We start from the raw sequence: 84,447 nt of genomic DNA on the forward strand, positions 1-84,447 counted from the left end.
TAGCCATTCCGACGGTTGGAGGTTTCCTTCTTGCTATGATCATTGGAGCTATACCCGAGATGGTTATCTATCTCGCCCTGCAGCATAGCTTCGAAGATAGGACCGAACACGTCCTTCAGCGCTATCTGCATGTCTTCCTGCGTCTTCGGCTGGTATTGTTCCATGATGAGCTTGGCGATTGCCTGGCCTTTCTCACTCGGGTTTCTACGTTTCTTCATCAGTGCTGTACTCAATTCCTTTCAACCTGCTTTCTGATAGTGTACCGCACCTCGACAAAAAAATGAAGTGCGTAAGTTAGTAAATTGGTTACCGGTAACTTACACACTTCATTTTACACTCCCAAACAAATAAAGATATGCCTTGTACTGGCATATCTTTATTTGTTTTAAACTATTTTTTTTGTTTATGCAGCAGTTCGTACAGTTTCTTTTCAAACTCTACATCAGAAATAACACTCAGCTTATGCATATCTCTGATTTCTTTGAGCTGATCCAATAATTCTTCGCTGACAGCTGGTTTATCTTCCTGCATTTCCGGAGATTTTACCATATTAGGATGAAGCAGATAAAAAGTTCGTTTTTCATATTCATCATCAGAAATAATATTTAACTTATGCATATCTCTCAATTCTTTTAATTGAGAAGCAATTAATTCCATTTGTTCTTTTTTTTCATCACTCGACAAATTATTCATATTAGATGCCTCCTATCAATATACCATACTCACGTCTGTAAATTTAATTCTCTCAAACTTTCGATGTACTAATAAATTAAAGACAAACATCCTACTCAATTCAATATATCGTTATATAATTTTATTATATCAACTGGACTCTAATTGTCAAACAGTACGAACTGAAAACTTTTACCAATAAATAATCTTTGTAAAAAAGTAAAACATATACGGACTGCAAATACGCTTAGTTTCAAACAAAAGACGGAATAGCCATTTCTCGGATAAAATGAATCAATATTTTCGAAAAAGACCAACGACTTTACCCAAAATAGAACAATTTCTGGTAATAATCGGTTCATAATTATCATTTTCCGGCTGCAACCGGATATGATCATCTTCTTTATAGTATCGCTTCACCGTAGCCTCATCATCGATTAAAGCCACTACGATTTCACCATTATTTGCCGTGTCCTGACGGCGTATTACCAGATAATCTCCTTCATATATACCTGCTTGTATCATACTGTCACCTTTTACAGTTAACATAAAGCAATCATCTTCACCAATAAATTCAGCAGAAAAGGGATATACATCTTCTACATATTCCTCCGCCAAGGCTGGCGAACCAGCATGGACTTGTCCCACTAAGGGGAGGGGAACAATTTTTTTTGAACGCCACGATCCTTCATCCAGTAATTCAATCGTACGGTTTTTGGTCGGATCGCGTCGGATAAAACCTAACGTTTCCAACCGATGTAAGTAACCATGAACTGTAGAAGTAGAACTCAAGCCCACTTCTTTGCAAATTTCACGAACTGATGGGGGATATCCATATTTATGAACAGACTCACGTATATATTCTAAGATCTGGCGTTGACGGGTGGTTAAGTTTTTTTCACTAGTCATCATCATTACGCATCACTCCTTATTCTTTTATCTCATTATATATGATATAAAGGAATAAATCAAACATTTGTTCATATTATGCTTGACAAGAACATTTGTTTGGCGATATAATAAGTACATAGTCAAACATTTGTTCTAAACAGGAGTGATCCACATGAAGAAAACAAATAAACAACCTTTGGCAAATTTAAAATATTTTTTTATTCTGGCTGCCTTGGTCGTATCCATTACTCAATTAGGCTGGATATTTCATGATAATTCACAATATGTTCCTGTCCGAGTACATACAGGAGATACTGTATGGAATATGGCATCAGCTGCTGCTGACAGCAGAACCGATATACGTGACGTCGTAGACGGCATTTTAAAAGTAAATCATTTATCTAATAATGATGATATTTATCCCGGGCAGATATTACAAATACCGGTGCATGACAGCAGCATTGAAAAAGTAAAATCTCATTTTGATGTACAACTTTGATAGGGAATATATACCACCATATTTATAAGACAACTTCATATAATACACACATACAGCATACAAAAGAAATGCACCTTAAAATTTAATTTTGAGGTGCATTTCTTTTGTATGCTATGTTTATTTTTTATCACCCGTAATTTTAAATATAGGATTATCGATAAGTTTATCTGCTTCATCTATATACCGTCTAACGATCGTTTGTGATTTATGACGTGTCTGTCTCATGATTTGTCGTTCTTCTACATGATGTTGTGCCGCTGATGTTGCAAAGCCGTGTCGTAAACTGTGCGCTCCATAATCCTTCGGATCCATGCCAACAAGTCCCACATATCGTTTTACAAGGAGCGCAATCGATTTGTCCGATATGCGATTTTTGCGAATTCCATGACCTCTTGTAAATCCGCGGAAGACAGGTCCTGTTGTAATACCACTGCGTGCTATCCAATCTTTTAATGCCTGTACAGCACAGATTTCTTTATCCTCAACATAGGGAATTGCAATCATTTGTCCTTGATCCATTTGATCCGTTTTAGACTTACGAAGCGTAATAAGCAACCCTAATCGAGTAAATCGTAAGTCTTCCATGTCAAGTCCTGCTATTTCCGAACGCCGCATAGCTCCGTAAAAACCAATAAGCAGGATTGATTTATCTCTGGCTTGCTGCAATTCATCGCCTTCAATGCAATGCAGCATTTCTCGTATATCATCGAATAATATAGGCAGTTTTCCACGCTGCATCGTCCCTTTCATTCGTTTTATTCCTTTTAAGGCATTTTTTACGATAGGGAGGCGGCAGGGATTATCTTTTATTCCGGCAGCGTCAAAATTTTCTGTTAACGCACTGATTCTGCGAGCTACCGTATTCGCTTTAGCATTATCAGCCAAATCGTTAATATAATTTATAATAGTTTCCGGTTCGGCAGGAAATGCTTGTACATGATGGTGGGCACACCAATCATAAAAATCATTCCAATCTGACTCATACGCATTAATTGTATTTTCGGCCCGGGAAATATATATACTTTGCCGGCTCTTGTCTGTTAATTTTGTATTGGCCGCTATGATGTCGGAATTATGTAAATAAAAATATTTGGGTGGATGATCCAAAACAATCACTCCTTTTTCAGTGCACACGCCATTATCCGAGACGGCAGCATTTTAAAGACTTTCCTTACATTTTTTTGCATTGATGTTATCCTGATCAGCTGAATTATTTATTGAAATTTGACAATGGGTATATGTATGATTTGTTAATTCAGGAAAAATATTATACGCAAGATGTTCAAGAACTGTCCATTCCTTTTCATCTAACCGAGAAAGAGCCAGTGCAAGTTTCCTTGGAAAGGTATCACGAGTATCATACGCAAGCTTTGCAGCCCAAGAAAGTATTTCTGCTTCGCAATGTTGTGTTCTATACATGTAACCGATCCCATCACATAACCACGATGTATTGATATTAAATTTTTGACATATATCTTCAATCAATCTATTACTAGGCATATTGCGTCCTTTAATAAGTTGAGTTACGTATGATTGATCAATATTGAGAATACGGGCAAATTCAACTTTTTTTAAACCACGCATCTTAATAATATGAAAAATTCTATCACCCATTGTTTCTTTCAACGAAATCACCTTCTTTACACACAGAGTATCAAATAAAATGGGGTAAGTCAATATAATAATATAAAAATAAGGATTTAATCATATAAGCAGGGAACTTGAATAGGCTCGAATTTAAAAAAATGACATAATACGTTATACTTTTATAAACCTTTTTATTTCATATCTTTTATCTTGGAAAAACATTAATTAATTATAGTAATGAAATACAATCAAATACTGCATTTTATAATTGACAAATCACAGGTCAATCCTTATAATACAATTGAATATGTTCAATTGTATTATAAGGAGGTACTTTTTAGTATGAAAAATATATCTATTGAACATACGCAGGAAGTACGCAGACGGATACTAGATACTGCAAAAAATTTATTATTGCAGTATGGTTATAATAAAACAACCATTCGCATGATTGTTGAACATTCGGGCATACTGACGGGAAGTATCTACTATTTGTTTAAGAATAAAGAAGATATCTTTCAATCATTATATTTATCGATTATTAAGAACTGTGTTTCTCATATTAATTATTATTGTAAAAATGAATCACCCGCTTTTAAATATGCCGCATTTTTCTTTATTTCTCTGAAAAAAATGGAGGATGACGAAATTATTCGAGATGCATATTTTGCAGGATATAACTCAAAATTGATTTTTGAAAATATGGTAGAACAGCTCACATTGCTGGCGCACCACTTATTTGACGGTACCATGTATGAAATGAAAGATACTGAGTATTATCAAAAATCTTTATTTATTAAAGGTGCTATGCGGGCTTGTGTTGCTGAATTGTACTTTAAAAGAAATATATCACCAGCAGCCAGTCGTTTGGCATTGATATCAATGGCTTTATCATTAATTGGAGTCGATGCAATACAAATTGAAAATATAAATAAAAGAATTATAGCTCAAGAATCCTTATGGGAAAAAATCGCCCAGCAACTGGTAGAAGAGCCCATTCAAAAAATTTGATTTCCCTTAACGATATACATGTAAAAAAAATCAACTGTCATGATAAGTGGATTTATTTTTTAGCATATAGTTGAACATGTTCAATAAAAGAGTGCGAAATGAAATTTTATACTTTTTAAATGAGAAAAAAGTCTGAAATATGGAATAGTTCAGTAAACTATCACTGAATTTAAGTTAATTAAAGGTTATATGAACTAGATTAGAGGAAAAAAATGACATATAAAAAATCAAAAGTTAGTAAAAATTTTAATCCATTAGAACATCTTGAGAAATTAATAAACCCAATAGGACTTTCTATAAACGATACTGGTGGAAAAATAAATATTATAGGTGAATATCCATTGTTTCCCAGTACGGTTCGACTTGCTGCTGCTTTTTCTCTTTCGGCAATGGCAGCCGCCGTCGGAGTAGCCGCTATTTGGCGAGAGCGTACTGGTACAGGACAAGATTTATCTATTGATATTCGCCAAGCGGCACATGGTATAAATCCTGATTTAACATTTCATCCTACAATTAACGATAACCCCTATCCAAACTGGATGGGACAAACTCATCCATTTGGTGTATTTCCATATAAAACAAAAGATGGACGGTGGATATATACCTCAGCAGTTTATCCACACCAACAGTCAAAATGGTTAAATTTCTTTAATTGTGGACCCGACCATAAAAAAATAGCAGCCAGTATCGCAAAATGGAATGCTCAAGAACTCGAAGATACGGCTAACAATCAAGGTCTTACCGCTTGTATAGCACGTACACCAGAAGAATGGCTTAATCATCCGCAAGGACAATATTTATCTAATGAGCCAGTAATTGCTATCCAAAAAATTGGTGATAGTATACCTGAAGATTTTAAAACTTCGGAAAGACCGCTTGGCAATATACATGTACTGCAAGCGACTCATGCAGTAGCGGGACCAGTTGTAGGCCGAACTTTAGCAGAACAGGGAGCGCAGGTACTTCAATTTAACCATTTTAACGATTTTGAACATAATTGGGTTTATGATGATGCAAATGTAGGGCATCGTACTACACACTTAAACCTAAAAAATTCAGAAGACAATGCTAAGGCTAAAACATTGATTCAAAATGCAGATATATTTGTAGATAGTTATCGAAGCCGCAAGATTGCTGAATTTGGGTTTTCTCCTAAAGAGCTTGCAAAAATCAGACCCGGTATTATTGTGGTAAGCGTTCGTTGCTACGGCTATGGTGGCCCGTGGGCAGAAAGAGGCGGTTTTGATATGCTTGGAACTGCTGCATCAGGGTTGGCAATGTTAGAGGGAGAAAATGGGATGCCTGCAATGCCTCCAACAGGTTTGATAAATGATTATGTTACAGGGTATATGGGAGCAGCAGGTGCGACTGCCGCACTTCTCAAACGCGCAAAAGAAGGTGGAAGTTATCATGTAACGGTTAGCCTAGCTAGAAATGCTATGTGGTACCAAAGTTTGGGATTAATTCCAAAAAAAGATATTGAATTTGCTATCAATCCCTTTCAGAAAATTTATGAATTATCTCCACTTGAATTAATCAAAATTGCTTCAAGTTTAGGAAAACGGCTATCTATACCTGATGCCATAATCCGGGATACGCCTTTGGGAGAAGTAAGAAGACTTGCACCAGCAGTAACCTATTCAGCAACACCTGCTTATTGGAATGATCCAATTCTTAGTCCAATGGGTTCAGCTAAACCGGAATGGATATTGTAAAGCACTTAAAGTATTATCGACACCCGCACCAGTAATGTTTTTTAAGTGGTATAAAAAAAAACTGCAATAAAAATTAGGAGAAATGTTTATTTCAAACTTTTTTGATTAGCTTTTTCATTATAAATTCACGATGTGATAGTAATGAAAATATTAGTTTATGATATTATACAAAGGAGATATATGAAAAGCAGTTCAAAAATATCGGCAATAGCCGCATATTTACCAAAAAAAATATGTACAAACAATGATTTTAAAAAAATTGATATTGATGATGAATGGGTTATACGTCGTACGGGGATACGAGAACGCCGTATTGCAGGAGAAAATGAATTTTCCAGTACGATGGCAATTAATGCTGTTAAAAATTTAAAAAAAACGTATCATACAAACATTGACGATGTAGATATGATTATAGTTACAACGTTTACTCCAGATTATTTAACGCCGTCAGTAGCAGCTTTGGTTCAAGGATATTTTGATATTTCTCATGCAGGAACGATGGATTTGAATGCTGCTTGCACTGGTTTTACGTACGGGCTTTGTGTAGCGGATGCGTTGATTACCACAGGTCAAAATAAAAAAATATTATTAATTGCAACAGAAAGCTTGTCTAAGATATTAGATTATGCAGATCGAAATACTTGTATATTATTGGGAGATGCTGCTGTTGCAATGCTGTTGGAAGAATCTCAAGGGGAAGGATTATGTATAGCTTCTGATTTTTTTAGTGATGGAAAAAAAGCGGGACTGGCTACTTGCAGTAATTTATCACAACAATATAATGAAATGGTTCTGAAAAACAAACAGTTTGAACAAGACGGCCGAAAACTTTATGAATATGTTTTAAAAAACGTACCAATAGGAATTCAAGCATTATTAAAGCGTGCAAACTTGAAAAAAGATGATATTGACTGGTTCGTTCCCCATAGTGCAAATTACAGAATGATTGAAGCTTTATGTAAACGATTACATATTATGTTGCAGAAAACCTTAATTAGCAATGAATTCTATGGTAATACCTCATCGGTTTCCATTCCATTGGCATTATGGATGGCAAGTGAAAAAAAACAATTAAAAAAAGGGGATTTTTTATTGCTTTATGGATTTGGGGGCGGGTTAACACATGGCGGAGTCATTATAAAATGGTAAGCTTATGAGGCAGTTATTTTGAGATGTATCGATATCGGAATAAGTAATAACATGGTGTTATCTTTATTTCTATTTCAATGTTTATAAAAAATATGCTATACGTAAAACTTCCCGCTAAGAAGCGGGAAGTTTTAGTGTGATGTAAATATTTTATTATAAACATTGACAGTTTTATTTTTTGAGCAATAGATTATGGCCTTTACAATTACTTCCGATAATTTAACGTTATCGGAAGTAATTGTATCTTGCTTTGTCTTTGAATTCAACTAATAAAAATATCTTATCATAATGAACTAAACAGCTTATCTTTAGTACGTTCTGCTTCAAAACGAATCTTATCAATATCTAACGAAGTAAATTCTTTATTGCGCAGTAAAACTTTTCCATCTACAAGAACGGTATCTACATCCAAACTATTGGCTGAATATGCCAGCAGTGACATCGTGTCATTTTTAGGATACCAATGCAAACCTTCACGATCAATTAGTGTAATATCTGCTTTATAGCCTTCTTGCAGTTTTCCAACATCGGTATAGCCAAGAGCCTTAGCACCGCCTTCTGTTAATAAATTAACAGCTGTTTCTGCAGGAATAACCAAAGGATCCAGTGTATTCGCTTTATGGATCAATGCAGCCAATCGCATTTCTTCTACTATATCCAGATTATTATTACTGGAAGCGCCATCCGTACCTAATCCTACGGTAATGCCTTTTTGCAGCATAGCATGAATCGGTGCGATTCCACTCGCTAATTTTAAATTACTTCCCGGGTTATGAGCGACACGGACATGTTTTCTGGCCATTATCTCTAAATCTGCATCGTCCACCCATACACAATGTGCTGCCAAACATCCGCAATCAAAAATACCCAAATCATCCATCAATAAAATCGGTGATTTTCCGTACTGTTTCTTTATATTTTCAACTTCACCTTTGGTTTCGCACAAATGAATATGTATTTCTGCATGTAATTCATGTGCTAACGCTACTACTTTACGCAGATAATCAGGAGCACAGGTATAAGGCGCATGTGGTCCCAGCATAACAGTAATACGTCCGTCCGCTTTACCATTCCAATTTTGGTAAAACGTTTTACTTTCTTCTAGAGCCTGCATCCCACTGGGAGTACATCCCGTCATTCCGCGACATAAAGCAGCTCGAATACCTGTTTCAGACACTGCTTTAGCTACATCATTCATAAAAAAATACATATCAGCAAAGCTTGTTGTTCCACAGCGAATCATTTCAGCAATGCCTAACATAGTCTGTGCATACACGATATCGCTGTCCAGTTTATCTTCTGCCGGCCAAATTTTTTTTTCCAGCCAGTCCATTAACTGCATATCATCGGCATAACTGCGAAATACAGTCATGGCAATATGATTGTGTGTATTAACAAACCCCGGAGTTGCCAGCATCCCCTTCCCTTCTATTATTGTATCATATTCCTCAGTATGTATAACGTCAGGAAATCCGCTGATTCGGGTATCTTCAATAGCGATATTTTGATGTTCTGATATGACATGATCCTTATAGATACCTACATTCTTTAGCAATGTTTTCATAGATATGTAACCGTCTCCTTAATCCAGATTAAGATATGCACGTTGTTTATCAGTAAGGCTATCTATCTGATAACCCATGGATGCTAATTTTATATTGGCAATCTCCGTATCAATGGTATGCGGCAGCACATATACATGGTTTTCTAATTTCTGATAGTGTTCCAGCAAATATTTTGCTGCCATAGCTTGTACAGCAAAAGATAAATCCATAATTTCAGCCGGATGACCATCCCCTGCTGCCAAATTAACCAACCTGCCTTCCGCAATCAAATTAATAATATGTCCGTTCGGCAGCGTATATCCTTCAATATTGTGTCGAGCTTCAAAATGACCGACAGTCATCTGTTCCAACTCTTTTTTATTGATTTCTACATCAAAATGACCGGCATTAGCCATAACCGCTCCATCTTTCATATTCTTCATATGTTCACCACGGATAACATTTTCACATCCAGTCAAGGTTACAAAAATGTCGCCTATTTTTGCAGCTTCTTCCATCGTCATCACTTCAAAGCCATCGAATACGGCTTCAATGGCTTTAATAGGATCCACCTCGGTTACAATAACATGTGCTCCCAAGCCTTTGGCCCGCATAGCACACCCGCGTCCACACCAACCATATCCTGCAACAACCACGCGTTTTCCGACAACCGTAAGATTGGTCGTCCGCATAATCCCGTCCCAAGTAGATTGCCCGGTACCATATCTGTTATCAAAAAGATATTTACAATAGGAATCGTTGGCTGCAATCATAGGAAATTGTAACGCGCCCCCTTTATCCAAGCCGCGCAGTCTATTTACTCCGGTTGTGGTTTCTTCGGTACCTCCTATTATATTTTCCCGTGCATCCGCCCGTGTCGTATGTAATAAATGGACAAGATCTCCCCCATCATCAATAATAATATCAGGATGATGATCCAATGCTTTATTTAGAAATGTGAAATATTCATCATTTGTTGCATTATACCATGAATATACAGTCAATCCATCATCTACCAATGCGGCTGCTACATCATCCTGCGTCGACAACGGATTGCTGCCGGTAACAACAACATGCGCACCAGCGCGATGCAATACTTTGGCCAGGTATGCTGTTTTAGCTTCTAAATGAACACTTATTGCAATGGTTTTTCCTTTAAAGGTTTGTTTTTCCTTTAACATGCTGCCGATTGCATTTAATGTGGGCATATAATGATCTACCCAGCTAATCTTTTCGTGCCCCTTAGAAGCAAGTGAAAAATCACGAATCATTGATTCCATCATTACAAGACCTCTTTCTGTTTAAAAAATTTGGATATAGTATATGAATCGGGGTTTTGAAGTACACCCAGCTCTGTAAATATAGCTTTAATATTTTCATGAGGTGTAACATCAAACGCAGGATTAAAAACCGATGCATTTTTCAAAGAAATTGCTACCTCTCCAATACATCGGACTTCATCAGGATTTCTTTCTTCAATAGGAATTTCGGTTCCTGTCTTCAAGGTTAAATCAAAAGTAGACACAGGAGCAGCTACATAAAAAGGAATATGATGCGCTCTTGCCAATAAAGAAACGCCATATGTTCCTATCTTGTTAGCTGTATCTCCATTTCCCGTAATGCGATCCGCTCCAACAATGACAGCATCAACACCTTTTGTTTTCATAACCCAGGCAGCCATGTTGTCTGTAATAAGGGTCACGGGAATACCATCACTCATTAATTCTGTTGCGGTAAGTCGAGCTCCCTGCAGTAATGGGCGGGTTTCATCTGCATATACCATGCGAATTCGATTTTTTTTATGTAATGCCCGAATCACGCCTAATGCAGTTCCTACGCCTGCTGTTGCTAATGCACCGGCATTACAATGAGTTAAAATAGTAAGTGGTTTATTCGTATATTTTAATAATTCGTCTGCCCCGTAGGTGGATAGTGCTGTATTAATAGATACATCTTCATGCTGCATGGCTATGGCTTGTTTTTCAAGAACCTTAGTTATTTCCCAAGCAGTTGCTGCGGTCATATGATTAACAGTTGTCATCACTTGTGACAGTGCCCAATGTAAATTAACAGCTGTCGGTCTTGCTGCATCCATTTTTTTGCTGATACGCTGCAAATCCGCAATATAATCAGACGTCGTGATGGTATGATTATTTTTCAATAATTCATATGCAGCCAACACCATGCCATAAGCAGCGGCTACGCCAATTGCCGGAGCTCCTCGTACAGCAAGAATACGGATGGCATCCCGTACTTCGTTCCACCGAGTACAGGTAATATACATCATTTTAACCGGCAGTTTTGTCTGATCCAGAAGGATCAAGCTGCCATCCTTCCAACGCATTGTATCCATAATTATATTGTAAATCCTCCATAGTCTTTTAATGTATGGCGGCATTCGCAAGTTTCATCATCTATATATATTTCAATTGATTTTAAAATCAATTGTTTCAATCGTTCCGAATTTTTTGCCATACATTCCACTACTTCGGAATGCGTCAACGGAGTCGGTGAAATCCCGGCGGCAAAATTGGTAATCATAGAAATGGTAGAATAACACATTTCAGCTTCTCGTGCTAAACATACTTCCGGAACATTTGTCATGCCGACAAGATCTCCACCTAATTTTTCAAACATTTTAATTTCAGCCGGCGTTTCAAAACGCGGGCCTTCTGTACATACATAGGTTCCTTGGGGGTGTACGGTATACCCAAGTTCCGTCCCGGCTTCAACGATAGTCTGCCGTAAATGCGGACAATACGGACTTGTCATATCTACGTGGACAACACCATTCTTACCGCCATCAAAAAAAGTAGCATGGCGCATTTTTGTAAAGTCAAGAAACTGATCCTGAAGTACAAAATCATCCGGTTTATATGCTGGATTCAGTGATCCTACTGCTGTCGTAGCGATAATCGTTGTTACTCCAAGTTGTTTTAATCCAAGAATATTGGCTCGGTAATTAATAAGATGCGGAGGAATTTGATGATTTTTCCCGTGCCGCGGTAAAAAAACAATATCTTTCCCTTTATAAGTACCCTTCATATATTTAATTGTGCCGTAGAAATTATCCATGGTACCTTCTTTAACCTGATTCAGCATAGCAGCATCACATACACCGGTACCGCCAATAATAGCAATACGTCCCATAACAGTCATCTCCCCTTTTAGCAATTATATAAATGTTGCAATTCTTTTTGACTGATCACATATTTTTTTCCACAATAATGGCATGTCATCTCAACTTGCGGATCCTTCAATAATTCTTGCTTATCGGCATCACTTAAAGATAAAAGAACGCTTTCAATCCGCTGCTGTGAACAAGTACATTGCCAATGCAGATTTTGTCTGTAAAGTTCCTTGTAATGCAACCCTTCCAAAATACACTCGATCAATCCTTCTCCATCTATATGGTTTGATAAATATGTGGTAATAGCGCCTATATTTGATATATTTGCTTCAACCTGTGCCAGTTTTTCATCATCAGCGCCTGGCAGTGCCTGAACTAGAAAACCTCCTGAGGCAGCAATAGAATAATCTCTGTCTACCAATACTCCCAAGCTGATTGTTGAAGGAATTTGTTCGGAAGTATATAAATAGTAAGCTAAATCCTCAGCGATTTCTCCTGTAACGAGATTTGATTGACTGGTATACGTCGTTTTTTCAGGTGTGAAACGAGTTACCGTAACTTGTCCTTGTCCCACAGCCTTCCCTACATCGAGCTTGCCATTTTCTTTTAAAGGAATATCAATAATTGGATTATCAACATAACCACGAACTTTATTAGTATCAAAGGCATCTGCATAAATAGCACCCAGAGGTCCATCCCCCTTAATACGGATAGAAACACCTTCATGATTCTTATAATCTCCCGCCAAGAGCAAGGCACCTGTCATCGTTCTTCCTAACGCCGCAGCAGCTACGGGAGATAGTTTATGACACTTGCGCACAGCTTCAGTAATATTTTTTGTTAACGCAACAGAAACACGAATACGTTCTTCTGATGTGTAATGTATAATTTTATCCGTATACAACATAATAAATCGTCCCTTCTTCAGTATTGACACTACATATTATACATCAAAACGGATGCAATTTACATATGCTGGCAGGAAAAGCGTACTAATTTGGTGAATATATATATGAATGATTAAAATAAACTATTTGGGATGTGATATGCATGGCAAAAAAGAAGAAGAAAACAAAAGATATCACGATAATACCTCCAGCCGATTCGGAAAATTATGAAGAAAATGACCCTGAAACGCCTTATTTAGCATCAGATATGTATAAGCGGATTGTCACCTTAATTAATCATTTTGAATCAGATCTTCCTGATACTATGCAGGCCGGAGGTCGGTTAGTATCTTCAGGAAATATCACGTTCAGCATACAAGATGTTGGCTACTGGGATCCTAATATGATTGTATTTTATGGAGAACTTTCAGATAATTCTAAAGTTGAACTGGTACAGCACCTATCACAACTGAATCTGCTGCTGGTTGCCGTGCCTCGAAATGATGATATTTCTGCTCCGCGGCGTATTATCGGTTTCAACACAAAAGATACTTCTGATATGGAATCATAGGAAGAAGAAGAAAAAGAATAGAGATAATAAAAGCAAAAAATGAACCCGATGTATCATCGAGTTCATTTTTTATACTATCTTTTTATAGACTAATTAAAGCAACGCTTGACCAAAGAAACACCATGCGCCTGCAATAACCAGATACAGAATAAAATATCCAAAAATTCCTTTCATAATAACACTTTCTTTACCTTGAACAACCGTACCAACGGCACCGATAGACAAGGCAATACTTTGAGGAGAAAGCATCTTGCCGATACCTGCACCGGCAGAGTTTGCAGCAGCAAGCCAAGCAGGGCTAGACCCTGGAATACCTGCAGCAGCCGCCGTTTGCAAAGGTCCAAAAAGAACATTCGTGTTTGTCGCAGAACCAGTGATAAAGGCACCAAGAGCACCTACAACAGGAGCAAATGCCGGATATCCTGTGCCTGTAGCATATACAAGAGCTTTGGCAATGTCAGCCGTCATACCGCTGTATGTCATAAGCTTTGCAGTTACAACAACAGCAATGATTGTAATATATGTAAAACGGAGACCTTTCAGCGTTGATCCGAATACGTTAAACAATTCACTCCAGGATGCACCTTGCACTTTGCCGCCAATAAATGCAGCCAAGAAAATCATGATACCAGGAGTTGCAATCCAAACAAACGTATACGGCTTGGCTCCTGCTCCGATATAAATAGGAACAGCTGTTTGAATAGCTGCCAGCGGAGTATTGATAAACGGAACCAACTTAGAGGTAATAAGTAAAAATACAAAAATCAAAATAAACGGCATAGCAGCCTTAACGCCTGTATTAAAATCAACGGGTTCGACTTTCGTATCCATTGCATATTCAGGATTGTCATTTTTAAATATTTTTGCACAAATAACAATGGCACCCATGATTATAATAGACGGAGCAATAACAGCTAATTCAGGACCAATGGCAATACAAATCAAATATTCCGGAATAAGAAGTGCCAGTCCAGAAATTAAAGTGACCCCAAAAACACCTTTCAAAGCTTTAGGACCGCCGGCAATAACCATAACTACCAGGAACGGACAAGTAATATCTAAAATAGCATTCATCATTGCCGTATAAATCCCTAACTGGGATAAATCCAATCCAGTAAGAGACGCCATCGTAGTCGTAGGAATCGCGATAGATCCGAATGGTGTAGGCACTGTATTGGCAATAAGGCAGGCTAATATGGATTTAATCGGATCAAATCCCAAAGCAAACATCATGCTGGCAGGAATAGCCACAGCGGTACCAAATCCAGCCATCCCTTCCATAAATGCACCGAAGCCCCAAGCAAGCAGCAAGGCAATAATACGGCGGTCATTACTTACACTAGTAAGCATTTGTTTGATAATATCCATAGCCTTCGTATATAATACCAAATTATACGTAAAAATAGCCGCTGTAATAACTAATAGGATAGGCCAAATTGCCAGTGCTACACCTTCCAATGCAGCAGATCCCATCACAATAGTACCTTGTCCATACGCTGCAATAGCAATAATAAACGAAATAATTACAGCAATCGTACAAGCCTTCCACGCAGGAACTTTCAAAATTGCCAGGCCTACAACCAGCCATAAAATCGGCAATAATGCTAAAATAACCATCATCCTTAAACACACCCTTTCATACGAACTTAAAACAAAAACTCCACCTTTTAGTTGTTTCATTTCGGTCATATAGGGTAAAGCGTGTATTTCTCTTATCATTTCCGAATACTTATTTTTGTTATAAAAACACTCTACACTATATGTTACCTCTAAATCTATCACCTGCCTTATAAAATAAATTATTATACTACATAATACACAACCGGCATAGCGTTACATTGCGCCGCCCGATGTAAAGGGATGTAAGCTATACCGTGTTTATTATCATACGTATTACAGAAACTAATAATTTAATTTCATTATAGGCAAAACGTCATTAGTAATCAAGAGCGTTTTTGTTTTTCTTAATAACTTTTACTTATTTTATTTATAAATAGACTATTACGAGAGAGTGACAAACAGATATCTCATTTTGCATATTAACCGTTGTTTAGTGTACAGTTACGCTCCTTTCCGGGATTATGAAATAATGAAACATTCTATACAATGATTCATTCTATACAATTATTGCAACAGTAATTAGAAATGATTCTAATTTCGCAACTTTAAATTTTATTTATTAATTTATGTATGATAAAAAAAAAGAAACTGAAAAATGTACTGACTGTACTGCCCATCCATAAGTTAGACCTGTCATCTAACTTATGGGAGTATCTTTACGGCAAAATATAGTACTGAATTTAAGCAAAAAGTAGTTCCAGCATATCTACAAGGGGAACATACATTATCATGGCCTTGCAAAAAAAATACAACATTGTCAGCCACACAACGAGCCTGCGTTGGACTGCTGCCTAAAAATTTATCAGCAACAATATTGCTCGTTCTCGTCAAAAGAAAACTTATTCTCTTCAATTTAAGTTCCATTCCGTAGACTTGTATCAAAGTTCCGAGATTTCCTATCAAGAATTCGCATTGGCTCTCGGCATAAATAATCCGTCTCTTTGGGCACAATGGGTTCTGAGGTATTGTTACTATCAACGTAGAGGGTCTCACAAATCGCAACGGAAAGACAGTCATCCTAAAGAGCGGAGGAGATTGTGTTTTGCGCAAGAAGCGAGAAACACAGGCAAGGATCGTCAACCATCTCTGAGGATCATTCAAACTAAAAGATAATCGAATATTTCAAAGTATGTCTCGAAAAGAAATTTGCTTAGACAATACTCCTCACAGAATCACGGCAAAACTGGGTTGTCTGAGTCCGATTACTTACCGGTTATATCATGCCGCAAAATAAAAAACGAAGCAGCAAGTAAACATGCTGCTTCGTTTCGGTCTAACTTTATGGGGCACTACGAAGTTCCCGGTCTCTTTTTATCTATTATACATTATTTTTCTAATTCTTTTATAAGATTGACCATTTCAATAGCGCTGACCGCAACATCAAAACCTTTATTTCCAGCTTTAGTACCCGCGCGTTCGACAGCTTGTTCAATATTTTCGGTCGTAATGACGCCAAACATAACCGGAACTCCTGTCTTTAATGAAACTTGAGCAATTCCCTTGGCTGCTTCTCCACAAACCAAATCATAATGAGTGGTAGCTCCACGAATAACAGCACCCAGACAAATAACTGCATCAAATTTTTCTGATTCCGCCATTTTCTGTGCAATCAGTGGAATTTCAAACGCGCCGGGCACCCATGCAGTTGTAATATTTTCTTTATCTACGCCATGTCGAGATAGTGCATCATATGCACCGCCTAAAAGCTTGCTTGTTATAAATTCGTTGAAACGAGCTGCAACAATACCGAATTTTAAGCCAGAACCTAATAAATTACCTTCTTTTAACATTTCCATCATAGCACTCTCCTCTAATAAATAAATCAAAAACCATTTTCCAATAAATGCTGCAGTGTTAATTTTTTTGTACTTGAAGATGTATAATCTGCAGTAAAGTTATAAACGTATTTGCCAATCATGTCAGTCTCGAGGTTAACAACAGTCCCCACGCGTTTCGTAAGCAATATTGTGTTTTCCATTGTATGAGGAATGACAGAAACGGTAAAGTAGTCTGAATAAACAGAAGCCACGGTTAAACTAATACCGTCTATTGCAATAGAACCCTTCTCAACAATAAAAGGTACCATATCTACTGGAATCGCAACAGCAATAATACGAGCAATCCCATCAGCTGTAATACGGTTAATATGTCCTATCCCATCAATATGGCCGCTCACAATATGCCCGCCTAACCGGCTGCCTACTTGGAGTGCACGCTCTAAATTTACTTTTGAACCGCTCTTGCTGTCCCGCAAAGACGAACGCATCATAGTTTCATGCATAACATCTGCCGTAAATCCGCTGTTAGTCAGCATAGTAACCGTTAAACAAACTCCATTGACTGCTATGCTGTCCCCTATTTGCGTCCCTTCAAGAACTTTTTTTGCCTGGATGGTCAAACGAATAGAATCAGCCCTGCGATCTAAAGAGCCAATCGTTCCAATTTCTTCAATGATGCCAGTGAACATAGGCGCCCTTCCTTTCTGCATTATAGGCCTCAATCAGTATATTATTTTCTCTTACCTGTACCGATTCAAAAACCAGAGACATGCATTGATCAAGAGAAGCAACCCCAACACCGGCTACCGCTGGCAGAGACTGCATCCCACCTAACACCTTATTTCCAATAAATGCATAAATTTTATCAATCAGACGAGCGTCAAAAAAACTTCCTTGTACAGCAGCGCCTCCTTCAATCAGAATACTATGTATTCCGTGTTCTCCCAAACTTTCCATCGCTGCCGATAAATCAACTTGTTTCTCTTTATTCATAGGAACTTCAAGTACAGTAACTCCCGCGTTCTCTAAAGAAATACGTTTTGCCGGCAAGCAAGCTGCTGTCGTTACAACAATAGTTGAGGTCGTCTGGTCAGTAACAACACGAGCCTGCAAGGGGATACGTCCCTGGGAATCAAGAATAATTCGTGCAGGTTGATGCGGCCGTTCCTGCGCCTCCCGATCAATACGGCATGTCAACATAGGATTATCGGCTAGAATCGTCCCAATACCTACTAAAATGCCGTCGTACACAGAACGGAGATAATGTCCGTAGCTGCGTGCCCAATGGTTTGTAATCCATTGAGAATTTCCCGTACGTGTAGCAATTTTTCCATCCAAGCTTTCGGCTAATTTAGCGGCAATAAATGGTTTTTCCACAAGCATCCATTTAATAAATGCTTCGTTAATCTTAGCTGCTTCTTTAGACAAAAGACCAACTTCCACTTGTATTCCCGCAGTACGCAAAATAGCGGCTCCCTTGCCGGCTACCAGTGGATTCGGATCCAACATGGCAATGACAACTTTGGCTACGCCTTTTTCTACTAATGTTTTAGCACACGGCGGAGTGCGTCCATAGTGCGCACATGGTTCAAGTGTAACATATACGGTACTTCCCTTGGCTTCTTCTCCTGCTTCTTTCAAAGCCCATACTTCGGCATGAGGAGTCCCTGCTTTATGATGATATCCCGTGCCGATTATATGCCCGTTTTTAACGATAACACAACCAACGGCCGGGTTGGGTGATGTATATCCGGCTGCCAATTTTGCCAGGGAAAGGGCTTTTTGCATATACTCTATGGGTTCCAATCGATTCATTCCTTTCCATTTATAAATAGTAAAAGACTATCGGTAAAAACACCAATAGCCTTTTCAGCGCAACAAAAAAAGATATCTGCTGTCTTTTCCCATCCAGACTATACTGTCGGTATCGAAATTGCATCGATTCAACCTCATGACGAGGTTAGCGGACTTTTACCGCCGGTCAGGAATTGAAAGTAACACTTTCGCACCTTGCCTCAAAGACTATATCTATATTCTCTTGTAATTCCTTTATTATGGTATCATAAAAAGAAACCAAATGCAATATTTATACATAAATCAGTCATATACTCTTCACCGCAGTGCAGCTATTGCTGTTTTTCTGTCGTCCGCGCCAAAAACTGCACTGCCGGCTACTAGAAACACGGCGCCCGCTCCAACTGCCAATTTTGCCGTTTCCGAATTTATTCCGCCATCCACTTCAACAACGGCATGTGTATTTTCTGCACTCGCCAGCATATGACAGGCCTCTTTTATCTTATCGGTTGTATAAGAAATAAATTTCTGTCCGCCAAAACCCGGATTTACACTCATGATTAATACCATATCGAGAAATGATGCTATGTTTTTCAAAGAAGATACGGGGGTAGCTGGATTCAGAGCCACTCCGCATTTCATTCCCGCTTCTTTAATTTGATGCAGTACGCGGTCTAAATGTATGCATGCTTCCTGATGTACAGTAACATAAGAAACACCTGCTTTTGCCAAACCTTCAATATAGTTTTCCGGATGTTCTACCATTAAATGGGCATCAAAAGGTAAATCTGAACACTTGCGCAATTTTTCAATAACAGGGATTCCAAACGTTAAATTAGGGACAAAATGCCCATCCATCAAATCTAAATGCAGAAAATCTGCCCCACTTTGTTCTATATCCTTTATTTCCTCAGATAGTTTTGAAAAATCTGCGGACAAAAGGGAAGGACCAATCTTAATCATACGTATTATCGCTTCCTTTCCAATATCGTTGTCAGAACTTTGCAATAGGTTTCATATCGTTCCTTTTTTATCTTTCCTTCAGCAACAGCACGTGTAACCGAACAATCCGGCTCGGTGCGGTGCAGACAAGAGGAGAATCGGCAATTACCGAAATAAGGAATCATATCCGGAAAGAGACAAAATAATTCCTTAGGGTCTAAATGCTCAAATTCCAATGAGCTAAAACCAGGTGTATCCACTACATAGGTTTTATAATCAAGCTTCATTATTTCTGAATGTCTTGTCGTATGTCTGCCGCGTTGTATTTTACTGCTCACACATCCGATAGTCAAGTCGTTTCGTCCCAAAATACGAGATAAAAGGCTGGATTTTCCCACTCCAGAGGGACCGGCAAATGCCGTCATCTTATGTGGTAAAAGTGATAATAGTTCATCCATTCCTTCACCCGTTTGAGCAGATACGATCAATGTTTTATACCCACAGGATTCGTAAAAATCTCGATATGCTACTGCTATGGTTCTATCTAAATCGCACTTATTCAAGCATAAATGCGGGTGAATTCCTGCATACTCACAGGTCATCAGCATTTTATCCACTAAAAAGCGGTTAGGTGCCGGTGATTGTGCTGCCATGATAACAACCATTTGATCAATGTTTGCAAGTCCCGGACGACGAATTTCGTTGCGTCGCGGCAGTAATTGCTCGATAACACCGGTATGATTATCCAGTACTGTTATTTCTACTTCATCACCAACAAGTATTTTTTGTTTCAATTTACCACGGCGCCGGCATTCTACTAAAGATTCCGGCAAGTCTAAATCGATATAATAATAGCCGTTGTAATTTTTGATTACCTTTCCTTTGATCATAATCCTCCTAAATATATTTGTCCTGAACCAAAGAATTGTTTATATAAACACGTACTCGTGTTTTACCGGTACCACTGATATTTTTAGTGATACTGTCGCCACCTGATTGATTACGATCATAAACAACATGTGATCCATTATCATCGCTTACGATAATTTGTACATGCTGGCTGGAGGCTCCAGCAGGCACACTGATATTAACGGTCCCTGTATGAGTCGTTCCGGGAGCCTCTTGATTATTATTCTTATCATCTGCCGTAGTTTTGTTATATTCTACGTTCAAATTGATTACATTGGGATTACTGCCATCTGCCGACTGCATCGTAACTTGTGCTTGATTGGTATCTTTGCTATTGTCGATATTAGCAATTGTACCAGCAGAATACCCGGCGCTTTCCAATGCTTTTACGGCAGCATCCAACGGCATGCCAATAACATTGGGTGCCGATGACTGCTGATCTTTTGTCTCAGAATTTTCACATACAACAACATCGATAGATGTATCCTTAGGTACTTTTTTAGGCGAAGAGGGACTCTGGCTCATAATTGTTCCTTCTTTATATTTGCTGCTGCTTGAGTGAACAACATGTCCAATGGATAATCCTATGTCTTTTAATTTCAACTTTGCCTCATCCAAAGTTAATCCCCGTAAATCAGGAATAAGCACCTCCGAACCATCATGTCCCTTACTGACTGTAAGATAAATAGTCCGTTTGGCTTTTACAACGCTCCCTCCAGTCGGGGTTTGTGTGATGACCTGTCCAATAGGAACATCAGAATTATCCATTTCTTTAATAGAGACATTTAAATTTTTCTTTGTCAATATTTGTTTAGCGATTTCCACCTGTTTTCCAGTTACATCAGGAACGGTTATTTCCTCCGTACTCCAAAAATTGCCAAAAGAAAAAAATGCCCATAGAAAAGCGACGACAAAAACCCCAAGCATGGCCATAATAATAGACTTTTTGGAATGATTGCTAATGTTATCCATGATGCGGGTAAAAACGTTAGCTTTATTTGGTTCTTTTATTTTTACAGGTTGAATTTTCTGTGTATTGAAATTGTTTTTAATAATCGGCAAAGCACCTTTATTAGGATTGACAAATCCCTGAGCCAATCGCATTTCCGCCATCATTTCACTTACAGATTGAAAACGGTCGTCTGGGTTTTTAGCCATTGCCTTTAAAATACACCGCTCCACCAATTGCGGAATACGGCGATTATATTTACTGGGAAGCGGTATTTCATCTTGTACATGTTGAAGGGCAACAGTAATGGCTGTATCCCCATGAAAAGGTACGACACCTGTCATCATTTCATACATGACGACGCCTAAGGAATAGATATCTGTACGCTCATCAATTTTTCCGCCGCTGGCCTGTTCCGGTGAAAAGTAATGAACTGAGCCAAGAATAGAGCCATCTTTGGCATTCGCGGTTGTAGAATTAACAGCTCTGGCAATTCCAAAATCAGCAACTTTAATATGGCCTGATTCAGTAACTAATATATTATGCGGTTTTATATCACAATGAATAATGCCATTACTATGTGCATGTTCTAAAGCCTCACCAATATCAAACGTGATTTGTATGGCGTTATTGATAGGAAGATGTCCGTGTTTTTCAATAAATTCCTTCAGAGTCTCTCCGCGAATATATTCCATCACTATGTAATGAACATTTTCATCATATCCGACATCATATATATTTACTATATTAGGATGCGATAATTTGGCAGCTGCCTGTGCCTCCTGACGAAAACGAACCAGAAAATCATGATCATTCCCAAGTTTTTCATGAAGGATTTTGACCGCGACTATCCGATCCAATAAAATATCTTGTGCTTTGTAAACACATGCCATACCGCCAGAACCGACTTTTTCCAATATTTTATATCGATTATCTAATATATGACCAATCATTTGGATTCTCCACCATGTATATGTTCTGAAAATTATATCAAATAGTAACCAAAATAGCTGTTACATTATCATTCGCGCCATTTACATAAACGCGTTCAAACAAATCATTTATAATATCTCGTTCTTTGCGGGAATACTCTTGCAATGCTTTTTGTAAGTCATCTTTACTAACAAACGAATTTAATCCATCCGTGCATAGTAATATACGATCCCCAGGGAAAATATCAAAAGAACCCGTGTCAACTTTAAGATTACGATCTACTCCAACGGCCCGGGTCAAAATATTCTTTTTGGGATGATGTTCTGCTTCTTCTTTAGTTATTTTTCCTTCATCCAATAACACTTCTACAATTGAATGATCAACAGTGATTTGAGTCAGTTGATTGTTCCGCAAAACGTAAATACGGCTATCTCCTACGTGAGCCCAGTTCGCTTTATGGTCTGCAATAGTAAGCAAAGATACAGTTGTTCCCATTCCTTTTAAAGAAGGTTCTATCATCGCCTTGCTTAATATACAGGAATTTGCATATTGAACAGCTTTTTCCAACTGAACTGGTGAGACATGCGTATAATTCTGAAAATAGTAAGCAATAGCTTCTACAGCCGTGCTGCTGGCAATTTCTCCACCGACATATCCACCCATACCATCGGCAACGACAAAAACATCCTGCTCTTGGCTGATATAAAACGAATCTTCATTTACTTTTCGCACCAATCCAATTTTGGATTCACCGTATATGCCCAAATCCCCACGTCCTTTCGCGGCACTGCTTTACATACACAATTCAATCATATTCATCTGCATATGTCAAATATTTTCACGCTTTATGCGCAATTGACCACAGGCGGCTTGTATTTGACTTCCCATCTCTTTCCGTAGTGTAACATTTAATCCCTGCTTTTGTAAATAAGAAAAGAAACGATTTATCTCCATCTGGCTCGGTTTGCGTAATCCGACATCATAATTATCGTTGATGGGAATGATATTGATAAGAATATTTTTTCCTTTCATGATACGTGTGAGCATTTCAGCACACGCAATACTACAGTTTACATTTTTCACAAGAATGTATTCATACGTAACTTTACGTCCCGTTTTCACAAAATAATTATCGGCAGCCATTATTACTTCTTCCAGCGGATAGGTGTTGGCAATGGGCATCAGTTCTTTCCGTATGTCTGTTGTAGGTGCATGCAGTGAAACTGCCAATGTAATCGGGATTCCTTCTTCGGCTAAATCATACATGCGAGGAACAATACCCGCAGTTGACAGGGTAATGTTTCGATATCCCATATAAAATGTTTCTTTTTCATGAATCATGTGCAAAAACCGAAGAACATTTTCATAATTCAATAAAGGTTCCCCTGTTCCCATGAGAACCAATGAATGGAGCTCCGGAGTTACCTGCTTTTTAAATGCTAAAAGTTGAACTATCATTTCTCCGGCAGTTAAATTTCGTATAAATCCATTTTTAGCAGATGCACAAAATACACACTTTACAGAACAACCCACTTGTGTGGAAACACAGATGGAATTTCCGTAATCATGCTTCATCATTACAGATTCTACCGTATTGCCATCGGCCATACGCAGCAATAATTTTACAGTTCTTCCATCACTGGATTCCAATCTATCCATTACTTCAGGAAAATATATAGGAGCTTTCTCCTGAAGTAATTCCCTGTCTTTTTTTGGCAGGAGAATCATATCGTCCCAATCCGTAATTCCTTGTTTATAAATATATTGAAATATTTGTGAAGCCCTGAATTTCTTAATATTATACGTTTCTAAAAATTCTTCCAACTGAAGCTTTGTCATATCAAAAACATTGACCATATTTATTCTCCTCTTCGTAATCGTGCAATAAAAAATCCATCCAAATTATCAATTTGCGGCAGTAATTGTATATATGATCCTTCTTTGTAAATACTGCAATAATCAGAAGCCTTTTCCGGCTTAAATTCAGGATGCCGTTTTAAAAAAGCTTCTACAACATGAACATTTTCATCATCATTCATCGTACAGGTGCTGTAAACAAGAATACCTCCCGGTTTTACACACTTTGAAGCACTTTCTAACATAGTTAGCTGCAGTTCGGGCAGTCTTTTTAAATCCATCGGTTTTTTACGCCACCGCAAATCCAGCTTCCGCTTCAAAACACCTAATCCAGAACAAGGAGCATCTACTAATACGCGATCTGCACGATCAGCATATATTTCACCAATTGTTGCGGCATCTTGGAGTAACACACGAACATTGGAAAGGCCCAGATGTTGGGCATTCTTTTCTATAAGCTGCAATTTATGATCATAAATATCGCATCCATATACAATGGACGTATCTCCTGCCAGTGAAGCAATATGCGTGGTCTTACCGCCGGGAGCAGCGCAAACATCAAATATTACCTCGTTAGGCTTAGGATCTAGGACATGGGCCACCAACATAGATGATTCATCTTGAATAAAAGCCAGCCCTTGCTGTAATTCGGGAATATCGTGTATAGAAGGAATCGTGTTTAAATAAATGCCCTCCGGTGCATATGGTGCAATCTCAGCATCCATATCCCGCTGCTGCAGATTATGCAATAATTCGTCTCGGGAGATTTTCGTAGTATTTGCCCGAATACAAAGACGAGGAATCGTTTCAAAATAACGGCATAATGCAACTGTTTCCTCTGTACCATAATCAGCAATCCATTTTTTTATCAGCCATTGCTGCTGATGATATGTCAAAGAAAGATGTAAAATCGTATTTTCCTCCAATGTCGGAATATTAAACTCCATACGGCGGCGAATACCATTTCGCAAAATTCCGTTAACGAATTTTGCCATTCCTTTATTGCCAAAGCGAGTTGCCAATTTTACAGACTCATTACAAGCTGCCGATTCAGGAACTTTTGTAAGACAAAAAATTTGATATAATCCCATCCGCAAAATGACCAGGCAAATAGGATCTAATTTTATTATTTTACGTGTGCTTACTGCCGTAATAATCCAATCCAAATAATTCAAATGACGTAGTGTACCATAGACAAGTTCTGTGTAAAATCGGCGATCCCGATCAACTAATTTATATTTCTGCAACGTTTGTGATACAATAATATTACTATATCCTTTGTCCTGACAAACAGTAAATAAACTTTGGCAGGCTAATTCGCGTACATTCATGATTTTCTCCCTGTAATGATATCTAATAATTTATCTAACTTTTCTACGTCGACAGTTGTATTGAAGCAAGGACCATAGGGACGTTCATTTAATAAGCCTAATACAGGCAATGGTGAGACGTCCTGCATGCCGCTGATCAAATCTCGTTCACAGGCAATGGCAACAATTGCCTGCGGGCGATATTCACGTACTATTTGCCGAGCAAGAGTCCCTCCTGTAGCTACAGAAAAATGCATATTTCTTTTTTCTGCCAATTCTCGAATTTTTCCAATGGAACACTTGCCGCACATATGACAGTTATTGATATTTCTTGTTATTTTATGCGGACATTGATCCCACTGCAGGCAGTGAGGTGCTAATATAAGTACATGATGAGGCGGTATGGAAAAATGGCAGCGAAGGACTAAATGATTAAGAAATGAAATATACGCTTCGTTTACATTTTTTTTATTCGACGCAAGCAATTTAGCTAATGGATAAACGATACGCAAATATAGATTAAACACATGATTTAATCTTTTGCCTTGCAAAAAATGGGTATATGCCGCTATCCAAAGCAATCCATACAAAACAATGCAGCAAGTTGCCGCAAAGAACAATATAATTCCTATAACAGGCTGCAATATAGGGATGTATATATATAATCCTGGTTCAAGAACTTTCCAGCATAAAAACAGGACAGCTGCGATGCATGCCGTAGCTGTCCCGGCCGTATATAAAAATATAGCGTAAGATCGATATGAATTCACAAATTTTACCTCTGCAATACTTGTCCTGGAATCAATACACACCCTTGTAAAAATTGGGCCGCTGCTAACCGTTTACGGCTTTCTGGCTGTACTTCATATATCTGTAATGCGTTACTTCCTGTTTGTACAGTGAAATATTGCTTTGTTACTTCAAGGATGGTTCCTGGTATCCCGTCTCCTCCAGATACAACATCAGCCTTCCATATCTTCAAGCGCTTTCCTTGATACATGCAATACGCTCCGGGCTGCGGATCGAATGCACGAATCAGGCATTCAATATGTGCTGCTTCATCCGCCCAATTTATTTCTGCCATTTCCTTGGTAATTTTGTCAGCATACGTCGCCTCTGCATGACATTGTGCTACGGCATGCGCTTCATAATTTTTCAAATCATGTAAAACTTCAACTAATGCTTGTGACCCAATTTTAGATAATTTTTCAAATAATGTTCCTGTTGTTTCTTTTACATCCAAGGAAATTTCGCATTTTTTCAATATTTTTCCCGTATCCATGCCTTCATCGAGCATCATAATCGTAATGCCGCTGGTTTGAGCACCCTCGTATATAGCTCGTTGGATAGGAGCCGCTCCTCTATATTTAGGCAATAACGAGCCATGTATATTGAGACAGCCAAATGGTGGAATATCCAACACCTTCTTGGGAAGTATCTTACCATACGCAATAACAATAATAACCTCCGGCCGTAAATTCCGCAATTGTGCAAGTATTGTTTCGTCATGCATCGTACTTGGCTGCAATACCGGAATTTTCAACGCTTCCGCACATTCTTTAACTGGAGAAAAGGAAATTCGTTTTCCTCTTCCTCTCTCTTTGTCCGGCTGTGTTACAACAGCCGCGATATCATAGCCTTGATCATAAACAGCCTTTAAAGAAGGTACTGCAAATGCCGGAGTTCCCATGAAAACGATTCTCATATTTTTCACTTATTCCTCCACTAATCGTAAATTATCTGCTTTTTCAATAAATAAAACACCCGTTAAATGATCAATTTCATGTTGAAATATACGTGCTAGAAAACCTTCCGGATTAAAATATACGACTTTTCCCCGGCGATTCAGAGATTTTACTTTGATTTTACTGTATCGTTCCACTTCACCATAATATCCGGGAACACTTAAACATCCTTCACTGCCAATTTCCATTTCTTTGGATGTTTCAATTATTTCGGGATTGATAAGTTCGATCAAACCATTGCCGCCATCTAATACAATCAGCTGCTGCGGTACATTTACCTGGGGAGCAGCAAGGCCTACACCTTCGGCAGCATACATTGTTTCCGCCATGTCATCCAATAACTTTTTAGTTTGTTTCGTAATCGTTTCAACCGGCTGAGCTGTTCCTTTTAAAATAGGAGCTCCCGCCTTTACAATTTTAAGTATAGCCATTAAAAATTCACCTCATATTAAATGCTTGGATCTACATCTATTATTATACCAGTTTTATGAAATTCTGCCTCTTCTTTTATGTATTTTTTTATTTTTACTAAATCAGCCCCTTTGATCAGGACGATAATACGGAATTTATTACGAATTTTTTTTATCGTATCAACATACGGACCGATAATTTCAATGTTCTGATCATACCGCAATCTCCACGCGGCCAGCAAATCAAATATCCGATTCCCGGCCTTCCACATAAACGATTCGTCCTCATAGGTGACAGTAATTTTAACGATTTGATGAAATGGCGGATATAATAACTCCTGTCGATATGAAATTTCTTTTTCGTAAAAAGACTTATAATCTTGATATTTACTGCATTGTATCACATAATGTTCCGGCGCGTACGTTTGCATAACGACATGTCCGGGCACATTCCCTCTTCCCGACCGGCCGGCTGCTTGAGTTAAAAGCTGAAAGGTACGTTCCCCCGCCCAATACACCGGCAGGTTTAACAAACTATCAGCAGATAAAATACCTACAGCACTCACTTCTGGAAAATCATGTCCTTTAGCAACCATTTGTGTACCTAAAAGGATATCATACTCATGTCGTCGAAATGCTTCAATAATTTTATCGCCGCTGTTCTTTCTGCCCGTTGTATCTTGATCAAGGCGGATAATACGGGCTTGCGGATACCTGTCATGCAGCTGCTCTTCTACTTTTTCCGTTCCGGTGCCAAAAAACTTAATATATTTGCTGCCGCAAGAAGGACAAACAACAGGAACCGGTATCTCCGTATCACAATAGTGACACCGCAGATTATGCTGGCTTTTATGATATACCATGGCAACATCACAGGTCTTACATTTTACAACATATCCACATTTACGGCACATTACGAAAGTAGAAAATCCACGTCTATTCAATAAAATAATGGCCTGCTGCCTGCATGCCAGAGTTTGATCCAACAGCGTGGCCAGTGCATCGGAAATAACACTTCTATTCCCTCGGGCTAATTCTTCCCGCATATCTACAACCCTGACATCAGGAAGTGGTTTGTTTTGAACTCTCCGGCTTAATTCCAAAAGTACATACTCCCCTTTCTGGGCTCTGTAATAAGAATCCAACGAGGGAGTGGCACTTCCCAAAATGACAGGACACCGGTAATACGAAGCTCTCTTGCGAGCAACAGCAACAGCGTGATAGCGTGGAGTCTCATCTTGTTTATAAGAACTGTCATGTGCTTCATCTACGATAACAAGGCCAAGATTGGAGACAGCGGTAAACACTGCAGATCTGGCACCAATGCAAATGTGACTTTCCTCTTTTTGCATACGAAGCCAATTGTTTTGACGTTCTCCCTTAGATAATTGGCTATGCATAACAACGATATCATTCCCAAAACGACGTATAAATCTTCGTACAATTTGTCCCGTCAGTGCTATTTCAGGTACAAGAACAATGACTTGCCTGCCGCGTGCAATGACTTGTTCGGCTAAGTCCATATATATTTCAGTTTTCCCACTGCCTGTAACGCCATGCAGGACATAGGTGCTTCCCTTTGTATCATTTTTAATTACAGTAACCGCATGTTCCTGTTCGGGTGTAAGCTGCCACGGTTTATCGGCCGCCTCTTTTTCTGTTAAATCTACAGTCTGCTTTAATCTAATATCAATAGCAGCCAGTTTCGTCTGAACCAAATGCTGTATAATATCACGGCTATAACCCTTTTGGATCCAAAAGGAAAGGGGAGCCGGTCCGTTTTCCTTTAATTCTGCTAACAAGTGCATTTGCTTCTTACGGTTTTTTAATATGGATTGGCAGTCATCATCTACAAAATACAACCACTTTTCTGTTTTATCGGCAATTTTATTTTGTAACTGTTTTTCTTCTTTCAAAGCATGCTTTTCAATAAGTTTTTCAATAAACGCTTGTCCAAACTGATTGCATAATATTTTTTTCTCTTCATTCTTTTTATTTTCAAGATATTCCCATATGTTTTTTCCATTCAGCTGCAAAAGCATATCTCTATTTTCCACAGTAACGTATGTATGGGCAACAATTCCCTTTTTTTCAATCATAAATAACCGCAGCGAATCGGACATGCTGCATAAATAATAGTCACTGATCCACAAAGCAGTAGCAATCATTTCTTCTTGAAATCCGGTCTGCACTGACAAGACAGAACTAATCGGTTTTAATACATAATCATGTTGTACAGAATCGGCTGGATGAAGAGCTACGATAACTCCTTCTTCCCTGCGATGGCCAAAAGGAACTAATACACGTGTACCCACACGGACAAAAAGCTCTTCAGGAACAATATAGGAAAATGTCTTTTGCAGCCTTTTAGCGGTTATATTGATGATTACTTCTGCAATCATAATTATATACTCCTATCAAAGAAAAAGAGAGACATAAATGTCTCCCTTTGATAATTTATGCGCACCTATATTATAACGCAAAATAAACAAACTTTATACTAGTGTAAACCTGCTTCTTTCCGAAGTATTTCTGCCTTATCCGTTTTTTCCCACGGAAGATCCAAGTCATTACGGCCAAAATGGCCGTATGCAGCTGTTTGTTTGTATATGGGACGCTGTAAATCGAGCATTTCAATAATACCGGCTGGACGAAGATCAAAATATTTTTTTATAAGAGTTTCGATCACATCATTTTCAACTTTGCCTGTATCAAACGTTTCCACATGAATAGATACGGGATTAGCAACACCAATAGCATACGCAAGCTGGATTTCACATTTATCAGCTAATCCGGCCGCAACAACATTTTTGGCTACATAACGAGCTGCATAGGCCGCTGAACGGTCCACTTTCGTAGGATCTTTACCCGAAAACGCACCGCCGCCATGTCGAGCCATACCGCCATACGTATCGACAATAATCTTACGTCCTGTAAGTCCTGAATCCCCTTGCGGCCCACCGATAACAAACCGGCCCGTCGGATTAATAAACAATTTTGTTTTATCATCAAACAAACCCTCTGATAATTCCGGTTTTATAACATATTCCAATAAATCTTTTTCAATTTGTTCCCGTGTAACTTCAGGACTATGCTGTGCAGAAATTACAATCGTATCAATGCGCACAGGCCGGCCATTATCATATTCGACAGTGACTTGCGTTTTACCGTCGGGACGAAGATACGGCAGCGTACCATCTTTGCGGACTTTGGCCAGCCGGCGGGCTAAACGATGTGCCAGAGAAATCGGCAGCGGCATATAGTCATCTGTTTCATTAGTAGCATATCCAAACATCATCCCTTGATCGCCGGCTCCAATGGCATCAAATGCATCGCTGTCACCATCTTTTACTTCTTTTGCTTCATCGACACCCATAGCAATATCCGGTGACTGTTCATCAAGTGAAACCAATACGCCGCAGGTATCACAATCAAAACCGTATTTAGCTCGTGTATACCCAATACTGCGAACTGTTTCTCTTACAATATGTGGAATGTCGACATAGCAAGTAGTTGAAATTTCCCCAACAACATGTACCATTCCTGTTGTTACCAAAGTTTCACAAGCAACGCGGGCATTTTTATCTTTTTCCAAAATAGCATCAAGAATGCTATCTGAAATTTGGTCGGCCATTTTATCAGGATGACCTTCTGTGACAGATTCAGATGTAAAAAATTCGTGATTTTTTGTCATTATTATTTTCCTCCTAAAAAAAAATCCCTCTGTAAAAGAGGGGTTATTTTCATACCCATCTTCCAGTTTGCACTGTTGGATTTAGCACCGTCTTCATTATCTGAAAGGTTGCTGCGGCATCATCGGGCCAATCCCTCCGTCGTCTCTTGATGGCAATATTCGTTTCAATTAATTATTTTAAATGATATAAGCTAATATTGCAAGCCCTTTTCTTAAGATTTATTGATTATTTTTGTAACTCGATCAATAATAATAGCAGCTAGGTCAAATTTATCCATTATATCAAACTTTTCGTTTGTTCCATCAGGAAACAGCAATGTTGCAACATTTGTGTTTACCTTGAAACCGGCACCTGCCGCACTTACATCATTCGCAACAAGCATATCCAGATTTTTTTTCTTTAATTTCTCTGTTCCATATTGAATCACATGTGTCGTTTCCGCAGCAAACCCGACAAGTATCTGATTTTTTTTACGCTGTCCCAACCCATACAATATATCCGGATTTTTCTCCATTGATAAGATCAACGTATCTTCTGATTTTTTTATTTTATCTTTGGCCGGGGTTTGAACCCGGTAATCGGCGACAGCTGCCGCTTTTATAACAACATCTGCATCATCATATAATGAATCTACAGCTTGTTTCATGTCTCTTGTACTGACAACATCAATGCGCTTTACCCCTAACGGTGTTTCCAAATTTGTAACTCCGCTTATTAATGTTACATCAGCGCCTGCCAATACCGCGGCTTTGGCAATAGCAAATCCCATGCGTCCGCTGGAATGGTTTCCAATAAATCGTACCGGATCGATTGCTTCCCGCGTTCCACCAGCAGTTACAATTACTTTTTTCCCTTTTAACTGGGCAGTACAGCAAGCCTTCATTTCAATATAATCAACAATAGCACTAGGTTGAGGAAGGCGTCCTATACCGGTAACACCACAAGCTAAAAGTCCTGCATCAGGTGTCATAATAGAATAATCGTATTGTTTTAACTTTTCCATATTGTTTTGAACAATCGGATTCAAATACATATTTGTATTCATAGCCGGCGCAATAACAACAGGCGCCTTGGTAGCCATCACCGTAGTAGTAAGCATGTCGTCAGCAATACCTCCGGCAATTTTTCCTATGCAATTAGCCGTAGCCGGTGCGATGACAAATACATCGGCCCAAGACGCCAGTGCTATATGTTCCACATGCCAATTAGTTACTTCGTTCCACATAGAAACAGTAACAGGATTACCCGTTATTTCACGTAAAGTCAACGGAGTAATAAATTTTGCCGCATTTTCGGTCATGATACACTTGACTTCCGCACCACGTTTACATAATAAACTGGCAATTTCAGCAGCCTTAAATGCAGCAATACCACCACAAACAGCGAGAATAACCTTCTTATTATTTAATAACATCGGAATCACCAGCTTTTATTTAATGCCGCTTTTCGGGGCTTCATACGTAATTTTACCTTCGTCAATTTCTTCCATGGCAATAGATACGACCTTTTCAGATTTTGTATCTACGAGCGGTGCATCTCCTTCATTTAACTCACGAGCTCGTTTAGCTGCCAATGTCACCAATGTATATTTACTGTCCACTTTTTTCATTAGAGATTCCAAGGTCGGTTTTATTAACATAACATATCACTCCTAATCTTTAAATTGTGCATGAATGGAAGTTATCAAATGATGATTGCGGGAAACCTTGCACTGTTCCGCCACGATAATTGCCGCCGCACGTTCAACTGCCAATTCCAATTCATCATTAATAACTACATATTCATACTCCGATAACCATTCTAATTCATCTTTCACTTTTGCCAATCGCCGAGCAATAACATTTGCCGAATCGGTATGACGGCTCTTCAGACGGTTAGTCAACACATCCAGGGACGGTGGGATAACATAAATAAACACTGCCTTAGGATATTTATTTTTTATCTGCATTGCACCTTGAATGTCAATTTCCAGCATAACATTCTTTCCCTGCTGCAACATATTAAACACGTATTCTTTCGGTGTTCCGTAATAGTGCTCATATACCTGAGCATATTCTAAAAAAGAATCGATACGGATCAATTCTTCAAAATGTAAATTGTCCGTAAAAAAATAATTAATTCCATCTACTTCACCATTACGCGGCTCTCTGGTCGTCATGGAAATAGAATAATAAATGTTCGGAAAACGTTTTCTCAACGCATTGCAAATTGTTCCTTTTCCGGCTCCCGAAGGCCCTGAGACAACGATGAGTAATCCGGGATCGTTCATGCCATTACTTCCTTTCTTCATCATCATTGTATAGTGCTTCATTTTCATTCCCAACGGTAAGAATACGATGCGAAATTGTTTCCGGCTGAATAGCTGATAAAATAATTTGCCCATTATCCATCATCAGGACGGAACGGGTTTTGCGGCCAAAGGTTGCATCTATCAGCATATTATGTTCTCTCGCTTCCTGCACCATTCGTTTTATCGGTGCCGATTCGGGACTAATAATAGCAACTACCTTATTCGCCATAACCATATTTCCAAACCCGATATTTAAAAGATTGAAATTCATATTATCACCATCATTCAATATTTTGAATTTGTTCTCTGATTTTTTCAATTTCATTTTTCAATTGCAAGACATATTCTGTAACATCCAAATCGGCGGCCTTCGAACCAATGGTATTAGTTTCTCTATTCAATTCCTGAATAAGAAAATCTAATTGCCGGCCTATATCGCCATTTTCTTCTAAAATTCTCCTTAATTGTATCACATGACTGTGAAATCGCACAACTTCTTCCGTAAAATCAACCTTATCCGCATATGTGGCAACTTCCTGCAAAAGACGTTCTTCATCAGGAACGGCTTTTATCTCATCAAACATATTTATTATTCGCTTACGCAATCTGCTTTCATAATGTGCCGCAATATCATCTTTTCGCTCTGCAATAGCATGAACAGTATCTTCTATTTTATCAGCACGCAGCAATAAATCTTTTTTAATATTCAGCCCCTCCGCTTCACGCATCTGCACGATACGATCCAAAGAAGCTTGCAAAGCAATGGAAAAAACCGGCCAGCAGGCATCTGCATCAACGGTTGGCGGTTCTTGAACAAACCAGTCCTTGGTCAGCGAAATAATTTGAGATAACGTGGTCTTTTCATGAAACAATTCCTCATTCACTTTATCCAATGCATATTTACAGGCAGTTAAATTGGCAAAATCGATGCGAATCTGCGGTTCTTTGCATAGTAATTCTGTTACCGTGACATATACGTCTACTTTTCCACGATGCAGAACCGCTTTCAATCCATTTCGTATGCGATCCTCCAATGACAAATATGCATGCGGCATGCGTATCGATACCTCTAAAAAGCGTTGATTTACTGCTTTAATTTCTATCGTAACTTGTAGTTTCCCGTTGCTATAGGTTCCTGAACCAAATCCAGTCATACTTCGCAAGATGATGACCTCCTTATACGCCATTCTGTATGATAGTATAGCCCAAATCAGTCATCTATGTCCACTATTAAAAGGAAAATACTTTTTTACTATAGGTTTTTAATTGAAAATATACTACAATAGAGGAGATGATAAAAAAAGGAGTACCCACATGAATGTAGACGGAATTACTTTACATAGTATAACAAAAGAATTACAGCAAATTTTAACTGGCGGCCAGATTTCAAAAATATATCAACTAAATCACCGCAGCTTATATTTTCGCATTTTTAATGATACGGGAAGTCATCATTTAGTTATCACACTGGATGATGCTCCCCGGGTATACATAACAAATCATATGCCTGCAACTCCGGACATTCCTACTGGATTATGTATGTTTCTGCGCAAGTATTATGAAAACGGACGTGTTGCAGCGATTCAACAACTTCATTTAGATCGCTTAATTGAAATTTCTGTTGATGTTCTGGATACACGGGGACAAGTAGTTACACGAAAAATACATATAGAACTCATGGGAAAATACAGCAATGTAATCTTTACTGAAAATGGAATTATTCTGGAAGCGTTGATCAAGACAACAAAAGGAAAACAAGCCGTACGTACCATTTATCCTAAAGAACCGTACGACTTCCCACCAAATTTCATGCGTATGAACCCATTTGATTTTTCCGCACAGGAATTAGCAGATATCATGACTGTCGATACTCATATTCCTTTAGGCAAATGGATGTTGAAACGTTTTAACGGAATGAGCACCATCGTTCTTGACGAACTGTCACTTCGCGCGGGCTGCAGCTTGGAAAAAAATGTTTCAGAAATGTCTCCCGCTGATATTTTTACATGGTGCCGATCTATTGAAACATTTGGGTATGAACTTAACGATGTCAAAGGAGCCTATGTGTATGTCCGTGACAATCGGGACATTCTTTTTCCCCTGCTGTTAAAAAGTTTAGTAAAGTATCCTCACCGATATTATGAATCCATCGAAGAATATCTAAGCGAATATGAACATACTCATCGCAGTTTAAACAGTGAACAGGACGAACTTAAAAAAAAGGTTTTAAAATTAATTGAGAAACAAAAACGAAAAATAAAACGCATTGCTTTAGAAATGAAAGAAACCGACAAAATGGATACATATAAGTTATATGGAGATCTTCTTATGATATACGCTTATATGAAACGAGATCATGAATCATCTATTACTATAACAAATTTATTATCAGAGACCCAAGAACCCATAACCATTTCTTTAAATCCAGCCTACTCTATGACGGACAATGCAAATCGTTACTATAAACGATACACAAAAATGCGTAACCGTGTACAAATATCGCAAAAACTTCATGCAGAGAATAAAGAATATCTGGATTATTTATCTTCGCTGGACTATGCACTTGATAACACAACCGATAAACATGAACTAGTCGACATAAAAGCCGAAATGCTGAAAATGGGCCTTATAAAAGCAACATCAAAGAACAAATTGCGTAAAGAATTCTCACAAAATATAGTAACCATAAAAACAGATGGTCTCGAAATCTGGATTGGTCACAATAATCGTCAAAATGATTTCTTAACCTTCAAAAAAGCACATCCCTATGACTTATGGTTTCATGCAAAAGATACACCCGGATCACATGTTATCTTAGCCTGCCATCGAGTAGTACCGACAGAACATCAAATTTTAGTTGCTGCCCAATTAGCCGCATATCATAGTAAAGCAAGAACTTCTTCTAAAGTTGATGTAGATTGCACATTGTGCCGGCATGTCAAAAAACCAGCACATGCAGCCCCTGGTTTTGTTATATTTGAAAAACAAACAACGTATGTTGTAGAACCAAGAGATTGGTCCAAAACAGCAAATTAGGTTCAACAGGTCTTTTTAATCTAAAATATCGTTATATTCGGGATGCTTTTTGAACCAAACCACAGCATAAGAACAAGTGATTTTTGCTTTCCAGTGATTTTGTCGAATCACATTTGCAGCAGCCTGCATCAATTTTCCTGCTGCTCCTTGTCCCCGCAGTGAATCATCTACAAAAGTATGCGTAATATTTACTATTGCCTCTCCTTCAAACGGGAAAAGGACTTCTGCCAGCAATTCTTTTTTTTCATTTTCTGCCCAGATACGATTGGATCCATATTGTAATATCATTAAAATTCCTCCTTATATCACATATATAATGTATTATATAATTATATAAAAAAGTTACGAAAAAATCTGTCGTATTTATAACAAAACAAGGCATTTCATAAAGAAATGCCTTGTTTTCCGCATATAAGATACTTTCTTGACTTGATCTTATTTGGTTACGTCAACCACTTTTCCAGGATTCATAATGTTCTTAGGATCCAAGCCTTTCTTGACCGCTTTCATCATTTCAATTTCAACAGGATTCGTGTATTTTGCCATTAAAGCAGCACGTTTGAATCCAATGCCATGTTCGCCGGATACACGGCCTTTAAGAGAATATACAAGTTTGTATATTTCCTGCTGAATCTTCGGAAGCATATCTTCCCATTCTTCCTGTGTGCGATCATCTTTCAGAATATCAATATGTACATTGCCATCACCACAATGACCTGCACAATGCATTGCTACATTATATTTTTCGCCCAAACGAGAAATTTGGCTGACAGCACCCGGAATTTCAGTCATCGGAACAACAATATCTTCCATGGAGAATACTAAGCTGCGGGCACGGTCGGCTTCCAAATATGCCTTACGGGATTTCCAGATAACCGTCGGATTAGCAACCAATACGTCCAGTGCATTGCCTTCTCTAGCCAATTCATCAATTTTTTCGCATTGTTCATCAAGAAGATCTTCATTATCTCCGGCAATCTGAACAATAATGTAGTTACCTATATCAGAATGCTGCAATTTTTCATTCAAGAATACTTCAACCTGCTTAATAGAAGCATTGTCCATAAATTCAACACATACAGGTGTAATACCCGCATTCATTACTTTTGGTGTCAAAGCAATAGCATCATCCAAATTATCGAATACTGCCAAGAGATCCATCGAGAATTTCGGCAAAGCAACTAATTTAAGGTATATTTTGGTAATGATTCCCAAGGTTCCTTCAGAACCAATAAACAGATGCATTAAGCTGTAACCTGTAGCATTTTTACGTACTTTCCCGCCTAATTCAACAATGTCACCTGCTGGAGTAACAACTTCCATACCAAGGACTTGATCACGGGTTACACCATATTTTACAGCGCGGTTACCACCGGCATTCGTTGCAACGTTGCCGCCGATAAAGCAAGAATCCCCACTGCAGGGATCTCCGCCGTAGAAAAGGCCGGCATCTTTAACAGTATTCTGTAAAACTGCTGTTGTTACGCCCGGTTCTGTTGTAACAATCATATTTTCTTTATCTATTTCAAGAATTTTGTTCATTCGTTCAATAGAAATGATAACGCCGCCAAAAATTGCTACCGCACCAGCAGCAAGACCTGTACCAGCTGCACGGGGAACCATAATTGTATCAGCTTCATAACAAGCCTTTACACAAGCGGCTACTTCCTGCGTATTAGCCGGAAGAACAACACACTGTGCTGGTTTCATATAATGAGGATCCGTTACTTCATCGTGACCATAGGGTTCCAATTTTTCTTTGTCTGTAATACAATACTTTTCACCTACAATAGATTTTAACTTTTCAATTAATTCCTGAGAAACTTCACCTTTTGCCATTTAAAAAAACCTCCATTCACCTTAAATACAGAATATTTGCGCATGAATACAGTATCAATCCCAATACTACTGATAGTAAAATCAGTAGTATTGGTATCAATACGTATCAGCAAATAATTAAAACACCGATAAATACACTGATCAGATACTCTTAACCGGCGCCAATTAAAATGAACTCACACAATATATTTATCGTTTTAAAAAAACATCACCTTTTGACAATAGAGTATTAAATGATAATCAAGCCTTCTGTCAGACAACGTATTGCCATACTATTGCTTCATTGCTTTTCGTCGAGCTCATATCATTCATTACCTAAATTTATATCTTGAATTCATTATAGACATTTTGCAATAAGTGTACAATAGGTTTTTTTAAAAAATAAATAAGTTTTTCTTATTCAGCATTTCAAAAAGCACCTTATTTGTAACGGTTTATACGTCAACCATGCTGTTAATGTATTTTTAAAATAAAAAAAAATCAAAGTTTTTTTTTACAATTTTTTTCTCATTCTCATTATACAAATTTTAATTTTTCACTATGGCTTGTCCCGTGGGATAAAATCAAAGCATCTCGATATATGCTGGCTACCGCCTCCAGCGTTTCCATTCGATATAACGCCTGGTATAAATCATTTCCAACAGAAACTGCTCCATGATTCGCCATAAGGATTACATTGACATCAGCCAAAACAGCTGCACAGGATTCTGCAAGCTCCATAGAAGCAGGCTCGGCATAAGGAACCGTTACAACATGCCCCAGATAATCCCGTCCTTCCGTTACAATATTATCCGGGAATGCCGCCCCTGCTACGGTTAACGCTGTTGAGACAATAGGATGTGCATGTAAAACAGCGTTGACGTCTGGTCGTTTACGATATATCGCCAAATGTAAATTAGTTTCCGATGAAGGTTTTCCTTTGCCGGTTATGATATTTCCTTGTAAATCAAGTTCTAACAACATATCTCTGGTCAAACTCCCTTTAGATACTCCCGAAGGGGTAATAATAATATGACCATTCTCCTTACGATAGCTTATATTTCCATCACAAGCCACCACCAATTTATAACAACACATTTTTTTACCGATTTCACACAGCGTATCTCTTGAATCCATTACAGAATCCTCCTTTTTATTTACAAATGAAAATACCTTTCCTATATCAATTATAAACCCAAACCAGGTCTACTAGATATAGAAAAGGTATTCTATAATTGCAAATTATACTCTTTCTATGCAGTAAATTTAATTTTTGTCACGGCAGCATGGCGGCAATGCTGTGGTTGTATCCGCATTCCCCGAGACGTGTTTAGCCTGACACGCAGAGCATGACGAAGTGCCGCAGGAGCAACCGCTTTTGCCGCGGACAATATCACGAAAATGTCTAATCATATATACTGCAGCTAAAATTACGATACTTCCAACAATCAAAGTTGAAATATCCATAAATTCCGCACCTCCTTACCGTTATCATATATTATGCTCCCAATCCTGCTAATAAAGCAAGATGGTAAACAGCGAAAGCAAACACCCACGCCAGTATTACACCTAAACCGGCAGACATGGCCGGCCATTTCCAAGAGTTTGTTTCTCTTTTCATAACAGCCAGTGTTGCCAAACAAGGCATATATAGCAGAGAAAATACCATTAAAGATAATGCTACGGCCGGATTAAAATCCGGGTCCTCAGATAAGAATGTAATCAAATTATCATCATCATCGGCATCTGCACCTACACTATAGATTGTTCCCAGTGTACTTATCATTACTTCTTTAGCAGCCGTGCAAGCAACAAGACCTACCCCTATTTTCCAGTCAAATCCCAGAGGACGAAGAACAGGTTCAACAAAGTGTCCAATGGACGCCGCATAACTTTGTTGTAATTTTTCAGATTTTTGGGCTGTTTCTAAATCATCAGTATCTGCATCCGCTTTTTGCTGTATATCATATAGCGGAAGAGCTCTGTTATAAACAGCCGGATCCGATTCCTGCAATGCAGCGAAGGCTTCTGGATAAGCGCCTTCTTCAATCTTCTCTTTATCATCCTTTGCTTTGTCAGATGCAGTAGTCATCGCTTCATACATCGTTGCTAAGGCGGGATCCTGTTTTATGGATTCCAATCCCATGTCCTTTAAAATAGGGGCTTGCTGTATATCAACAGACGCAGCTATTTCTTCTTTAGCGGCATCATAATCACGTGAATATTCCACGTCCATAGGATATGCAGTCAGGCACCACACTAAAATGGATGCTCCTAAAATAATGGTCCCCGCTTTTTTCAGATATAATACAGTACGTTCCCACATGTGGATCAGAACACCTTTTATGGTGGGAATATGATATGGCGGCATTTCCATAACAAAAGGTTCCTGTTCTCCTTTAAATACAGTGGAGCGTAATACCGTCGCCAGTACAATGGCAACTATAATTCCCAATATATACATAGCAAACAACACGGTTCCTGACTGTCCCGCCGTAAAGAAAGCTGCAATGAGAAGTGTATATACTGGGAGTCGGGCCCCGCAGCTCATAAACGGAAGCGCTAAAATGGTGACCATTCTATCCTTTGGATTATCCAGTGTACGGGCAGCCATAATTCCCGGAACGTTGCACCCAAAGCCTAATATCATAGGAATAAATGATTTTCCATGCAATCCACAAGCACGCATAATGCGGTCGATCAAAAATGCAGCTCTGGCCATATAACCAGTATCTTCCAGCAAACTGATAAACAAATACAATAATATAATTAACGGTACAAAGCTCAAAACAGCGCCAACACCGCCGATAATACCATCCACAACCAGCGATCTTAGTTGTGCATTGGCAATCATAGGTCCAATCCATTTTCCCAAGGCATCAAACCCACTGCTCAGCCAATCTTGAGGAATAGCGCCCACCTTCATGACGACATTAAACATAAGCCACATAATGAACATAAAAATCGGAAGCCCTAATACCCGATTTGTAAGAACATGATCAATTTTATCAGATAAGGAATCACTAGTGCCCATATTTAAAACAGCATCATTATAAGCAGCAACAGCAAATTGATGTCTATACTGGGCAAATACAAATTCTAAATCCATTTTTTCTTTTAAATTGTCACGTAAAGTTGCCGCTAATGCTAAAATATGTTCCGTATTTTGCAAAGCAGTTACACTATCTATTACTTCACTGTCATTTTCTAATAATTTTATAGCCAGCCACCGGATAGGATAATGAATAATACCTTGTTTTGTGATCGCATCCGTTAATACATGAATAGACGGTTCTAATTCATTGCTGTAGTCAACTTCCAGATTATGAAATGCATTCGCACCGGAAGCCTCAAGAATCGTATGCAATATGTCCTTAGTGCCTAAATTTTTACTGCCTATAACAGGTACTACTGCAACACCTAAGCGCTCGCTCAATTTTTGAATATCAATTTTAATTCCCATGCGGTCAGCTATATCCATCATATTTAATACCAACACTACGGGACGTCCCAGTTCAATAAGTTGTGCTGTTAAATATAAATTTCGTTCAAGATTGGATGCATCACACACATTAACAATCAAATCGGGCTTTTCATTAATAATAACGTTTCTCGCTACCACTTCATCCAATGAACGTGCCGTCAAACTATATGTACCTGGTAAATCAACAAATAACATCTTCCTACTATCAAAAACGCAAGTTCCTTCTTTTTTTTCTACCGTAACTCCGGGATAATTTCCAACATGTTGTTTAGCTCCGGTAATATTATTAAAAATGGTCGTCTTTCCGCAGTTGGGATTACCCGCCAAGGCAATCTTGATCATTCCTGCTTCACTCATGACTACTGTCTCCCCCTCTCGCAAGAAACGCCAATCATAGACGCCTCATTTAACCGTAATGACAATGCACATCCTTTGACCTTAACCTCTACAGGATCACCCAATGGAGCTTTTTTTACCACCGTAATATGAGTTCCTTTTACAACTCCCATATCCACTAACCGATGCTGTATATTGCCATGTCCATGCAATGTTTCAACTACACCGGTTTCTCCTCTCTTCATTTCCGATAATTTCATAATTTCCATTATCTTCGCCTCCATTGATATTGATTTTTACTATCATAAGTATATACAACAACGCATTGTTTTGTCAATGATAAACAATATCATTTAACTTTTATTTTGATATTATTTGCAGACATTTTATGCAGGCAAATGACACTTCACCGCACATGGCGAAGTGTCATCATGCGCAATACTTTTTTAGGCCAATGCTGCAGCCGCTTTTCCCAATGCAGTACAATCAGTTATGTCTTCCGGCGCACCGTTTACGATAACTGCGGGATCTATAAAAACAGCCCCGGCTTCCTTCACTGCTGCAACCCAATTTTCCATCCACTCCCCAGTTCCCCAGCCATACGATCCAAAAAGGCCTACTTTTTTGCCGGATAATTTTCCTTTTAACTCATCAAAGAAAGGCTGAACTACAGTTTCTTCTAAAACTTCTGCCCCCATTGCCGGGCATCCCATTATAATAACATCATGGGCTGCAACAGAATCTGCATCCGTATTCTCAAAGCATACGCATTCAACCTCTTTGCCTTCATCCTTCACTGCTTTCTCTATGACTGACGCCATAGCTTCTGTATTTCCCGTGCCACTCCAATATACGATTTCTACCATTTTTATTACCTCCTAAAAAAATATATAAGTCATGATTTTTATCATTAACATATACGCGTTATGCAACAATTAAACTTAATAAAGAGTATCCCAAATTATATCGATGCAAATAATCCTGACGACAGCAAGAATATTGTCGAAACGTTTCCGTTGCCGCATTTACGTTGGTATATACTTTCCATTCCCCGCAAATTTTCGCCTGATTGCCGCCAAACTGAATAAATTTTTTTACATCTGCCACCGGATATCCCAAAAAAATTCCTAATTCATGGGGGAATTCTTTTTTTTGTTTAAATCGGGCAGAAAGAATAATCAGCTGTGTTTCTAATCTGAGTCCCGGTTCATATCCAGCATCAGACAAAAAATGTTTACTTTCTGGCTTTTTTATATATCTTTCTACTTTTTCTTTATTATAGACATATAAAAGATATCGATTTTTACAAGAACAAAGTATTTGAAAATATATCCCTTTACTATTACATAAACTGTTATATTTGATAAGTAATGTATCATTTACAATGTTATATTCCCTCTCAGGAATACTAATCAAATTCGCAATTTTTAATCCTGCCAAGGTTGGCGCACCATGGTACACCAATAATTGCTCCAATCGCACAACAATTCAGCTCCTTTCGCGATTACCGGTAAAATTTTCTTTCAGCATTCCACATGACCATCTAATATGGATTTTAAAGCGGCCGAACTGCTCGTATGGGAACGTACTATAACGGCATTTTTTCGCTGGGCTTCTTTTACAGCGCAGCGAACCATACTATGGCTTACTGTACTGGTAAATAAAACCACCAAATCAGGAAATCCGATTTTTGATTTAAAATCACTCGGGACTTGGGTAAATACTTTCGCTTTACAGTCATATTCTTTGCAAAGATTTTTATATCTGCATACCATACAATCATTACCGCCAACAATGACTACACTCATATCCTCACCTCTCCTAAAAAATACATCACCATTACTTTTTTATTCTATCTTATTTGATAATAATTGTCAATATCAATATTGATATAAATTATCACATAGAATTAATAAAGCGCAACATGTTATGCCAAGAATAGTCAAATAAATCACATGTTTTCTAATTATTTTTTATAAATTTCCTATATATATTATGATTATAATTGAAAATTATAATCATAATATATATAGGAAACTATACGTTGTATATTGGAAAAAAGCTATGCTCAAAATAATGGGCATAGCTTTTTTCCAATATACTAAAAAGAATGTGTAATAGTCGCTTCAATTTTTGTATTATGAGAACCGCCGGCAGTATCATCGGCATCACGCAGCGTCTTCTGATCTTTATAGACAACTTCAACACTGTCATTTTTAGTTAATTGATGTGTAATTCCGTAATAAAAACCACGATTATTATTATCAAAATCACTTTGTTGTCCCATATCTGCATAGGGTTCTACCCGGAATGCTGTAACATATACTGCTGTTTTATCATTAAAGGCATAGTTCCAAGTCACGGCGTATGCTTTATTATCTTTATCCGCATTTGATTTAGCTAATTCTGCTGTAAACGTACTTTTTTTGAATTTATACGCAGCATCTACAGCACCATTTGTTGTATTTTGCCCAGAATCATCAGCATATACGTACCGTCCTAATGTAGCACCTACCTGCATTCGTTTATTTACATCATAGGTACCATGTATTGCATATAAATGATTATCGGCAGCCCCATCATTATCCTCCTGCGCAGCAACACCAGTTAAAGCAATATTCCCCATATTTCCTTCCACTGTCAGTCCATCAACAAAATTACGGATGCCAATATTAGTATCTGAACGGCTATATAATAAAGCAGTCGCTCCAATTGTCAAATCCTGTCTCCCGAGTTTATAAGAAAAATCTCCTTTTTTATACGTTAATCCAAACATATCTATTGCAATAACACCTTTTTTATTCACATCATAGGCATCGGTATTAAAATCACCTAAACTTGGCTGGGTAGCATATTGAGCACCCAATCGGGCATATAGAGAAAATCCATGAGATAACTGTTTTTCAGCATTCAAGCGGAAACTGTACATTAATCCATCTATAGCAGGAGAATTCTCCATTGTATCGCGTTCATATTTTATAGAAACATCACCTGACCATGTTAATTCTTCCGGAGTCTTTTTTTCTTCCGTACCTGCTATCCCAACATCAGTCGGCAAAACAGCAGCTGCTGCAATTGCTTCATTATCTGTTGCAAAAACAGGCGCACAAAGTATCCCTAAGCTTATAACAGTACCCATCATAATTTTTTTCATTTCATTCTCCCTTTCAGTCAGATCGTCACTACCGATAAAATTTAAAATAAGTCCGTTGCTTCAAGTTATATCATCATTCTATGTGGTTCCCGTTTCACCCTTTCCCCATAAGCACTCCCCCGCAGCGCGTATTACAAAGCCTTTCTTTTTTAACATGATCCTGCCTCCTTTAATAATAATGATAATCATTATAGATAAAATTATAAATGACTTTTATCGCAAAGTCAATGCGTTAATTAATATTAATTATCATTTTATATATACTTTTTTTATATATTATTAATTATTTAATCTCTTTAATATTTGTAATTTACGCTATTTTCAATATATTAATTGTGTATTTTATATTATACATGCTGCTAGTTTTTATCTTTAATATGAAAATTAATATCAATAAAAAAATACCTCTTAACTAAAAATAGTTAAGAGGTATTTTTTTATTGATATGATTTAGCGTCGATACATTTCCAACAACCCGATGTCTGGATGATGATATTGATCTTTTATCTGAACATGTTTACCATGAATCTTAATGGCAGCATGTGGACACCAATGAACACATGCCATACAATAAGAACAATCTGCGCCTATATGAACACCTGCCTCATCCAATACAATATTGTTATTAGGACAAATTTGCTCACAAATGCCGCATTCTACACAAATATTTGTATCAACAGAAACTGCAAAATACTTTTTCGCTTTTTTATTAATAAATCCAATATTAAAAATAGATCCTTTAATCTTATAAGTAATACTGTCTGAGTTTTTTCGTTTTTGCAAAATATCTTGAGATATATCTTGCACTCGCTTTTCCTGTTCCTCTAAATAATTAAGTTTATATTTAATATTTCTCCGCGATGCAATGGTACTGCTGCAAGGCATTTTCAAGACATTTCCGTAAGATAACCGGCAATTTTTATGTAAAAGAATATTTTTTAAATTATAAATAGCATTCCCTTCTGAGCCGCCGCATGTTGCAATTCCATAAATATAAGCAGATGGATTAAACCGCGTATATTCTACAAAAACACGCATCGGATCTGGCATGTCAAAGAAAAAAACCGGAAAAATAATTCCAATTCTTTCATCATAAATTTTTGTTCCATCTCCCATCAAATCTGAAATATGTATTGCTGTATCTCCGGTCAAAACAGCTGTTTTCTTTGCTACACTTAAAGAATTTCCTGTCCCGGAAAAATAGAGAATCATAATGCCTTCACCTCAGTATATGATATTTTAAACACCGTATCCCGTATATGTTTTATTATATCATGTTATAGAAGAATTTATATAAGAATATTTCGTTATAATCCTGTTATCTTTTTATGCAATATCCCTTCTTGCACAAATAGCCATTCTATATAAAGGTATTTCCGCTATAAATTTTTAAAGCAAGCAATATACTCTATTTAAATTGATACAAGGATGCCGCGGTAATTACATGAAACTATCTGTTTTTTCCTTTGCAGCCATTCTAATATTTCTCTACTGTATTTCTTCCTTGTAATAATAAAAAGGGATAAAATCAGCCGAATGTATTCCTATCTTTCAAGACAGTTTCAATTCCATTAAGTACATACAGTCATATATAAGGCAGTTTTTTCTTCAAAATATTTTATCATTAAATAAAACAACAAACGGCGTCATCGAATAGATCCGACAACACCGTTTTGCATAATTTCATTTCTTATGAATCACTTTTTTCAAAACCAATACTACAGGAACTGTAATGACCGCCGATACAATGGCTTCCGGAATACCATTAACTGTACAAATACCAAGAATGATATTAACTACATTATCCAAGGGAATATTGCGAGCCGCTGCAAAATCTCTTGCGTAAATTGCATAAATCCCCCCCATAACTCCTATGGTATTAATCATCGAACCGGCCAATGCTGCAATCGCCATACTTACAGATTGTTTAGCAATGATTTTACTCAAAAAATGATATATATAATAGGCACCGACACCAATTAAAATTCGAGGCAAAATAGAAATAACAGGATTTAAAAAAGCAAAAGACAAAATCACCGGAGAGGTAATTGCCTGAAAAATACTAAAGCAGCCGAACATAAAACCAACCATAGCACCTACTCTGGGACCGGCAACTAATGCCCCTATTATCACGGGTACATGTAAAATCGTTGCTTTCATCATCGGCAGTGGAACAAAACCATATCCAGTAAGTCCAAGCAACATCGTAATACCGGAAAGCATACCCACAATGGTTAATTCTCTTGTCGTAAATAAAGGACGTCTTACGGGCGCCGCCGTAGATTTAATACCTAACTCTTTTTGCATATTCAATTCCTCCGTTCTTGTTCTCAACGAGATACAAGTCGCTAATTATTAATGCATAACTTTCACAGTTATAACTTAGTCCGGTTCTCAATGATACCGACTGAATCATGTATTTAACTGTAATCATTTTTGCACTATGCGTAGTATATCACACAAAACAACGCTTGCCAATAGTATTGAGATAAAATTTGTGAAAAAAAACACAAAGATAGTACAACAAAACCCCTGCCATAATATATGGCAGGGGTTTATATCATACTTAAGCTTCAACCGGATATACACTAACCTTACGGTTAACCTTACCGGCACGTTCAAAAGCAACTTTACCAGCTGCCGTAGCAAATAACGTATCATCTTTGCCAATACCTACGTTAGTACCCGGATGGAAATGAGTCCCGCGCTGGCGTACAATAATGTTGCCGGCTTTTACAGTAGAACCATCATGACATTTAACGCCAAGACGCTTAGATTCACTATCACGGCCGTTATGTGTACTGCCCTGTCCCTTTTTATGAGCGAAGAGCTGTAAATCAAATTTAAACATTGTGTCCACCTCCTGACTTATCTGTTCAGTACGACATACGAATCATATTGCCGTACAATTTGTTCTAATCCTAAAACCAAAGTCTTTAAAATAACTCGTGCCTCGTCAGTAACACAATCCACATGAACGTTCAGAAAGCCATCAGATATCTCATACTCAACTGACTCCTGCTGATATTCCATCAAACCCAGCAGTGCGGTCTGTGTAAGAGCTGATATAGCAGCACACACAATATCACTGCCTGCCTCACTATAGTCAGAATGGCCTGACACAGAAAATCCGTTATTTTCATGCAATTGATCATACTGCAGCGTAATTGAAATCATTATGCTTCAATCTTTTCAATAACAACTTTTGTAAACGGCTGACGATGGCCCTGACGACGACGATAATTAGATTTTGCTCTGTATTTAAATACCAAAATTTTCTTTTCTTTGCCGTGTTCTAAAACTTTAGCCGTTACTTTCGCACCTTGAACAACAGGAGAACCAATCTTTACATCTCCATCGTTAACAACTGCCAATACTTCATCAAATGTAACTTCTGATTCGGCGGGAACAGCCAGCTTTTCGATAAAAATTTTATCGCCTTCAGCAACACGATACTGTTTACCACCAGTTTTAATAATAGCGTACATAGTGACACCTCCTCATCAATATACTCGCTGAATACGGCGCCTTACGGACTTATCAGCCTCTTCATGCGGCTTACCACAGCCACTGTGCTATGCTATGACTTACTTATTCTACCTTAGTAATAAGGAATTGTCAATATAAACCGCATCATTTACCAGAATTTTGAAAATAATCCGACAATCCTTGACATATGCTTTCAGCAAAATTTTGCTGTTGAGCGTCTGTGTTTAATGTTTTTTCTTCACTGGGATTAGAAATAAAGCCCAATTCCACCAATGTCGCCGGCATATTCGTGTGCAGCAGCACATAGAAATTGGCAGTTTGTACCCCACGATCCGGAAATGCCGTGGCTTTCATGTTTTCTTTATGAATATATTTTGCCAATCCTAAATCATACGGCGTTTTGTTATTATAATACGCGGTTACCCCTCCGACATCGGGAGTGGAATACGAATCGATATGAATACATACAAACACATCGGCACCCGCCGCATTTGCCACATCACAACGAGCCTGCAGTTCTTCTACTGCGCCGTCATTAGGTGCATATACATCGACATCCGTAGTACGTGTCATAATCACCTTTGCCCCGGCTTGTTCCAAAAGTTTTTTTAGACGCATAGAAATTGCCAATGTAATATCTTTTTCTTTTGAAAAAGCGCCTAAAGCTCCGGAATCACTGCCGCCATGTCCGGGATCAATACAAATAATCTTTCCCTTTAAGCCAGAGGTTAAACTGTACGAATTATTCAAATTATATGCAGGAACTGCATATGCCGTGACGTTTTGATCATCAGCCGCACCGCTTCCTTGGTATTGCTGTTTAGATTGCCATTGTCTCCATTGCTTCACTGTGCCAGATTTATCGTTTATATCAATGACAATACGGTTCGGCCGACCATTTTTATAGTCACTGCTTAAAGAAAAAATTTTAATATCGTTTTTGTTTAAAACCTGAGGCACACGAATATTGATATCCGTAGCATACATATGTTGTGCCAACGAAATCTGTGATATAACATTTTTATCCCCCGTATACGTGTGAGCTACTCCATCAGCAATCTGCGTATTAGGCAGCGAAATAGTAATATATTTCCCTGTATTATCCAATACAGCTTTAGGCTTTACTGTATTTGTCACTTCCAGCACTGTTCTGACGAAAGGAACTTCTGCATCATTTCGAGTAACAACCTTGACATTCGTTATTGTACTATTTGCAGCATGTACCGGAAATAACGGGCAAATGCACATAATGGCCAAAATCGGAATTAATAATAGTTTTTTAAACAATGGTATCTTCTCCTTTTTGGGTTTGTTAGCTTTTATATTATACCATGTTTTTCTTCATTAATGAAACATAGAATTCCCTGTTAAGAAACTATTTCGTATTTACACTTGCCTATGTAATAACTCAATTTCTTCCTGCATTTCTTTCTCTGCTTCTTTATTTCTTATAATTTCCAGCGTATATGCCATGCCTTCATCCGCCCCCTGCGGAAGACAGGCTAACGGAATACGTATTTCATGTTCTGCCGCATCATCAACGATAATGTATGCATCCTGTTCCGTAATTCTGTCTATACTGCCAATGAGTTTCATATCAATGCTCCCTTTCCGCACTAAATTTGACACCGTCACTGCATATAGTAATAATGCCGTCCCGATCTATACGAAAAATTTGTACAGATTCTTTTTTTAATATCTGTAATGTTTCTGTGTGTGGAAAATCATAACGATTGCCGGCACCGCAGGAAATAACGGCTGTCGTAGGACGAACCGCTTTGATAAAAGCGACAGAGGAGGAACTTTTGCTGCCATGATGACCTACTTTCAGCACATCAGATTTTAAATGACCTCCATAATCAGCAAGCAGACGTTTTTCAGCTTCTTTTTGCGCATCCCCCATAAAAAGCATAGAGAAGTTTTTGTAGGTTAAACGACACACGATAGAATTATCATTCGCAACCCCATTTTTTGTCTCATTTTCTGTATTTTCCGATGAAATAAGCGTATTCCGCGGAGATAGCACTTCAAATTGAACATCATCTCCTAATGCAACCCTATCCCCTTTACGTAAAACACTGCGTGAAATATTATATTCCTTTATATGCTTCAAATAATTACGATACATGGCATTATTCGAACTGACTCCGTTATCATAAATTTGATGAATTTTAAAATTTTTAAACAGCGCGGACATGCCACCTAAATGATCACCATGCGGATGTGTAATAATAATAGAATCAATTTCCTTCACATGCCGTTCCTGCAGCTGTTTAATCAAAGATGCACGACTGTCGACATCCCCGGTATCAATCACCATATTTTTTCCGCAATATTGTATAAGTGCCGCATCTGCCTGTCCTACATGTAAAACAAAAATACAAACTTTATCACCAGCTGCATCAAACGAAGAATCTCCGAGATGCACCCGGCCGCATCCTGCAATTAATAGAACCGCCAATATAAGACACATTTCTAAGAAAAACATTAGAAACTTCCGGTATGTAGAACTCATTATATAGATTCCATCATCCCAAATAAATTTCTATCTTCTGAAGCCGTATCCCCGGCTATTTCTAATGCTTTTATAACACGTGGTATCGCATCCGCTACTTCGCATGGAGAATATCCATATGGCCCATATTTATTATAACAATAATCGCCGGCAGCACCATGTATAAACACACCGGAACAAGCCGCTGCACACAAATCCGGCATTCCATCATGTGCCGCAAACGCGGCAATCATACCGGTCAGAACATCGCCCATGCCGCCTGCAGCCATTCCTGCATTCCCTGTCGGATTTACATATACCGTTTGCGCATCAGATGAAACAATAACGGTCGGTGCACCTTTTAAAACAAGCGTCACGTTCCATTCGTGTACAAAATGTTTAGCGGCTTCAATAACATCTTTTTTTACCTCTGCAATAGAAACACCGCTTAACCGGCTGAATTCAGCAAGATGAGGCGTCATAATAATACGTTTCCCATATGGTGAAATAAATTCTTTTTCCGAATGAATAAGATTTAACGCATCCGCATCAATAACAATAGGACACGTCGTGTTTCTGATAACTTCTTGTATAAATGTCTTCGTTTTCGAGTTTTTCCCCATCCCAGGACCTATAGCGATTACTGTCCATTTTTTAGCTTCTTCTAGAATCTGGAACACATCATTTTCTGAAAATTCGCTGCCACTGCCAATTCCTCTGACCATGATTTCCGGCAATTTTCCGATGCAATAAGATGCTGTTTGTTCAGGTACCCGAAGAAATATTTTTCCTGCACCTGCCCGCATGGCTCCGCGGCAAGTCATTAGAGGAGCTCCTATCATATCCCGGCTTCCGCTGACAACAGCAATCGTTCCATGCGTTCCCTTATGACTATCCGGCGCTCGGGAGCAAAGGACACGTTCGATATCAGCTGTTTCCAGAAGATATGCAGCATTCTGTTCTCGATTTCGCAACAAAGAAACAGGCATCCCAATCGGATCCCATACAATAGAACCACAGCATTTTTTCCCGGGATAAAACTGCATTCCTCTCTTTAATGCACCAAAAGTTACCGTCATGTCGGCATATATAGGTTCCCCGGTATGTTCTTCACCATTACCGCTTATTTCTCCCGTGTCAGTATTAACACCCGTGGGAATATCAACAGCAATAACTTTAATTTTCCCATTCTTTGCCGCATCATTAATACAGCGCACAAGAAATGTCGCCGGATTATGCAATTGTCCATGAAATCCCGTTCCCACTATGGCATCGACTATGATATCCGTCTCTTTCAAACGCTGATGCAGCTGTTGGTTATCCTCATTTCCTTCTGCATAATTTTCTATCACACAAGAACCTTCCTCTGCCATGGCATATAACGTCTGCAAATGATAATTTGCTTCCGTGCTATACGACGCGTCCTTACCTAAAACATACACAAAAACGCGCGCTCCTTCAGCTAGTATATGACGGGCAATGACAAACCCATCGCCTCCGTTATTTCCTTTTCCGCAAAAAACAATAACCCTTTTGTTATGCCAGCTGATAATCAGATCTTTCGCTTTTTCCACAACAGCATGTCCGGCGTTTTCCATTAAAACCACTGGTGCAATTTTGTATTTGCCATACATTGCGGTCTGATCCATATGATGCATTTGGTCTGCTGTACATAATTTTTTCATGTCAAAGCCCCCTGTGATTTATTACTCCCACACAACTTGTGCTATCGCATATTCACCATCATGGCTAATAGAAAGTGCCGGCTCATAGTTAGAATGGTCAGCCGCTGCCGCTGCATAATAGCCATATAATTTAAAATAAGGTTTTCCTAAATCTGTATGACATATTTCAACATCCGTCCATTTCCCCTGCCGAAATCCAGTACCTAAGGCTTTAAAAAACGCTTCTTTAGCTGCAAACATAGCCGCCAAAGAAGCATACCGGGATGAACCACGGTTCTGGCAATATGCCAGTTCCTGCTGTGTAAATACTCTTTCCAGCGACGTTCCGCGGCGAGCAGCCAATTGTTCCATCCTGTTTATTTGTATAATATCCACACCTGCATACATATGTTTTCCTCCTGTAAAAAACCGCAATCCCAATACATATTGAGATTGCGGTTTTTGTTTACCATTTTTGCTTTCGGATGCACACAGCAAGTCCTTCTAATATCACTCTAAACGTATTAAAAGATATCGTCAAATCCGGATAAACAGAATTTGCCACTTTATAAGATATCGTAACGCAGCCATTCTGGTAATCATACATCAAACCATGTAAATTGGATTCAAACGTATATTTACTAGGCGGTACATTAAACTGCGGCATCCGTTCTTTACGCAGGCCCCGCAGCATCCTGTCTATAAGCGCAGCTTTTGGTACCTCCTGTTTCAACATCTCTTCGACAAAATTATCTAATACAGACATATGCGCCTCAATGTTCATCAAAGAAGCGTGCATGGATGGCCTTTACAGCTTTTTCTACATTTTCTTCGGAAATTAAACAGGAAATACTGATTTCTGAAGTAGAGATAATTTCAATATTAATATCATTTTCTCCCAATACACCGAACACGCCGGCAGCAATTCCGGGATGTCCAGCCATACCAGCACCTACAATAGATACTTTAGCCATTTTATCATCAATAAGGACATTGTTAGCTCCCAATTCCTTGCAAAGATGATCCAGTACTTCCTTAGCTGCAATCAAGTCCGAACGGGAAATAGTAAAAGTAATATCTGTTTCTCCTTCATTAGCAACCCGGACACTCTGTACAATCATATCCACATCAATATTTTTATCTGCAAGTTCAGAGAATACTTGATATGCATACCCCGGTTTATTGGGAATGCCTAATACTGTAACTTTTGCTACATTTTTATCATCCGCTACGCCGCGAATCATATATTGTTTGATTTCCATGGAATATGCCTCCTGAATCATTGTTCCTTGATGGTCATTAAATGTAGAGCGTACATGAATAGGAACATTAAACCGGCTGCCCATCTCTACTGCCCGTGGCTGCATAACGCCAGCTCCCAATCTCGCCATTTCCAACATTTCACCATATGTAATTTCTTGCATTTTAACAGCAGTAGGTACAACACGCGGATCCGAAGAATACACTCCATCTACATCTGTATATATTTCACATACATCAGCATTCATAGCGCCTGCAATAGCAACTGCCGTCGTATCTGATCCACCGCGGCCCAACGTTGTAATATCGCCTATATCAGTAATTCCTTGGAATCCGGCAACAATAACGATATTGCCGTCGTTCAAAGCATTTAAAATACGGTCTGGCTGTATATCCAGTATACGGCCTTTATTGAATGCGCTGCTTGTAGTAATTCCAGCCTGTGCTCCCGTAAAGGATATCGCCTTATGTCCGGCTTCTTGAAAAGCCATAGCCATCAGCGCAATAGAAATCTGTTCCCCCACAGAAAGAAGCATATCCATTTCTCGTCCTATAGGTTTACTGGTGACCTCATTAGCAAGACTCACTAAATCATCGGTAGTATCCCCCATAGCCGAAACAACGATAACAATCTTATCGCCCGGCTGTTCCCCCTTCAAAACACGGTTAACGATAGCACGCATCTTGTCAGGTGTCGCTACTGAGCTTCCGCCAAATTTTTTCACTATCAATGCCAACTTGAATCCCTCACTTTTACACACACCTTCACGTATGCATAATTGATATTTTAGTGCTTTTACCCACTTATTACGATAATAGCATGGTATGTACTAAATGTAAAGTAAGAAAAGCCTCTCTTTTATTAAGAAAAAACAGGCTTTTTGCTTAAAGTAAAAAGCCTGTATCATTCGCAGATGAGTAATCAGTAAGCCGAGTTTTGTTCTGCTTGCGCAGCAGCAATCATCTGTCTAGGCGTAACATTACTGTTACGCTCAAGCGACACAACCCGGAAGATCAGCGGGCCGCTTCATCCCTTCCCTATTCGGTCTTGCTCCAGATGGGGTTTGCCTAGCCGGCAAGTTACCTTACCGCTGGTACGCTCTTACCGCACCGTTCCACCCTTACCACATACGTGGCGGTACACATTTCTGTGGCACTATCCCTAAAGTTGCCTTCGCCGGACGTTATCCGGCATCCTGCCCTATGGAGCTCGGACTTTCCTCCAATATTCACATACTGGCGATTGCTTTTCATACTCATCCCAATTAGATTATCATAAAATGCCGGTCCGGTCAAACAGATTTTTTACTAATTTCAATCAATTCCCGTAAATGAGTTACCGCCGATTTTATGTCTGGCTGTGAAACAATAGCACTAATCATAGCAAAAAAGCGAAAACCTTGTTGATACAAACTGCCAATGTTTTCTGTTTCTATCCCGCCAATGGCAACAACCGGAATCGAGCATTTATGTAATGCATAAGAAACAGCCTCTGCCGTCACAACCGGATTGGCATCTTTTTTTGACTGTGTAGGAAACATAGGTCCAAAACCCACATAATCCGCACCCTCGAGAACCGCGGTATGAATCTCTTCAACCGTATTAGTAGATACTCCGATTATCATATCCGGCCCTGCCATCTTACGCGCAATGGCAAGCGGCGCATCATCTTGTCCGACATGAATACCATCAGCACCGCAGGCAATTGCCAGATCAACAGAATCATTCATAATAAACGTCACCCCGTGTTGGCGGCACATTTTCGCAATAGCGGTTCCTTCTGCATACTTTTGACGCCATGTCTTATTCTTCTCACGATATTGAATAGTTTTCACGCCTGCATTTATAACGGCTTCTGCCGTTTCAAGATTATTCCGGCCCAATGACAGGGACTCTCCTAAAATGGCATACAACGGTTCATTTTTCAGTTGTTCCCTCTGCTTTGTTCTGCTCATGATACTCTTCCTTTCTCTCTGCAAAAACAATCGTCCTTAGTGTATCAGCAATGCTTAAAAATATCGCAGCTGGTACTATCTTCCTTCCAGACAACCTCCCAATTTCGTTCTATAGAAGCAGCCTGTAATCTTTGCAGTAAAACAACCATAGACGGCCTTTCTGTGCCAAAATGACCGCCATCAGCAATAACCATGCCTAATTTTACCGCTTCCTGTGCTTCATGATACTTCACGTCGCCTGTAAGATACAAATCCGCACCGGCTTGTTTGGCCTGTTTAAGGAAAGAGGCTCCAGCTCCACCGCAAAGAGCTATTTTTTTAATCGGCAAGCTTTCATTCCCGGCATAAGACAATATTTGGATATGAAGAATACGCTTTATTTTTCGCAATACGATACGGGTTTCTTCCGGTTCGTTCAGACTGCCAATACGGCCCAATGCATACGTTTTTCCTTTATTGACCATAGGATATATGTCAAAAGCGGGCTCTTCATAGGGATGAACCATTTTTACAGCGGATACTACAAGACTGAGTCTCGATTCGGGAATAATGGTTTCCACACGGATTTCTGCTGTTTTCTCCAATCTGTTGATTGCTCCAATAAAAGGATGTGTCCCTGCCAAGGGTTTAAACTGTCCTTCACCTGCAACAGAAAACATGCAGTGACTGTATTTTCCTATAAATCCTGCACCGGCTTCTCCCAAAGCCTGCCGTACAATATCTTCATAGCTGCTGGGAACATATACAACAAACTTATATAACGCTTCTTGCTTTACCGGAATAAGGCCTTCCACATCCTTCAATCCAATTTGCTCCGCCAGTATATCATTAACACCGCCCTCGGCACTATCCCAATTTGTATGTGCACTATACACCGCAATATGATGAACCAGGAGTTTTTGCAATAACCGTCCATCATATGTATCCGTGCGGATAGCTGCAAGTTTGTTAAAAATTACCGGATGATGACTAATAATAAGATCTATATTGTGATGAGCTGCATAATCTACATTTTCCATCGTTACATCAAGCGTTACCATCGCGGACTGAATCTCATCATCAGGATTTCCCAGCAGCAATCCTGAATTATCCCAAGATTCTGCAAGTTCCGGCGGGGCAAAGGATTCCATAAGGCGAATTATTTTTCGCAATTGTACAGCCATTTTATTCCCTCCAATACAGCAATATGTGCTTGAACTTCTTTGATTGGTTCCGTTGCATCAAATTTACGTTTCTGAAGACCTGCACGTATCACCTCATATTTTTCAATCAACTGACAAATCAACGCCGGCAATAACGGATCTTTTTTTTCCCAATTCACCGGGCCGATTTCATATTGCCATTCCTCCAAAGGTGCTCGATGTCCCGGGACCGCATATATGACTTCGTATAAATGCTTATCCTCAAAAACAAGCCGTTCTTCCTCAATATGCCAATCCATTTCATATATATAACGCCGTACGTGAGAAATATCCCGCATCGGCTGAATAATTAAGTAAGACAATGTGCTGCATACCGCGGGTGCTTCCGACAGCAATTGGCAAATCAACAACCCTCCCATGCCGCAGAAAACAATGCCGTCTACTTCACCCGGCTGGATACACTGCAATCCATTCCCCAACCGACAAGAAACACGGTCGAGCAACTCTAATTGGGCAATATGTTCTTTAGCCGCCGCCAGCGGTCCCGGAGCTATATCTACCGCTATAGCCTTCGGAGAAATTCCATTGGCACAGGCAATGGCCGGAATATATCCATGATCTGTCCCTATATCGGCAATACGGGTGTTTGGTACCACTAAAGATAATGCTGATGCTAAACGCTTAGATAACCTCATAGAACTCATCCTGTCTAAAAGTTGGTATCAAAAAAGCTATTTCCAGAGGAAATAGCTTCTTTTATTCATGGTGGGCCCACCTGGGATCGAACCAGGGACCAACCGGTTATGAGCCGGTGGCTCTACCGCTGAGCTATAGGCCCGGGCCGTAAGGCCATCAAACCTTACTCGAATAGTATACGCTAATAACACCGGGCCGTCAAGACTTTAATTTATTATAAAAAATCTTTAATCTTTTCGCGCTTGCCCCAATTACGTAGTTTACTAAGAGCTTTTCCTTCAATTTGACGAATACGTTCCCGCGTAACATTGAAATGCTGTCCGACTTCTTCTAAGGTACGCGGCCTGCCGTCCTTTAACCCAAAACGAAGATATAGCACTTTACGTTCACGTTCCGTAAGACACGAAAATACATCTTCGATTTGTTCTTTCAATAAAATAAAGGAAGCTGCATCATCAGGAGCAACCGCCTCCTGATCTTCAATAAAATCACCCAAATGAGAATCTTCTTCCTCCCCGATAGGCGTTTCCAATGAAACCGGCTCCTGTGCAATTTTCATGATTTCCCGCACACGTTCTACAGAAATCCCCATTTTATCGGCAATTTCTTCTGGCAGCGGTTCCCGGCCTTTATCCTGCAGCAATTGACGGGAAATTCGGATAAGTTTGTTGATTGTTTCAACCATATGTACCGGAATCCGAATGGTTCGTGCTTGATCGGCTATCGCCCGAGTAATTGCCTGTCTGATCCACCATGTAGCATAGGTACTGAACTTATACCCTTTACTATAATCAAATTTATCTACAGCTTTTAATAATCCCAGATTCCCTTCCTGAATCAAATCCAGAAACAACATTCCTCGTCCTACATATCGTTTTGCAATACTGACAACAAGCCGCAGGTTAGCATCTGTCAGTTTCTTTTTAGCAATAACACCGGCATGAATATCCTCTTGTTCCGCTTCCGGCGCATTTCCTTTTTCAATTGCTTTTGCCAGAGAGATTTCTTCATCCGCCGACAACAGTGGTACTCTGCCGATTTCTTTTAAATACATGCGAACCGGATCATCTATATTGACACCTTCAGGAACTGACAAGTCAACTGTTGACAAATCCGTATCCGATAACTTTTCATTATCTTCTTCATCCAAATCCTCGTTTGGGTTAACCTGATCGACTTCCCCCAGTATATCAATACCCTTTTCTGCAAATGTTTCATACATTTTATCGATCTGGTCCGGCGTCAACTCATCTTCTTCCATAACATTCATGATTTCAGTATATGTCAGATTCCCTTTTTTCAGGCCTTCGGTTATTAATTGCTGTATATGAGACACCGCTAATAACTTACGTTCTTCTTCTGTTAATTGTGAGATATCTACTTTATTTTTTTTTGATGATTTTTTTTTCGTTGATTTTTTCATAGATTTTGTATTCTTTTTCCCTATAATAGTCTCTGCTTGATCAGCAATATTTATATTTCCGTCTTTCAATTCCGCTGTTTTCTTCATTTTCACCATGATGTACAGCTCCTTCCTCCCTTTCATGACCACTTCTTCATTTCTTCTTTTATTCGCTTGCATTCAGTCAATTCTTCAACAAACCGCGTATCACCACTATGGCTGAACGCAGCCGCTTTTTTACTGTGGACTTCATACCGCTTCTGCAATTCTGCTAAGCGGAACCGTTTAACATAGTCCATTAATACGGCTTCATCCATAGGAATATCCTGCAGAACCATAATACGAGCCAATTCCTCGGACTCCTCAGGGGTCAATTTCTCTTGGATGTCCGATTTTGTGTACATCCCTTGGTGTCCATAAACATTCAATAGTATGCGATAAATATTACGGCGTCTTTCATTCATAAAAAATTCTACGTCAACTTTAGTTTGAATGCGTTCGCAGGCGTTAGGCTGCTCCATCAAAAAACGAAGTATATTTTCTTCAGCTACAGCCATTGTCCCTTTTCCCCTGGCTGCCATATTTTTATCTAAAATGTCCGTAGATACATGGACCTGCAATTGGCCTGCTTCAGGGTGCTGTGCAATATACTTATTGAATTCACTGCGAACAGCGCTTTCATCAATTTGAAGTTGTCTTGCTGTTTTCGTTAAAAAGGCTTCCAATATAATGCGATTATCTACAGCTGCCAAAGCCGGTATAATCATTGCCGTTACCGCTGCTTTTCCTTCCAGCGTGCTGCTGTCATGCTGCTGCATTGCCGTCTGAAGCATGTAATCGAGTACATTCGGAGCCTCGTCAACCGCAGTCCGAAATGCATCGGGTCCTGCACTGTTAATGTACTCATCAGGGTCTTTCCCCTGCGGCAGTGAAACAACGCGGATACGCATCCCCATACCGCGGACGATTTCCATCGCACGCAGTGTTGCCTTGCGACCGGCACTATCCATATCATAGGATAAAGTAAGCTCTTTTGCCTGTCGCTGCAGGATACGGGCCTGCTCAATGGTAAAAGAAGTACCTAAAGAAGCTACGACATTAGAAATTCCTCGGTTATGGGCTGCAATAACATCCATATACCCTTCCACCAGAATAACATTTTGCTGTTCATAAATAGATTTATGAGCAACATCCATGGCAAATAAAAGACGGCGCTTATTAAATATAGGCGTTTCCGGAGAATTCAAATACTTTGGCTTGCTCTCATCAAGAACCCGGCCGCCAAAACCGACGATTCTGCCCCGGCCATCCTTAATGGGGAAAATAACACGATTGCGGAACGCATCATAAAAGCGGCCATTTTTTTCCTTAGCTAAACCCAGCGTTACCAGCAAAGTACCTGAAATTCCCTTTTTCATAAATGCTTCAGTCAATTTATTCCAGCTATCCGGTGCATACCCCAGCTTAAAATTAAGGATAGTTGCATCGCTTAAATGCCGTTTATGAAAATAATCCAACCCTGCCTTGCCATAATGTGTCTTTAGCAAACAATTATGATAAAAATTTCCAGCCATTTCGTTCACTTCATATAATTGCGCTATTTGCCTGTCTCGTTCAATTTCTTGCGCTGACTTTTCCATGACCGGAAGCGGAATATGCGCTCTTTCCGCTAATCGGGTCACCGCTTCACCAAAAGTCAAATTCTCTTTCATCATTATAAATTTAAATACGTCTCCAGAAGCATGGCAACCAAAACAATAAAAAAATCCCTTATCGGAGGCTACACTGAAAGAAGCTGTTTTTTCGTTATGGAAAGGACAGCAGGCCCAAAAGTTACGCCCTTGTCGTTTCAGCGAAACATAATCAGATATAACGCTGACAATATCATTAGCCTGCCGAACCTGTTCAATAAATTCATTGGAAAACTTCACATCTATCACCTGATAAAGAAATATATTTACTGCCGAATATATATTATTCTTTATAACATATAAAATTCCTGCTTTCTAATTGTATTTAAATAGCAATTGAAATATTACATTTTATAATATTTCAACGAGGATATTTCCATCATATATACTTATTCCATAAATGTTTCTAATATCCTTTTTTTATAACAATCTTTTTCTAATGACGAATCGCGGTAAAATAAAAATAATAAATCCCCCTATTATCATATCGGGACATTTATTAGCCATGAAATTATCATTCCGCATATAGATTTATTGCAAAGCATTTTGTATAATAGATACGTATAAAAGTATTGGAAAAAGTATGGGAAAGAGATGCACATCTATGATTGAATTTACAGTCGGATCACTTACAAAACGCACTTCCTTATTAGGCGCCTTGCGTCATAACGGCATATCGGCAACAATGCGCAGAAAAATAAAGCATAACGGAATCTGTAAAATTAACGATATCCCCGCTACCTGGCGTGATTTTGTCGTAAAAGGTGATAAGGTAACTGTAGATTTACCGATCACACAGTTTTTTGATCCGGAACCAATGGATCTTGATATTGTGTATGAAGATGACTATTTATTATTAATCAATAAACCACATGGTCTTCTCATGCATCCTACCTCAGGCCATGCAGAAGGAACCTTAGCCAACGGTGTTCTCTATTATTATCAGCAAACAAAGCAGCGTTGCGCATTTCATCCGATGCATCGTCTGGATAGAAATACTTCGGGGATCGTTATGCTGGCAAAACAACCGCAGATACAATATGCATTCTCCCGAAAACATCTATTCTATAATCGATTTTACTTAGCTATTACAAGCGGCTATTTTCCTTCTTCGCAGGCAACCGTTCATTTTCCTATCAGCAGAAGTCCGGAAAGCATTGTAAAACGAATTATTTCCAAAGACGGAAAACCTGCTTGGTCTGATTTTAAACGCATTGCCGCCAATACAGAATACAGTTTGATATTAGTTACCCTGCACACGGGCCGAACACATCAAATTCGTGTGCACTGCAGTAATTTAGGATATCCGTTGCTTGGTGATGATTTATACGGCGGTTCCAAAGAACGAATCAGCCGTCAGGCACTGCATGCATATTGCGTGCAGTTTACTCATCCTGTAACTGGTAAAATAATTAATATTATGTCTCCTGTCCCGGCAGATATGCAGAAATTAATACAGGAAGCCGGATGGGATGATATGGTAAAAACTACGCTGGGAGGAATTAAAAATGCCATTAGTAACAACTAAAGAAATGTTCAAAAAAGCGTACGAAGGTAAATACGCCATTGGGGCTTTTAATGTAAATAACATGGAAATCATTCAGGGCATTACAGATGCTGCAAAAGAAGAACAGTCCCCTGTAATTTTACAAGTTTCTGCAGGTGCAAGAAAGTATGCCAAGCATATTTATTTAATAAAATTAGTAGAAGCCGCCCTTGCTGATTCTGATGATTTGCCGATTTGCCTGCATTTGGATCACGGTGACAGTTATGAACTTTGCAAAGACTGCATTGATGGCGGATTTACGTCTGTAATGATTGATGGTTCCAAATATCCTTTTGAAGAAAACATTGCATTGACTAAAAAAGTGGTAGACTATGCACATAACAGGGGCGTCGTAGTAGAAGCAGAATTAGGAAAATTAGCCGGCATCGAAGATGCTGTAAATGTAGATGTCCGTGATGCGACCTTTACCGACCCCGATCAGGCTGTAGAATTTGTAGAACGGACCGGAGTGGATTCTTTGGCCGTTGCTATAGGCACGAGCCACGGCGCCTACAAATTTAAAGGTACTCCGTATCTCGACTTTGAACGACTTGAAAAAATTTCAAATATGCTGCCGGACTATCCGCTTGTATTACATGGAGCTTCTACTGTCATGCCTGAATTTGTAAAAAAATGCAATGAATTCGGCGGACAAATCCCCGGTGCTCAAGGTGTCCCTGAGGATATGCTGTTCAGAGCGGGAAAAATGGGCGTCTGCAAAATAAATATAGATACAGATCTCCGTCTTGCTATGACGGCTTCTATCCGCGAACAACTCATCAACGATCCCTCCAACTTTGATCCGCGAAAATATTTAGGTCCAGCGCGTACAGCTATAAAAGGCATGGTTCAGCATAAAATGCGGGATGTATTGAATTGTTCTCATAAAATTTAAAAAGCATTTGAATGACATTGATTTTTCTAATTATTTATGTTAAAATATTTTAGTGTGTTGTAGATTGAGGAGGTGAATCAATTGCCGCAAATTAAGTCCAATATTAAAACTATGGAAAAAGACGCAGTTCGTCATGCAAAAAATTCTCAGGTTAAATCTTCTGTTAAAACTGCTATTCGCCGTACTGTAGAAGCTATCTCTGCAGGTGACGCTGATAACGTTAAAACAGCATTTGACAAGGCCAGCAGCGTTATCGACAGCGCTGCATCCAAGGGCGTTCTCCATAAAAACAGTGCAGCTCGTAAAAAATCCCGCCTAGCATCTAAAGTAAATGCTATGGGAAAATAATTTGAATGCCGACACAGCCCCGTATTCTACGGGGCTTGTTTTATATCTATTATCCGGAGGTCATATGCTATTCCCGCAGCCTGAACAATGCAAACATTTTATGAAATTATTTCCCCCGATTTTTTTAACACAGATAGCCCAAGTTGGTACTGCTGTTTTCAGTAGTATTTTCAGTGGTCAGGCTGGTACTATAGATTTAGCAGGTGTCGCAGTTGGTGTAAATATATGGTATCCTATTTTCGCAGGTATTTCCGGCATATTTTTTGGTATAACCCCTATCCTTGCGCAATTAAGAGGCGCTCGAAAATTGGAACGTATCCCTTTTTATATTATGCAAAGCATTTATATTGCCGCCTTTTTCTCTTTATTTATACTCGCCGCAGGATATCTCGTAATTGATCCTTTTCTATCCTGGCTGACGCTGGAACCATCTGTACGAGAAATTGCCAGTGGATATATGCATGCGCTTGGTATTGGCGTATTTCCTTTATTTATGATAGCGACGCTGCGAAATATAGTCGATGCTCACGGTAAAACCCATATATCTATGACCATTCTCTTACTAAACATGGCTACTACTATCGTGCTATTCCGTTTCTTGATTTTTGGCGGCATGGGCATTCCTCCCATGGGAGGAATTGGCGCAGGGTATGCCATTTCAATAGCAGCTTGGATTTCATTGTTTGTTTTTATTATTTTATTTCAAAAAATATCTCCCTTTAACTCCTATCATATTTGGACACGCCTAAGACCGGTGATGTTTATTTTATGGATACAGCAATTACGTTTAGGATTACCTATTTGCATTGCCATATTTTGTGAAACAAGCCTTTTCAGTATCGTAGGCCTGCTGATGAGTGAATATGGTACTGTATTTCTCGCCGCCAATCAAGCGGCTATAAGCTACTCTACCCTTACATATACTGTACCTTGGAGCCTCAGTCTTGCTGCTACAATTGTTGTTGGTTATGAAATCGGCGCTAAACACTATCAAGCAGCTCGGCAATATGCCGTACTTTGTCAAATTACTGCTTTAATTATTGCCTGTTTTACATCTGCGGCAACCTTTATTTTTATAAACCCTATTGCCTCGCTGTTCACCTCGGATACAACTACGTTTATACATATTAAAGCCTTTATAACGTTCGCAGTTATTTTTGCCTTTTGCGACGCTATGGGTACTCCGGTGCAGGGAATACTGCGAGGATACAAAGATGTAAAAAGTATCACGTGGATTGCTTTTATTACCTATTGGATCATCAGCCTTCCTTTGGGTCTAGGATTATCCCATTGGACGACCCTTGGTGCATATGGCTACTGGGTAGGTTTTATTATCAGCTTGGGAATAGCCGCAATTGCTTACAATACACGGTTATGGTGCCATACAGCACATATATATCAAGAAAAAGGAGATCAGCCTAATGATTGAAAAGAATAAGCTTCACTCGTATGCTCTTGTACTATTAAAAAAGGGAGTTAATTTGCAAAAAAAACAAATACTGGTTGTCAGTGCCCCCGTAGAGTCCAGTCAATTTGTTGCCATATTAACAGAAACAGCTTACCACTGCGGTGCTTCACAAGTAATAATAAATTGGCACTGTGATGATACAACACGGCTGCGGTATGAATGTGAAGCACTGGAAGAATTTGATCACGTTCCCGATTGGCGCCGCGAATTCAGCCTGCATTACTACCACAAAGGAGCTGCCTTTATCAGTTTGATTTCAGCAAATCCATATTTAATGAGCCATGTAGATCAGAAAAAAATTTTTTCTTGGCAAAAAGCACAACATACAGCTTTAAAAGAATATATAGACGGAATGATGGCATCTAAAGTATCGTGGCTCGTTGCTTCTGTCCCCAGTACCACATGGGCAAAAATTTTATATCCTGAAATGGATGAAAATAGCGCTTATGAAATGTTGTGGAAACAAATTTTATCTTCCTCTCGTGCTGATGGAATAGATCCGCTGCATGACTGGGATAACCATCTGGCTTCTTTGGAAAAACGCCGTAATTGGCTTTCTGACATGCATTTTAACAGTTTGCATTATACCAACAGCCGGGGAACTGATTTAACTGTCGTGCTGCCCAAAAAACATATCTGGCAAGGGGGTACGGAAGAAACAACTTCACATATTCCCTTCAATGCAAACATTCCTACTGAGGAAGTATATACGGCTCCCTTATCCATAGGAACCAGCGGTGTCGTCTATAATACAAAGCCGCTGGTCTATAATGGCAATATCATAGATAATTTCAGCCTCACTTTTTGCGATGGACGTATTACCCACATGCAGGCAGAAAAAGGCGAATCTATACTGAAACAATTAATAGAAGTAGATGACGGTGCTTCTCGTTTGGGTGAAGCGGCACTGATTCCTTACCACTCCCCTATTTCACTTTCAAATGTACTTTTCTACGAAACTTTATTCGACGAAAATGCCTCTTGCCATTTAGCTTTGGGAAAAGCATATCCTACATGCCTGGTAAACGGTTCCGAATTAAACGAAAATGAACTGAAATCTGCAGGTATAAACGACTCTATGATTCACATAGATTTTATGATTGGTTCCGAGGATTTGACAATTATCGGAAAAAAAGAAGACGGAACGGAAATCCCCGTTTTCATAAATGGAGATTTTGCAATTTGACACGCTGTATATAAAAACACGTATTAGAAATAACAAACTATTCCTAATACGTGTTTTTATATACAGGAGAAAATATTATAAAATAGGACCTAAAAACTTTTCCATTTCTCTTTCACTCATACCACCCGCATGTTGTGATATTATTTTGCCTCGGCTATCAATAATAAAAGATACAGGAATCGCATTTACATGATAGGCTTCCGATATACTATTCAAATCTCCTCTGTAAATAGGCATTTCAAATGAATTTTTCTGCAGGAATGCCTTTACATCCCCTTCATTTGAATCCACATTAATTACCACAAAGTTTATTTTATCCCCATATTTTTTGTAAAGTGCATCTATATGAGGCATTTCTTTTACACAAGGTGGACACCATGATGCCCAAAAATTAAGAAATACAGGTTTATCTATATATATGTCCCGTAAGCGCAGCTGTTGGCCATTGCCTCCCACTATTTTCACTGGAATATCCGGTGCTGTAGTTTCTTGCTCCACTTGTGAAATCTGCTTAGCTTGCTCCCTTTTTTCTGTATCCGTGGAACAGCCGGTCATTATAATCAAGATGGCAATAAAGATTCCTAACAGTATTCCCCTTTTCATCATCTGCTTCCCTCATTTACAAAATTTTAATATAATGCCTTAATTATATCATGAAAAATTTAAATCTTCCATATGAGATCTATCCTATTTTGTTCATATACCCTTAGACATGTAAAAACAAAGTATCATACTTACTTAATATAAAAAGCTGACCCCCATAAGCTAGATTTCTAGGTCTAACTTACGGGGGTCAATACACAGAGCAGGTTTTCCTTTTTACACCTTAAAATGCATTATGAGAATATTCATAATACAACGCTTCTAATTCATCCATCTTTGCATTCATAGCAATCATCAAATCGGAAGCTTCATCATAATTCTTTTCGCCTAATGCCTTCTTTATTTTTGAGAAAATAGATAATCCTTTTTCTGTATCACGGCCTAATTCAGTACGCAAGTTATTGATTTTTGTCCAGCGTTCTACTTCAAGCGGATTTGTATCAGCATCTGTATGAAGAGCTTTTGCAGCAATAACTTTTTCTAAATTATCAGGAATAATACGATATTGGAGTTCCAATGCCCACCGTGTCAAGGCCCCAATTTTAAAGGAATCCATCAATCTGGCAGGGAACGCTTCGCAAGCAAGTTCCGCTTTCTTTTCTGGATATTCGGACAATGCTTTGAGATTTTCCCAAACAGTAGCGGGAGCTTTGCCAAACTTAGAAACCAATTCTTCTTCATCAAAGTTTTCAAATACATCAACTTCAGAGCGATATTCGCGATCTTTTTCAAGATATCCGGCTTCTTCACCCTGTTTTTTCGAAATTTCAGCTAATAATTCCGTTGTATCTTTTTCTTCCCCGAGAGCATATTTAATACCATCCAACGCTGCCAAATAAAATAAAGCAAGAATCAAATAGGTATTGGAGAACGGATTCGGAGCACGTACTTCGAATCGAGTAGCTTTTGGATTATCCATATCGCGGATTAATCCGGCAAGAACTGTACGATTACGTGTCGGAACATCCGGTGTTTCGCCGCCTAACGCGGTTACGATACAAATAGGAGCTTCAAAACCCGGCTTTAATCGATTCAAAGAATCGGTCGTAGCAGAAACAAACGGATTGATTACTTCATAATGTTTCAAAATCCCCATAATTGCGCCATAACCAACAGAACTTAAGAAATCTTCGTTCATATTATCAGGGCTGAACAAATTAACAAATTTTCCGTTCTTTAAAATGGCTCCCATACCAACATGCGTGTGTTCACCACTGCCGGCAACTCCAGTAATCGGTTTAGCCTGGAATGTAACTTCAAGACCATTTTCACGGAATACTTCACGGATAATAATACGGGCTTGAATTTCATTATCGGCAGCCTGTACCGGATCATTTGCATATTTCCAGTCTACTTCCAACTGTTCCAAAACAAAAATCAATTTACCGGAATCGTCAATTTGAGCCTTTATGCCGCCAACTTCTTTATGACCCATTTCTGGTTCCAGTCCATACTGTTCCAAACGTTCCACAGTCTGTTCCAATGCCGTCCGAACCAAACCATGTGTACGCTGCCAGTATTGTTCCTGCATTTTCTGAGAAACAGACAAAAGCCGGGTTGCTACGTCCTGACTAGGTGTTTTTACCCAGAATTCCAATTCTGTAGCAGACGTGAAGACGATTTTTGCAATATCATCCGGATTGATATCAATTCCTTTAATGCCATGTTTCTTTATCAAAGACAATACTTCTTCGCCTACATAATCTACGGTATTACGTAAAATCGAACGAGAATCTATATATCCAGTCGCGTGTTTTAAATAGCAAGGAATACGAAGAGTCCCAACCGGCTTGCCTGTAACACAATCGATATTTCCGTCATTATAATCTACAAACCAGTTAACTCCCGGATCAGCCTTCATATCCACACGGGCTTGGTCCAGTGTAGCGATACCTGGTAATACGACAGATGAACCATCCGTCTGAATAGCTGTAGCATTAAAGAATTTTTCATATTCATCAAAGAATGTGGAAATAGGGATTTTTTCATCCGTATCGTTTCCGGCCAAATCAATTCCCACCAGAGATACAAACTTGATTTCAGGGTGTTGTTCTAAAAGGGCAAGAACACCTTCCTTACCATATTGACCAGCAGGAATAACATAAACTAAACCTTCCTTTGACATACAATCTCCTCCTTTTAATAGCTAAAGCTTGCCTTTAGCTTTCTTTTTCCAATACACACAAGGGGTATTGAAAAAAAGAAAAAGACTCCCCCCCTTTGCAGGGTTGAAGTCTTCTTTGACTTAGTGACATGACTTATTCTATTTACAAATCATGCTTAGATATTACAATCAATTAGTAAATTTGTCAATACATACTCTTGATAAATTTAACTATTTTTTTGTAAAACATCTTTAACTGCTTGTGAAACCATACGCCCATCCGCTTTCCCCTTCACCAGGGGCATAACGATTTTCATGACATCTCCCATCTTCAATGAAATCATGTCTTTTCCAGCTAAGGCATCCATAACAATCTGGTGTAATTCATCAGACGTCAGCTGTCTCGGCATATATTTTTTCAATATATCCATTTCGGCTGCTGTCTGTTCGACCAAATCATCCCGACCGGCCTTTTTAAACTCTTCCAATGATTCTTGTCTTTGTTTCATTTCTTTGGCAATGATTACACCTACACCCGCATCATCTAACTCGATTTTATTATCAATTTCTGTATTACGGATTGCAGAACGAATCATTCGAATAACAGACAGTGCTGTTTTTCCGGATTCTTTGGCTTTCATTGCTTCTTTCATGTCCTGTAGCAGAATTTCTTTAAGAGACATTCTATCACCCTTCTGTCTTTACCAAAAGATTATGCTCTAAACTTCCGTTTCCGTGCTGCTTCGGACTTCTTTTTTCTCTTTACGCTTGGTTTTTCATAATGTTCCCGTTTCCGTACTTCGGAAAGAACACCTGCCTTTTGGCAAGAACGTTTGAAGCGGCGGAGCGCGCTATCTAACGTTTCATTTTTACCAACTTTGATTTCTGCCATCTGATCTCCCTCCCTCCAAAATTTTGTTAGGGAGTGCTTTTATATTGCACACATTAAAATTATACTCAAAAAGAGCTATTTTGTCAATCCTGCCGGTATGTACCGTAAACAAACAGGCTCCCTTCAATCTCGTATAAATTGCTCAAAAACATAGTTTCCATATGAAAATCCTAATTTGCTGAGACGACATCCGGAAGGTGTTGGAACCAACAGCTGCTGCGCAAATAATCGTTCTATGATATCTCCAAATTCAGTTTCTACGGTTGTCGAAAAAAGAATATGAAATTTTTCATAATCTATGCCGTCACACATACGCAAGGCTAAAATACAATAATCTTCAGCAGCCCGTCTGGATTCAATGGAAACGCTTGTCTCAACAACACTGCTTACACCCGCTTTATGTATATATTCAGGAATATTGGCAATATTGGCAAATCGCTTATTCTGATAAAAAGAATGCGCAGATACCCCAAAACCAAGATATGGCGAATATTGCCAGTATTTGCTGTTATGACGTGATCTAAATCCGGGCAGGCAATAACTGGATATCTCATAATGTTCAAAGCCTTCTGCCGCCATATTTTCATGTACAAGCGCAGCCATAGCCTCTTCCTCTCTCTCATCTGGCAGAAACACCCGCTGGTGGCGTATATCGTCCCAAAGAAGCGTATGATCTTCCACTATAAGGCTATAAATCGATGCATGCGTAATCGGCAGCTGTGTCAGTATCCTTAAATCTGTATATACATCTGCCACAGACTGTCCGGGAAGTCCAAACATCAAATCGGCGGAAATATTGGATATACCGCCTTCCCAAATAGTCATCACAGCATGTTTTCCTTCTTCTGCCGTATGCATACGGCCCAATCGCTGCAGCTGCTCATCTGAAAATGACTGCACTCCCAAACTGAAGCGATTGACCCCAATAGAACGCAAATCTTGTATATATGTGTCAGTTATATTATTGGGATTTGCTTCTATGGTAATCTCAGCAGAAGAATTCACTGAAAAATGATTTCTTACAGCACATAAAATAGACTCTACTTGCCGTGCTGTCAGTAAAGACGGAGTACCTCCCCCTAAATAGATCGTATCAACCGTTTCGCCAGCACCGGCTGCATAAACAATTTCCCGGCACAATGCTTTTACGTAATTCGAGAAGAAGTATGACACCCCGCCATAAGAAGGAAAATCACAATACCGGCATTTTTTTTGACAAAAAGGAATATGAATGTAAACACCAAGCATTATTTATCTACCTGCAGCACAGCCATAAATGCTTCTTGTGGAATTTCAACGTTCCCCACTTGCTTCATTCGTTTTTTCCCTTCTTTTTGCTTTTCCAATAGTTTTCTCTTACGCGAAATATCTCCGCCATAACATTTGGCTAATACGTCTTTACGCATAGCGCGAACATTTTCGCGGGCAATAATTTTATTTCCTATAGCTGCTTGGATAGGTATTTCAAAAAGCTGACGCGGAATAATGCTGCGCAGTTTTTCAACCAATGCCCGTCCACGTCGTTTAGCTGAGTCTTGATGAACAATCGTACTTAATGCATCAACGTTTTCCCCATTAATCAAAATATCCAATTTTACCATCGGCGACTGTTGATACCCATGTAATTCATAATCTAATGAAGCATATCCCCGAGTAGATGATTTTAATGTATCAAAATAATCATAAATAATTTCACACAAAGGCAGATCGTAGACTAATGATACCCGTGTTTCATCAAGATAATCCATGCCTATATACTGTCCGCGGCGATTCTGGGATAACTCCATGACCGTGCCAACCATGTCTTTTGGGATAATAATCGTAGTTTTTACGAAAGGTTCCTCAATATGGTCCACTTTAGTCATGTCCGGCAGCAGCGAAGGATTATCCACCTCCTGCATAGACCCATCTGTCAAGTACACATGATAAATTACAGAAGGTGCCGTAGTAATAAGTTGTAAATTATACTCCCGCTCCAATCGCTCTTTTACGACATCCATATGTAATAAGCCAAGGAATCCGCAGCGGAATCCAAAACCTAAGGCAGTGGATGTTTCCGGTTCAAATAATAATGCGGCATCATTTAGATGCAGCTTTTCCAAAGCATCCCGAAGGTTGTCATATTCATTCGTTTCTATCGGATACAATCCGCAATACACCATTGGTGTTGCCCGACGATACCCAGGCAAAGGTTCCGCCGCTGGTTTTTCTACTTTTGTCACGGTATCTCCCACACGGCAATCCCGAACATTTTTCATACTGGCAGCCAAATAGCCGACACTTCCGCATTCCAATGAGTCAACCGGACGCATTTGCGGTGCAAATATACCGAGCTCCGTAATCTCAAAGACTTTTTTGGACGCCATCATTTTAATTCGTTCTCCCGTTTTTAAACATCCTTCTACAATACGGATATTAGCAATAGCACCTTTGTATGAATCAAAGTGAGAATCGAAAATCAGTGCCCGCAGCGGTGCATCAGCAGCATCCTCCGGTTCTGGGACGCGCTGCACGATAGCTTCCAGAACATCCTCGATGCCAACTCCCGTTTTAGCACTGACAAGAATCGCTTCTGAGGCATCAATCCCTATAATATCTTCGATTTCTTTGGCCACTCGTTCGGGGTCTGCACTGGGTAAATCAATTTTATTGATAATCGGTACGATTTCTAAATCGTGTTCCATTGCCAAATAAACATTTGCTAACGTCTGCGCCTCAACTCCTTGAGTAGCATCGACAACAAGAAGAGCTCCTTCACAAGCGGCAAGACTTCGTGATACTTCATAATTAAAATCGACATGCCCTGGCGTATCAATCAGATTAAGTGTATATGTATTTCCATCCTTGGCAGCATAAGATAAGCGAACAGATTGGGCCTTTATCGTAATCCCACGTTCGCGTTCCAAATCCATCGTATCTAAAAGTTGATCTTCCATTTCCCGTTTTTGAACAGCCCCTGTTTTTTCAATCAAGCGGTCTGCCAGCGTAGATTTGCCATGATCAATATGCGCGATAATTGAAAAATTGCGTATATATTTTGTTGCCATTATTCTTTCTCCTCTATTTATATAATAACACCGCCGCCAAGAACACGCTCGCCATCATATAAAACAAGCGCTTGTCCTGCTGTCACGGCACGTTGTGGAATATCAAAGTCAACTTGTATCCGTTCTTCATTTACATGAACCATACATGCTGCTTCCTTAGCAGCATAGCGGATTTTCCCCTGCGCTCTGAATGAAGATGCTGCCGGTTTCCCTTCGACCCAAGATACCTGATTCGCAAAAACCGTATGGGAAAACAAAGATTCCTGATTTCCCACAATAACACGATTATGAAGTACATCAAGAGCGGTAACATAATACGGGCCGCCAGGCCCGCCTAAATCAAGACCGCGTCGTTGCCCGATAGTATAACAGGGGATACCTTGGTGACGTCCCAGACAGTTACCCTGAGCGTCCACAAAATCGCCCGTGCAAAAAGCAGCGGGAATGCGGCTGCGCAGAAAACGTTTATAATCATTATCAGGAATAAAACAAATATCTTGACTTTCCGGTTTGTCAAATACTGGCAATCCAAAGGTTTTAGCCAATTCTCGTGTATGCGTTTTTTCAAGATCAGCCATAGGAAACAAAATGTGGGGCAATATACCCTGAGTTAATTGATACAATACATATGACTGATCTTTGTGCCTGTCAGTACCCCGCAAAAGTTCATATATGTTTCTTTCTTGATTATATGCAATGCGTGCATAATGACCTGTTGCCAGGAAATCCGCACCAAATTGCTTGGCTTTCTCCCATAGCAGTCCAAATTTTATATACTTATTACAGGCAATGCACGGATTGGGTGTATTCCCGGAAGCATACGCTTCCACAAAATAATCAATAACAGTCTCTTTAAAAACATCTCTGAAGTCCAATGTATAATGAGGAATTCCTAAGACAGAAGCAACTGCTTTGGCATCATCTACTGCTGACAACGAGCAGCAGGCATGTACATTATCAATAACTTTGCACTGTGACTCCTCTTCCCACAGCCGCAATGTAATCCCCACAACATCAAACCCTTTTTGCTTCAATAAAGCCGCTGTAACAGAACTATCTACACCGCCGCTCATAGCAACCGCTACTCTTTTATCCATGGTCTTCCTCCTTTCCCAACATATCCGTAACCGTCCGATTTATAATTTCAACAGCTTCCGTTACGTCTTCCATTGTCGTCTCTGCTCCGAAAGAAACCCGAACACTACTATGTGTCCATTTTTCCGGCAGTCCCATTGCTTTAAGAACATGGGAAGGTTCAACGGCTCCGGCTTCGCACGCAGAACCAGCTGAAACACCCACACCCTGCATATCAAGGGCAATTAACAGTACCGCATTATCTATGCCGGAAATACTGAAATCTAAAATATTAGGAAGCGAATGCTCCCATTCTCCATTTAAATGAAACACCGCGCTATTCATACTAAGTGTTTCATACATATATTTTTTTAATCTTCTTGCCTGATCATACCGCTGCTGTCTTTCTTTTTCTAAAATAGCCGCTGCCGCTCCGAAGCCAACAATTCCAGCTACATTCTCTGTTCCTGCCCGTAAATGATGCTCCTGCGGGCCACCATACGCTTCCGATGAAATTTCTATTCCCTTCCGAATATACAGCGTTCCCATTCCCTTCGGACCGTAAATTTTATGGCTGCATATAGAAAGTAGATCAATATGATCTGTTTGAGGATACACAGGTAAGTAGCCAAATGCCTGTACAGCATCAACATGAAAAATGATATGATGATCTCTGGCAATGTTTCCAATATCTGCAATCGGCTGAATCATGCCAGTTTCATTATTAGCATACATGCAGGAAATCAACACCGTATCTTTACGCAGCGCCTTTCGAACATCGTCGGCATCTACACAGCCTGCATTATTTACCGGAAGTATCGTTACTGTATATCCCTCCTGCGCCAATGCGCTAAATGTATGCAGTACCGCTTGATGTTCTACTGCTGTAGTAATAATATGGCCACCCTCAGGATGATTCGCTCGTAAATACCCTCGTATCGCTAAATTATCAGCTTCAGTTCCACCGCTGGTAAAAATCAGTTCTTCTGCAGAAACACGCAAGCAATGTGCTACTTGTTCCCGTGCCTTTTGCACTGCAGCCCGAGCCTGCTGTCCCCAATAATGAAGACTCGAAGGATTTCCGAATTCCGTCGTCAGCCAGGGCATCATGATCTGCAATACTCGTGGATCCAGAGGCGTTGCCGCCGCGTAATCCAAATATATCCGTTTCATTATTTAACTCCTTGATAAACAGGCTTACTTTATATCATACCATAAAACATGATTTATATAAAAAGCAAATGTCCTAAAAAAATAAAAAAAGTCATCGTAAAAGCACTTAATGCTGTTGTATTCATAACGACCTGCGTAGCATACTCCGGACAGTTATTAAACTCGATAGCATACATTGCCGTATTTACGGCTACCGGCACAGAACAATAAATTAAAAAGACGATAGAAGCAACCGGTGAAAAGCTCCCCGGAATAATCAAATTAGCAGCATAAATCGTTGCTAATCCCAAAAAAGGAAATAGCATTAATTTAACAATACTCGTAAGCCATACTTCATGATCCAGCCACTTAATCGTTGTCCGATGCAGCTGAATTCCTATACTGATCATCGCTACCGGCAGCAATGCCGCCCCCGACATCTCCATGATGGGCCAAAAGAAAAATTGGGTAGCGTCCCAACCCGAAAAACGTGCGACTAAGGCTGCGGTAAACACATAAATAATCGGCATCCGAAAAACAACTCCCAATGTATCTCTTGCCGACAGGCGTCCCCGTCCTGCCTGATATAAGCCAATCGTGTTCAACGTAATATTTTGTATAACAAAAATCAAAATCTGAACGACCATCGCCTCTGCCAGATAAGGCGTCTGTCCGTTGACAACAAAAGGATCATGTGAAAACACTAAAATAACAAGCGCCACTCCAAGATTTCCAGAATTGTTAAACATAAGGGCATTTCTGCAGGATTCCAGCATGCATGCATCATAATGTCTCATTTTGCTGATAAAAGTTGCTACTAAAAAACCAATAAACATTAAAAAGAAAATACAAGAAATAATGATGGCACTGGTAGCCGGAAAATCTGTCTTATACAAATTAGTAAATACAAAACTCGGTATAATTAAATAAAATAATAATTTAGATAACGTTTTTACATCTAGACTAAATTTTTTATCTAAATAAAAGCCGATCAACACTAAAAGAAAAATAGGCACCATCGTATGTTCTAAAATATAAAAAAATACCATACATTCCCCTCCTATATGACTGCCGCATCTATTGATAAGATATTTTCAATACAGCCGATTTATCTTCCAAATTCTTTGTTATACAGCCATGAATATCTTCCAAATTGGTAACAACAATCATAACTGTAGACGCCTTTCCCTGACTTTTCAAATAGGCCGCATCAAAAGAGAGCAATGTCTCACCTTTCCGTATCGTCATTCCAGGTTTAACATGAGATATAAAACCATGCCCCTGTAACGTGACCGTATCGATGCCCACATGAATCAATAGTTGTACTTTTCCCGCTTCAACAGCAACCGCATGCAAGGTATCTGCAAGCAGAACAACCTTGCCATCGCAGGGTGCCGTAATATCAGATGTTACCGGTTCGACCGCGAACCCATCCCCAAGTATTTTCTGTGAAAAAACAGAATCATTTACTTCTGTAATATCTATCACGCTGCCCTCAACAGGGGCAGCAATAACCGCTGTCTTTTTCCCTATACCAAACATAATTTTCGCCTTCTTTTTGACTTACTTTCGAATATATCGTGTCCATGCATCTGCCACACAGGCAAATTCATCCAGCGACATCGTTTCACCGCGTCTGCCTCCATCAATGCCGCAGTTATTCAATATATCTGTCACTGCTTCTTTCGAAAGTCCTGCTGCTTTTAATGTATTAGAGAAAGTTTTACGGCGTTGTGAAAAAGCTATTTTTACCACTTGAAAAAAACGTTTTTCTTCAAGAACTTCAACCGCCGGTTCCTTGCGTATATCCATAGAAACCACCGCGGAGGTAACCTCCGGTGCCGGCATAAAAGCCTTCGGCGGTATCTCAAACAATAAGTGCGGCTCCGTATAATATTGTACTGATACAGACAACGCACCATACACTTTGCTTCCCGGCGCAGAAGTCATACGCTGAGCAACTTCCCGCTGCACCATAACGACCAATTTCTCCACCGGAAGACGTTGTTCTAATAATTTCATAATAATAGGTGTCGTAATATAATATGGCAAATTAGCACATACTGTAAACGGCTTATGTCCCATCAGTTCAAGTATATCCGTCCGTAAAATATCCCCCTGAACGACCCGTACATTGGGATAGTGTTCCAACGTCTTTTCCAATACCGGAAGTAAATGTGTATCAAGCTCAACCGCGGTAACAGCTGCACCGGTTTCAGCTAAAGCCTGAGTAAGGGTGCCAATGCCAGGTCCTATTTCCAAGACTGGGTCATTTTCTTTGAGTACTGCGGCATCCGCGATAGATTGAACCACCGCATGATTTACCAAAAAATTCTGCCCCAATTTTTTATTCATTCTTAACCCGAATCGATCAACAATATAACGTACTACATCCGGTTTTGACAAATCCACTTCATTCATTCTCAGATACCTCATCTATCTGGCATATCGCTGCTTCCCACTCGGTACGCAGTACGCCGTAATGATTCAAACGTCGTAAAAATTGCTTGGCATTACCATAGCCAATTCCCAATACCGCGCCTGCTCGATTTCGTCGTTCAGCCGCTGCTGCGCTTCCATTCATGCCTGCTGCCATTAAGTCTTCCATCGTAAATTCGCAATACGGTTCAAAAGAAACACACCGAACCTTTGAAAGTGCCGAACGTATGGCTTCCGGAGAGGCTTGTTCCACTCCCAGATCATTATTGGCAATAGCTTCTTCTCTTGGAATAAATGCATGTTTAGCTTTTGGGAACCGCTGTGTTAAATATGTACGAATCCGTTCACCGGCACTATCAGGGTCTGTTAAGATAATAATTCCTCTCTTTTCATACGCATACCTGATTTGTTCCAATGTATCGGACCGCAGACAAAATCCATCTGTTTTAATAATGTCGGCATCCACACTTTGCTGCAGCCGAGCTATATCGCTTTTTCCTTCAACAACAATGACTTCTTTAATCATTCCTCTGTTCCTCGCCATTTTCAGAAATATAACGGGCCGCATTCAAAATAGCCAGCACATTATGTTCAAATACAATACCTCCCTGCAAATAAATCATATAAGGCTCGCGGATAGGTCCATCCGCAGAAAGTTCAATTGATGATCCCTGTACAAAATCTCCAGCTGCCATGATAATTTTATCGGCATATCCGGGCATATCGTCAGGAATCGGTCTAACATGCGCATCAACAGGGGAAAACGATTGTATTCCCTGACAAAAAAGACACATGTTTTTTTCGTTTTTCAAATAAATAGTTTGTATCAAATCACAGCGAAGTGTATCTGCCGTAGGAGATACATCAAAACCCAGCTCAGAAAATACAGCTGCCGCAAAAACAGCGCCTTTGATCGCCTGTGCCGTAACATGAGGTGCGGAAAAAATACCTTGAAAGAATAATCTATATCCGGCAGCATAGGATCCAAGTTCTGTCCCTAATCCCGGTGCAGTCAAATAATCGGCTGCTGCATCTACTAAGTCTGCTCGTCCGGCAATATATCCGCCTGTAGGTGCGATACCGCCGCCTGGATTTTTGATAAGAGATCCTGCTATAATATCTGCTCCCACCTCTAATGGTTCCTGTTCCGCCGCAAATTCTCCGTAGCAATTATCTACAAAACAAATTGTATCAGGACTAATTTTCTTAACCGCAGCAATAATCGTTTGTATATCTTCAAGTGAAAGAGATGCACGTGTACTATACCCGCGGGAACGCTGCAATAAAACAACTTTAGGATTTTTTCCGGCAGCATCGCGGATCCCATCCAAATCATATGTATTATTTTTTAACGGAACTTCATCATATCGAATACCCTTTTCCTTGAGAGAATGTGCCGTCTCATGCGTATATCCAATAACGCTTTGCATCGTGTCATACGGAGCACCTATAAGTGAAATCAATACATCATCTTTTTGCAGCAATGCACAAAGTACAGTTGCCAATGCATGCGTGCCGGAAACAAAATGCGGCCGCACAATCGCTTTTTCTGCTTTAAAAATATGAGCAAATACTTCATCCAATTTTTCCCGTCCTAAATCACTATACCCATATCCTGACGTGCCGGCAAATTGGTATGACGATACTTGGCAGTCCTTAAATGCCTGCAGTACTTTTCCCGTATTATGCAAACTGATCGTATCAATATGTTCAAATTGCTTGGCACAAACAGCCAACGCTTTTTTTCTAATTAATTCAAAATTAAATGACAAAATTCCAGATCCTTTCTTTCTGCTATACGTTCCACTTCCAGTATGTTTCTATATCCGTTATAACACTATGTGCCAACTCTTCTTCCGAAGCATAGTGTTCTTTTTCATACCAATGAATATACGGCATGCGTTTATACCAAGTTAACTGCCGTTTAGCAAAGTGCCGTGTACGAATTTTAATACGTTCTGCCATTTCTTCAAATGTGAGTCGATGATTCAGATATGCTGTAATTTCTTCATAGCCAATCGCTTTCATTGACTGACAATCCGCCGATATTCCATTCTCGAGCAATGAAATTACTTCGGTTATCCATCCATTTGCCAGCATATCATCTACTCGCTGATTAATTCGTTTATATAACACTTCCCGCGGTAATCGCAGACCGATAACATAAGCATCATATAGGGGTTCTTTTTCTTTATCTGTATGTACAAATGCAGCCCCTTCCTGGCCTTCGATAGCACATAAAAGACGGACAAGACGGTGTGTATTGCAAAATAATTCGTTCCAATCCACTGGCTGCCAATCTGTATTTTTTCTGATATATGCCGCTAAATCCTCTCGCGTCGAACGAGCAATACGTTCTCGTGCCCGCTCCCGCATAGCTTCGCTTGATTTAGGACCATCAAAATGAAACCCTTCCAAAAGAGACTGCACATATAAACCGGTGCCGCCAACAAGAACCGGAATAGCTCCTTTAGCATTCAGCTGCTGTATAGCTTGTCCGGCCATATAGCAGAACGCAGCCGCTGAATAGGTTCCCGACGGATCGATAATATCAATAAGATGATGTGTATAACGGTGCAGTTCTTCTGCTGTAGGTTTTGCCGTACCAATATTCATTTTTTTATATATTTGATAGGCATCACCAGATATAAGCTCGGTGTGAAGCTTCTCCGCTAAAAAAAAACTCAGCGACGTCTTACCCACAGCGGTCGGTCCAATAATAGCAATAACTTTATCCATGTTCACACTCCAATACGGCATATCCGATTCTGCTATATTTGCCGCCATATAATTTTACGCGGGGATATACCATTTTCAATCGCCGGAAAGATCTTCCTTTGATTACAACTCGCCGTCTGGCTTTGGTTAACGCTAAGGCCAGACACTCATCCGACATGGCTTCATGTTCCAGCAAATTTCTTACAGGATGAAACTGCGGACTGCTCTGTATAGGGCGGGAAAACATAGGATCAAAATAGATAATATCATACGGTGCTATATCCGTCCGCTGCAAATAGTCCCGGTAATCATCATGTTGCAATCGTATGCGCCGCATGGCCTCCGTCACATCTGCCTGTTTATGCACAAAATGAGCTAGTCCCCAAGAGGTAACAGCCGCCATATACGGTGATATTTCCAGCGCATGCACATCCGATCCTGCCGGAAGACCAAAAGAGGCTACAATCGTATCCGATCCAAAACCACACGTGCAATCTAATAATCGTACCGGACCTTCTGCTCCCAAGGCTTCCAGAAAATGATCCGGCATTCCCTGTCGGATATGTTGAATACGAAGTTCCGCCATACTTAAATGAAAAGCATGCCGACCCAAAAATGTCCGTATTTCCGGTCCCTGCACCGTGAATACAAGAATTGCTTCAATATGATATGCTGTCAAAAGCTGTTCTATATTCTGCTCTCCGCGTTCTATAAAAAAGGCATGAATAGCGACTGCCCATTTACGGCCTTGTTCACAAATCGATTTACTGGCATGCAGCGAGGTAGTAACATATACCGTTTCCATTTTCCCCCTACGTTCTCTTAAATAACTTTGCCAGCTCTTCCGGTGTAAAACGCAAGATAATCGGACGTCCGTGAGGGCAGACAAAAGGTTTATCCGTATGAAATAAGTCTTCCAAAAGCTGCTTCATTTGCCGAATATTCAGAATATTTCCTGCCTTGATCGCACCATGGCAAGATAAATATGCTAAGGACCGATGTCTCATCTCTGCTTTATCCGGCTCTTTATCTTCATGGAGAAACTTGCAGATATCGCGCAAAGAACCCGCAATATCACTTGTCTTCAAGTCACTGGGAATTGCCTGCATACGTAATGTATTCGGTCCTGCTTCCGAATAGACATATCCTAAATCATCAAATATTTCCTGACGCTCTAAAAGAAGTGTCATATCTTCCGCATCTACTTCAACAAATTCAGCAGTTAATAATTGTTGTGACGGCATCTTTTCTACGCGATTGCAAAATGTATCATAACGAATGCGTTCATGTGCAGCATGTTGGTCAATAATGTACAAATCCTGCCCTTTTTTCGCTATAATGAAACACTCCGCAACTTGCCCTAACGGAATAAAAACAGAATCATCGCCTTCAAAAACAATTACCGGATCTGTTTGCGGTACACCGGCTGCACCGGATGCCGATCCCTGATCCAGTATCTCATTGAAAACATGTTCCTCCTGCTTCGTGGCTCTAGAGGCAGCCTCGTGATTCCATTCCGCATGCCCCGCAACGCCGCCGGCATAGGAGAAAACATCATGTGCTTCGGATACCCTTCCTTTTGCCTCCGGTAAATCGAGTGATTCCTGTGTAAAAGATGCTGGACGTGTTTCAGGAAACGACGATGCCGTTGTTGATTCAGTAGGTTCTGCTATTGATTCCGCTATCTCCATTTTTTCAGCCTGAAACGAAGAAATATGGGGAACCGTTGCGATCTGTTCCGGTTTTTCCTGCTGCATCAGCGCTTGAATAATACCATGATATACGACTCGGTATATTGCCTGTTCTTCCGAAAATTTTATTTCTGTCTTAGCCGGATGCACATTAACATCAATGGATGCCGGATCCATTTGCAAGTGCAGCATAGCAAACGGATATCCTGACTTTGGCAGCATAGCGTGGTACGCATTTTCGATTGCTTTAAAAAGAACCAGATTATGAACAATGCGATGATTGACAATACACGTCTGCCACGCCCGGGAACTTTTTAAAACAGAAGGTTTTCCAACATATCCTTCTATATGTATATCATCTGCATCATATGTTACCGGAAATATTTCCTTAGCCAATGCCGTACCGTAAATATTAGCGATCGTATCAAGAAGCTGCCCGTTTCCACCCGTATGAACAGCCGTCCGGCCATTATTGATAAAAGTAAACTCAATAGAAGGATGCGCCAATGCAAGTTTTATAATCATTTCATTGATTTTGCCGCTCTCCGTCCGTTCACTTTTAAGAAATTTTTTACGAGCCGGCGTATTATAAAATAAATCACGCACCTCCATGGTGGTTCCCACAGCAGCCCCCATTTGATCATCGGCAGCAACTTTTCCGCCATCCAGCAAAAGATGCGTAGCAAACGTATCTTCAGCCTGTCGGGTCGTTATCTGCAAATGTGATACTGCCGCAATGCTGGGCACAGCTTCACCGCGAAATCCCAATGAACTGATTGCATAAATATCCTCTACAGAACGTATCTTGCTGGTAGCATGGCGAATAATGCATTTATGAGCATCATCTGCACTCATACCGCAGCCATTATCGGTAACACGCATATAGGACTGTCCGCCATCGGCAATTTCAATCTCAATAGCAGATGCGCCGGCGTCAATAGCATTTTCCACCAGCTCTTTTACACAGGAAGCCGGTCGTTCTACGACTTCTCCTGCCGCAATTTTATTAGTTGTCGCTTCATCTAAAATAGTAATAATCGAATTCAATTTTTACCACTTCCTTCCTTTGCTTCCTTCTGCAAGGAATATAAAAAAGAAATAGCTTCAATGGGCGTCATACTGGACACATCGACTCCCATTAATTTATCTATAACCGGATTGGCAAACAAATCACCAAATCCATCATCAGCCGCCGGACCGGATGCCTGAGAAAATCCGGAAGACACGCTAGGTCCTCCCTGGGCCTCTAACTCAGACAAAATAACTTCTGCTCTTTTCAATAGCCCCTCCGGCAATCCTGCCAAGCGTGCAACATGCAATCCGTAACTTCGATCAGCTCCGCCGGGAATAATGCGCCGCAGGAATTTAATACTGCGGCCTCGTTCTTTCACAGCAACAGTATAATTTTTGATTTTATCATATTGTCCGGCCATGTCAATAAGTTCATGATAATGGTATGTGTCAAGAAGTTCTCGGTGAATGTATTGACCTAGATAATAGCTAGCCTCATCGACATCGTTTTTTTATAAAAATGCAGGCGTTGAGAAACTGTTAGCTAACTTCCCTATGGCACTGCTGGACGGGCCATTATTGCAAATGCGTCCGTGATGAATCCCTACATGCGTTTGAAAGGGAATCTTCCGCATGACTCGTCTCATCGTCCCACGGAAAGTGCGGCTGACTGGAGCGGTAAACCCCTTGGTCCAGTCGGCAAACGCCTGATCTAATTCCTTGTTTCGTATGGCCGTAATCACTTTCACCATCGCAGTCCCTCC

General features: G+C 39.5%; 84 protein-coding genes, 1 tRNA gene, 1 other RNA gene, 2 pseudogenes and 2 riboswitches. Of the genes and pseudogenes, 11 read left to right on the plus strand and 77 right to left on the minus strand.

Translation table 11 applies throughout. The features are described 5' to 3' along the window. The 3 genes and pseudogenes from BLR11_RS06680 to lexA all read right to left on the minus strand — a co-directional run. Positions 1–218: pseudogene (locus tag BLR11_RS06680) on the minus strand (IS256-like element ISBsu2 family transposase); the annotation flags it as partial. Between the two features lie 172 nt (positions 219–390). Then, a complete protein-coding gene (locus BLR11_RS06685) occupies positions 391–693 on the minus strand; it encodes an SHOCT domain-containing protein (RefSeq protein ID WP_091649773.1) in 303 nt (100 codons plus the stop codon). A gap of 273 nt (positions 694–966) precedes the next feature. Further along, entirely contained in the window at positions 967–1,584 is a 618-nt protein-coding gene (gene lexA, locus BLR11_RS06690; RefSeq protein WP_091649976.1) for a transcriptional repressor LexA, read from the minus strand. A gap of 151 nt (positions 1,585–1,735) precedes the next feature. Here lexA and BLR11_RS06695 point away from each other — a divergent pair, with 151 nt between their 5' ends. Next, the gene (locus BLR11_RS06695) at positions 1,736–2,062 is read left to right on the plus strand and encodes a LysM peptidoglycan-binding domain-containing protein (RefSeq protein WP_091649776.1); all 327 of its coding nucleotides are present in this window, start codon (positions 1,736–1,738) and stop codon (positions 2,060–2,062) included. Positions 2,063–2,179: 117 nt separating this feature from the next. Here the strand turns inward: BLR11_RS06695 and BLR11_RS06700 are convergent, their stop codons facing one another. Together BLR11_RS06700 and BLR11_RS06705 are read right to left on the minus strand one after the other, a co-directional pair. Further along, a complete protein-coding gene (locus tag BLR11_RS06700) occupies positions 2,180–3,169 on the minus strand; it encodes a site-specific integrase (protein ID WP_091649778.1) in 990 nt (329 codons plus the stop codon). 51 nt (positions 3,170–3,220) lie between these two features. Beyond that, positions 3,221–3,688 carry a helix-turn-helix domain-containing protein gene (locus BLR11_RS06705; RefSeq protein WP_091649781.1) on the minus strand — a complete coding sequence of 156 codons (468 nt, stop codon included), beginning with the start codon at positions 3,686–3,688 and terminating at the stop codon, positions 3,221–3,223. Between the two features lie 303 nt (positions 3,689–3,991). Between BLR11_RS06705 and BLR11_RS06710 the strand changes: the two genes are divergently transcribed. The 3 genes from BLR11_RS06710 (at position 3,992) to BLR11_RS06720 (ending at position 7,524) form a co-directional block, all read left to right on the plus strand. Continuing rightward, positions 3,992–4,660 (plus strand): TetR/AcrR family transcriptional regulator, encoded by a 669-nt coding sequence (locus BLR11_RS06710; protein ID WP_176762898.1) that lies wholly within the window; start codon positions 3,992–3,994, stop codon positions 4,658–4,660. A gap of 212 nt (positions 4,661–4,872) precedes the next feature. After that, on the plus strand, positions 4,873–6,375 hold the full coding sequence (locus tag BLR11_RS06715; protein WP_091649788.1) for a CoA transferase: 1,503 nt from the start codon (positions 4,873–4,875) through the stop codon (positions 6,373–6,375). A gap of 180 nt (positions 6,376–6,555) precedes the next feature. Next, on the plus strand, positions 6,556–7,524 hold the full coding sequence (locus BLR11_RS06720; RefSeq protein WP_091649791.1) for a beta-ketoacyl-ACP synthase 3: 969 nt from the start codon (positions 6,556–6,558) through the stop codon (positions 7,522–7,524). A 283-nt stretch (positions 7,525–7,807) separates the two neighbouring features. On the opposite strand, the gene BLR11_RS06725 is transcribed toward BLR11_RS06720, so the two are convergent. From BLR11_RS06725 to hslO, 5 genes are read right to left on the minus strand one after another with little or no spacing between them, the layout of a single operon-like run. Continuing rightward, positions 7,808–9,088, minus strand: coding sequence for an amidohydrolase (locus BLR11_RS06725; protein WP_091649794.1), 1,281 nt, complete (start codon positions 9,086–9,088; stop codon positions 7,808–7,810). Between the two features lie 18 nt (positions 9,089–9,106). Then, positions 9,107–10,348 (minus strand): adenosylhomocysteinase, encoded by a 1,242-nt coding sequence (locus tag BLR11_RS06730; RefSeq protein ID WP_091649978.1) that lies wholly within the window; start codon positions 10,346–10,348, stop codon positions 9,107–9,109. A 2-nt stretch (positions 10,349–10,350) separates the two neighbouring features. Then, positions 10,351–11,421 carry an S-methyl-5-thioribose-1-phosphate isomerase gene (gene mtnA / locus BLR11_RS06735; RefSeq protein WP_091649798.1) on the minus strand — a complete coding sequence of 357 codons (1,071 nt, stop codon included), beginning with the start codon at positions 11,419–11,421 and terminating at the stop codon, positions 10,351–10,353. 2 nt (positions 11,422–11,423) lie between these two features. Next, complete coding sequence (gene mtnP, locus BLR11_RS06740) at positions 11,424–12,218, minus strand: S-methyl-5'-thioadenosine phosphorylase (protein WP_091649801.1); 795 nt, start codon at positions 12,216–12,218, stop codon at positions 11,424–11,426. A gap of 17 nt (positions 12,219–12,235) precedes the next feature. Continuing rightward, positions 12,236–13,105 carry an Hsp33 family molecular chaperone HslO gene (hslO, locus tag BLR11_RS06745; RefSeq protein ID WP_091649802.1) on the minus strand — a complete coding sequence of 290 codons (870 nt, stop codon included), beginning with the start codon at positions 13,103–13,105 and terminating at the stop codon, positions 12,236–12,238. A 143-nt stretch (positions 13,106–13,248) separates the two neighbouring features. Between hslO and BLR11_RS06750 the strand changes: the two genes are divergently transcribed. Then, positions 13,249–13,656 (plus strand): DUF6173 family protein, encoded by a 408-nt coding sequence (locus BLR11_RS06750; protein ID WP_091649805.1) that lies wholly within the window; start codon positions 13,249–13,251, stop codon positions 13,654–13,656. Between the two features lie 93 nt (positions 13,657–13,749). On the opposite strand, the gene BLR11_RS06755 is transcribed toward BLR11_RS06750, so the two are convergent. The 20 genes from BLR11_RS06755 to BLR11_RS06850 form a co-directional block, all read right to left on the minus strand. Beyond that, complete coding sequence (locus BLR11_RS06755) at positions 13,750–15,276, minus strand: L-lactate permease (protein ID WP_091649809.1); 1,527 nt, start codon at positions 15,274–15,276, stop codon at positions 13,750–13,752. A gap of 1,325 nt (positions 15,277–16,601) precedes the next feature. Beyond that, positions 16,602–17,072, minus strand: coding sequence for a 6,7-dimethyl-8-ribityllumazine synthase (ribH, locus tag BLR11_RS06760; RefSeq protein WP_091649812.1), 471 nt, complete (start codon positions 17,070–17,072; stop codon positions 16,602–16,604). A gap of 26 nt (positions 17,073–17,098) precedes the next feature. After that, positions 17,099–17,743, minus strand: a complete 645-nt coding sequence (locus BLR11_RS06765; RefSeq protein ID WP_091649813.1) for a riboflavin synthase — start codon at positions 17,741–17,743, stop codon at positions 17,099–17,101. Beyond that, complete coding sequence (gene ribD / locus BLR11_RS06770; protein WP_091649981.1) at positions 17,724–18,860, minus strand: bifunctional diaminohydroxyphosphoribosylaminopyrimidine deaminase/5-amino-6-(5-phosphoribosylamino)uracil reductase RibD; 1,137 nt, start codon at positions 18,858–18,860, stop codon at positions 17,724–17,726. The genes BLR11_RS06765 and ribD overlap by 20 nt, the downstream gene beginning before the upstream one ends. A gap of 86 nt (positions 18,861–18,946) precedes the next feature. After that, positions 18,947–19,081: riboswitch (FMN riboswitch) on the minus strand. Between the two features lie 85 nt (positions 19,082–19,166). Then, positions 19,167–19,811, minus strand: coding sequence for a ribulose-phosphate 3-epimerase (gene rpe, locus BLR11_RS06775; protein WP_091649816.1), 645 nt, complete (start codon positions 19,809–19,811; stop codon positions 19,167–19,169). A 5-nt stretch (positions 19,812–19,816) separates the two neighbouring features. Next, entirely contained in the window at positions 19,817–20,680 is an 864-nt protein-coding gene (gene rsgA / locus BLR11_RS06780) for a ribosome small subunit-dependent GTPase A (protein WP_091649818.1), read from the minus strand. Positions 20,681–20,687: 7 nt separating this feature from the next. Beyond that, positions 20,688–22,601 carry a Stk1 family PASTA domain-containing Ser/Thr kinase gene (gene pknB, locus BLR11_RS06785; protein WP_091649821.1) on the minus strand — a complete coding sequence of 638 codons (1,914 nt, stop codon included), beginning with the start codon at positions 22,599–22,601 and terminating at the stop codon, positions 20,688–20,690. A gap of 37 nt (positions 22,602–22,638) precedes the next feature. Beyond that, a complete protein-coding gene (locus tag BLR11_RS06790) occupies positions 22,639–23,346 on the minus strand; it encodes a Stp1/IreP family PP2C-type Ser/Thr phosphatase (RefSeq protein WP_091649823.1) in 708 nt (235 codons plus the stop codon). A gap of 63 nt (positions 23,347–23,409) precedes the next feature. Further along, a complete protein-coding gene (gene rlmN, locus BLR11_RS06795) occupies positions 23,410–24,438 on the minus strand; it encodes a dual-specificity RNA methyltransferase RlmN (protein WP_091649826.1) in 1,029 nt (342 codons plus the stop codon). A gap of 2 nt (positions 24,439–24,440) precedes the next feature. Further along, positions 24,441–25,769, minus strand: a complete 1,329-nt coding sequence (gene rsmB / locus BLR11_RS06800) for a 16S rRNA (cytosine(967)-C(5))-methyltransferase RsmB (RefSeq protein WP_091649829.1) — start codon at positions 25,767–25,769, stop codon at positions 24,441–24,443. After that, positions 25,766–26,518, minus strand: coding sequence for a DUF116 domain-containing protein (locus BLR11_RS06805; protein WP_176762899.1), 753 nt, complete (start codon positions 26,516–26,518; stop codon positions 25,766–25,768). The genes rsmB and BLR11_RS06805 overlap by 4 nt, the downstream gene beginning before the upstream one ends. A 5-nt stretch (positions 26,519–26,523) precedes the next feature. Continuing rightward, positions 26,524–27,453 carry a methionyl-tRNA formyltransferase gene (gene fmt / locus BLR11_RS06810; RefSeq protein ID WP_342707190.1) on the minus strand — a complete coding sequence of 310 codons (930 nt, stop codon included), beginning with the start codon at positions 27,451–27,453 and terminating at the stop codon, positions 26,524–26,526. A 9-nt stretch (positions 27,454–27,462) separates the two neighbouring features. Beyond that, a complete protein-coding gene (def, locus tag BLR11_RS06815) occupies positions 27,463–27,924 on the minus strand; it encodes a peptide deformylase (protein ID WP_091649837.1) in 462 nt (153 codons plus the stop codon). 17 nt (positions 27,925–27,941) lie between these two features. After that, positions 27,942–30,305 (minus strand): primosomal protein N', encoded by a 2,364-nt coding sequence (priA, locus tag BLR11_RS06820; RefSeq protein ID WP_091649840.1) that lies wholly within the window; start codon positions 30,303–30,305, stop codon positions 27,942–27,944. Positions 30,306–30,403: 98 nt separating this feature from the next. Beyond that, a complete protein-coding gene (metK, locus tag BLR11_RS06825; RefSeq protein ID WP_091649844.1) occupies positions 30,404–31,597 on the minus strand; it encodes a methionine adenosyltransferase in 1,194 nt (397 codons plus the stop codon). Positions 31,598–31,649: 52 nt separating this feature from the next. Next, positions 31,650–31,753, minus strand: a riboswitch (SAM riboswitch). 56 nt (positions 31,754–31,809) lie between these two features. Further along, the gene (coaBC, locus tag BLR11_RS06830; protein ID WP_091649847.1) at positions 31,810–33,012 is read right to left on the minus strand and encodes a bifunctional phosphopantothenoylcysteine decarboxylase/phosphopantothenate--cysteine ligase CoaBC; all 1,203 of its coding nucleotides are present in this window, start codon (positions 33,010–33,012) and stop codon (positions 31,810–31,812) included. A gap of 15 nt (positions 33,013–33,027) precedes the next feature. Continuing rightward, positions 33,028–33,237, minus strand: a complete 210-nt coding sequence (gene rpoZ, locus BLR11_RS06835) for a DNA-directed RNA polymerase subunit omega (RefSeq protein WP_091649850.1) — start codon at positions 33,235–33,237, stop codon at positions 33,028–33,030. Positions 33,238–33,249: 12 nt separating this feature from the next. Beyond that, on the minus strand, positions 33,250–33,867 hold the full coding sequence (gmk, locus tag BLR11_RS06840; RefSeq protein WP_091649852.1) for a guanylate kinase: 618 nt from the start codon (positions 33,865–33,867) through the stop codon (positions 33,250–33,252). 4 nt (positions 33,868–33,871) lie between these two features. Then, a complete protein-coding gene (gene remA / locus BLR11_RS06845; protein ID WP_091649984.1) occupies positions 33,872–34,159 on the minus strand; it encodes an extracellular matrix/biofilm regulator RemA in 288 nt (95 codons plus the stop codon). Positions 34,160–34,169: 10 nt separating this feature from the next. After that, complete coding sequence (locus tag BLR11_RS06850; protein WP_176762903.1) at positions 34,170–35,042, minus strand: YicC/YloC family endoribonuclease; 873 nt, start codon at positions 35,040–35,042, stop codon at positions 34,170–34,172. A 160-nt stretch (positions 35,043–35,202) separates the two neighbouring features. On the opposite strand from BLR11_RS06850, the gene BLR11_RS06855 reads away from it, so the two are divergent. After that, on the plus strand, positions 35,203–36,924 hold the full coding sequence (locus BLR11_RS06855; protein ID WP_091649858.1) for an Rqc2 family fibronectin-binding protein: 1,722 nt from the start codon (positions 35,203–35,205) through the stop codon (positions 36,922–36,924). Positions 36,925–36,939: 15 nt separating this feature from the next. Here BLR11_RS06855 and BLR11_RS06860 read toward each other — a convergent pair whose 3' ends face one another. From BLR11_RS06860 to dnaG, 29 genes are all read right to left on the minus strand, one after another. Continuing rightward, positions 36,940–37,212: a GNAT family N-acetyltransferase gene (locus tag BLR11_RS06860; protein ID WP_091649861.1), complete on the minus strand. Its 273-nt coding sequence runs from the start codon at positions 37,210–37,212 to the stop codon at positions 36,940–36,942. A 147-nt stretch (positions 37,213–37,359) separates the two neighbouring features. After that, positions 37,360–38,763: an FAD-binding oxidoreductase gene (locus tag BLR11_RS06865; protein WP_091649864.1), complete on the minus strand. Its 1,404-nt coding sequence runs from the start codon at positions 38,761–38,763 to the stop codon at positions 37,360–37,362. A 516-nt stretch (positions 38,764–39,279) separates the two neighbouring features. Next, a complete protein-coding gene (locus BLR11_RS06870) occupies positions 39,280–39,879 on the minus strand; it encodes a class II aldolase/adducin family protein (RefSeq protein ID WP_091649867.1) in 600 nt (199 codons plus the stop codon). Between the two features lie 129 nt (positions 39,880–40,008). After that, positions 40,009–40,209 carry a FeoB-associated Cys-rich membrane protein gene (locus BLR11_RS06875; protein WP_091649869.1) on the minus strand — a complete coding sequence of 67 codons (201 nt, stop codon included), beginning with the start codon at positions 40,207–40,209 and terminating at the stop codon, positions 40,009–40,011. A 31-nt stretch (positions 40,210–40,240) separates the two neighbouring features. Beyond that, complete coding sequence (gene feoB, locus BLR11_RS06880; RefSeq protein WP_176762900.1) at positions 40,241–42,583, minus strand: ferrous iron transport protein B; 2,343 nt, start codon at positions 42,581–42,583, stop codon at positions 40,241–40,243. A gap of 2 nt (positions 42,584–42,585) precedes the next feature. Continuing rightward, a complete protein-coding gene (locus tag BLR11_RS06885) occupies positions 42,586–42,831 on the minus strand; it encodes a FeoA family protein (protein WP_091649872.1) in 246 nt (81 codons plus the stop codon). Between the two features lie 177 nt (positions 42,832–43,008). Further along, entirely contained in the window at positions 43,009–43,428 is a 420-nt protein-coding gene (locus tag BLR11_RS06890; RefSeq protein WP_091649874.1) for a flavodoxin, read from the minus strand. Between the two features lie 58 nt (positions 43,429–43,486). Next, positions 43,487–44,044, minus strand: a complete 558-nt coding sequence (locus BLR11_RS06895; RefSeq protein WP_176762901.1) for a DUF3793 family protein — start codon at positions 44,042–44,044, stop codon at positions 43,487–43,489. Between the two features lie 41 nt (positions 44,045–44,085). Further along, entirely contained in the window at positions 44,086–44,370 is a 285-nt protein-coding gene (locus BLR11_RS06900; RefSeq protein ID WP_091649879.1) for a DUF2325 domain-containing protein, read from the minus strand. A gap of 293 nt (positions 44,371–44,663) precedes the next feature. Then, complete coding sequence (locus tag BLR11_RS06905) at positions 44,664–45,716, minus strand: hypothetical protein (RefSeq protein WP_091649882.1); 1,053 nt, start codon at positions 45,714–45,716, stop codon at positions 44,664–44,666. A gap of 450 nt (positions 45,717–46,166) precedes the next feature. Further along, positions 46,167–46,928 (minus strand): EFR1 family ferrodoxin, encoded by a 762-nt coding sequence (locus BLR11_RS06910; protein ID WP_091649884.1) that lies wholly within the window; start codon positions 46,926–46,928, stop codon positions 46,167–46,169. Positions 46,929–47,399: 471 nt separating this feature from the next. Next, positions 47,400–48,023: an ECF transporter S component gene (locus BLR11_RS06915; protein WP_091649887.1), complete on the minus strand. Its 624-nt coding sequence runs from the start codon at positions 48,021–48,023 to the stop codon at positions 47,400–47,402. 259 nt (positions 48,024–48,282) lie between these two features. Continuing rightward, positions 48,283–48,567, minus strand: coding sequence for a 50S ribosomal protein L27 (gene rpmA, locus BLR11_RS06920; RefSeq protein ID WP_091649889.1), 285 nt, complete (start codon positions 48,565–48,567; stop codon positions 48,283–48,285). A 17-nt stretch (positions 48,568–48,584) separates the two neighbouring features. Then, the gene (locus tag BLR11_RS06925) at positions 48,585–48,893 is read right to left on the minus strand and encodes a ribosomal-processing cysteine protease Prp (protein ID WP_091649890.1); all 309 of its coding nucleotides are present in this window, start codon (positions 48,891–48,893) and stop codon (positions 48,585–48,587) included. Next, the gene (gene rplU / locus BLR11_RS06930) at positions 48,893–49,204 is read right to left on the minus strand and encodes a 50S ribosomal protein L21 (protein WP_091649893.1); all 312 of its coding nucleotides are present in this window, start codon (positions 49,202–49,204) and stop codon (positions 48,893–48,895) included. The genes BLR11_RS06925 and rplU overlap by 1 nt, the downstream gene beginning before the upstream one ends. Before the next feature lie 145 nt (positions 49,205–49,349). Further along, a complete protein-coding gene (locus tag BLR11_RS06935) occupies positions 49,350–50,492 on the minus strand; it encodes an N-acetylmuramoyl-L-alanine amidase family protein (RefSeq protein ID WP_245675105.1) in 1,143 nt (380 codons plus the stop codon). A 99-nt stretch (positions 50,493–50,591) separates the two neighbouring features. After that, positions 50,592–50,801, minus strand: coding sequence for a DUF3006 family protein (locus tag BLR11_RS06940; RefSeq protein WP_245675106.1), 210 nt, complete (start codon positions 50,799–50,801; stop codon positions 50,592–50,594). 1 nt (position 50,802) lies between these two features. Then, positions 50,803–51,693, minus strand: a complete 891-nt coding sequence (locus BLR11_RS06945; protein ID WP_091649895.1) for a ComEC/Rec2 family competence protein — start codon at positions 51,691–51,693, stop codon at positions 50,803–50,805. 26 nt (positions 51,694–51,719) lie between these two features. Beyond that, on the minus strand, positions 51,720–53,384 hold the full coding sequence (locus BLR11_RS06950) for an NAD(P)H-hydrate dehydratase (protein ID WP_091649900.1): 1,665 nt from the start codon (positions 53,382–53,384) through the stop codon (positions 51,720–51,722). 21 nt (positions 53,385–53,405) lie between these two features. After that, positions 53,406–53,771 (minus strand): holo-ACP synthase, encoded by a 366-nt coding sequence (gene acpS, locus BLR11_RS06955; RefSeq protein WP_091649903.1) that lies wholly within the window; start codon positions 53,769–53,771, stop codon positions 53,406–53,408. Positions 53,772–53,829: 58 nt separating this feature from the next. After that, positions 53,830–54,129, minus strand: a complete 300-nt coding sequence (locus tag BLR11_RS06960) for a hypothetical protein (protein WP_091649906.1) — start codon at positions 54,127–54,129, stop codon at positions 53,830–53,832. 7 nt (positions 54,130–54,136) lie between these two features. Beyond that, positions 54,137–55,360, minus strand: a complete 1,224-nt coding sequence (locus BLR11_RS06965) for an aspartate kinase (protein ID WP_091649909.1) — start codon at positions 55,358–55,360, stop codon at positions 54,137–54,139. Positions 55,361–55,534: 174 nt separating this feature from the next. Further along, positions 55,535–55,882: RNase P RNA component class A (gene rnpB, locus BLR11_RS06970), an RNA gene on the minus strand. A 33-nt stretch (positions 55,883–55,915) separates the two neighbouring features. After that, on the minus strand, positions 55,916–56,578 hold the full coding sequence (gene thiE, locus BLR11_RS06975; RefSeq protein WP_091649911.1) for a thiamine phosphate synthase: 663 nt from the start codon (positions 56,576–56,578) through the stop codon (positions 55,916–55,918). A gap of 44 nt (positions 56,579–56,622) precedes the next feature. Beyond that, positions 56,623–57,741 (minus strand): Nif3-like dinuclear metal center hexameric protein, encoded by a 1,119-nt coding sequence (locus tag BLR11_RS06980; protein ID WP_091649914.1) that lies wholly within the window; start codon positions 57,739–57,741, stop codon positions 56,623–56,625. Then, positions 57,717–58,415: a tRNA (adenine(22)-N(1))-methyltransferase gene (locus BLR11_RS06985; RefSeq protein ID WP_176762902.1), complete on the minus strand. Its 699-nt coding sequence runs from the start codon at positions 58,413–58,415 to the stop codon at positions 57,717–57,719. Before BLR11_RS06985 ends, BLR11_RS06980 begins: the two co-directional genes overlap by 25 nt. Before the next feature lie 68 nt (positions 58,416–58,483). Beyond that, a tRNA-Ile gene (locus tag BLR11_RS06990) sits at positions 58,484–58,558 on the minus strand. 72 nt (positions 58,559–58,630) lie between these two features. Further along, a complete protein-coding gene (gene rpoD / locus BLR11_RS06995) occupies positions 58,631–59,839 on the minus strand; it encodes an RNA polymerase sigma factor RpoD (RefSeq protein ID WP_091649995.1) in 1,209 nt (402 codons plus the stop codon). Positions 59,840–59,958: 119 nt separating this feature from the next. Beyond that, positions 59,959–61,749, minus strand: a complete 1,791-nt coding sequence (dnaG, locus tag BLR11_RS07000; protein ID WP_245675107.1) for a DNA primase — start codon at positions 61,747–61,749, stop codon at positions 59,959–59,961. Between the two features lie 364 nt (positions 61,750–62,113). Here dnaG and BLR11_RS07005 point away from each other — a divergent pair, with 364 nt between their 5' ends. The 5 genes from BLR11_RS07005 to BLR11_RS07025 all read left to right on the plus strand — a co-directional run bounded on the left by BLR11_RS07005 (position 62,114) and on the right by BLR11_RS07025 (position 66,952). Next, the gene (locus BLR11_RS07005) at positions 62,114–63,037 is read left to right on the plus strand and encodes an RluA family pseudouridine synthase (protein ID WP_091649923.1); all 924 of its coding nucleotides are present in this window, start codon (positions 62,114–62,116) and stop codon (positions 63,035–63,037) included. Continuing rightward, positions 63,018–63,950: a class II fructose-1,6-bisphosphate aldolase gene (gene fba / locus BLR11_RS07010; protein ID WP_091649926.1), complete on the plus strand. Its 933-nt coding sequence runs from the start codon at positions 63,018–63,020 to the stop codon at positions 63,948–63,950. Before BLR11_RS07005 ends, fba begins: the two co-directional genes overlap by 20 nt. 81 nt (positions 63,951–64,031) lie before the next feature. Then, positions 64,032–64,298, plus strand: a complete 267-nt coding sequence (gene rpsT / locus BLR11_RS07015) for a 30S ribosomal protein S20 (protein ID WP_091649928.1) — start codon at positions 64,032–64,034, stop codon at positions 64,296–64,298. 64 nt (positions 64,299–64,362) lie between these two features. After that, positions 64,363–65,727 (plus strand): MATE family efflux transporter, encoded by a 1,365-nt coding sequence (locus BLR11_RS07020; RefSeq protein WP_091650001.1) that lies wholly within the window; start codon positions 64,363–64,365, stop codon positions 65,725–65,727. After that, positions 65,720–66,952: an aminopeptidase gene (locus BLR11_RS07025; protein WP_091649931.1), complete on the plus strand. Its 1,233-nt coding sequence runs from the start codon at positions 65,720–65,722 to the stop codon at positions 66,950–66,952. Before BLR11_RS07020 ends, BLR11_RS07025 begins: the two co-directional genes overlap by 8 nt. Positions 66,953–67,027: 75 nt before the next feature. Here BLR11_RS07025 and BLR11_RS07030 read toward each other — a convergent pair whose 3' ends face one another. The 18 genes and pseudogenes from BLR11_RS07030 to BLR11_RS07115 all read right to left on the minus strand — a co-directional run. Next, a complete protein-coding gene (locus BLR11_RS07030) occupies positions 67,028–67,558 on the minus strand; it encodes a TlpA family protein disulfide reductase (protein ID WP_091649933.1) in 531 nt (176 codons plus the stop codon). Positions 67,559–67,778: 220 nt separating this feature from the next. Continuing rightward, complete coding sequence (locus BLR11_RS07035) at positions 67,779–69,680, minus strand: type I glutamate--ammonia ligase (RefSeq protein ID WP_091649936.1); 1,902 nt, start codon at positions 69,678–69,680, stop codon at positions 67,779–67,781. 206 nt (positions 69,681–69,886) lie between these two features. Then, positions 69,887–70,342, minus strand: a complete 456-nt coding sequence (locus tag BLR11_RS07040; protein ID WP_091649938.1) for a GatB/YqeY domain-containing protein — start codon at positions 70,340–70,342, stop codon at positions 69,887–69,889. 29 nt (positions 70,343–70,371) lie between these two features. Next, on the minus strand, positions 70,372–70,551 hold the full coding sequence (gene rpsU, locus BLR11_RS07045; RefSeq protein WP_091649940.1) for a 30S ribosomal protein S21: 180 nt from the start codon (positions 70,549–70,551) through the stop codon (positions 70,372–70,374). 123 nt (positions 70,552–70,674) lie between these two features. Then, positions 70,675–71,799 carry a radical SAM family heme chaperone HemW gene (gene hemW / locus BLR11_RS07050; protein WP_245675108.1) on the minus strand — a complete coding sequence of 375 codons (1,125 nt, stop codon included), beginning with the start codon at positions 71,797–71,799 and terminating at the stop codon, positions 70,675–70,677. Continuing rightward, complete coding sequence (gene lepA, locus BLR11_RS07055; protein ID WP_091649945.1) at positions 71,799–73,598, minus strand: translation elongation factor 4; 1,800 nt, start codon at positions 73,596–73,598, stop codon at positions 71,799–71,801. The genes hemW and lepA overlap by 1 nt, the downstream gene beginning before the upstream one ends. 17 nt (positions 73,599–73,615) lie before the next feature. Next, on the minus strand, positions 73,616–74,695 hold the full coding sequence (mnmA, locus tag BLR11_RS07060; protein WP_091649948.1) for a tRNA 2-thiouridine(34) synthase MnmA: 1,080 nt from the start codon (positions 74,693–74,695) through the stop codon (positions 73,616–73,618). Beyond that, a complete protein-coding gene (locus BLR11_RS07065; protein ID WP_091649951.1) occupies positions 74,688–75,845 on the minus strand; it encodes a cysteine desulfurase family protein in 1,158 nt (385 codons plus the stop codon). The genes mnmA and BLR11_RS07065 overlap by 8 nt, the downstream gene beginning before the upstream one ends. A gap of 53 nt (positions 75,846–75,898) precedes the next feature. Further along, positions 75,899–76,873, minus strand: a complete 975-nt coding sequence (locus BLR11_RS07070; RefSeq protein ID WP_091649953.1) for an AEC family transporter — start codon at positions 76,871–76,873, stop codon at positions 75,899–75,901. Positions 76,874–76,901: 28 nt separating this feature from the next. Next, complete coding sequence (locus BLR11_RS07075; protein WP_091649956.1) at positions 76,902–77,366, minus strand: PTS sugar transporter subunit IIA; 465 nt, start codon at positions 77,364–77,366, stop codon at positions 76,902–76,904. 21 nt (positions 77,367–77,387) lie between these two features. After that, positions 77,388–78,245 carry a 16S rRNA (adenine(1518)-N(6)/adenine(1519)-N(6))-dimethyltransferase RsmA gene (gene rsmA, locus BLR11_RS07080; RefSeq protein WP_091649959.1) on the minus strand — a complete coding sequence of 286 codons (858 nt, stop codon included), beginning with the start codon at positions 78,243–78,245 and terminating at the stop codon, positions 77,388–77,390. Next, positions 78,238–78,789: a ribonuclease M5 gene (gene rnmV, locus BLR11_RS07085; RefSeq protein ID WP_091649962.1), complete on the minus strand. Its 552-nt coding sequence runs from the start codon at positions 78,787–78,789 to the stop codon at positions 78,238–78,240. Before rnmV ends, rsmA begins: the two co-directional genes overlap by 8 nt. Further along, the gene (locus BLR11_RS07090; RefSeq protein WP_091649964.1) at positions 78,782–80,035 is read right to left on the minus strand and encodes a methionine gamma-lyase family protein; all 1,254 of its coding nucleotides are present in this window, start codon (positions 80,033–80,035) and stop codon (positions 78,782–78,784) included. The genes rnmV and BLR11_RS07090 overlap by 8 nt, the downstream gene beginning before the upstream one ends. A gap of 22 nt (positions 80,036–80,057) precedes the next feature. Continuing rightward, the gene (miaA, locus tag BLR11_RS07095) at positions 80,058–81,002 is read right to left on the minus strand and encodes a tRNA (adenosine(37)-N6)-dimethylallyltransferase MiaA (protein ID WP_091649967.1); all 945 of its coding nucleotides are present in this window, start codon (positions 81,000–81,002) and stop codon (positions 80,058–80,060) included. Beyond that, positions 80,995–81,786 (minus strand): class I SAM-dependent methyltransferase, encoded by a 792-nt coding sequence (locus BLR11_RS07100; RefSeq protein ID WP_091649970.1) that lies wholly within the window; start codon positions 81,784–81,786, stop codon positions 80,995–80,997. Before BLR11_RS07100 ends, miaA begins: the two co-directional genes overlap by 8 nt. Before the next feature lie 7 nt (positions 81,787–81,793). Further along, positions 81,794–83,719: a DNA mismatch repair endonuclease MutL gene (gene mutL, locus BLR11_RS07105; protein WP_091649972.1), complete on the minus strand. Its 1,926-nt coding sequence runs from the start codon at positions 83,717–83,719 to the stop codon at positions 81,794–81,796. Further along, on the minus strand, positions 83,716–84,153 hold the full coding sequence (locus BLR11_RS07110) for a MutS-related protein (RefSeq protein WP_091649974.1): 438 nt from the start codon (positions 84,151–84,153) through the stop codon (positions 83,716–83,718). Before BLR11_RS07110 ends, mutL begins: the two co-directional genes overlap by 4 nt. Positions 84,154–84,195: 42 nt before the next feature. After that, a pseudogene (locus tag BLR11_RS07115) lies at positions 84,196–84,447 on the minus strand (hypothetical protein); the annotation flags it as partial.

It is taken from the genome of Megasphaera paucivorans (assembly GCF_900103535.1).
Lineage (GTDB): Bacteria > Bacillota > Negativicutes > Veillonellales > Megasphaeraceae > Megasphaera_A > Megasphaera_A paucivorans.

What these genes read in the sequence shown, in the direction of transcription:
- coaBC (WP_091649847.1), bottom strand. Translation starts at nt 33,012, where the DNA reads ATGTTATTAAATAATAAGAAGGTTATTCTCGCTGTTTGTGGTGGTATT.
- BLR11_RS06710 (WP_176762898.1), top strand. Translation starts at nt 3,992, where the DNA reads ATGAAAAATATATCTATTGAACATACGCAGGAAGTACGCAGACGGATA.
- rpoZ (WP_091649850.1), bottom strand. Translation starts at nt 33,237, where the DNA reads ATGTTAATAAAACCGACCTTGGAATCTCTAATGAAAAAAGTGGACAGT.
- BLR11_RS06695 (WP_091649776.1), top strand. Translation starts at nt 1,736, where the DNA reads ATGAAGAAAACAAATAAACAACCTTTGGCAAATTTAAAATATTTTTTT.
- remA (WP_091649984.1), bottom strand. Translation starts at nt 34,159, where the DNA reads ATGAATTTCAATCTTTTAAATATCGGGTTTGGAAATATGGTTATGGCG.
- thiE (WP_091649911.1), bottom strand. Translation starts at nt 56,578, where the DNA reads ATGAGCAGAACAAAGCAGAGGGAACAACTGAAAAATGAACCGTTGTAT.
- rpsU (WP_091649940.1), bottom strand. Translation starts at nt 70,551, where the DNA reads ATGGCAGAAATCAAAGTTGGTAAAAATGAAACGTTAGATAGCGCGCTC.
- hslO (WP_091649802.1), bottom strand. Translation starts at nt 13,105, where the DNA reads ATGTTGTATACGGATAAAATTATACATTACACATCAGAAGAACGTATT.
- rpe (WP_091649816.1), bottom strand. Translation starts at nt 19,811, where the DNA reads ATGATTAAGATTGGTCCTTCCCTTTTGTCCGCAGATTTTTCAAAACTA.
- BLR11_RS06865 (WP_091649864.1), bottom strand. Translation starts at nt 38,763, where the DNA reads ATGGCAAAAGGTGAAGTTTCTCAGGAATTAATTGAAAAGTTAAAATCT.
- rpmA (WP_091649889.1), bottom strand. Translation starts at nt 48,567, where the DNA reads ATGTTTAAATTTGATTTACAGCTCTTCGCTCATAAAAAGGGACAGGGC.
- BLR11_RS06685 (WP_091649773.1), bottom strand. Translation starts at nt 693, where the DNA reads ATGAATAATTTGTCGAGTGATGAAAAAAAAGAACAAATGGAATTAATT.
- lepA (WP_091649945.1), bottom strand. Translation starts at nt 73,598, where the DNA reads ATGGCAACAAAATATATACGCAATTTTTCAATTATCGCGCATATTGAT.
- mtnP (WP_091649801.1), bottom strand. Translation starts at nt 12,218, where the DNA reads ATGGGACGTATTGCTATTATTGGCGGTACCGGTGTATGTGATGCTGCT.
- miaA (WP_091649967.1), bottom strand. Translation starts at nt 81,002, where the DNA reads ATGGATAAAGTTATTGCTATTATTGGACCGACCGCTGTGGGTAAGACG.
- BLR11_RS07025 (WP_091649931.1), top strand. Translation starts at nt 65,720, where the DNA reads ATGATTGAAAAGAATAAGCTTCACTCGTATGCTCTTGTACTATTAAAA.
- BLR11_RS06850 (WP_176762903.1), bottom strand. Translation starts at nt 35,042, where the DNA reads ATGACTGGATTTGGTTCAGGAACCTATAGCAACGGGAAACTACAAGTT.
- rplU (WP_091649893.1), bottom strand. Translation starts at nt 49,204, where the DNA reads ATGTACGCTATTATTAAAACTGGTGGTAAACAGTATCGTGTTGCTGAA.
- BLR11_RS06885 (WP_091649872.1), bottom strand. Translation starts at nt 42,831, where the DNA reads ATGGAAATTATGAAATTATCGGAAATGAAGAGAGGAGAAACCGGTGTA.
- BLR11_RS06870 (WP_091649867.1), bottom strand. Translation starts at nt 39,879, where the DNA reads ATGGATTCAAGAGATACGCTGTGTGAAATCGGTAAAAAAATGTGTTGT.
- metK (WP_091649844.1), bottom strand. Translation starts at nt 31,597, where the DNA reads ATGACAAAAAATCACGAATTTTTTACATCTGAATCTGTCACAGAAGGT.
- BLR11_RS07100 (WP_091649970.1), bottom strand. Translation starts at nt 81,786, where the DNA reads ATGGAAACGGTATATGTTACTACCTCGCTGCATGCCAGTAAATCGATT.
- BLR11_RS06720 (WP_091649791.1), top strand. Translation starts at nt 6,556, where the DNA reads ATGAAAAGCAGTTCAAAAATATCGGCAATAGCCGCATATTTACCAAAA.
- hemW (WP_245675108.1), bottom strand. Translation starts at nt 71,799, where the DNA reads ATGCTTGGTGTTTACATTCATATTCCTTTTTGTCAAAAAAAATGCCGG.
- mnmA (WP_091649948.1), bottom strand. Translation starts at nt 74,695, where the DNA reads ATGGATAAAAGAGTAGCGGTTGCTATGAGCGGCGGTGTAGATAGTTCT.
- rsgA (WP_091649818.1), bottom strand. Translation starts at nt 20,680, where the DNA reads ATGATCAAAGGAAAGGTAATCAAAAATTACAACGGCTATTATTATATC.
- BLR11_RS06915 (WP_091649887.1), bottom strand. Translation starts at nt 48,023, where the DNA reads ATGCAAAAAGAGTTAGGTATTAAATCTACGGCGGCGCCCGTAAGACGT.
- mtnA (WP_091649798.1), bottom strand. Translation starts at nt 11,421, where the DNA reads ATGGATACAATGCGTTGGAAGGATGGCAGCTTGATCCTTCTGGATCAG.
- BLR11_RS06755 (WP_091649809.1), bottom strand. Translation starts at nt 15,276, where the DNA reads ATGATGGTTATTTTAGCATTATTGCCGATTTTATGGCTGGTTGTAGGC.
- rsmA (WP_091649959.1), bottom strand. Translation starts at nt 78,245, where the DNA reads ATGAATGAAGTGGATTTGTCAAAACCGGATGTAGTACGTTATATTGTT.
- rpoD (WP_091649995.1), bottom strand. Translation starts at nt 59,839, where the DNA reads ATGAAAAAATCAACGAAAAAAAAATCATCAAAAAAAAATAAAGTAGAT.
- BLR11_RS06730 (WP_091649978.1), bottom strand. Translation starts at nt 10,348, where the DNA reads ATGGAATCAATGATTCGTGATTTTTCACTTGCTTCTAAGGGGCACGAA.
- fba (WP_091649926.1), top strand. Translation starts at nt 63,018, where the DNA reads ATGCCATTAGTAACAACTAAAGAAATGTTCAAAAAAGCGTACGAAGGT.
- gmk (WP_091649852.1), bottom strand. Translation starts at nt 33,867, where the DNA reads ATGAACGATCCCGGATTACTCATCGTTGTCTCAGGGCCTTCGGGAGCC.
- BLR11_RS06940 (WP_245675106.1), bottom strand. Translation starts at nt 50,801, where the DNA reads ATGAAACTCATTGGCAGTATAGACAGAATTACGGAACAGGATGCATAC.
- rnmV (WP_091649962.1), bottom strand. Translation starts at nt 78,789, where the DNA reads ATGATTAAAGAAGTCATTGTTGTTGAAGGAAAAAGCGATATAGCTCGG.
- BLR11_RS06950 (WP_091649900.1), bottom strand. Translation starts at nt 53,384, where the DNA reads ATGAAAAAATTATGTACAGCAGACCAAATGCATCATATGGATCAGACC.
- BLR11_RS06985 (WP_176762902.1), bottom strand. Translation starts at nt 58,415, where the DNA reads ATGAGGTTATCTAAGCGTTTAGCATCAGCATTATCTTTAGTGGTACCA.
- priA (WP_091649840.1), bottom strand. Translation starts at nt 30,305, where the DNA reads ATGATTGCAGAAGTAATCATCAATATAACCGCTAAAAGGCTGCAAAAG.
- pknB (WP_091649821.1), bottom strand. Translation starts at nt 22,601, where the DNA reads ATGATTGGTCATATATTAGATAATCGATATAAAATATTGGAAAAAGTC.
- BLR11_RS06875 (WP_091649869.1), bottom strand. Translation starts at nt 40,209, where the DNA reads ATGGATATTTCAACTTTGATTGTTGGAAGTATCGTAATTTTAGCTGCA.
- BLR11_RS06855 (WP_091649858.1), top strand. Translation starts at nt 35,203, where the DNA reads ATGAATGTAGACGGAATTACTTTACATAGTATAACAAAAGAATTACAG.
- BLR11_RS06980 (WP_091649914.1), bottom strand. Translation starts at nt 57,741, where the DNA reads ATGGCTGTACAATTGCGAAAAATAATTCGCCTTATGGAATCCTTTGCC.
- BLR11_RS06750 (WP_091649805.1), top strand. Translation starts at nt 13,249, where the DNA reads ATGGCAAAAAAGAAGAAGAAAACAAAAGATATCACGATAATACCTCCA.
- BLR11_RS06860 (WP_091649861.1), bottom strand. Translation starts at nt 37,212, where the DNA reads ATGATATTACAATATGGATCCAATCGTATCTGGGCAGAAAATGAAAAA.
- BLR11_RS07070 (WP_091649953.1), bottom strand. Translation starts at nt 76,873, where the DNA reads ATGGTATTTTTTTATATTTTAGAACATACGATGGTGCCTATTTTTCTT.
- BLR11_RS07065 (WP_091649951.1), bottom strand. Translation starts at nt 75,845, where the DNA reads ATGAAACGGATATATTTGGATTACGCGGCGGCAACGCCTCTGGATCCA.
- rlmN (WP_091649826.1), bottom strand. Translation starts at nt 24,438, where the DNA reads ATGGTCAATGTTTTTGATATGACAAAGCTTCAGTTGGAAGAATTTTTA.
- BLR11_RS06925 (WP_091649890.1), bottom strand. Translation starts at nt 48,893, where the DNA reads ATGATTTCAATTACGCTGCAGTATGATCAATTGCATGAAAATAACGGA.
- acpS (WP_091649903.1), bottom strand. Translation starts at nt 53,771, where the DNA reads ATGTATGCAGGTGTGGATATTATACAAATAAACAGGATGGAACAATTG.
- rsmB (WP_091649829.1), bottom strand. Translation starts at nt 25,769, where the DNA reads ATGAATGTACGCGAATTAGCCTGCCAAAGTTTATTTACTGTTTGTCAG.
- ribH (WP_091649812.1), bottom strand. Translation starts at nt 17,072, where the DNA reads ATGGAAATGTTAAAAGAAGGTAATTTATTAGGTTCTGGCTTAAAATTC.
- BLR11_RS07030 (WP_091649933.1), bottom strand. Translation starts at nt 67,558, where the DNA reads ATGATGAAAAGGGGAATACTGTTAGGAATCTTTATTGCCATCTTGATT.
- BLR11_RS07020 (WP_091650001.1), top strand. Translation starts at nt 64,363, where the DNA reads ATGCTATTCCCGCAGCCTGAACAATGCAAACATTTTATGAAATTATTT.
- feoB (WP_176762900.1), bottom strand. Translation starts at nt 42,583, where the DNA reads ATGAGTGAAGCAGGAATGATCAAGATTGCCTTGGCGGGTAATCCCAAC.
- def (WP_091649837.1), bottom strand. Translation starts at nt 27,924, where the DNA reads ATGGCTATACTTAAAATTGTAAAGGCGGGAGCTCCTATTTTAAAAGGA.
- BLR11_RS06945 (WP_091649895.1), bottom strand. Translation starts at nt 51,693, where the DNA reads ATGTTTTTCTTAGAAATGTGTCTTATATTGGCGGTTCTATTAATTGCA.
- BLR11_RS06765 (WP_091649813.1), bottom strand. Translation starts at nt 17,743, where the DNA reads ATGTTCACTGGCATCATTGAAGAAATTGGAACGATTGGCTCTTTAGAT.
- BLR11_RS06910 (WP_091649884.1), bottom strand. Translation starts at nt 46,928, where the DNA reads ATGATTCTCTATTTTTCCGGGACAGGAAATTCTTTAAGTGTAGCAAAG.
- BLR11_RS06900 (WP_091649879.1), bottom strand. Translation starts at nt 44,370, where the DNA reads ATGAGTGTAGTCATTGTTGGCGGTAATGATTGTATGGTATGCAGATAT.
- fmt (WP_342707190.1), bottom strand. Translation starts at nt 27,453, where the DNA reads ATGAGAATCGTTTTCATGGGAACTCCGGCATTTGCAGTACCTTCTTTA.
- lexA (WP_091649976.1), bottom strand. Translation starts at nt 1,584, where the DNA reads ATGATGACTAGTGAAAAAAACTTAACCACCCGTCAACGCCAGATCTTA.
- BLR11_RS07005 (WP_091649923.1), top strand. Translation starts at nt 62,114, where the DNA reads ATGATTGAATTTACAGTCGGATCACTTACAAAACGCACTTCCTTATTA.
- BLR11_RS07040 (WP_091649938.1), bottom strand. Translation starts at nt 70,342, where the DNA reads ATGTCTCTTAAAGAAATTCTGCTACAGGACATGAAAGAAGCAATGAAA.
- BLR11_RS06715 (WP_091649788.1), top strand. Translation starts at nt 4,873, where the DNA reads ATGACATATAAAAAATCAAAAGTTAGTAAAAATTTTAATCCATTAGAA.
- BLR11_RS06960 (WP_091649906.1), bottom strand. Translation starts at nt 54,129, where the DNA reads ATGTCTGTATTAGATAATTTTGTCGAAGAGATGTTGAAACAGGAGGTA.
- BLR11_RS06890 (WP_091649874.1), bottom strand. Translation starts at nt 43,428, where the DNA reads ATGGTAGAAATCGTATATTGGAGTGGCACGGGAAATACAGAAGCTATG.
- BLR11_RS06905 (WP_091649882.1), bottom strand. Translation starts at nt 45,716, where the DNA reads ATGAAAAAAATTATGATGGGTACTGTTATAAGCTTAGGGATACTTTGT.
- BLR11_RS07035 (WP_091649936.1), bottom strand. Translation starts at nt 69,680, where the DNA reads ATGTCAAAGGAAGGTTTAGTTTATGTTATTCCTGCTGGTCAATATGGT.
- BLR11_RS07075 (WP_091649956.1), bottom strand. Translation starts at nt 77,366, where the DNA reads ATGTTTGGTATAGGGAAAAAGACAGCGGTTATTGCTGCCCCTGTTGAG.
- BLR11_RS06725 (WP_091649794.1), bottom strand. Translation starts at nt 9,088, where the DNA reads ATGAAAACATTGCTAAAGAATGTAGGTATCTATAAGGATCATGTCATA.